Here is an 89189-nt window from a genome sequence, read left to right on the forward strand (position 1 = left end):
TTAGAGCCCCAGTACAAGGTGACCGTAGGGAACGTTGCGTGGACAGATTTCCTAAATTTCTTTCAGGGCTGAACGAACCCGTTCAGCTTTTCTTACGTTTTTTTGGGGATCACTCCCAGTTATTGATTTTGTTTCCCAAACAGCTGCACAGCATACAGAAATTCTCCGTCATAATGGACACCGATGCCTACCTCACGGAAATCGGGATGAATCATATTGGCGTAATGGCCTTCGCTTTCCATCCAACCTTTGAACAAAAATTCGGCCATACTTGCTTCGTCCTTGAAATAGGTCGCCATTGCCAGATTTTCTCCGACCGTTTGATAAGGGTACCAGTAATCATCGGTCTGGATGACCGTGTAAAAATCGGTTCCATCCGGACGGGTGTGCGAAAACGATGTCTGGGTTTCAATGGCCCGGTGATCAGCCGCCGCTTTAAGCGTTTCGTTCTTTGTAAGGAGAAGCAAGCCTTGCTCCAGACGAAGCTCATTCAGTAAAACCATGACTTTATCTTCCACGAGGGTATAGTCGATTTCTTCAGGTCGGGTGAAAGGCGCTATGAGCAGGTCAATGCCTTCAGGGCTTGTCAGCACTTGAATTTTCTCAGCCACATCCGTTTGTACTGCTTGCTCGAGAAACAGGAATTTTTCGTTCAAAATATTACGGTTTATTCCGTATCCTACCAACAATGCTGCTATGCCAGTGAAAAGCAGGCCTCTAATGATTCGCATCCGCACCGTTCCTTTCAGATTTTCGGATAGTTTATTACTGGAAAAATATCCGGCAAATTCAAGTATGTTTCCATTATAGTCAATTCTCCGCACAATGTCCTGAAGAAAGTCTGGGATTCGTTTTTTGATTGATAATTTGCTAAAATGGGGGTAAGAATCGAAAGATGGAGATCTGTTGTGCGGATTGCGGGAGGGGGAATTCCTATGAATAAAAGGTTTGGATTGCTGCTTGTTGTCTGTGTCGGTGTTTTTGCTGCCTGTCAAAATGAATCTGAAACCGAAGATTCTTTGGTGAGCGAACAATCTTCGGTTTCTGCCGAAGCTGAGAAAAGTGTAACTAAAACGATCCTTTTTTCAAGTGGTGTTGAGGATGGAATCACCAGAGGCGATAAATATAACTATTTTGCGTTAGAAGGCAATGCTGAAGGTTATGATCAAGTGACCACCATCATCGAAGGGACGGCTGTCGACTATCGCGAGACGAACAACGTATGGGAATTCGATTATCCTTATCAAGGACCCAGTATTGAAACAGAAATCACCTTCACGACGGATACATCCGTCATATATGGCGATACTGGGATTAAACTGGCAGACCTTGCGCCTGAAAGTTATGTCACCATAACTTTCATACCTAATGAGAACCCAACGATAACTCCGCCTGCTTTTACGGTCAATGAGGGTGAAGCGCAAAACTTTTTGAGCGACGATTCCGGGATAAATGAGTTGGTGACGGTAACGGAAATCCGGGAAATAGATGCGCTGGAGGAACTCAACCCGCTTGGAGAAAAACTATTGGAAGTAGAAGTACAATACGTCAACAATGGCAGTGTCGATACCTACATCGCTCCCAACTATTTTTCGGCGCTTGATGCCGAGGGGAAAATTCTCCCTTTGCGCTACACCCATTTCTGGTTGCATACTGTCGCACCCGGGGAGTCCTTTACAGATAAGATTTATTTTGACATCACCAGTGAAGGGCCTTACGCGATCCAATTTTTTGATGGCGCTTGGATCGACAGCGAGGAAGTTGGCGAGACAGTCAATGATATCTAGCTGACTGAAGGATACCAAAAACTACGGTAAAACGTCCTATACAAGGAAACAGCCTTGTGCAGCTTAAGCTGTACAGGGCTGTTCTTACGTTTTCTGAGGTACGGCTGCAAAAATAGTGCGCTACTTTTAGGTACGGACAACCAAAACATCACACGGTGCATGACGGACCACGTAGTTAGAGACCGATCCAACAAAAGCCCTGGTGATCGCACCTTTGCCGGTCGCTCCGATGACGATAAGATCGATGTTGTATTCTTTCGGAAATGCTTCAGCGATGAGCGTCATTGGATTGCCGTTGGTTACAGACTTCTTGACTTCAATCCCTTCATTTAGGGCGAATGTCATCATTTCATCGAGGAATTCATATTCCATGTCCTTGTATGCTTCCGTCAATCTGGATTCATATTCAGGGCTAAGAGGAACATTTCTTGTGTCCTTAACGTAGATAAGGTGCAACGCGGCGTTATTACGTTTGGCAATGGCAACAGCTTTTTTGAACGAATCTTCTGACTGACCTGAACCGTCAACGGGAACCAAAATATTTTTGTATTCTGCTAACATTTCTACCCGCTCCTTTTTTGAATTTGTTCAGAAAACGCTTCCTATACTCATTTTACAACAACCCTGTTTGAAAAGGAAGCCGGGAAGCGGTGACAAAAATTAGAATTATTTGGCAGAACTGTTAATCAGAAATGAAGCATGCTAAAATGAATTTACGAAAAAGAAAGGGTTGAAGGCGGATATGACGGAAACGAACCATGAACAGGAGATCAGATATTGCAGGCAGACGAAGGTGATTCAGACACATCACGTCTTTCCGTTCGATTCAAATTACCACGGTACTTTGTTCGGAGGCAAACTGATGAACATGATCGATGATTGTGCGGCAATTTCCGGAGAGCGTTTCGGTCGTACGACCAATGTGACCGCATCGGTGGACACATTGAACTTCATCAAGCCACTTCCTACTGGCCACTCGGTCTGCATCGATACGTTTGTTTCGGGAGCTGGGAAGACATCAATGGAAATCTTCACAAAAGTTACCGGAGAAAATCTTCGGACGGGTGAACGGTATTTGGCAGCGACCTGCTTTTTGACCTTTGTGGCGCTTCCTGATGGGAATGGGCAAAAGGTTTCTCTTCCGAAAATCGTACCGGAAACGGTCGAGGAAAAATTCATCAACAGCGGATATGAAGAAAGACGGAAAAAGCGAAGAGGCGATCTGGACTACCAAAAACAGCTACATGAACATCTCACGATAGAAATACCTTGGGCGGATTAGTACTTGTAGACAAAATAAGCGCGGCAAGCCTTGATTTGAAAAGCATGGAAAGAAATACATACAAATGATGGAGCAGGAGTGTGTCAACGTGTCGAAAACTAACGGAAAAGATTTATTGGGTCAGCCATTTTTGAATAAAGGGACCGCATTCACTTTGGAAGAACGAGCAACATTAGGGCTGGAAGGTTTATTGCCGACCGCAGTGCGTACCTTGGAAGAACAAGGGGAGATTGTCTATGCGCAACTGGGCCAACTGACTGATGCTTATTCCAAACAGAAGCATCTGATGAATATCTACGCCCAGAACCGCGTGCTTTTTTACCATGTCATCGGGAAACACGTGACCGAGTTGTTGCCGGTCATCTATACACCGACCATCGCCGACACAGTCATGAATTATTCGCGGGATTACCAAATTCCCCAGGATGCGGTCTACTTGGATGTGAATCGTCCGGAAGCGATCCGCACCGCTTTGCTGAACGGCTGCAAAGGTATGGATGAAGAAATCAAAATGATGGTCATCACAGATGGCGAAGGGGTGCTGGGCATCGGCGATTGGGGCATCCAAGGCATCGCGATTTCAATCGGAAAACTGGCTGTATACACCGTCGCTTCGGGATTGAATCCGCAACAGGTCTTGCCGATCGTGATTGATGCGGGCACAAACAACGAGCAGCTGCTGGAGGATCCGTTCTATCTCGGCAATAAGCACAAACGTGTGACAGGAGAGGCGTATTACCCATTCATCGAAAAGTTCGTTGAAGAGGCATCAGCGCTGTTCCCGGATGTGTTGTTCCACTGGGAAGACTTCGGCCGCGACAATGCCGCCAATATACTGGAGCAGTACCGCGATAAAATCTGTACGTTCAATGATGACATCCAGGGGACCGGCGTGATGATGGCGGCTGCGATGGATTCAGTGGTCCGGATCACCGATAAGCCGATCACGGAACACAAAATCCTTGTTTTCGGAGGCGGGACTGCCGGTGTCGGTGTATCCGACCAAATCCTCATGGAGATGGTGCTGCAAGGTGCCGACAGCCAGGAAGCCCGCAAACAGTTTTACATGGTCGACCGCTATGGGCTGGTCACTGATGACATGGCGGATCTTACGCCGGGTCAGCAAAAATATGCGCGCGCTGCGGCTGAGTTCTCCGCACCATTGAACGATTTGGCTGAAATCATCGAAGCGGTCAAACCGACCGTGCTGATCGGAACTTCAGGCCAAGCAGGTGCCTTTACGCAAGCGGTCGTCGAAAAAATGGCAGCATACAATGAACGTCCGGCCATCATGCCGATCTCGAATCCGACCAGATTATGCGAAGCAAAGGCTTCGGATGTCATTGCTTGGTCCGAGGGGAGAGCGTTGGTCGTTACCGGCAGCCCATCCGATCCGATCGCATACAATGGCGTGGACTATAAAATCGGCCAGGCGAACAATGCCTTATTGTACCCAGGTTTAGGCTTCGGGATCGTCATCGCAAAAGCCAAGACAGTGACGGACAGAATGCTGTCCGCTGCCGCGCACGGCATCACTTCCCTACAGAACTTGGATGAAGCGGGAGCAGCGATTTTGCCGCCGGTTTCCCAGTTGCGCGAAGCCTCGAAATTGGTTGCGGCAGCCGTCATCCAAGCAGCTATCGAAGATGGAGTAAATGGTGTTGAAATAACGGATCCGATGGAAGCAGTCGAAGCTGCCATCTGGAAAGCGGAGTATTAGGACAAAAAGCACGTCCAAAAACGGAAGAGCCAACAGGAAGGAACGGGATGAATGGAATATAGGATTGAACATGACTCATTAGGCGAAGTAAAAGTTGCAGCGGATAAATTATGGGGTGCACAGACGCAACGCAGTCTGGAAAATTTCAAGATCGGAATCGAAAAAATTCCGATGGAAGTCATCTATGCATTGGTCGAAATCAAGCGTGCTGCCGCGGCATCAAACCATGAAGTCGGCTTGTTGGATGAGACCGTTACAAAAGGCATCCTTTTGGCGGCTGATGAAGTGCTTGAAGGCAAATGGGACGATCAATTTCCGTTATCCGTATGGCAGACCGGAAGCGGCACGCAATCCAATATGAATGTGAACGAAGTGCTGGCGAACCGAGGCAACCAGCTAGTTGACGGCGGCATCCACCCAAACGACCACGTGAACAAAGGACAGAGCTCCAATGATACATTCCCGGCTGCTATGCACATCGCCGGCGTGCTATACATAAAAAATAAACTGTACCCGGCGATTGAGCAGTTGATCGGCACGCTGACTCGTTTGGAGCAGGAAAATGCAGCGATCGTCAAATTGGGGCGTACCCATCTGCAGGATGCGACGCCATTGACATTAGGCCAGGAAATCAGCGCATGGCGCGTCATGCTTGAAGAAACCATGTCCATGATCGAGGACTCCTTGAAATACATGCGCCAAGTAGCCTTAGGCGGCACAGCGGTCGGAACGGGGTTGAACGCGGATCCGATCTTCATCCAAAAAACGATCGAAAAGGTTGCGGAGCGTACGGGCGAGGCATTCGTTGGAGCAGAGAACAAATTCCATGCGCTGACCAGCAAGGATGCTTTTGTGCATACGCATGGGGCGGTTAAAGCGTTGGCGGCCAATTTCTACAAGATCGCAAATGATGTCCGTTGGCTGGCGAGCGGCCCGAGAAGCGGCATCGGCGAAATCAGCATCCCGATGAATGAGCCGGGAAGTTCGATCATGCCCGGAAAAGTCAATCCTACCCAATCCGAAGCGGTAACGATGGCCTGCATCCAAGTGATGGGCAACGACAGCGCCATCGGCTTTGCGGCTTCGCAAGGTTCGTTCCAGCTGAATACTTATATGCCGCTCATCGTGAACAGCTTCATGCAGTCTGTCCGCCTGCTTGCGGATGCACTGATCAGTTTTGATGAAAACTGCGCGAGCGGAATCAAGGCGGAACAGGATAAAATCAACCATAACTTGACCAATTCCTTGATGCTGGTGACTGCTTTGAACCCGTACATCGGTTATGAGAAAGCAGCCAAGATCGCCCAGAAGGCTTTTGTGGACGGCACTTCCTTGAAAGAGGCGGCTGTCGCGATGGGGCATGTCACTGCTGAAGAGTTCGATCAGTACGTGGATCCGATGAAGATGGTTTAATTTTTTCGGCGAAGTGCGGATCGGCAGGCAAGTCCAGTCGATCCGCTTTTGTTGTCTATTGTTTTGAAACAGGTCAAACACAGGAGGCCCTAAATATGGATATAACCTTAGAATTGATGAAGCACAGCACCCTGGAAGGTGATCGGATTTTTTTGCGGCCAGTCGGGTTGGCGGATGCTCCGGATATGTTCGAGTATGCTTCCGATGAGGAAACGACCCGATTTGTCTTCGAAACGCATCGTGATCGGGCGATGACGGAAGAGGCCATCGCGAATTACTTTCTGGCTGCGCCGGCAGGAAAGTATGCAATTGTAGTGCAGGACACAAAAAAGATGATCGGAACGATCGATATCCGTCCGAATGCGACTGACCGTATCGCAGAAATCGGCTACACCTTAAACAAGGCTTACCGCGGGAACGGCTATATGACGGAAGCAGGCAAGCTCATCACAGCGCTGGCTTTTGAAGTTTTGAAACTGGAAAAAGTCTTTGCGATGCATGACATGCTTAACCCGGCTTCCGGAGAAGTGATGAAGCGGATCGGAATGCATCCGGAAGGCGTATTACGCAGACATAAAGTCTTCAAAGGGCGTAGCTGCGATATGGCTTATTACGGAATTTTGAAGGATGAGTATTTTCAGCAAGCATGAGAAGACTGAACCGTAAAAAAGCATTGCTATTTCGGAGTTTTTTTCATACAATAGGTAGTGATTGAGCGTAAGGAACAGTAGATGGATGATGGGCAAAGAGAGTCTTTCCTAGGCTGGAAGAGGGACCCCCACTGATCCGTTGAACCTACCTGACAGTTTGCCATAGAAATATGGCCGGTTTTCTGCCGTTACCAGATGTTGAGTTGGGCTTTCGCAAATAATGAAGGCCAATGAAGGTGGTACCGCGGAAATACATCAGGAAAGTATATTTCGTCCTTGTTAAGGATGGATTATGCTTATTTTTTTGCAATCAAATAAAAATTTTAAAAATCAGGAGGAAAAACATGAGTACTTTACAAAAAGAAGATTTTTCGGCATGGTATATCCAAACCATCAAACAAGCTGATCTGATGGATTATTCACCTGTACGCGGCTGCATGATCTTCAAACCGGACGGCTATGAAATTTGGGAACATATCCAGGAAGAATTCAACGCACGTTTCAAAGAGGAAGGCATCCGTAACGCTTACTTCCCGATGCTGATCCCGGAATCATTCTTCACAAAAGAAAAAGACCATATCGAAGGCTTCAGCCCGGAATTGCCATGGGTAACGGAAGCTGCCGGCGAAAAATTGGAAGAACGCTTGGCCTTGCGTCCGACATCGGAAACGATGATCGGTACGGCTTTCGGTGACTGGATCAATTCTTACCGCGATCTGCCGATGGAAATCAACCAATGGGCGAACGTGTTCCGTTGGGAAAAGAAAACCTTGCCGTTCTTGCGCACTTCCGAGTTCCTTTGGCAAGAAGGACATACTGCCCATGCCGATGAAGAAGATGCGCGCCGTCGCACCATGCGCATGCTGCAAGTCTACAAAGAAGTCATCGAAGGCTTGTTGGCAGTGCCTGTCTACGAAGGGCAAAAAACGCCTTCAGAACGTTTCGCAGGTGCGGTGGATACCTACTCCGTAGAAGCGATGATGAAAGACGGAAAAGCGGTTCAGGCCGGGACTTCCCACTATATGGGCACGAAATTCGCGGAAGCATTCGACATCAAATACTTGAACCGCGATAACGAGCACGTTTATGCGCATACTACTTCTTGGGGCGTCTCCACACGTTTGATCGGTGCGCTGATCATGGTTCATGGCGATGACCAAGGATTGGTTTTGCCTCCTAAGGTCGCAGCAAAGCAAGTTGTCTTGATGCCGGTTGGCCCATGGAAGAAGAAACCTGAAATCGTGGAACGTCTGGAAGTATTGCAAAAGGATTTGAAGGCTGCCGGTATCCGCGTTCTCTTGGACGACAGCGATAACTCACCTGGCTTCAAATTCAACGAGTGGGAACTGAAGGGCGTGCCGATGCGCATTGAATTCGGGCCACGCGATATGGAAAACAACCAAGTCATGGTGAAAATGCGTGACCTTTCCGACAAAGTGGCGGTATCCTTGGATGAGATCATGGACTTCGTGCCGAAAGCATTGGATGACATGCAAGTCCGTCTCTTGGAAACAGCCCGCGAAAACCGCAAAGCCAATGAATACACGAACATCGATACATTGGATGAACTGAAAGCCCATATCGAATCCAAGCGAGCAGCTGGCGAAGTGCCTGGTTTCGTATTGGCAGGATGGGACGGCGAGCTTGAAACGGAAGCGAAAATCAAGGAAGAAACTGGCTTCACGACCCGCAACATGCCTTTCAACCCACCAGTCGAAAAAACAACCTGTATCGTATCAGGCAAGCCAGCCAAACACACAGTCTGGTTAGCAAGAGCATATTAAGAGAATGAAGGATGCACTGTGGTCGCAAGCGCCCAAGTGTATCATGGCTCTAAGCGATTGAAATCGCAAGAGCCATGACAAATCCCTGGTTGAAATCGAGCACTAAGAGGATATTACGAGAACGGCCGTTTTTTGGCCGTGACGTAATATCAGCTTAGGCGGAGATTTCTGGGATTCAGAACGCGTTTACAATAGGATACGATGAATTGCGTTTAGAACGGAATCACTGGAGCACCCAAGGATAAAATCTGTGTTTTTCAGATTTAATACTTGGGTGTGAAGTGGATGTCCGTTCTGCAATTCAGAGTTCAACTTAGAGCGTGATGATTCGCGTTTACAAAAGGATACGATGAATCCCGCACCAAAAAACAGGACCCACTCCATCAATTCGGAGTGAGTCCTGTTTTTTAGTAGGCATTACTTTTTATCTGCATCCTCTGGGTGCAGGTGCACGACGTTCTTCCCGCCCAAAATGTTTTTCACATCAGTCCGGCGTTTATCTTTTTGGGCTTCCACCAATTTCTTAGGTGTAATGTCATTTCCTTTGGGATCGACAACTTTTGAATTCAAAAGAATGTCGTCAAAAGAACTGCGGAAAGAGCGGAGATACTGTTGACGTAATTCCTTTTGCTCAATTTTTTCGGTTTCGGTCAGGCCATCCGCCGTTTTGGCTTTGCGGGCCAATTCATTGATTCTGTTCAATAGTTTTTCCATATATGTTTCTCCTCTCATGTGGAAGGAGATATCAGAAGTGTTTGTTGTACCAAGCTTTCGCTGCAACAACCTCTTCATTCGTCAGTGAGTGTCCAGCGTTTCCCCAATAAATGGCTACCTCACTGCCGGCTCCTTCTAGTGTCGCCTTCAATTCCATGCTTTCTTCCGGTGCGCAAAGCGGATCGTTTGTGCCTGCACCGATAAAGACAGGAAGGGAATGCAGATCAGGCAATTGACGATTGCGGAAAGGAACCATCGGATGATGAAGGATGGCTCCTTTGACCGCATCTTTGAAAGAGTATATCATACTCCCGGCGATATTTGCACCATTTGAGTATCCGATCGCTACGATGTTATTCCGGTCAAACCCATATTCTGCAGATGCATCATCCAAGAACGCAATCAATTCCTTTGTGCGGTATTCCAGGTCATTTTCGTCGAATACACCTTCTGCCAAACGACGGAAATAACGGTTCATTCCGGATTCGGTCACGTTTCCGCGCACGCCCAGCAAGGAAGCTTCCGGATCGATCGCCTCTCCTAAGAAAAACAGGTCGTGTTCGGTTCCGCCTGTGCCATGCAATAACAGCAGCAAAGGCCTTTCCGGATTCCCTTGTTTGAAAATATGTTGATGATTCATCTAAATCAATCCTCTCTGTTTATACGTTGCGGACTTCGAACGGGATGAGCCCTGCCGTCAAGGCCTCACGTCTGCTTTCGTACTGCGGCGGCAGCATCAATTTCTGGCCCATTGTTTCGCGGGGCTCATCAATAGCGACTCCCGGCGAGTCCGAAGCAATCTCGAATAGGATGCCGCCTTTTTCCCTGAAGTAAAGGGCTTTGAAATAATTGCGGTCCCGGACAGGAGTGGCATGTTGTCCTAGGGCGGTGACATGCTTCAGCCAATCGAGATGATCCGCTTCATCTTTTGCCCGCCATGCGATATGATGGACGGTTCCGACGCCCATGACACCAGCACCGACGGAGGTCATTTTAATGTCGACGGTATTGCCGAGAGCAGCTTCGGAACGGAAACGGATCAGATCATCTTCCTGCCCGATGCGTTCCAAGCCCATCACTTTTTCGACGACAGCTGCAGTTTCTTCGGGTGCCCCCGTCAATAGGACAGCTCCCGCAAAGCCTTTGATGGCATGTTCTGAGGGTACGCCATTGAAGGAATACGGATTGTTGTTTCCGTCTTCACGTTCCACCAATTCCAGATGTAGACCATTCGGATCATCAAAGTCCAGATACGTTTCCCCGAAACGGGTCGATTTATCGAACGGAATATTGTAATCGGCCAGGCGTTTTTCCCAGAATGACAGGGATCCGGCCGGAACTGCATATACGGTGATGCCGACCTGCCCATCGCCGATGCTGCCTTGGCGGGATTTGGCCCATGGGAAGAATGTGATGACGGTACCGGGTTCGCCGTCCGCGTTGCCGAAGTAAAGATGATAGGTTTCTGGATCGTCGAAGTTGACTGTCTGTTTGATCATGCGCATCCCGAGCACGCCTGCATAGAAATCGACGTTTTCCTGGGGATGACCCACGATGGCTGTAATATGATGGATTCCTGCTGTTTTCTTCATTATAAAAGACACTCCTTTATATTTTTTTGGGTTTATCAAATTCATTATCTCGAATTCGAAATAATAATAACACGAGGAAATCACGCTGTCAAATAGTAAGCGTGCAGTAGTGGGTAAATAAAAAGTTAAGATAGCAGTAAAATTTACCACGGGGCATATGCTATAATTAAACCTACAACAACAGAGGAATGAGGGGTAAATTTGCAGGATAGCAGCATCGACCAAGTCATACGGGATTTTGTCAGTAAAGGCATTGCGGCCCATCGCATCCATAGCCTGGATGAGCGGTACGCCATCAATCACTTATTGGGTTTATTAGGGATAGACGCTTATGATGTTCAAAAAATACCTTCCATTCCTTTGCCCAATTTGCTGGACTCACTGGATCGGATGGTCGGCTATGCGGTTGAAAAACATCTGATTACCGATGTTCCCGAAGAAATTGAAATCATGGAAGCGCAAATAATGGAACTGATCACACCTTTGCCTTCCGAGGTAAATAAGCGTTTTTGGATGCATTATGAAGAAGCACCGATGCGGGCAACCGATGAGTTCTATCGTTTGAGTCAAGATAATGACTACATTAAAACTAGGAAAATCGCAAGAAACAAACATTTTTCGTTCGATTCCAAGTACGGAAAACTAGAAATCACGATAAACCTATCCAAACCCGAAAAAACGCGCCAACAGATGGAGGCTGCGCGTGCGACGGAAGGCGGCAACTATCCTGTTTGCGCGCTTTGTATGGAAAACGAAGGATACAGAGGGAGAGCCGGTGCGGCAGCGAGAAGCAATCACCGGATTGTTCGCCTTCCTTTGTTCGGGGAGAACTGGGGATTTCAGTATTCGCCTTATTCTTACTACAACGAGCATTGCATCATCCTTTCCGAAGAGCACGTGCCCATGCATGTCACGGAAGAGACGATTGCGAACCTGTTGGAGATCGTGACGCTCTTCCCACATTACTTCATCGGTTCCAATGCGGGATTACCGATAGTCGGAGGTTCCATCCTCAGTCATGAACATTATCAAGGCGGGCGTCACCATTTTCCCATGGAAGCTGCCAAAGTTCTCCGGACCTTGGCTCTGGAAGGTTTTCCGGAAGTCGAAGCCGAAGTACTTTTTTGGCCGCTTTCGGTCATTCGTCTCCGTTCAGAGGATAGGGATGTGGTCGCTGCCGCTGCGTGCACCATTATGGAAGAATGGCAAAACTACAGCGATCCGCAAGCCGAAATCTTAGCGGAATCGGCTGGCATGCGCCATAATGCGGTAACGCTCGTTGCGCGCCGTGTCGGAGAAGCTTACGAGTTGGATGTGGTGTTGCGGAATAACCGGACAAGCGAAGCGTTCCCTGATGGCATCTTCCATCCGCATCCGGATGTCCAGCACATCAAAAAAGAAAACATCGGCTTGATCGAAGTGCTCGGCCTGGCAATTTTGCCGCCGCGATTGGATACAGAGCTCAACGAAGTTGCCGACTATCTGCTGGGGAAAACCGCTGATGTCGCCTCCTGCCATCGGGAGTGGGCCGAAGAACTAAAGCAGCAAGGGCCTTTCGAAGCAGATTCCGTCATGGAAATGATCCAGGAGGCAGTCGGTGAAAAATTCCTGCGCGTAATCGAAGATGCAGGCGTGTACAAGCAAACACCGGAAGGGCAAGCAGGCTTCTATCGCTTTTTGAGCACACTTGAAAATAAATAATGAAAATACACAGAAGAACGACGGAGGTGGAGTAAGTATGGCGACCATGAAGGACATCGCCGAAAGGGCAGGAGTCTCGACTGCGACGGTTTCGCGCGTGCTGAACCACGATGAGACGCTTTCTGTCGGCAAGGAAACGAAAGATCGGATTTTCGCAGCCGCAAAAGAGCTGAATTATACTAAAACGAAAAAAAAGAAAAGCAGGGAAAAGATCCTGCTGCTGCAGTGGTACACCCAAGAGGAAGAATTGGATGACCTCTATTATCAAGGCATCCGTTTAGGGGCCGAAGAACGTGCCGAAGCCGAAGGGTACGATGTCGTACGGGTTTTCCATGATGTGACCTTCGATATCGAAAAGGGCGTCATCGGCATCGTGGCAATCGGTAAATTCGGAGAGCGACAGGTGCAGAGGCTGATGGATTTCGGCAAGCCCCTGTGCTTCATTGACTCGGACCAATTCAAATGGAAACAGGATTGCGTCATTGTTGATTTTGCATCAGCGATGGAACAGGTCATTGCCGAAATGGACAGAGGCGAACACACCAAAATCGGATTTTTGGAAGGCAAAGAGCTGACGAACGACAAAGAAATGCTGGTCCGCGATCTGCGCTCGGAGCTGTTTCTTGCCGAACTGCGCAAGCGCGGCTGGTACCGGGACAAGTATCACCGCATCGGGAGTTTCAGCACTTCCTCGGGATACGAAATGATGAATCAGTTAATCAACGAAAACCGGCAACAGCTTCCGACTTTCTTGTTTGCCGAAAACGATGCAATTGCGATAGGTGCCTTGCGTGCTTTGCAGGAAGCGGATATTGCGGTACCAAATCAAATTTCAGTAGTCGGATTCAACGATAGCAAGGTCGCCAAATACGTCTATCCGACTTTGTCGACCATCCGTGTCGATACGCGCGAGATGGGCAACACAGGTGTATCCTTGTTGCTTGACCGCATCGCCTATCCGCGGAAAATAGCCAAAAAAATCAGCTTGTCCACTGAATGGATCAAGCGCGCATCGACAAAGTGATTCCACCAAGTCAATGCTGAACCGCTCTGAAAAAAGAAGAAGCCGCGCCAACAATCCGTTACAGGTTGTTGGCGCGGCTTCTTTTCACATCAAAAATGAGTCTTATTTTTTCCACTCATCGATTTTATCATTTGCTTTATCGGCTAAATCATCGACTTTGTCGCTGATGTCTTCTTTGATTTCGCCCGCTTTTTCGACTGCTTCACCGCGTGCTTGTTGGAGTTTTCCTTCGAGTTCTTTTTCTGGGTCGTCCACTAGGTCGCCGTATTCCTCTTTGATTTTGCCGACTACTTTGTCCTTCATGCCTTTTAATTTATCGCCCATACCTGAATCCATGATGTTTCCTCCTTTTGATTTCACACTGATTGGCTTCGCTTACTATAACCTATTTTAAAGCATTTATTATCAGAATCAAGCAATAGCCCTTGAGACCAACTGGGCATCCAGCGTCCTTCAGGAAGTATTTAGAAGGATGCATACTTTTTATCGCCTTGATTAAATGCTATACTAGATGAGCAGAATAATCAGGGAAAGGAGGCTATTCAGATGAAAATATTAGCCATTGAATCCTCAAACCAGACCATGAGCGCGGCTGTATGCGAAAATGGACGCTTGCTCGCAGAAGTCACCACCAACGGAAATCTTCAGCACAGTACCCAATTGATGCCAGCAGTGGATCATGTCATGAAACTTGCCGGATGGAAACCTGCCGATTTGGAATGCATCGCAGTCGCTAAGGGGCCGGGCTCCTACACAGGAGTCAGGATCGGAGCGACCATCGCGAAAACTTTGGCATGGACGTTAGCGATTCCTTTAGTGCCGATCTCCAGCCTGAAGGTTATCGCCGGCAATTGCGAAGGGGCTGCGCACAAGCTTGTTCCTATGATTGATGCGCGCAGGGGGAACTGTTACACAGCTGTTTATCAATTCGAGGACAATTTGTTGGTGGAACGGATTGCCGACACACATATAGCCAGCGAAGAGTGGTTCCAGCGCTTGTTGGCGGAAGAAGGCACTTATCTGTTCGTGGGAGAGGATGTCAGCAAATACCGCGAACGCATCGGTGAATTATTCAAGGAACGCGCGCTATTTGCTGGAGAATCACAGGCTTTACCGCGCGCGAGCGTGCTGGCCACACTTTCGGAATCCGCGACCGCGGAGGATCCGCACACCTTTGTGCCGTCCTACTTAAAAAAACCGGAAGCTGAAGAAAAATGGGAACAACAGCATCTTAGTAATCGGAGGGAAGACTACGTTGAGAGAGTGGATTCATCGATTTAAATCCATGTATAAGGAAATCCGATTTGATGTTCTGGCCAAAATCCATTCAAAGCGCGTTCTCTCCAATGAGAAAACCTATCTGCTGCGTAACCAGCTTCCTGTCAGATTAATGGTCGGCGAAAAACAGCACATTCCCGATATTCTTTATATCGAGCGGATGAGCTACGATGGCGCAACACCCTGGGGAAGGACCGCATTGGAGAATGATATATTGCAGAATCCCAAATCGCTGTATTACGTTCTGTATGAAGGGTATTCGCCCATCGCTTTTTTGGGTGCCAGATTGGACGGAAAAGATATCCATATCACGAATTTGGCGGTAGTGCCCGAATTTCAGCAGATAGGTGCGGCTACTTTGTTGTTGCGGGTACTGAGAAGCTTTGCAGACGAAAAAGGCGCCACCAGCATCAGTCTGGAAGTGAGGATGTCAAACCATCGGGCGAAGGCTTTGTACGCGGAAATGGGTTTTCTGCCTGAGCGTGTCAAGCAGCATTATTACCACGGTGATGGCGAAGACGCTTTAGAGATGGTATGGCCGTTAGCGGGAAAACAATCGGAAGTAAAGGAAGATGTTCATGCAACGCACGTTTGAAATCTGCGACCTGAAGGCGGACGCAGGCAAGTTGGAGCAACATGCACAGGGTTTGTACGAACTTACATTGCTGGCCAATGAGGGGCATTCCAGTTGGAAAGCTTCTTCGTTCCTGTCTGAACTGAAGGATAATCATTCCCTTTACACAGGCTGCATGGAAGAAAACAAGCTGGTGGGCTATATTTGTTGCATGGCGGTTGTGGATGAGGCATCGGTCAATAATTTTGCGGTAGCACCTAATCAGCAAGGAAGAGGCATCGGAACAAAATTGTTGCAGGAGATGATCGTCTTGCTGCAAACGCAGGGGATGGAACGGCTTTGGCTTGAAGTCCGTGTCTCCAACGAAGCTGCCTACAACCTGTACAAAAAAATAGGTTTCACAGAAATATACCGAAGAAAAGAGTATTATCAGAATCCGATCGAGGATGCCTACATCATGGAATTGGCGCTGACATCGGAAAATAAAGAGGAGGCGGAAGGCTGATGACGCAAACAGATGTGACCATACTCGCGATTGAGAGCAGTTGCGATGAAACGAGTGTAGCTGTGGTGAAAAACGGAAATGCAGTCCTTTCGAATGTTGTCGCTTCCCAGATCAAAAGCCATATGCGTTTTGGCGGGGTCGTCCCGGAAGTGGCGAGCCGTCATCATGTAGAGCAGATCACTCAAATCGTGGAAGCGGCATTAAATGAAGCGCAGGTAACTTTCGATGCCATCGATGCAGTTGCTGTGACGCATGGCCCGGGTTTGGTAGGTTCGTTGTTGATCGGTGTCAGTGCGGCGAAAGCTCTTGCTTTTGCCCATCAGAAACCGCTCATTCCGGTCAATCATATGGCCGGCCATATCTATGCGAACCAGTTGGTGACTCCGATGCGCTACCCATTGCTATCGTTGGTTGTCAGCGGAGGGCACTCGGAATTGGTGTATATGGAAAAGGACGGCTCTTTCGATATCATCGGCGAAACGCGGGATGATGCCGCGGGGGAAGCTTACGACAAGATCGGACGCATTTTGGGCTTGCCTTATCCTGGTGGAAAGAAAATGGATGAAATGGCTCATGAAGGTAAGGAAACGATGCATTTTCCGCGCGCTATGATCAAAGAAGACAATTACGATTTCAGCTTCAGCGGATTGAAAAGTTCCGTCATCAATACTGTCCACAATGCACGCCAAAAAGGGGATGACATCAATCCCTATGATTTGGCCGCCAGTTTCCAGGCAAGTGTCGTGGAGGTTCTGGTGCATAAGACGTTGCGCGCGGCCAAGGAAAAGAACATTAAGCAGCTGCTGTTGGCCGGCGGAGTCGCCGCCAACAGAGGCTTGCGTGAAGCTTTGTCGGCAAAAATGGCACTGGAGCTTCCGGAAGTCGAGGTAGTCATTCCGCCGTTGTCGCTCTGCGGGGATAATGCGGCGATGATCGGAGCTGCGGCTTACACCGAATACCAACAAAAACATTTTGCCGGATACGATCTGAATGCACATCCGGGCTTGGTTTTAGGCGAATAATAAAAGAGAACGCTGGCCGACTATGTCGACTAACGTTCTCTTTTTTTGACATACAGGAATTTATAAAATTTTTCAGAGTGAAAAATGCATCACCGTAGGTGTTTCACAAGTTTGGAAAATGTTTCATGCATCTAAAATGATGTCCAGCTTCACGGGTTAGCCCTTCGGAAAAAAGAATAAGGAACCTCTTGTCTCTGCGAGCCAAGACATACTGTTCGACTAATCTGCTGACGCAGAAAGTCTCTCAGCAATTGCGCTCTTCGATGCTCAGGCAGACAGATTTCCTAAATTTCTTTCAGGGCTGAACGAACCCGTTCAGCTTTTCTTATTCTTAATCGACCAGCGCTCGGCAGTAATCGGCATCGAGATCCGAAAAATCGGTGACGATGACGGAAGCCAACGACAGATCCTGCGGAGGGAACTCGAGATTACGGAAACCGATGCATTTGCAGCCGGCCGCATGTGCAGAGGCAACTCCGTTTTTGGAGTCCTCAATGACAACGCAGTTCTCCGGTTTGGCATTCAAGTTTTCTGCAGCATCCAGGAAAATATCGGGCGCGGGCTTGGAATGCGCAACGCTTTCCCCCGAAACAAAATAGCTGAAATATTTTTCGATGTCCAATGCTTTTACAGCCTTATGGATATCCGTCAAAGGAGAAGAGGAGGCGATTGCCAAAGGAACACCGGCTTCATGCAGACGTGCAATGAAGGGAATCACACCCGGTATCGGCTGCAGGCCGTCTTCATCCATCAGGCGATTGCGGATGACGTTCGCCCGTTCCACCAATTCTCCTACCGGGGCATCCAGATTGAATTCATTTTTCATTGTTTCCCACATGTATTCGTGCGTGGTCCCTTGGTAGCGGAAATGATACTCCAACTCGGTGTCCACTCCGAATTCCTTCAATAGCATACTTTCTGATCGCAAAAAGAATGGTTCCGTATCGATGATGACACCATCCATATCAAATAAAACGGCTTCCAACATATTCGTACCTCCATATTCCTATTATGCGTACTTGTTCGAGTGCAACTTAACAAAAGTTCCGGCATTCCTCAACTAAGACAGGAAACGCTTATCGGCTTCACTATTCATTCAGTTCCTCGAGAGCGGTTGTCTGATTTTCCCAATCCTGCATCAGCTCGTCCTGCCGTGCCTGTAGGGCGAGCAACTGCTGGTTGAACTGTTGGACTTTTTCATGGTCACCGTAGACTTCCGGTTCGGTCAATTGCAGCTCGATCGCAGCGATGGCCTCCTCGACGGTCGCCAATTCATCCTCCAAAGCCTCCACCTGCCGAGCCAGTTTTCTTTCCAATTTCAGTTTTTCCTTGGAAGAAACGTAATCCCCTTTTGCTCTCGAAAGAGGCTCAACGGCAGCGTTTGTTTCCGTGGCGTTTTCGGCCTGCTGCAAAGCTGCCAACGCCGCTTCTTGCTGTTTCTTTTCAATATAGTAATCGTAGTCCCCGAGGTATAATTTACTGCCCTCAGCGGAAAGTTCGACAATGTTTGTCGCAATCCGGTTGATGAAATAGCGGTCGTGGGATACGAAAAGCAGGGTGCCGTCATAATCGATCAAGGCATTTTCAAGCACTTCTTTGCTGTCGATGTCCAAATGGTTTGTGGGTTCATCGAGGACAAGGAAATTCTTTTGGTCCAGTGCCAGCTTGCAGAGCGAAAGCCTTGCCTTCTCGCCGCCGCTCAATGCCGGAATCGTTTTTTCGACATCGGCGCCGGAGAACAGGAAGCTCCCCAGGATACTGCGCACATCTTTTTCGTTCAGCGTGGGATGAAGATCCCAGATTTCGGCGAGAACGCTCTTGTTTTTGGAAAGGTTGCCTAATTCTTGGTCATAATAACCGAGATCGACATTGGCGCCGAGCTGGACTCTGCCTTTCAAAAGCGGAATCTCGGAAATGATCGACTTCAGCAAAGTGGACTTGCCGATCCCGTTCGGCCCGACGATCGCGATCGCCTGCTGTTTACGGATGTCAAGATTGATCGGATCAGCCAGGATTTTATCGGCATATCCGACAGCCCCATTTTCCAGCGTCAAGACGACATTTCCGCTTTCTTTTGCGATATCGAAAGAGAAGCGAGCGGAACGCTCATCGCCTTTCGGTCTGTCCATCCGCTCCATTTTTTCCAGACGTTTGCGGCGGCTTTGCGCCATTTTGGTCGTGGAAGCGCGCGCCAGATTGCGGGCGACATAATCCTCCAATTTGGATATTTCATCCTGTTGCTTCTCGTAAGCCTTCAATTCCTGCTCCAGGCGGGCGGCTTTCTCGGTCAGATAATAGGAGTAGTTGCCTTTGTAGTGCTGGATCTTGTGGCGGCTGATTTCATACACCTCCGTGGCGACTTTGTCCAGGAAGTATCGGTCATGGGAAACGATCAAAAGCGAGCCGTTGTAACCGATCAGATAATTTTCCAGCCAAGCCAGCGTATCGATGTCCAGATGGTTGGTGGGCTCATCCAAAATGAGCAGGTCGTTCTTTTCAAGCAGGATTTTGGCCAAGGCAAGCCTGGTTTTCTGGCCGCCTGACAATTGGGAAATCGGACGATCGTAATCTCCTTCGTAGAACTGGAATCCGTGAAGCACCGAACGGATCTCGGACTCATAGCCGTACGCGTTCTTTTCGTGCAAAGTATGCTGGAGATGGTCATAGCGTTCCAGAGCTTTTTGGTAGGCTTCTTCATCCTCGAGCAAGTCCGGATCCCCTAAAGCGACGGCGGCTTGTTCAGCTTCCTTACTTAATTGGATGAGCGGGGCAAAAATGGTCAACATTTCCTGCCAAATCGTGTTGGATGAATCGACCGCGCTATGCTGATCCAGGTAGCCGATCGTTACGTCCTTGCTCTTTGAAACAGAGCCGGCATCCGTTGCTTCGATGCCTGCCAAAATCTTCAGCAAGGTCGATTTGCCGGCTCCGTTTCGGCCGACGAGTGCAATACGCGAATGGTCTTGAACAGTAATTTGAATATTGTCGAATAAGACGCTCGCCCCAAAAAGGCGCGCCAAATTTTGTCCTTGCAGTAAAATCATATGTAGTGTCCTCTTTCTAAGCAAATGCTGGCATTTATCCCTTCCATTTTATCACAGCATGCATTGATTCGATAGGGACAAGCAAAGTTATTGCTATATTCACGTATTTGCACATGTGAAAAAATGTTGGCGACTCCGCTTACATTTGTTACAGTATTTCACATGTTGCTCAAAAAAGGCTTCACAATCAAGTCCGATTTCGAACAAATTAGTAGATTTTTCACAATCAGGTGATATAATAGGCAGTATGAAATGAAAGCTTAAGTATGTGAACATACTTTTTAAAGTTTGTCGGAATCGCACAAACACTATGAGTTACGAAATGAAAGAGGAAAGAAGAGGAAAAAAAATGTCGACGAATGATATTCCAAAAGCTACGGCAAGGAGGTTGCCGATTTACCACCGCTATTTGCGCTTTTTGCATAACGCTGGTAAAAAACGTGTTTCATCCACTGAGCTCAGTGAAGCAGTAAAAGTGGATAGTGCTACTATCCGTAGGGATTTTTCATATTTTGGCGCACTGGGTAAAAGAGGATACGGCTATGATGTCGAGTATTTGTTGGATTTCTTCAGCAAAACCTTGAATCAGGACCGTTTGACGAACGTTGCTTTGATCGGTGTGGGTAATTTGGGTCATGCCTTGTTGAACTACAACTTCCACGTAAGCAACAATGTGCGCATCAGTGCAGCATTTGATGTCAATGAAGGCATTGTTGGTAAAATCCTCAGTGGTGTACCGGTGTACCCCATGACGGATATGGTGGAGCAGTTGCGTATCCAACAGATTGATGTAGCCATTCTGACCGTTCCCCAAGAAGTTGCGCAGGATGCAACGAACCGTTTGACCGAAGCGGGCGTTCGCGGCATCATGAACTTTACCCCGATCCGTCTTTCCGTTCCGGAAAATGTCCGCGTTCAGAATGTGGATTTGACGAATGAATTGCAGACGTTGATTTATTTCTTGGACAATGATATCGGCTGAGCAAAGTCGGCAGTTGATGATAAGAAAACGCAAAAAGAAGGATGAGGCCGCCTCATCCTTCTTTTTTTCATTAGCAAGTAGGTATACATTTTGAACAAAGAAATGCATCACCAAGGGTGATTTAAAGGTCAGCAAATTATTTGGTGTTTCCAAAGTGATGTCTAGCGGTCCAAGCCTGCCTCTCGGAAAGAGAGGCAGGAACCCCTTGTCTCTTCGAGCCAAGGATACTGTTCGACTAACCTGCTGACGCAGGAAGTCTCTCAGCAATTGCGCTCTACGATGCTCATTTGCATGGGACTCTTAAGGATTCATCCCTTAGAGCCCTAGTACAAGGTGACCGTAGGAAACGTTGCGAGGCCAGATTTCCTAAATTTCTTTCGAGGCAGAGCGGGCTTGTACCGCTTTTCCTAGTTTTTGTCGATGCTGTTTTTGATTTTCAGGTAGGCGTTGAACATGCGAACGCCTTTTACGACATCACTCGTTGCGAACAGCACGCTGATGATGGCCATGAATCCCCACCCTGCAGTATTCACTGCGTCGACTGCCAGTGAAATGAAGAGGATTGCGAAAACAAAACGGATGATTACTTGAATTAATAGATTTTTTAAAGTCATGTTATTCCTTTCTTTTTCCTAAATAGCGGACTTCACGTGCCTTACGAAATGAGTTGGGAGAGAATCGGCAAAGCGGATACAGCATTCATCAACGCATGCGCAATCATCGGAGTGGCTATGTTTCTTGTTCTGTAATAAAGGAAAGAAAACCATAGTCCCAGAGAGCCATAAACCAAATAGTGCCCATCATTATGCGCAATCGCAAAAAGCAAAGCACTGATAGTGGCTGCGCCGACGATCCCGATTGCATCAACCAGATGTGTGACAATCGCTTTACGGAATACAAATTCCTCCATCACAGGTGCAAAGATGATAATGTTAAAAATAAAGAATGGATAGCGGTTTGTCAAGTCCAGCAATACTTCCGTATTTTCGGAAATTACGGGCATCTTGAACAAAAGATACTCCACGTTCATCGCGACGATCTGAATCAGGATAGCTCCCAAGAAGCCAAAGATTCCGATCGCGAGCGTTTTTCCGATTGGGGCGGCTGGTTGCTCTGTAAGGCTGTTTTGTGGTGTCCATTTTTTTCTGCTATTCCATGCTACCATAAGGACAGTCCCTAGGAAAGCGAAGAATAGCGAGAGATTCATGGCGGCTGCGATGCGATCTGCCTCCGGAATGAAAAAAAGTATAACGACCGGCAGAAGCTGAGAAGCGAGATAGATGAGAATGATCTGTATGGCTAACGTTGACCTGGAACGTATTTTTTTATTCATATATATAGTACCTTTCTGAGAGAACTGACGTCTTACGCTTGATAAACAGTATAGCATAATAGCGTAAAAAAATAGAATCAGAAAAAATCGGCTTCCCTCTTGCAAATTAATTGGAGATTGATTAATATAGAAATGTAACTTAGCACTCTGAGTTGATGAGTGCTAAAATGAACTTATTTTTGGAGGGATCATCTTGTTAAAACCATTAGGAAACCGTGTTATTGTAGAAGTTGCCAAAGAAGAGGAAAAATCTGTAGGCGGCATCGTTTTACCGTCGTCCGCTAAAGAAAAATCCCAAACCGGTACCGTTATTGCTGTAGGAGCAGGCCGCGTGACGGATAACGGCGTAACCATCGAAATGACCGTAAAGGCGGGGGATACTGTCCTTTTCGAAAAGTATGCAGGCACAGAAGTCAAATATGCAGGCACAGAATACTTAGTGATCAAAGAAAGCGACATCGTAGCAATCCTGGACTAAAAATAAAATTCATGAGGTGAATCGATAAATGGCAAAAGACATTAAATTTTCAGAAGACGCAAGAGCAGCAATGCTTCGTGGTGTGGATATCTTAGCAGATACCGTAAAAGTGACATTAGGACCTAAAGGCCGCAACGTTGTTTTAGAAAAAGCGTACGGTTCTCCATTGATCACGAATGACGGCGTGACAATCGCCAAAGAAATCGAATTGGAAGACCGTTTCGAAAATATGGGAGCGAAATTGGTTTCCGAAGTTGCTTCCAAAACAAACGACATTGCTGGTGACGGTACAACGACTGCCACTGTTTTGACACAAGCGATCGTTCGTGAAGGTTTGAAGAACGTTACAGCAGGCGCAAATCCGGTAGGTATCCGCCGCGGTATCGAATTGGCTACTCAAGCAGCCGTAAAAGGCTTGGCAGAAATTTCCCAAACCGTAAATTCGAAAGAGTCGATCGCACAGGTAGCTGCTGTATCGTCCGGATCGAAAGAAATCGGCGAATTGATTGCGGAAGCGATGGAGAAAGTCGGCAACGACGGAGTCATCACGATCGAAGAGTCAAAAGGGATCGAAACCGAGTTGGATGTTGTTGAAGGGATGCAATTCGACCGCGGTTACCTATCGCAATACATGGTCACCAACAACGACAAAATGGAAGCAGAATTGGAAGCACCTTATATCCTGATCACGGATCGTAAATTGTCCAATATCCAAGATATCTTGCCTTTATTGGAACAAATCCTGCAACAAGGTCGCCCATTGTTGATCGTTGCTGATGATGTTGACGGCGAAGCGTTGCCTACATTAGTATTGAACAAATTGCGCGGAACATTCAATGTAGCGGCAGTCAAAGCACCTGGTTTCGGTGACCGCCGTAAAGAAATGCTGCAGGACATCGCAATCCTGACAGGTGGTACCGTTATTGCTGAGGATTTAGGCTTGGAATTGAAGGATACTACCGTAGAACATTTGGGTCGTGCAGGTAAAGTTGTCGTAACCAAAGATTCCACAACCATCGTTGAAGGAGCCGGCGAAAAAGAAGCCATCGAACAGCGTGTTGCGGTCATCCGTGCGCAATCAGCCGAGACAACTTCAGAGTTTGACCGTGAGAAATTACAGGAACGTCTTGCGAAATTATCCGGTGGCGTCGGCGTCATCAAAGTCGGAGCTGCTACCGAAACTGAATTGAAAGAACGCAAACTGCGTATCGAAGATGCTTTGAATGCAACCCGCGCCGCTGTTGAAGAAGGTATCGTATCCGGTGGTGGTACAGCTTTGATCAACGTTCAAAAACGCGTTGAAGCGTTGGAACTGACCGGCGACGAAGCAACAGGTGCGCGCATCGTAGCGCGTTCATTGGAAGAGCCAGTGAGACAAATCGCTGAAAATGCTGGTAAAGAAGGCTCTGTTGTAGCCGATAAGATCAAAGGACTTGAAGTTGGTATGGGTTATAACGCCGCAACCGATGAGTGGGTGAACATGATAGAAGCAGGAATCGTGGATCCTACAAAAGTGACACGTTCCGCTTTACAAAACGCAGCCAGCGTAGCTGCCCTGATCCTATCGACAGAAGCGATCGTAGCCGACCGTCCAGCCCCAGCCATGGACCCAAGCATGGGCATGATGTAAAAAAACAGTGTGTGATGAATCCTGAGCTCAGAGTTTGAGCACTAAGAGGAAATCACCACCACGACCTGGTTTTGGTCGAGGTGGTGATTTCAGCTTAGGCGGAGAACTCTAGGATTCAGAACCGTTCTAACAGGATGTGATGATTCGCGTTTAGATACCCGTACGTTGGAACGAATCATGAAGGGAACCTCTTTTGTTCCCTACATGATTCGCTCCAACGTTAGTGGTGGCTGAGTTTTAGAACACGTTTATAAAGGATACGATGAATCCCGCTCTAGAAATCGAGCATTAACGAAAAAAAGGATCAACCAGCCAAAATCAGGCGGGATGATCCTTTTTTTGATATCCGGAAGTTTCCCGTGCTCCGTAGAACGAAGGCTTTTCCGGAGTTCGGGAAACATTTTGCTGGTTTTCTCCGACTAGGCCGGCTTCTCAGAAGTTGCGGGCGGTAGTTGCGAGTATGCTACGATGAGCGGGTGATTGACCGGAGTTAGGGCCGCATCAACTGTTCTCCTCTGGATAGCCTCACCGGAATAGGCTGCACTCTCTTTTTGTGCCTTCTGTTCTGTGAAAGCACCCATTTATGGTTTGGAAACGAAAAAAATATCCTTATGAAAAGCTGTCCCATCAAGGTTTTTGAATGGTTTTGAATGAAATTTAATGTTTTTGGAGGAAAATGATTGCTTTATTCCCGTGTAGGTGGTATATTTTTGTTCGAGAGGTGATAGAAAGTGCTTACAGATGAGCGGCATAAAATCATTCTAGACACTTTAGCCAGAGACAACATTGTAAAATTACAGGAGCTTGTTGATCAGACTGGAAGTTCTGAATCAACGATACGAAGGGATTTAAGCACTCTTGAAGAGGCTGGTTTCTTGGTTCGTGTCCATGGCGGAGCAAAGCGGAACTATAGCGTTTCCGCTGAGGACAGGATGGAAGATAAAACATCCAAAAACGTTCAGGATAAACAACGGATTGCTGAAAAGGCAGCTCAATTGGTAAGCGACCAAGACATTGTTTTTTTGGATGCCGGATCTACCACCTATGAGATGATTCCCTTTTTGAAGGGCAAAAGCATCCTGGTCGTCACAAACGGGGTACCGCATGCCAGCTTATTGGCGGATTTGCAACTCGAAACGATCCTTATCGGCGGCAAAATCAAGATGGAGACAAAAGCAGTCATCGGACCGGTCAGCCAAATGCAAATGAGGAATTACCGTTTCAGCAAAGCTTTTCTTGGCATCAACGGCATCGATAAGCAGTACGGCTTCACGACGCCTGACACCGAAGAAGCATCCATCAAACGCATTGCCATCGAGAATGCCGCACAAAGCTATGTCGTAGCGGATGCTTCGAAGTTCAAACAAGTCAGTTTTGTGAAGGTCTGTGATATTGAGGATTGCGGCATCATCAGCCACAATGTCCCGTCGGAAATCAAACGTAACCTGAAAGACAGTACAACTATTTGGGAGGCTGAATAATGATATATACAGTAACATTAAATCCATCCATCGATTACATCGTCCATTTGCCCGCTATCGAGTTGGGTGAAGTGAACCGCATCCAACAGGATTTCAAACTGCCGGGAGGCAAAGGCATCAACGTTTCCCGCATCCTGAATGAACTGGAAGTGGAAAACACCGCTTTGGGATTCCTTGGCGGTTTTACCGGAAAATACATCGAAGACTGGCTGGAAGCAGAAAACAGCAAAACGCACTTTACGCATGTGGATGAAGCAACCCGCATCAATGTCAAGATCAAGTCAGGAATGGAGACGGAAATGAACGGGCCGGGCCCGAATATCGAGCCTGCAATCGCCGAAGAATTCCTGAAACAATTCGATACGCTTGATCCGGAAAACGACATCGTAGTCTTAGCGGGAAGCAAACCTACAAGCTTGCCTGACGATTACTATCAGACCATCATCCGCAGATTGACGGACAAAGGCATCCCGTTCCTGATCGATACGACCGGAGAGGAATTGAAGAATGCCTTGCCGTACCATCCGTTATTGGTAAAACCGAACCACCACGAATTGGCGGAATTGTTCGATACTACTTTCGAAACCGATGAGGATATCTTGCCTTACGGGAAGAAGCTGCTTGAAGCTGGAGCGCAGTACGCGATCATCTCGATGGCCGCTAAAGGAGCAATCCTTTTCACTCCGGAAGGTGTTTACCATGGTACAGTACCAAAGGGAGTCCTTAAGAATTCAGTCGGCTCCGGAGATTCGATGATCGCTGGATTTGTCGGGACATACACGAAGACGCACGACCCGTTGGAAGCATTCAAAGTCAGCATCGCTTGCGGAAGCGCGACCGCTTTTGCCGACGATTTAGCCAAACGTGAAAAAATTGATGCTCTAGTCAAACAAGTCACTATCAGTCAGCTATAGGGAGGAGAACTTATTAATATGAAAATCAATGATATTTTATTAAAAGAATTGATGATTATGGATTTGCAAGGAACAACCAAAGAGGGCGTCATCGATGAAATGATCGCAAGTCTCTCCGCTAACGGCATCATCAATGATGTTGCGGTTTACAAAGAGGGCATCATGAAGCGTGAATCACAAACGTCCACTGGTTTGGGCGATGGCATCGCAATGCCGCATGCCAAAAACAAAGCAGTCGTGAAACCAGCTGTTGTTTTTGCTAAAAGTGCAGCCGGTGTGGACTATGCTTCGTTGGACGGTCAACCAGCACATCTGTTCTTCATGATCGCGGCTCCGGAAGGCGCAAATAATGTTCACTTGGAAGTTTTGGCGTCATTATCCCGTTTACTCATCAATCCTGATTTCACTGCATCATTGAAAAAAGCTCAGACCCCAGAAGAGGTGCAAGGGTTATTCGCAGCAGCAGAAGCTGCACGTGAAGCCAAAGAGCAAGCTGAAGCAGCTGCAAAAGCAGCCCCAGTAGCAGCAACCGAAACGAAAAAACCTTTTGTCATTGCGGTAACGGCATGTCCTACCGGGATTGCACACACCTATATGGCTGAAGATTCATTGAAACAAATGGCTGAAAAAATGGGCGTGGATATCCGCGTTGAAACGAACGGGTCAGACGGCGTCAAGAACCCATTGACTGCAGACGAAATCCGCCGTGCCGATGGGGTCATCGTGGCGGCTGATAAAAAAGTTGAGATGGCGCGCTTCAACGGCAAACACGTTCTGCAAAGACCGGTAAGCGATGGCATCAATAAAGCGGAAGAATTGATCACGAAAGCAATGCGTCAGGAAGCGCCGATCCTGAATGTCGAGGGAGATATCTTCGCTGTAAATGAAAGCGATGAGAAGCCTTCTATCATCGGAAGAGTCTACAAAGACTTGATGAACGGTATTTCACACATGTTGCCGTTTGTTGTCGGTGGTGGTATCCTGATTGCGATTTCCTTCCTGTTCGAAACTTCATTCGGTTCAGATAGTCCGTTGTTCATTTCCTTCATGGCAATTGGTGGAGCAGCATTCAGCTTCCTGATTCCGATTTTGGCTGGTTACATTGCAATGAGTATCGCAGATCGACCAGGATTACTCCCAGGTATGGCAGGCGGTTACTTGGCTGTGCAAGCAAATGCTGGATTCTTGGGCGGATTGATTGCTGGTTTCTTGGCCGGTTACATCATGGTTTATCTGAAGAAAGCCTTTAAAGGATTGCCTCGTACCTTGGATGGCATGAAGACAATTCTCTTGTACCCTGTGTTCGGTCTATTGATCACTGGCTTGTTGATGTACTTCTTGGTAGGTCCTGTCTTCTCCACAATCAATACAGCTATGATCACTTTCCTGGAAAACTTGGGTACGGGTAACGCAGTACTGTTGGGTGCTGTTCTTGGCGGCATGATGGCAATCGATATGGGTGGTCCTTTCAACAAAGCAGCTTATGCCTTCTCAATCGGTATCTTCACGGATACTGGCGATGGCAGCTTGATGGCAGCTGTAATGGCTGGTGGGATGATTCCTCCATTGGCAATCGGTATCGCAACCTTGCTTTTCAAAAACAAATTTACGGATATCGAACAAAAATCCGGTCTTTCCAACATCTTGTTGGGTCTGTCCTTCATCACTGAAGGTGCGATTCCATTCGCTGCAGCAGATCCGATGCGCGTTATCGGATCATCTATCGTTGGTTCAGCGATTGCAGGTGGTTTGACGCAGCTATGGGCCGTTTCGATCCCTGCACCACATGGTGGCTTGTTCGTAATCACATTGGCCAACCGTCCACTAATGTTCTTGTTGGCTTTATTGATCGGTACAGTCGTTTCAGCCTTGATGTTAGGTCTTTGGAAACAAGATAAGACACAAGAAGTCGTAAAATAAATTGAATCACTCATTTAGAGAACAGACAGGGTATTTCCCTAGCTGTTCTCTTTTTGCTGTTCGGAAAATAAGGCTTATAAATGAAAAGAGTATGACAGATAAATGAGAATAATGTAAAAAAATGGGATGATTTTCATGGCAGATATGCTATAATGCATATTGTTGAATAAACGAAAATGTAGATATCAGTTCATGCATAAAAGCAACGGATATTGAATCTGTATAAGGAGGTAAAAGCATGGCAGCAAAGGAATCAATCAAAAAAGTGGTTTTGGCTTACTCAGGTGGATTGGATACGTCCGTCATCATCCCTTGGTTAAAAGAGAATTACAACAACTGTGAAGTAATCGCCGTAGTAGGAGACGTAGGACAAGGTGACGACTACAGCCGATTGGAAGAAAAAGCGATCAACTGTGGCGCATCGAAATTGTATGTTGCAGACTTGAAAAAAGAATTCGTCGAAGAATTCATTTGGCCGACATTGCAAGCAGGCGCTAAGTACGAAGGACAATATTTATTGGGGACTTCTTTTGCGCGTCCGATCATTGCCAAAAGAATGGTAGAGATTGCGCACTTGGAAAACGCTGACGCAATCGTCCACGGGGCAACAGGGAAAGGGAATGACCAGGTCCGTTTCGAAGTCGGGATCAGAGAATTCGATCCGAACATCACCATCATCGCTCCTTGGAGAGAATGGGAACTGACTTCCAGAGAAGATGAATTTGCGTATGCTGCTGCACGTAACGTGCCGCTTCCGATTACTTTGGAAACAAACTACTCAAAAGATAAAAACTTGTGGCATCTATCGCATGAGGGCCTTGATCTGGAAATGACAGCCAATGAGCCTGATTACGATAAAATCCTGGAAATGTGTGTGACGCCTGAGAAAGCGCCTGACGAAGCGACTTATGTGACTCTGGAATTCAAGCAAGGCGTTCCCGTCAGTCTGAACGGGGAAGCAATGGACGGCATCGCATTGATTGAGAAATTGAACGTGATCGCTGGTGCGAACGGCGTCGGCATCATTGATATCGTGGAAAACCGCTTGGTCGGCATGAAATCAAGAGGCGTTTATGAAACGCCAGCCGGAACTGTGCTGTACCATGCCCACGACAAACTGGAACAACTTTGCCTGGACAAAGATACCTACCAATATAAACAATTGCTTGCCAACAAATATGCGGAGCTTGTTTACAACGGCTTGTGGTATACGCCATTGCGCAAAGCATTGGGTGCCTTTGTTGACGAAACGCAGCAAAATGTTGAAGGCTTCGTAAAAATGAAGCTGTATAAAGGCAATATCACTGATGCTGGCGTTGTCAGCGCGAAATCATTGTACAGCGAAAGCTTTGCAACATTCGAAAGCGACGATGTATACAACCATACCGATGCAGCCGGCTTTATCCGCCTGTTCGGCTTGCCTACATCGATCCGCGTGATGAAAGAGCAGGCTGAAGGCCAAGCGACACATGAAGAATTGAAGGACCTATTAAAATAATCAACCGGTATTAGTGTTTGTCGACAACTGATCCGCTCAGGAACGTCCACATCAGGCAATAGAAGCTGATGTAGACGTTCTTTTTCAGTTGTCTGATACTCCTCCCTTAATCATATGCGCTTGTACACGGTTGGAGGGGTGTTGTCTGTCTAAACTTTCATATCGCAAAAGAATAAACTATGATAAAATGAATGCATTCATATCAAGCAAGTCTAAGGAGGAGGAGATTAAGCGTGAATCAAACAGGTGAATGGAATAAAGCCCGTAAAATTATCATAGGCATCGTTGATATGCTGTTGTTCATCGGATCATTGCTGCTATCTTTTTATTTAAAATTCGGAACCGACATACCATGGATAAACTTCGACGCCTTTCAGGGAAGCATCGTCTATGTATCGGTGATCTTCATCATCGTCAACATCCTGTTCGGTACGTATATCTTTTATAACAAGTCGATCAGTGACTTCTTGTTCATCACGGTCATCGGAGAATTCGTCCTTTCATTGATCATCATGGCGCTGACTTTTGCCGGGCGTTGGTTGGCGTTCCCGCGGTCGGTCATCCTGATCAACTTCTTTGTGGGAACAATCATACTGTTCATCTTCCGCGTGATGGTATTCAAAATGTACCAACGCGTGAGCGGCAGCAAACGGGTCATGATTGTCGGGATGGAAAAGGAAGTATTCGCGGCAGTCGACAATTTTACGAATACAAAAAGCATACGCCATGTCGTGACACATGTTGTTTTGTCTGATTACTACGAAAATGTTCTGCGGCACCTGGAAGAAATGGATATCGTCTACTTAGCGAGTCAGATTGAGGAATCCGAAAAACTGAAAATATACGATTTGTTGACGAGCAAAGAGAAAAAGATGTTTCTGAATACCAGTTTCGAAAACTTGATCATGGTCAATCCGAATATGATGAATATCGAGGATGAAAGTATCATCGAAGTGTCCCCGTTCCGTATTCCGGCAGAAGATGGCCTTATGAAGCGGATCATCGATATCGCAGTTGCGCTCATCGGTATCGTCATTACCTCGCCGATTATGGCCGTTACGGCCATCTTGGTGAAGAAGAGTTCTGAGGGTCCCGTGTTCTACAAGCAGACACGCATCACCAAAGATGGCAAGGAATTCGAAATTCTGAAGTTCCGCAGCATGGGTGTGACCGCCGAGAAAGAGTCAGGACCGGTTTTGGCAACAAGCAACGATGTGCGCGTAACGAAAGTCGGTAAATATCTCCGCTCTCTGCGCATCGATGAGCTGCCGCAGTTGTTTAACGTATTGCTGGGCGATATGTCCCTGGTAGGCCCCCGGCCGGAACGTCCTTTCTTCGTTGATCAATTCAAGGAACTGAACCCGCATTATTATCTGCGCCACAATGTGCGTGCCGGAATTACCGGATATGCGCAAGTGTATGGGAAGTACGCTTCCGATTTCAACAGCAAGCTGAACTTCGATCTGATCTACATCAAGAAATATTCCTTGATACTGGATCTGAAAATCATGCTGCAGACCGTCAAAATCTTGTTTGATAAAGTATCATCCCGCGGAGTCGATGAAAGCGAACGGGAGATTCTGACCGAGCAAGAAATTGAAGCACGCGGCATCAGAGTCATTTATTAAATAGCAAACCATCCTGGCGGGCATTTTTCCGCCCGCCAGGATGGTTTTTTGTTTACGCAGAAATGCCGGTTGTATTTGCCGGAATGCGGGCCGATCACTATAATCAATCTGATGGATTTTGGACAAAAAAGCGGAAATGTGTGAGGAATTGCGTTACAATAGGTAAATAGAGCACTTCCTTCTGCTGTACCGCGACAGAATGCGGAGGCGTACGATCAAAGATGAAATGAGTGAGTTGGATGAGTTATGATTATAACGATGATAGTTTAGCTTTGCATACTGATTTGTACCAAATTAACATGATGAAAACTTATTGGGATGAAGGTATTACCGAAAAACATGCCATTTTTGAACTGTACTTCCGGAAGTATCCGTTCAATAATGGCTATGCCGTCTATGCGGGGCTTGAACGCTTCGTATCCTACATTCAGAACCTGCGCTTTACGGACACCGACATCGCCTATTTGCGTGAACATGTCGGTTACGATGAAGGTTTTTTGGAGTATCTGAAAAATTTCCGTTTCTCGGGCACGATCCGTTCCGCCTTGGAGGGTGATCTCGTATTCGCGAATGAACCGATCGTCCAGGTGGAAGGTCCATTAGCGGAATGCCAATTGATCGAAACAGCCTTATTGAATATCGTAAATTTCCAGACGCTGATAGCGACAAAAGCCGCCCGACTGCGCTATGTCTGTAACAATGAGCCACTGATGGAGTTTGGTTCCAGAAGAGCGCAGGAAATGGATGCCGCCATTTGGGGCACCCGTGCAGCCTATATCGCCGGCTTCAATGCAACGAGCAATGTCCGGGCTGCTAAAATGTTCGGTATTCCCGCCTCAGGTACCCATGCGCATTCGATGGTGCAGGTCTACCGCAATGATTATGATGCCTTTATGGCTTATGCGCATTCCCACAAGGATTGTGTCTTCCTTGTGGATACCTACGATACGTTGAAATCAGGTGTGCCAAATGCCATCAAAGTGGCGAAGGAAATGGGCGATAAGATCAATTTCCTCGGCGTGCGCCTAGACAGCGGAGACATGGCCTACATTTCAAAAAAAGTCCGCCAACAATTGGACGAGGCAGGTTTTACCGATGCAAAAATCTACGCATCAAACGACCTGGATGAACTGACAATCTTGAACCTGAAGATGCAAGGCGCAAAAATAGATGTCTGGGGTGTCGGCACCAAACTGATCACCGCTTATGACCAACCTGCGCTTGGAGCGGTCTATAAATTAGTCTCGATCGCGGATGAGAACGGCCAAATGGTGGATACGATGAAAATCTCCAGCAATGCCGAAAAAGTCTCCACACCGGGCAAGAAACAAGTATGGCGGATCACACGCAAGCGCGACGGTAAGTCGGAAGGAGACTACATTGCGCTTTGGGAAGAACAACCCGATCAAGAGTCGGAACTATATATGTTCCATCCTGTCTTCACTTACATCAACAAAACCATCACCGACTTTGAAGCGCGCCCTATTCTGCAGGATATCATCGTAGAAGGCAAACTTGTATATGAATTGCCGTCGCTCCAAGAAGTAAAAGCATTCTCGGAAGCGCAGATGAGCGGCTTGTGGGATGAATACAAACGTATCCTGAATCCGGAAGACTATCCGGTCGACTTGTCCCAGAAGACATACGATCATAAGATGGCTACAATCAAGGAAATCAAAAAGCAAATAAAAGAAGAAGCATCATTATTGGAAAGCACTAAATAACCAATCAGATCAATCAAGGGGGAATAGCGATGCGTCCATTACAAAAAGAAATTATTGCTGCTTTAAGAGTAAAACCGGAAATCGATCCTAAAGAGGAAATCCGCACCAGCATCGATTTCATGAAAGATTATTTGGCGGCACACCCATTCTTGAAGGCATTCGTTTTGGGAATCAGCGGAGGCCAAGACTCCACTTTGACGGGCAGATTGGCCCAGTTGGCGATCCAGGAAATGCGTGACGAAACCGGCGACGAAAGTTACCAATTCATCGCTGTGCGCCTCCCTTACGGTATTCAATTTGATGAACACGATGCTCAGGCTGCGCTTGATTTCATCTCACCTGACCAAAAATTGGTCGTCAACATCAAGGAAATGGCTGACGCTGCACTCGATGCGCTTGAGGAAGCGGGCCTTACGATCACCGACTTCAATAAAGGCAACATCAAAGCACGTCAACGTATGATCGTTCAGTTCGCGATAGCCGGCGACAGCAGCGGTGCTGTTCTGGGAACGGATCACGCGGCAGAATCCGTGACCGGTTTCTTCACAAAATTCGGGGACGGCGCAGCCGACTTATTGCCGATTTGGCGGTTGAATAAGCGTCAAGGTCGCCAACTATTACAGGAATTGGGTGCGCCGAAAAATCTCTATGAAAAAGTACCGACAGCGGACTTGGAAGAAAATCGTCCCGCTTTGCCTGACGAGGTAGCTTTGGGCGTGACATACCAGATGATCGATGCGTATCTGGAAGGAAAGGAAATACCGGAAAAGGACGCTGAAGTCATCGAAGGCTGGTACACGAAGACAGAACATAAACGTCATTTGCCGATAACAGTCTACGATAGTTTTTGGAAAGAAGCCTAATCTGCTCAGATAGTGGGGTTTTGCAGTGAAAATAAGTAAACGACTTAAAATGATGAAAGAAAAGCAAAAGCTGCAGTGCAAAAGCAGGGGGAATATCCTGCTCTTGCACTGCTTCAGCTTGTTGGTGACCGTATTCGTTGTCCATCTTTTTCTTCAATGGACTCAAAACGATCTGGACGCCGGACTGGTCGTGAATTTTGTATTCGCTTGGCATACCGAGAAGTTCTTGATCAGTACGGGCGTATTGGTGATGCTGGGTCTATGGCTTTGGGCGCTGGTAGGGAACATACGCTTGGCGAACGCCTTGCTGGTGCTGTCGGGAGGAATCCTCGGGATGGCGACCTATGAGAAGATGCTGCAGCGCAACGAGCCCGTTTATCCGAGCGACTTGAAGATGCTGACGGAGGCCACCTTCCTTTTGGAGATGCTGAACGGACGGACGTTGGCGGCATTGAGCCTGGTGTTCCTGCTGTTTCTGGCATTTGTGCTTTATTCCCTGCGTCAGGCCAAGTCCAAGAAAACCGTTAAATTGGGATGGAAATCGCGCGTGCTGATTCTGATAACAACAAGCATGGCGCTCGGCTATGCCGGCCAGTTCCAGCAGGAAGGCAACCTGCTGAAGAAAGCCTATGACCGGACGGCTTATTGGATTCCGTACAGCCAACAGATGAATTACTACAACACCGGCTTTGTTGCCGGCTTCCTATACAACCTTTCGGCTGCGCCAATGAAGCTGCCGGCGGACTATTCGCAGGAAAAAATCGATGTGTTGAAAGCAACCTATCAACAACTGGCTGACGAAATCAATACAAATAGAACGGTAGCTTTGCCTGAAACGAATGTCATCTACATCATGAATGAAAGTTTTGCGGACCCGCTTGAGTTGGTGGGCTTGGATCTGCAAACTGATCCCATTCCGTTCACAAGAGCTTTGATGGACACAAGCTATAGTGGCGAGCTGTTGTCCCAAGGCTATGGCGGCGGGACCGCCAATATCGAATTTGAGGCTTTGACGGGCTTTTCGATGGAACCTTTCGCCGCAAACATCACAACGCCGTATACGCAATTTGTGTCTTCCCGAGACAATTTCCCTTCCATCGTATCCCGTTTGGAACAGGCAGGCTTCAGGACTACCGCCATCCATCCCTACAATACGACCATGTACAAGCGGCTGGAGAACTATGAGGCTTTGGGTTTTGACACCTTCCTCTACGAGGACACGATGGCGAATACGGCAAAGTTGGACACCAATCCGTATATTTCGGATGCAGCAGCTTACGCTGAAATAACGGCTATCCTGAAAGCCAGCGCAGAAAAAGATTTTATCCACTTAGTGACGATGCAGAACCATACCCCTTACCAGGATAAATACACAGCTATCCCTTCTGCTGCTGAAACAGGTATAGCCAGCCAGTCGATCCGGAACTATCTGCAGGATCTTCAGTACAGCGATCAAGCTTTGGCGGAATTGCTGGCTACCCTCCAGGAGTGGGATGAGCCAACCATCGTTGTTTTTTGGGGGGATCATTGGCCAAGCGTTTTCGGCGAGGAACTTTACGCGCTGAATACACTTCAAAATATGCATGAGACGCCTCTGTTCATCTACAGCAATACGCAAGAAGTCCATAAGGATCTGGGGGTCACCAGTCCTATCTATTTCTTGCCGGAAGTGCTGGAATTGAGCAGCAGCCGTGTTACTGCTTTTGAAGCCCTGTTGATGGCGCTACAGGAACAGGTGCCGGCTTTTGAAAAGGCGCTTTATGTGAATGGCAACACCGGGGAATATGTCTCGAGCCGAGAGGGACTGTCCGAGCAGGCAAGAAGCCTGTTGGCGGATTATGACCTCATCCAGTACGACACGACCACTGGAAATCGATACGCGGAAGCAAATGGTTTTTATCGAATCGCCGATTGAAAAAGATGGCCGATTTGCATGTAGAACCGGAATCGCCTATGATTAAGGAAATATAGGATGAAAGGAGGGATCCGGTGAGTTTTTTTATATATTTTACGCTTCTTTTCGGTGCGACGATTCTGGCGAGTACGTTGTTCACCTATCTGTTCCGTGCGGCAGCGAGGCGGTTCCGCTGGATGGATAAACCTTCCGAAGCGAAAGTGCATATAAAGGAAACGCCGACTATGGGAGGCGTGGCTATATTTGCAGCTTATTGGGGCGCGTTTTTCCTTGGGGTTCCTCTGAGTAATCGTTCCGGTTTTGCGGAAGCCATGTTTTTGAGCTCGCTGATCATTCTTGTGACGGGTATCATCGATGATACTTATGATCTGAGGCCCTGGCAAAAAATGATCGGCATCCTCACTGCGGCGAATGTCCTCTATTTTTTTACAGACATTAAAATAGACAGCCTGACTTTGGATTATTTCGGAACAATCGAATTCCATGAAGCGGGTTACGTGGTGATGATGCTTTGGATTGTGGTCATCACGAATGCGGTGAATCTGATGGACGGGCTGGATGGTTTGGCGACGGGGACTTCGATCATTTCCCTCTCGACGATGGGTTTCGTCAGCTATTTTTTCACCTCGCATATGGGCATAACCGCTGTTGTCATGATCTTCCTTTTGGTCGCGAGTTTGTTGGGCTTTTTGCCCTTCAACTTCTATCCGTCTTCGATTTTTCTGGGGGATACGGGATCTTTGTTCGTAGGCTTTATGATCGCAGTGCTGTCCTTGTTCGGTTTGAAACATGCCACCTTCGTATCGCTGCTGATACCGGTGGCCATTCTCGGCGTTCCCTTGACGGACACGATCGCTGCCGTCCTTCGCCGGACTTTGCATAAACGTTCCATCAGCGCGAAGGATAAAAGTCACCTACATCACCGCTTATTGCTACTTGGTTTTACGCACCGCCAGACTGTTTTGGTCATCTATGCTTTGGCGATCATCTTTTCTTTGACCGCTATCCTGTTCCCGATTTCTTCTTTCTGGGGAACGATGGTTTTGGTAGTCGGTTTGATCTATGGAGTGGTGCTCTTCATTGCCTCCTTCAATTTGTTGGACAGCAACCGTTCCAAATTGCGAAAAATGTTGTATCGCCTGCTGAGGGAAAAGGACGAAAAAAACAAATGAACAAGCTATGAGAGCCTAGGTGGCTGTCATGACTTGTTCATTTTTTCGTTCAGATTCTATTCGATTTCGCCTTCATCAGCATCATTGTAGGCTGGAGAAATCGGACGCTCCACATAATCCTCTTCGCCGATTTCAAAGACAACACGGCCGTTCATCACGTCCGTAAGGGAGCTCTGAAATTGACTGATGTCTTCAGAAGGGATTCCGCACAAGAAACAAACTTGGTCGGTGTATTGTGCCTCAATCAGCGTGTACGCCGATTGCGCCAAGTAATTCTCTAATTTTCCGGATGCGGAATAGGAAACGATGCAGCCGACTTTAGTCTGGAGGCTGCGGACAACGATACCGATGTCCTTCAAGGCCGTCGATACCGATCGGCTGTAGGCACGGATCAATCCGCCCGCACCCAATTTTGTCCCGCCGAAATAACGGGTGACGACCGCAGCGACGTAACGCAAATCATTTTTCTTGAGTACTTCCAGCATCGGGACACCAGCTGTTCCGGATGGCTCGCCGTCGTCATGGGCGCGTTGGATTTCGTTCTGGTCGCCGATCAGGTATGCGGAACAGTTATGCGTTGCTTTCCAATGCTCTTTTTTGACGGCTTGGATGAATGCTTTGGCCTCGTCCTCGGAATGGACGCGTTTAAGGCTGCAGATGAAGCGTGAACCCTTGATGACGATCTCGGAAACGCCGCTCTTTGCGATAGTGTGATACGTTGTCAGCATAGCTATTATCCTCCAATAAGTTATTCAGTCCCATTTTACCACAGCAGCGGTAGGATGACAGCGCACGAACAAGGAAAGGGACTTTCCGAACATTTCCATTTGTGGTATTGTTAAAAGGAATAGACCAAACGGCCCCAGAGGTCGATGGAAAGGTGATCTGCGTGAAAGTTACAGATTTAATCGATGTACTCAAAATGAAGAAACTTATCGGGAACTTGGATCCCGAATTGAATATTGGAAAAATCAGTCAGGACTCCCGTGATATCCAATCAGGGGATCTGTTTATCTGCATCGACGGGACGCAAGTGGATGGCCACAATTACGTAGAGACAGCGGTCGCCAACGGTGCGGGTGTGATTGTTGCCCACAAGGATATTCAAAAAGCGGCAGCGAATGTCCCGGTTGTCTATGTTCCGGATACGGGTAAAGCGATGAGTCTGCTTGCGAATCACTTTTATGGTTATCCGAGTGAATCGATGAAAGTCATCGGCGTCACAGGGACAAACGGAAAGACGACAGTCACGTACCTTGTGGAAGCAATCCTTAAGGCGATGGACAAAAAAACCGGGTTGATGGGCACCATCGAAATGCATATCGGTGACGAGGTGCACAAAACGAAAAATACGACGCCCGACAGCATCACGATGCAAAAAGCCCTGCACCTCATGACAGAGCGGGAAACGGAATACTTCACTCTGGAACTGTCCTCGATCGCTTTGGAAATGGGCAGAGCATGGGGGCTGGACCTGGATGTCGCCGTCATGACCAACCTGACGCATGAACATATGGAATTCCATCACACGATGGCAGCTTATGCCGAAGCGAAAAAGTTGCTCTTCTCGCAACTGGGCAACGGCCGCAAAAACGGACGGACGAAAGCGGCGATACTGAATGCAGATGATGAAACGATCCACAGCTATCGCATCGCTACGGCGGCGGAAGTCATTTCTTATAGCGTGAAGGATGAGACAGCTGATTTCTTCGCGACGGATATCACCTACAGCCGCACCCAGACCCGCTTTAATCTGGTCGTCAATGGGGAGCGCTATCCGGTCGTAACGAATCTGGTGGGACTTTATAATGTCTCCAACACCTTGGCTGCGTTGGCGGCGGTCTATGCTTTAGGCATTCCTTTGGAGGATGCTACAAAAGCGGTGACGTCATTGGCTGGCGTAATAGGCAGGCTGGAAATCGTTCCTGGCGCGAATGACATCGGTGTCTATGTCGATTTTGCCCATTCGCCCGATGCGATGGAAAAAGTATTGGGCGTGGTGCGCGAATTCACGCAAGGAAGGGTCATTTCCGTTTTCGGCGGTGCAGGAGAACGGGAGCATGAAAAACGTCCGATTATGGCTCGCATCGGTACGGAACTCTCGGACTATGTGATCCTGACGACGGACGATACCGGGAAAGAACCGCAGGAACAAATCATCGCGATGATGCTGGCCGGCATCGAAAAGGACAATTATGAATACATCGAAAACCGCAAGGAAGCCATCCAACATGCCATCGCCATCGCAGAACCGGGAGATACGGTCATCCTGTTGGGACGTGGACATGAGGCTGACTACAACGATAGAGGCACAATGATCCGCCTGTTGGACAGTGAAGTGGCGGCTGAAGCGATTGAATTGCGCAATGAGCAGAAAGTTTGAGGATTCTATGAAAATTGCAGTAGTTACGGACAGTACCGCATATTTGACGGCTGAAACACGCCAACAGCACCATATTCACATGCTGCCGTTAGTCGTGAATATTGGAGCAAAATCGTATCAGGAAGAAATAGATTTGGCTGCAGAGGACTTCTACTCCTTGATGAAATCTGCTGAAGATTTCCCGAAAAGTTCTCAACCCGCAGTGGGTGCCATGCATCAGCTGTATGAAGAATTGGCAAAGGAACATGATGCAATCATCAGCATCCATCTTTCAAGCGGCATCAGTGGCACATACCAGAATGCTGCTGCTTTAAGCAGGGAATACCCTGAATTCAACATTCACCCTTTTGATTCTGAAATCAGTTGCTATGTGCAGGCAAGATTCGTTTTGGAGGCAGCAAGGCTGGCGGCTGTCGGTATCGGACCGGAGCAGATCATGGCGCGTTTAGAACATATGAAGAAACGTTCCCGTGCTTATTTTATGGTGGACGATCTGATGAACCTGCAACGTGGTGGCAGGCTTTCGGGTGGAGCGGCCGTCATCGGTTCCATCATGAAAATCAAGCCAGTGCTGCATTTTTCTGACAAAAAGATAGTTGTTTTCGAAAAAATCAGAACCAATGCACGGGCATTGCGAAGGATAGAAGAACTTTTGGGTCAAGCGGCTTCAAAGGCTGATTATCCGATTATCGCAACTGTCATCCATGGGAATATTCCCGAAAAGGGGCAGGCTTGGTTGGAACACCTCCAGCAAGAGTTTCCGGATATCCGGTTTGAATTGAGTTATTTCGGTCCAGTCATCGGGACGCACTTAGGTGAAGGCGCGCTGGGGTTGACCTGGACGGAAGATACCGAATTGAGCTATCCGATATAAGCAACAAATAGGTGCGGCAATCACACATTCATTCGGGAGGAAGGGCCAATAAGGTTCTGTCCTTCCTGTTTTTTTACAAAGCGGATAGCGGGGTGCAGTCGTGAAGGTATTCATCGGTGTCAAATTGCCTAGTGCCGTCAAAAAACAGTTGGTTGATTTCCAGAAGGAAGTGATCCGCGCCAGCATCAAAGGGTCATTCACGGATCCAAACAACTTCCACTTGACGATGCGGTTCATCGGGGAAGTGGACCCGGATCAGAGAAGTGCAATCGAAACGGGGCTGGCTCGCTGCGCTGAAAGTCAGCTGCCATTCTTGGTTGAAACGAATGGTCTGGGTTACTTTTCCAAAAGAAACAAGTGGATCGTCTGGCTGGGCACCAAAGAAAACAGCCGACTCCAGCAGCTCTACGAACAGCTGAACGATTCCTTGCTGGGGCAAAAAGTAGCAATGGCTGATGAGGTGGCGTTCATTCCGCACCTCACGCTCGGCCGGGGGATTGTATTGTGGCAAGAGTGGGAAGAGCTCAGCAAAGTTCCGCTGCCCCCGGATCAAAAAATAACCGTCGCTGCGCTGACGCTATTCGAAAGTGTTCGGCTGGACGGAAAACTTGTTTACCGCCCAATCGCTGATTTTCCTTTCGCCGGACAAGCTGCAGCAACTGACCGGATCGATTCCCGAGAGGAAACTGAAAAATCCTAAGCCGTTCCATTTCGCCGATCAGCGGAAGCGGAGCGGCTTTTTCTGCGTATGTTAATAAGGAAAGCGAAAGGGAGGATGATATGGACGGGAAGGAACTTTACGGCAGGGAATTGACGAGGAGCGAGTGCCGCAACGCCGAAGAAGCGCTGTTGATCCTGGCCGAGAAACGCCCCGGATTGACCAGCGCGAACGGGAAACGGATATGCAATCGCTGCGGAAACCAGGACCGGAAAAAAATGCTGGCCGCGCCTTGCGCTTGCGGCACTACTTGTTTTTACTGCTTGAGCTGCCTGAACATGGGAAAAATCAAAAGCTGCACAGTGCTCCATCATCTGCCGGAAATCAATGCTTTTGAACGGCCCATTGAGCCGATTCTGCAATGGCAGGGCCAATTGTCATCGGAACAGCAACGTGCATCGGAAGAAATCGTAGAAACGGTCCAGGCTGAAGAGACACGACTGATCTGGGCCGTCGCTGGTGCCGGAAAGACTGAGATGATTTTTGAGGGGATTGCAGCCTGCCTGCGCAAAGGTGGTAGAGTCTGTCTTGCCTCCCCGCGCGTGGATGTTTGTTTGGAACTGGCACCCCGGATCAAGCAGGCATTCCCGGCCGTTCCGATGGCCTTGCTGTACGGAGGCAATGAGGATGGTTACAGCTATACGCCGCTCGTCATCGCCACGACCCATCAACTGCTGCGCTTCCGCGAAGCGTTCGACCTACTGATCATCGATGAGATCGATTCCTTCCCGTATCACGATGATTTGGGCCTGCAGTTCGGGGCGCAAAAGTCCAGAAAAAAAGCGAGTGCGCTGATTTATTTGACTGCGACGCCTTCACAGATGATGCAAAACGACATCAAGCGAGACAAGTTGGCGGCGACAGTCTTGCCGGCGCGTTATCACGGCTTTGCATTGCCCGAACCGGAGTGTCTGTGGATCGGAGATTGGCGCAAGGCCATCAGTAAGAAGAAAATGGCCCCTTTCCTTAAGCTTATCCGCAGGCAACTCCAAACGGACAGGCGCTTTCTGCTGTTTTTGCCGCACATCCAGCTGATGGAAGAACTGGACGGTTGGCTGCGGGAGCTTTTTCCGGACAAGCAATTCACTTGCGTTTCGGCGAGCGACCCTGACCGCGAGGAAAAAGTAAAGAAGATGCGGGCCGAGGAATATGATTTTTTGATGACGACGACCATTTTGGAGCGCGGGGTGACCTTCAGGGATATCGATGTCATCGTGCTTGGAGCGGAAGATCGGGTCTTTACGGAAGCTTCGTTGGTGCAGATTGCCGGCAGGGCAGGCAGGCACAAAGATTATCCGACAGGCTGGGTCTGTTTTGCCCACTACGGTGAAACGAAAGCAATCCAGGGGGCGGTCCGTCAAATCCGCATGATGAACAGGGACGCAGGAAGAAGGGGGCTGCTGAATGGGACAATGTCTCTTCTGCCAAAATGAGATCCGGGAAGTATTGACGCTTCAAGAACTTTTCGGTTTCGGGAAAAAGAATCGCGGAAGGGTCTGTAGATCCTGCGAGGAAAAATTGCCGCGTTTAGCCGGGCAAACCGTATGTCCGGGCTGTATGCGGCCGCAAGCATCATCCGTGGACCTGTGCGAGGACTGCCGAAGATGGCGCAGCTGCTATCCGGAGCTGACGATTGCGCATCATGCCTGCTATGCCTATACAGGCATCGTGAAGGACTGGCTGCAACGCTACAAGTTCCAGGGCGATTATCGTCTTGCCGGTGCCTTCACGAATGATCTGCAGGCCCTCCAACGTACGCATCCCCAAGCGCTATTCCTGCCGCTGCCGATTTCAATCGCCAGTTATGAGGAGAGGGGCTTCAACCAATGCGAGGAGCTGCTGAAACAAGCAGGCATCCGCTGCGTACAATTCTTGGGAAACCAACATGCCGGTGAAAAGCAATCCGAAAAAAACAGACAGGAACGTCTATTGACGATGCAACCATTTTTATTGCTGGAGGGGTACGAAAAATATCTCCAGCAGGAAATTATCCTTTTTGATGACGTCTATACTACCGGAAGAACGCTCTACCACGCGAAAATACTCCTGCACAGGCATGGATTCAGAATGGTCCGTTCAACTACGATTGCAAGATAATAAATCATAAACGTTGAAATGTTAAGGCGCTTACATTATAATGAAGTTAAAGAAACCCCCTATGAGTGGTCCATAGGCGAGGGTTGTCTTTATCTGACGATGCGTCAGACGAAAGGAGAGAGTGCTATGTTTAAGTATAATGTCCGAGGAGAAAATATTGAGGTTACAGAACCGATCCGCAGCTACGCCGAGAAAAAATTAGGCAGACTGGAAAAATACTTTGGGAACGTGCCTGAAACAACAGCGCATGTCAACTTGAAAGTATATCCATTCCCAGCCGAAAAATCTGCTAAGGTGGAAGTTACGGTTCCGCTACCTTTCCTGGTTTTAAGAGCCGAAGAGACTTCTAGTGATCTATACGGAAGTATCGATTTGGTCGTGGACAAACTTGAACGCCAAGTCCGTAAGTACAAGACAAAGATTCACCGCAAATCCAGAGAGAGAGGATTTGATATCGGTAACGAGCCGAATCTGATCGAAGAAAAGATGGAAGACGATGAGAATCCACTTGAAATCGTCCGCACGAAACGTCTTTCCCTCAAACCGATGGACAGTGAAGAAGCTGTATTGCAGATGAATATGCTCGGACACAACTTCTTTATCTTCGAAGATGCTGAAACGAACGGCACAAGTATTGTGTACCGCAGAAAAGACGGCAAATTCGGTCTGATCGAAACTGACTAAATCTGAAAATAATGTCCCTCGCCCATAAACGGCGGGGGACTTTTTTAATCTTCGAGACTGACAGCGCTATAGACCGTGTCCTTCATTCATCCGTCTGCATTGTCCAACCGCAAATCCAGCGAGCGATAGACAATACAAGCTTTTGTTGATGGTGAGTAGTTCACATTAATTAAAAGTAATGATAGAATAGTAGAGATATAAGAATTATTTTTGCAGCAGCAAAGAATGACCTATACACGCATACATACCCAGTAAATATGATTGCTGGAATGAAATCAGACAGCAAGAGGAGATATAGAATGGCCAACTTTTTAAAGAAACTCATTGAGAATGATAAGAAAGAGCTACGTTCCTTGGAAGGAGTAGCAGATAAGGTCATTTCCTACGCGGATCGAATGGCCGCTTTGGATGATGAAGAGTTACGCGATCTGACCGAATCCTATAAGGAGCGCTACCAAAAAGGAGAGACTTTGGACGACCTTCTTCCGGAAGCGTTTGCCGTGGTCCGTGAAGGTGCAAAACGCGTCTTGGGACTGTATCCTTATAAAGTGCAGATCATGGGCGGGATCACCCTGCATAAAGGCAATATTGCCGAAATGAAGACCGGTGAAGGTAAAACCTTGACCGCAACGATGCCGGTTTACCTGAACGCCTTATCTGGCGAAGGCGTGCACGTTGTCACAGTCAATGAATATCTGGCAAGCCGTGATGCGGTCGAGATGGGCGAATTGTACCGCTTTCTGGGGTTGACTGTTGGTTTGAACACAAACGGTAAGTCATCGGAAGAAAAAAGAGAAGCCTATAATTGCGACATCACCTACAGCACCAATAATGAATTGGGCTTCGATTATTTGAGGGACAATATGGTCGTCTATAAAAATCAAATGGTCCAGCGCCCGTTGAACTTTGCGGTCGTGGATGAAGTCGATTCGATCTTGATCGATGAAGCCCGCACACCATTGATCATTTCCGGACAAGCCGAAAAATCTACAGCACTCTATAACCGAGCCGATTTCTTCATCAAAGGATTGAAAGAGAATGAGGATTACACAATCGATTTGACATCCAAATCGATCGCGTTGACGGATGAAGGTATCGAGAAAGCTGAAAAAACATTCCATCTGCCGAACTTGTACGATGTGGATAACACGCGTCTGGTGCACCATTTGGATCAAGCCTTGCGTGCAAACTATATCATGCTTGTGGACATCGATTATGTGGTGGAAGACGGAAAAGTAAAAATCGTTGACCAATTCACTGGCCGGATCATGGAAGGCCGCCGTTACTCGGACGGGCTTCACCAAGCCATCGAAGCCAAGGAAAACGTCGAAATCGAAAATGAATCGAAAACGATGGCCACCATCACTTTCCAGAACTACTTCCGTATGTACAAAAAACTGTCCGGTATGACCGGTACAGCAAAAACGGAAGAAGAAGAGTTCCGGGAAATTTACAACATGAACGTCATTTCGATTCCGACTAACAGACCGATCGTCCGTCACGACTATCCGGATTTGTTGTATCCTTCTTTGAAAAGCAAATTCAGAGCCGTTGTCGGCGACATTAAAGAACGTCACGCGAAAGGGCAGCCGATCCTTGTCGGTACCGTAGCCGTGGAAACATCCGAACTGCTTTCGCACATGTTGCGTCAAGAAAACATTCCGCACCAAGTTTTGAATGCAAAAAACCATTTCCGGGAAGCGGAAATCATCATCGGAGCCGGTCAACCCGGAGCCGTCACAATCGCCACCAACATGGCTGGTCGTGGTACCGACATCAAGCTGGGTAAAGGCGTCAAGGAATTAGGCGGTCTCTGCGTCATCGGTACCGAACGCCATGAATCACGCCGGATCGACAACCAATTGCGTGGCCGTTCCGGCCGTCAAGGGGATCCCGGCGAAACGCAATTTTACCTGTCACTGGAAGACGACTTGATGAGACGCTTCGGATCGGAACGCATCCAGCAAGTCTGGAGCAAATTGAATTTGGATGATGAAGCGGAAGATGTGGTCATCCAAAGCAAAATGCTTTCCAAACAAGTGGAATCCGCCCAAAAACGAGTGGAAGGCAATAACTATGATACCCGTAAAAACGTACTGGAATACGATGAAGTCATGCGTGAACAGCGTGAGATCATTTATGGGCAACGTTTGGAAGTCATCAATGAAACCGAATCGTTGAAGTATGTCGTGACAGCGATGATCAAGCGTGCGATTGCGCGTGTGGTCGAAACGCATACCATCGGTGAAAAGGCGACTTGGAATCTGCAAGGCATCCGTGATTTTGCCGGAGCTGCCCTTGTGCATCCCGACAGCATCAGTTTAGCCGAACTGGAAGGAAAATCTGCGCACGAAATCGAAGAATATTTGGTGGAACGCGCAATGGAAGTTTACAAGACAAAAGAGTCACAATTGAGTCCAGAACAAATTTTGGAATTTGAAAAAGTTGTTATCCTGCGGGTTGTCGACAGCAAATGGACCGATCACATCGACAATATGGATGAGCTGCGTCAAGGAATCGGCTTGCGTTCATATGCACAGAACAATCCGTTGACCGAGTACCAAACCGAAGGCTATGATCGTTTCCAGGAAATGATTGCGACCATCGACTATGACGTTACCCGGATTGTGATGAAATCAGAAATTCGTCAAAATCTGCAACGCCAATCCGTAGGCCAAGGCTCGAACATCATGCCGACGCGTGAGACAGTCGCTTCCCAAACGGAGCAACAGGAACAAGCACGCAGAGCACAGATCGCGGCAATGAGGATGCAAAAACTGATGGAAATCCAAAAAGCAAAACTGGCGGCTGAAGCAGCCGAAAAACAAGAATCACAAACTGAAGAATAACAGGCAGCGCATCCGCAAGAGGCATTTCAAGCAATAAAACCAAGTCAAATACAACAAACTAATCGGATACAACGCCAATCGGGGAGGGTCGGGATAAAAAACAGTCGCTTGTTTTTATCCCGACCCATCCTTCTTTTGTCGAATCTAGGAGGAAATCAAATGGAATTAAGTGAAATCAAAGCAATATTGGAAAGTTCAGAAACAAAAATTGCAAGCTTCAGGAGGTCTCTTTGACTTAGATGGCCTCGAAACGGATATCGCAGAATTCGACGATCGCATGTTGGATCCGGAATTCTGGAACAATGCCGAAGCGGCGCAGGAAGTCATCAACCAATCAAACCAATTAAAAGCAGTCTACAATACGTTCAAGAGTCTGGAAGCGCAATATGAAGACCTCGAAGTCTTATATGAAATGGTAAAAGAGGATGAAGATCCGGAATATCTGGAAGAATTGAACGAAAAAACGACAGAATTTACAGAAGCACTTGAAAAATATGAATTGACGATGCTGTTGAACGGACCGCACGACAAATCGAACGCTATTTTGGAAATCCATCCAGGTGCCGGTGGAACGGAATCCCAGGACTGGGGCAGCATGCTTTTCCGCATGTATACGCGTTGGGCCGACAAAAAAGGCTTTGACGTGGAGACGTTGGATTATCAAAGTGGGGACGAGGCCGGTATCAAAAGCGTAACGATCCTGATCAAAGGGATGAACGCCTACGGCTACCTGCGTTCGGAAAGGGGCGTCCACCGTTTGGTCCGCATCTCGCCGTTCGACTCTGCCGGAAGAAGGCACACCTCGTTTTGTTCGATCGATGTGATGCCGGAGATAGCTGCCGACGATGCAGAGATAGAAGTGAATCCGGATGATATCCGGGTGGATACTTACCGCGCCAGCGGAGCCGGTGGACAACACATCAATAAAACATCATCAGCCATCCGAATCACGCATATTCCGACCGGTATTGTTGTGGCAAGCCAGGCGCAACGTTCGCAATTCCAGAATAGGGATACCGCTATGGGAATGCTGAAGGCGAAACTGTATCAACTGCAGGAGGAAGAGCGCGAAAAAGAACTGGCCGCCATCCGCGGCGAGCAAAAAGAGATCGGTTGGGGTTCACAGATCCGTTCATACGTGTTCCATCCGTACTCCATGGTCAAGGATCACCGAAGCAGCTACGAAACGGGTAACGTACAGGCCGTCATGGACGGGGATATCGACGCCTTTATCGATGCTTATCTGAAAATGACGATGGATCAGGAAGAACTTTAAAAGCAGCAGCCCAAATAAATAGGATCAGTCACGAGCGAGAATACTGAGAAACTATTGACACATACTTGTAAAGAAACTAAAACAGACACAGTTGTGCAACGTGCTATAATAGGGAAGCATTCTTGCAGCCTCTGAAGGTTTCAGAGCGGAAGCAAGGAAAAAAAGAAAAGACAGGTGATAAAATGATTGAAATGCTGAATGTCTCCAAGAAGTACAACAACGGCATTACGGCGGTCAATAATCTGAGCGTGAAGATCGAGCAAGGGGAATTTGTTTATATTGTAGGCCCCAGTGGAGCGGGCAAATCAACTTTCATCAAAATGATGTATCGCGAAGTAAAACCAACCTCAGGAACTGTTCAAGTAGGCAAATATAATTTAACGACCATGAAAGAAAAAGAAGTCCCATTATTGCGCCGTTTTGTGGGTATGGTCTTCCAGGATTTCAAATTATTACCTAAACTGACCGTATACGAAAACATCGCCTACGCGATGGAAGTAGTCGAAAAAAGTCCGAAAGTCATCCAGAAGCGCGTATTGGAAGTGTTGGATTTGGTCGGACTGAAGCATAAAGTGCGGATGTTCCCGAATGAACTTTCCGGTGGGGAACAGCAACGGATCGCGATTGCACGTGCGATTGCGAATATGCCAGGCGTCCTGATTGCGGATGAGCCGACAGGTAACTTGGATCCGGATACGTCGATGGAAATCATGCGGATTCTGGAAGAAATCAACAACCAAGGAACAACAATCCTGATGGCCACCCATAACAGCCAAATCGTTAATGACATCAAACACCGTGTATTAGCAATAGAGAATGGCCGTATTGTCCGAGATCAACAAGAAGGAGAATATGGATATGAAATTTAGAACATTTATGAGACACATAAGGGACGCATTCAAAAGTCTGTTCCGGAATGGCTGGATGTCGATAGCTTCAATCAGTGCAGTGGCACTGACTTTGTTGCTTGTGGGGTCTTTTACCGGGATTCTTTTGAACGTGAACAAGTTGGCTTCCGATGTCGAAAATGATGTGAGCGTAAAAGTTTACATCGATCTGGCTGCTGATGCAGCCGCCCAGGAAGCCTTAAAGACGGAACTGGAGAACATCGCCAATGTCGAATCCATCACTTTCTCAAGTAAGGACGAGGAATTGGATAAGATCATCGGCAGCTACGGTGATGAATTCGATCTTTTCGGCGGAGATGCCAATCCGTTGTATGACGCTTATGTCTTGAATACAACTGCACCAGAGCAAACGAAAGCGGTAGCTGAAGCAGCATCCGCCATGCAGTATGTCACTCAAGTCGAATACGGCGGTGCCACAGCGGATAAATTATTTGAGACGATTGCGACGATCCGCACGATAGGACTCGTCATCATCATCGGCTTACTGTTGGTTGCCGTATTTCTGATTTCCAATACAATCCGGATTACCATCTTCTCCCGCAGCACGGAGATCGAAATCATGCGTTTGGTGGGTGCAAAAAACAGCTTCATCAGATGGCCATTCCTGATTGAAGGAGCCATCATCGGATTGATCGGGGCATTGATTCCCATGACTTTCCTAGTGTTCCTTTATCGCTTCATCTTTAATGTGAGCGGGGACTACTTGGCCGGCACAAACTTTGGTCTTTTGACTCCGAATCCGTTCCTCCTCTACATCAGTCTTCTGATGGTGGGTATCGGTATCTTCATCGGGGCATTCGGTTCCGTTTTCTCGATGCGCCGCTTCCTGAAAGTTTAACAAAAAATTTTTGACCCATAAGGTTCCAGTCATACAAAACGTATGGGTGGAACCTTTTTTGTCGTTCGCTTAAGCAGGCTCATCCTGAAAACCGATAAACTGAAACTATTATTTTGTATGCATTTATTTCTCTTTTACCTTGTGGAATCTCCTGTACAGCGCACTTTTTAGAGTCTTTTCGGTTGATGGATAAAAATCGGCTGGGAAAATCTGAATTGCCGTTTTCCAACATTTTTAGTATGCTGAAAAGGAAACGAGCCGAGCAGGAAGCTGAGGCTTTCAAAATATTGACATTCGCAAAATAAATGGGATGGCATATGCTATCCCGGACCCCAATCGGTCAGAGGAGGACACATGAAAAAAGTTTTGCTAGTGGATGATGAACCATCCATCGTTACATTATTGGCTTTTAACTTGGAAAAAGACGGCTATGAGGTGACAACTGCCACCGACGGAGCGGAAGGCTACCGTTTGGCTATCTCAAATCCTTTTGACTTCATCATTTTGGATCTGATGCTACCGTCGATGGACGGTATGGATATCTGTAAACGCCTAAGACAGGAAAAGTTTGATACGCCGATCATGATTTTGACAGCGAAGGATGATGAACTGGAAAAGATTATCGGACTTGAGTTGGGGGCGGATGATTATATGACAAAGCCATTCAGCCCGCGTGAAGTGTTGGCCAGGATGAAAGCTATCCTAAGAAGAACGAATAAAGCTGTTCCGGCTGAAGGTGCTCCGACTGTCCAACAGGAGCCGACTGAGGATCAAACCGAAAAAATCGAGGTTGGCGAAATCACGATTTTCCCACAACTTTATGAAGTTCATGTAGCGGGAGAATTGATTGAAATAACACCGAAAGAATTTGAATTGTTGCTTTACATGGCGAAGCGTGCCAATCGCATCCTGAGCCGGGAACAGTTGTTGAACGCCATCTGGAATTTTGATTACGCCGGAGAAACGCGCATCGTCGATGTACACATCAGCCATCTCCGCGAAAAAATTGAAAAAGACACTAAAAACCCGCAATACATCCGTACGGTCCGGGGCTTCGGGTATAAATTTGAGGTAGCGAAGACATGAAGCAACTGCAATTGCGGATGCTTGCCACTTTTGTGTTGATCTTTGCGCTGTTCAGTGTGGCTTTCGGGATATTCCTAGAGACTGTGTTAGGGAACTACACGCGGAGTCTGCACAGTGAACTGTTGGTTGAACAGACGCAAATAGTGGGTACACTGCTCCAAAACAGTGCGGATGGCAGTGACTGGACCTTTGTTGAAAAAGAATTGGATAAAATTGACTCTTTCACGGAAGATAGAATCACTTTAGTCGCCAGCGATGGGGTTGTGATTTATGATTCGCAGCTCACTGCGGTCAATCTGGAAAATCATCTGCGGCGGGAAGAAATTCAGGAAGTTCTGTCCGGAGAACCTTACGGAACAGGGCAAAGGAAGAGTGAAAGCACAAACGAGGAACTTTATTATGTAGCTGTGCCGATTTTTGACGAATCAGGCACTATCGCTGCTGTTATCCGACTGTCGAGACCACTGAGCGCCTTGACGGTCAGCCAGCGCATCGAACAGTCCCTTTACGTTTTTATCCTGTTGGCTCTGGCAGTAGCCTTCGTACTTACTTATGCTTTGACGAAACGCATCGGCAGACCGATCGATGCGGTGATGGATGTCGCCAAAAAACTTTCGGATCACCAGTATGATGCGCGATATAAAGGCAAAGGCTTCGGTGATTTCCAAAAATTGGGCGAAACCGTCAATGAACTTGCCGAAAGTCTGGATAATCAAATGAATGAAATCAAGCAGAATGATGAACGGCTTACTGGCTTGATCAATCATCTGGTCATTGGCGTGATGCTTCTGGATGAGAACAAGGAAATTACAATGGTCAATCCCGTCATGCAAGAAATATTGAGTGAAAGTGAAGAATCGCTGATCGGTCAATCCTATGTCGAGGCTGTAAGCAGTTATGGACTCAGCCATATGATTGAGCGAGCGTACACGTACAGAGAGCCGCAGAATGACGAAATCTATTTTTATTATCCAAAAGACAGAATCGTCGATGTCAATATTGTCCCGATCACAAGCAAGAAACCGGGTGAAATGAATCTGATTGTGCTCCTCTATGACATAAGTGAAATCCGACGCTTGGAGAAAGTCCGTACCGACTTTGTCGCCAATGCATCCCATGAGCTTCGGACGCCTGTTACAGCCCTGAAAGGATTCGCTGAAACATTATTGGACGGTGCAATGGAAGATCCCGTTATCCTGAAACAGTTTTTGGAAATCATTCTGGCCGAAAGCACCCGGTTGAATCTTTTGGTGAATGATATTTTGGAACTGTCGAAGTTGGAGCAGCGGCAAGTCCCGCTCGCTCTGCAGCAAGTGAATATTTCCGAAGCGGTGTTGGCGACCTTTCAGTTGGTCGATCAGAAAGTGAAAGAGAAAAACATGACACTGGAATTAGTGGAAAAGGATTTCGTAACGTTGCATACAGATCCGAATCGCTTGAAGCAAATACTGGCTAATCTGATCAACAATGCCGTCGTCTATACGCAAGCCGGAGGGCATATCACGGTCACTGTCGAGAAGACTGCGGATCAAGTCCATCTGCACGTTGCCGATAACGGAATCGGGATACCGGAAGCCGATCTGGGAAGAGTATTCGAGCGGTTCTATCGCGTCGATAAAGCGCGGAGCAGAAACTCCGGAGGTACCGGCTTAGGATTATCGATTGTGAAGTATTTGGTTGAAAACATGAACGGAACGGTCACTGTAGCCAGCAAACAGGGCAATGGAACAACTTTTACAGTGACATTGCCTATATAAGAATGGATTCGAATGCAAAAGCTTTACAGGCGGAAACGTACCTGTAGAGCTTTTTTTCTTGTATTCTAAAGCCCCGTTTACAAAACATTTACAAAAAAAGAGGTAAATCAACGGAAAATTTACATGAAACCGCAAGGAAATTAACAATCGACCGTTAATATTAAGGTTGTGAACAGGCAATGGCGTTCAAATAACCTCAACATAAAGGATGGGAAAAAATGAACTTTGGCAAATTATCTAAATTCGCAATGGCTTTAACAATCGGCGCTACCTTGGCGGCTTGTGGTAACGGAGACGGCACAACTGCAGAGAGCGGTGCAGAAACGGGAAGCACGACTGCAACCGGAAGCGGAACAGTTTTAGTTGATGGATCTTCTACCGTATTCCCGATAATGGAGGGAGTAGCAGAAGAATTTTCAATCGCTAATCCGGACGTAAAAGCGACTATCGGTGTATCCGGTACGGGTGGCGGATTCGAGAAATTCATCGCAGGCGAAACAGACATCAGCAACGCTTCACGTCCGATCAAAGACGAAGAAATCGCATTGTTGGAAGAAGCCGGCATTGAATATACAGAGTTCCAACTTGCCTTGGACGGTTTGACAGTCGTTGTGAACAGCGAGAACGACTGGGTGGATCAATTGACCATCGAAGAATTAGCGATGATCTGGACAGAAGGAACCGGCGTAGAAACATGGGCGGATGTCCGTGAAGGCTGGCCGGAAGAAAAGATCGAGTTGTTCAGCCCAGGTACCGACTCAGGCACATACGATTACTTTGATGAAGTGATCTTGGACGGCGAACAAATCAACAAAGCAGCTTCTTTATCCGAAGATGACAACGTATTGGTACAAGGTGTTTCCGGTTCCGCAAATGCCATCGGCTACTTCGGTTACGCATACTTCCTGGAAAACAGTGACATCGTCAAGGCTGTTCCGATCGTGAACGGTGAGGGCGTTGCAGTTACGCCTAACGATGTGACCGTTCAAGATGGATCGTATGAGCCGCTTTCTCGCCCGTTGTTCATCTACGTGAAGAACGAAGCGTTGGAAAACGAGAGCGTCTACGAATTCACAAAATACACATTGGAAATGGCAGCCGAAATGGCAGCTGAAGTCGGTTATGTAGCACTACCGGCTGAATCTTATGAAGCAGCATTGACTACGCTTGAAGGTTTGAAATAAGCAAAATCAAATAAATGACTAAGGGATGTGAGGGAAGAGAGCGTTTTGCTTCCCTCGCATCTCATCTTTATTAGAGGAGAATCAATATGTCCAAATCTGTCAAAGACTTGATGAAAGAAAAAAGTTCACGACAAAAATCTTTGCAATTTACTGAAAAAGCCATGCCTCTTTTTTTTCTGGCCTGTGCGATCATTTCTATTCTGACAACACTCGGGATTGTGTTTACGCTGGCAAAAGAAACGGTAACGTTTTTCAGCGCTGTTCCGATTCTGGAATTTCTGACAGGAAAAGAGTGGTATCCTTTCTTCAAAAATGATCCCAGTTTTGGGATTTTGCCGCTATTGAGTGGAACATTCTTGATAGCTGGCGTTGCGATGCTTGTTGCTGTCCCGATCGGCCTGAGCTCAGCCATCTATTTGAGCGAATATGCAACCGAACGTACAAGGAAAATCGTCAAGCCGATTTTGGAGGTTTTGGCCGGAGTTCCGACAGTAGTATACGGGCTGTTCGCCTTGACGTTCGTTACCCCACTGCTGCAGACATTTATCCCGAATCTGCCGATATTCAATGCACTGAGCCCCGGTATTGTTGTGGGGATTATGATTATCCCGCAGATTACATCGCTATCGGAAGAAGCGATGGGTGCTGTCCCGAATGCTATGCGCGAGGGGGCTTTGGCCTTAGGAGCCACACGCTTGGAAGTGGCGCTGAAAGTCATTTTGCCAGGATCCTTGTCGGGCATCATTTCATCCGTTGTTTTGGGGATTTCCCGGGCGGTGGGAGAAACGATGATCGTATCCACAGCTGCTGGATCCACACCCAAATTTACGCTTGATGTAACAGAGTCGATCCAGACGATGACATCCTATATCGTTCAGGTCAGCATGGGGGATGCCACATATGGGTCCACGATCTACTACAGTATCTACGCAGTAGGGATGACCTTGTTCCTCTTCACTTTGTTGATGAACCTGTTGGCGAATTATATGTCCCGTCGTTTTAGGGAGGAATATTGATGAAATTAGTAGAGAAGAACAACAACAGAATCAATAATCGTTTATTGCTGAACGGCGTGGTCAAGAGCCTGTTTTTTTTGGCAACCTTCTTCGGAATCGTTGTTTTGGCCATCCTGGTCATGCGGATCGTATCGCAGGGGGCGGGCTATCTCGATTGGGATTTCTTGCGCAACTATGCTTCGAGAAGACCGGAAGATGCCGGCATCAAGGCTGCAATCTATGGGACAGTCTGGATTATGGCTATCATAGCTCCCTTGTCACTCCTCTTGGGTGTCGGAACAGCGATTTACCTTGAGGAATATGCTCCCGACAATAAATTTACGCATTTCATCGAGTTGAACATTTCGAATCTTTCCGGCGTGCCGTCGATTGTTTTCGGGCTGTTGGGACTGACTGTGTTTGTCCGTTTGTTGGAAATGGGCCGTAGCGTCTTGGCTGGTGGTCTGACCATGAGCTTGATGATTTTGCCTGTTATCGTTGTTTCCAGCCAAGAAGCCATTCGTGCCATCCCGAGAGAACAGTATGAAGCCTCTTATGCGATGGGTGCCACGAAATGGCAGACCATCCGCACAGTCGTTCTGCCGGCTGCAGTGCCCGGTATCCTCACGGGTTCGATTTTGGCTCTATCCAGAGCTGTCGGAGAGACTGCACCGCTATTGATGATTGGAGCGATGACCTTTATCGCTTATGTCCCGGAAAGCATCTGGTCCGGGTTTACGGCAATGCCGATCCAAATATTCAACTGGGCGGGACGGCCCCAAGAAGAATTCCAAGCAGTCGCCGCCGCAGGAAGCATTGTCCTGATGCTTATGCTGGTCATCATGAATTCACTGGCGATCTACATCCGCAATAAATTCTCGAAGCGTTATTAAATTAGGAGGTTACTCATTTGAACCCAGAAGTGAGCTTAAAAGATAAAAAAATGATTTACAGTGTGAAAGATTTCAATCTATGGTACGGAAATACCCATGCTTTAAAGAACATTCAACTAGATATTCCCACTAAGGAAGTCACAGCGATCATCGGACCATCAGGCTGCGGAAAGTCCACTTTCATCAAGACCTTAAATCGGATGGTAGAATTGGTTCCAATCGTAAAAATGACGGGATCAATCATTTACAATGAACAGAATATTTTTGATCCGCGGTACAAAGTGGAGCAGTTGCGTACAGATGTGGGCATGGTTTTCCAAAAGCCGAACCCTTTCCCGAAATCAATCTATGAAAATATCGCCTACGGACCAAAAATCCATGGCGTAAAAGACAAAAGCGTACTGGATGAAGTCGTTGAGAAAAGCTTGAAAGGCGCAGCGTTGTGGGATGAAGTAAAAGATCGTCTGAAAGAAAATGCCTTCGGGTTATCCGGTGGACAACAACAGCGTTTGTGCATCGCCAGAAGTCTGGCGGTCGAACCGGAAGTCCTTTTAATGGATGAGCCGACTTCCGCTTTGGATCCGATTTCGACATCCAAAGTCGAAGATCTTATCCAGACTTTGAAAAAAGACTACAGCATCATCATCGTCACCCATAATATGCAACAGGCAGCCCGGATTTCGGACCAAACGGCCTTCTTTTTAAATGGAGAAGTGGTAGAATATGATAAGACGGAAATCATTTACTCCAATCCGAACGATAAACGCACAGATGATTATATCTCTGGCAAATTCGGTTAAGACTGGGCTATAATGGGATGAGAGATGCACTGTGATGCATAATGACATGTAACAGGGGGCGAAAAGATGAGAAAAATTTTTGAAGAAGAATTGCAGGATCTGCACGTACTTTTCTCTGAAATGGGAAAAATGGTGAACGAAGCAATCTACATATCTGTTAAAGGTTTTGTGAATCATGATAAAGAGCTTGCTGCAGAAGTGATTGCGCATGATGTCGCCATCAACCAAAGAGAAGCGGAGATCGAGAAAAGATGCTTTGAATTGATTGCGTTGCATCAACCGGTCACCGGCAATCTCCGCAGAATCGTCACCATCATGAAGGCGTGCGCGGACTTGGAGCGTATGGCAGATCATGCCGTCAGTATTGCGAAGTCGACTATCCGCGTTAAAGGCAACAAGCGCAATTCCGATATCGAAGCAGCGATAGCCGAGCAGTCGGAAAAAGTAAAAGTCATGGTGGAGGAAGTACTTGCCGCCTACATCAAAACGGACATCGAAAAAGCCAAAGAAGTTGCCCTGAGCGACAAAATGGTCGATCAAGCTGCCGAACATATCTACGGACGCGCCATCGAAGAGATGAAGTTGGATCCGGAACTTGTTCTGGGTGCGACCGATTACATCATGGTTGCCGGCTATCTCGAGCGAATCGGCGATTATGTAACAAATATTTGTGAATGGATCATTTATTTGGGTACAGGGAAAATAATTGAATTGAACACAAACAACAAGTTTGAAGACTAACACAATTATGAATGCAGGATGAGAAAAGATAAAGCCAGGAAGGCCACGCAATCGAACCCGATTACGTGGTAGCTTCCTGGCTTTTTTTATGCGTTTTTGGATCACAGCAGTCAACTGCAGGTCATTGAAAATACTCATGAAAATGTAATATATATTTCTGCACCAGATATAAGACAAGCGTTCCGCCAATTTGTTATAATGTGGATAATCAGAGCGTAAATTTACAGAAAAAAAACGTGAAATCAACGTTAAAATGTTCCATCGATAAAATATATGGTGGATTTACATAAAATTTACAAAAGAGATACGAAACATTTACAAACATTCGTTACGATGGATAAGTATGTGTTCAAGGTAAATAAATGGGAGGTACACAATGAAATTAAAATACGTTTCAGCCATAGTCAGTCTCGCTGCCGTTTTCGCTCTGTCAGCCTGCGGCCCCGTAGTCGATGAGGAATCCATCACGGCGGTCGGTTCTTCTGCGCTGCAACCGTTAGTCGAGGCCGCTGGGGAACAATTCAGTGCGGAAAATCTGGGGAAATTCGTCAATGTCCAAGGCGGCGGTACCGGAACAGGCTTGAGTCAGATTGCCGCAGGTGCGGTTGACATTGGCAATTCGGATATTTTTGCTGAAGAGAGGGAAGGCATCGATGCCAGCCAATTGGTCGATCATCGTGTCGCCATCGTCGGCATCACGCCTATCGTGACACCAGGCGTCGGTGTGACCGATCTTTCCATGGAGGAGTTGCGCGGCATTTTTACCGGCAAATACAGCAATTGGTCCGAGTTGGGAGGAAAAGATCTCCCGATCGTCGTCTTGAACCGAGCCAAGGGCAGTGGAACCAGGGCAACATTCGATAAATGGGTTCTGGCCGGAGAAGAAAGCATCATCACCCAAGAGCAGGAATCCAACGGAACCGTCCGTCAGATTGTTGCTTCAACACCGGGAACCATCAGCTATGTGTCGTTCTCGTACGTCAATGAAGATGTCGAGGCGCTTTCCGTCGACGGGGTGAAGCCGACGCCTGAGAACGTTACGACAAACGCATGGGTCATCTGGGCATATGAACATATGTATACGAATGGCGAACCGACAGGCTTGACGAAAGAATTCCTGGATTACATGCTGTCGGAAGATGTCCAAGGAAGTCTGATTGAAGCGTTGGGATACATTCCTTCCACAGATATGAAGGTCGACAGGGACCTTGAAGGAAACGTAACACCGATCGAATAAAACAACTGAAATATCATTGTGATGAATGGCATCCGCCTTTTCATAGGAAGGCGCCTTTCGTCGCGGCTCAAAGTTTAAGAGGAGGGTTTCTCTTGGAAATGACACCAGGAAACTTAATGAAAAAGTCAAGTAAACGCAGATTGGAATCGTTTGGACGCACCATCAGTCTGATCAGCACGACAGTCATCGTCTTCATCGTGCTGTCCATTCTATATTTTGTCATCAGCAAAGGGATATCCACCTTTGTCACGGATGGTGTATCATTAGGGGATTTTTTGACGAAAAGCATCTGGAATCCCGGCACCGTCGCTGATGACGGCACACCATTGGTCGGAGCCTTACCGATGATCGCAGGCTCATTTTTGGTCACTTTGATTTCCGCAGCCTTGGCAACACCTTTTGCCGTTGCTGCAGCTTTGTTCATGACGGAAATTTCACCGAAATCCGGGAAAAAAATTCTGCAGCCGGTCATCGAACTGCTTGTCGGTATTCCGTCCGTTGTATATGGTTTCATCGGCTTGACTGTTGTTGTGCCGTTTGTCCGTTCCTTGTTCGGCGGTACCGGATTTGGTATTTTATCTTCTACTCTGGTTCTGTTCGTTATGATTTTGCCGACTGTGACCAGTATGTCAGTGGATGCTTTGAATGCTGTTCCGCGTCATTACCGTGAGGCTTCACTCGCTATGGGCGGGACACGGTGGCAGACCATCTATAAAGTGGTTCTGCGGGCAGCGACCCCCGGATTGTTGACGGCAGTCGTCTTCGGGATGGCGCGTGCGTTCGGAGAAGCCTTGGCGGTTCAAATGGTCATCGGGAATGCGACTTTGATGCCGAACAGCTTGGTGACCCCAGCTTCGACATTGACAAGTATTTTGACGATGAGCATGGGGAACACCGTAATGGGAACTTTGGAAAACAATGTCCTCTGGTCATTGGCGACCATCCTCCTTTTGATGGCTCTATTCTTCAATATTTTGACGCGTTACATCGGTAAGAAAGGAGCCGTTAAAAAATGAATCCGAATCCCAAAAAAGTAGACAAATTTATGGTCGGCCTGATTTATTTGTTTTCCGGAACGATCATTCTTATTTTGGCCAGTCTGCTGCTCTTTATTCTATGGCGCGGCTTGCCCCAGTTTTCGTGGGAATTTTTGACGGCTCCAGCAAAATCCTTCCAGGTAGGCGGAGGAATCGGAATTCAGTTGTTCAATTCGTTCTATTTGTTGGTCCTGACCTTGTTGATCAGTACGCCACTTGCCTTGGGCGCGGCGATTTATCTTTCGGAATATGCACCTCAAAATTGGTTTACCGACATCATCCGTACTGCTATTGAAGTTTTGAGTTCTTTGCCATCCGTTGTCGTCGGTCTCTTCGGATTCCTGATTTTCGTCATCCAGTACGGTTTTGGCTTCTCGATCCTTTCGGGAGCTTTGTCCCTGACTATCTTTAATCTGCCGCTTTTGACGCGTACGATCGAAGATTCCTTGCGGGCGATCCCGTCTTCCCAGCGTGAAGCTGGCTTAGCGTTGGGCCTTTCCCGTTGGGAGACAGTGACGTTGATCATTCTTCCGGCTGCCTTGCCGGGTATTTTGACCGGAATGATTTTGGCGGCAGGACGTATTTTCGGTGAAGCTGCCGCTTTGATTTATACAGCCGGGCAGAGCGCGCCGGCTTTGGATTTCACAAACTGGAATCCACAATCCATCACAAGTCCTTTAAATATTTTCCGGCCTGCCGAAACATTGGCGGTGCACATCTGGAAGATCAACAGTGAAGGCGTAAAACCGGATGGAGCGGAAGTGTCAGCTGGTGCCTCAGCAGTACTGGTATTGGCTGTCCTCATCTTCAATCTGACTGCCAGAAGTTTGGGCAGAAGATTGCAGAAGAAGGCTACTTCAGCATAGAAACGGAAAATTGACTTGAAGGAGGGACCCTTGATGGGAAATGAAAAGATATTGGCAACGAACATCATCCAGATGCGTCCTGAGGCCGAAGTCGCCCTCAAAACAAATGATCTTCACGTTCATTATGGCGATTTTGAAGCGATCAAAGGCGTTTCCATGGAATTTGAAAAGAATAAAATCACCTCGTTGATCGGACCGAGTGGGTGTGGAAAATCGACTTATCTCCGTTCGTTGAACCGAATGAACGACACTGTTCCCGGTGCAAAAGTGACTGGGGAAATCATTTATCAAGGCATCGATGTGAACGTGCCTGAAGTTGATGTGTTCGAGATGCGGAAAAATATTGGGATGGTATTCCAAAGGCCGAATCCTTTCAGCAAATCGATTTATGAGAACATCGCTTTCGCACTGAGAAGGCATGGTCTGAAGGACAAGGCGACATTGGACGAAATCGTCGAAACCAGCCTGAAACAAGCTGCTCTTTGGGACCAAGTGAAGGATCAGTTGAACAAGAGCGCCTTAGCGCTCTCTGGTGGTCAACAGCAGCGGCTCTGCATCGCAAGGGCGATCGCTCTGAAGCCGGATATCCTGCTTCCGGATGAGCCAGCCAGTGCGTTGGACCCGATCTCGACTTCCCAAGTCGAAGAGACGTTGTTGGAGCTGAAGGAGAAGTATACAATCATCATTGTTACGCACAATATGCAGCAGGCATCCCGAATCAGTGATTATACAGCGTTCTTCTATTTGGGCAATGTCATTGAATATGATGAGACCAGAAAAATCTTTACTCGTCCGAAGATCCAACAGACGGAAGATTATGTTTCTGGGCATTTCGGCTAGGAGGAAAGCAACGTGAAAAGCACTAAACCCATTATTGAAACGCGTGATGTACATTTATATTACGGAAAGAACGAAGCGTTGAAGGGCATTTCGCTTGATTTTCATAAAAAAGAAATCACGGCTTTGATAGGGCCGAGCGGATGCGGAAAATCCACCTATTTAAGAACCTTGAATCGGATGAACGATCTGATTCCGGATGTGACGGTCACCGGAAAAATCAGTTTCAATGATCAGGATATCTATAGTCCGCAAATGGACACGGTAGAGCTGAGAAAAAAAGTCGGTATGGTTTTCCAACAGCCGAATCCATTCCCGTTTTCAGTTTTCGATAACGTGGCGTATGGTCTGCGCATCGCCGGGATGAAGGATAAGGAAAAAATCGCCCAAATCGTGGAAGAGAGCCTGAAGAAAGCAGCTGTATGGGATGATGTCAAAGATAAACTGGATCAGAGCGCCTTATCTTTATCTGGTGGCCAGCAACAACGTGTCTGCATCGCACGGGTCTTGGCGATCGAACCGGAAGTCATTTTGTTGGATGAACCGACGAGTGCCTTGGATCCGATTTCCAGTGCACAGATTGAACGGATGCTTATGGAATTGAAAGAAGATTACACGATGATCATTGTTACGCATAATATGCAACAAGCATCGCGGATCTCTGATAACACCGCCTTTTTCTTGAACGGTGAACTGATCGAATACGGGGAAACAAGCCAAATTTTCACGAATCCAAAAGAAAAACAAACGGAAGATTATATTTCTGGACGTTTCGGCTGATCCATTGCATAATGAAATATATTTACAAAGGGGTTGGTTTTTGATGAGACGAGTGTTTGAAGAAGAATTAGAGAGTTTGCACGCTCACTTTTTGAAGATGGGTGTATTGGTCAATGCTGCAATCCATAAGTCAATCGATGCTTTTGTAACGCACGACAAGGAACTGGCGCAGCAAGTCATCGATGAAGATGCAGCCATCAATAAGCTTGAGAACGATCTGGAAATCGAATGCTTCGAGCTGATTGCTTTGCAGCAGCCTGTGACTACGGACTTGCGCAAAATCGTGACCGTGATGAAAGCCAGCGCAGACTTGGAGCGGATCGGCGATCATGCAGTCAGTATCGCAAAATCGACGATCAAGGTGAAGGGCAAGAAGCATGATGCCGATATCGAAACGGCCATTGCAGAAACAGCTTTGAAGGTCATGGATATGGTCAAGGAAGTCCTGGACGCTTATGTCGTCCTTGATGTTGAACGTGCGCGGGAAATTGCGGCGCGGGATACGGAGATCGACGCGGCCGCCAAAAATATCTATGAAAACTGCATCGAACAAATGAAGCAAGATCCTGAGATCGTTTTGGGCGGAACAAACTATATGCGTATCTCCACTTATTTAGAAAGAATCGGAGATTACGTAACAAATATTTCCGAGTGGATCATTTACTTGGACTCCGGAGAAGTAGTAGAATTGAATGTCCATCATAAAATTTAATGATAAAAGCGTTGTGATACCCAAAGCGGTGTTGCAACGCTTTTTTTCTGTGTCAGTCAGAGCTTGAGCCAAGCCGTATTGCATACAGTTGCTTGATTTTGGCAGCAAGGGCAATGGCTTTCATAGAACGGATGAATTTGCTAAAATAAGGATTGAAGTAAGGGATAGGGGTCTAAGTGAGATGATGTCAGACTTGAATACAGAAACGATACAGGCAGTTACAAAAATATTCAAATTGATCGGCGATCCAACGCGTTTTTTGATTCTCCATGTACTGGAAAATCGGGAACTGAACGTAAATGCTATTGCGGAGGAACTGGACTTGGAGCAATCCGCGGTGTCGCACCAACTGAAAAAGCTGAGGGAAGCAAAGTTGGTGAAGAGCAGAAGAAACGGGAAAAACATCCTGTACAGCCAAGAGGATCAGCATGTCTACGCAATTCTCCACATGGCTGTCGAACATGCCGAACACGGCCGGGAGGATGCAAAAATTAAAATAAGTACAACAGCATCAGATAAGAAACCGCATTGAACAGGGGAGCGAACTAGCGTTCTTTTCAGGGCTGGATATGGTATACTACAGTCAAACAGGAAATCGACGAAAACCAAAGAATAAGTCAAAAAAGGATCTGAAATTATGGCAAAAGACCAAATCATCGTACGGGGAGCCCGTTCGCATAACTTGAAAAATATAGATGTCACCATCCCCAGGGACAAACTTGTCGTCATGACCGGTCTTTCTGGGTCGGGTAAGAGCTCATTAGCTTTCGATACGCTTTACGCAGAAGGTCAAAGGCGGTATGTGGAAAGCCTCTCAGCCTATGCGCGCCAGTTTCTGGGTCAGATGGACAAGCCGGATGTGGACAGTATCGATGGCTTGAGTCCAGCCATTGCAATCGATCAAAAGACGACGAACCGCAATCCCCGTTCGACAGTCGGAACAGTCACGGAAGTCAATGATTTCCTGCGCCTGCTTTTTGCACGTGTGGGTCATCCGATTTGTCCGAATGATGGCACCCCGATCAGCAGTCAATCGCCCGAGCAGATGGTGAATCAGGTGCTTGAGTTTCCTGAACGCACGAAAATGCAGATATTGGCACCGATCGTCAAAGGAAAAAAGGGACAGCACAAAAAAGTATTCGAGGACATCAAAAAGCAAGGCTATGTCCGTGTCCGCGTTGATGGGGAACTGTTTGATATTTCCGAAGATATTGAATTGGAAAAGAATAAAAAACATGACATCGCGATTGTTGTGGATCGGGTAGTCATCAAGGAGGGCATCCGTTCGCGCATCTTCGATTCGATCGAAGCGGCGTTGCATTTGGCTGATGGCTACGCCATTGTTGATGTCATCGGCAGTGAAGAACTTTTATTCAGCGAACACCATGCTTGTCCGTATTGCGGATTTACGATTGGCGAGATCGAACCGCGGCTGTTTTCTTTCAACGCGCCCTATGGAGCCTGTTCCGAATGTGACGGGTTAGGAATGAAGTTGGAAGTCGATCTTGATTTGATCGTTCCGGATAAGCAACTTTCTTTGAATGAAGGGGCTTTGGTACCGTGGAACCCGATCAGTTCAAATTACTATCCGGAAATGCTGCGTCAATTTTGTGCACAGAACGGCATCGATATGGATCTTCCGTTTGCCGAGCTTGGCCCCGACACCCAGCAAAAACTGCTGTATGGCGCTGGAGGCGACTTGTTCCATTTCCATTACCAGAATGAATTCGGTGGTGTCCGCGATGTTGATATCCCCTTTGAAGGGGTCATCACTAATGTCAATCGACGCTACAAAGAAACATCGAGCGATTTTACGCGCGAAGCGATGCGCCAGTACATGACCGAGTTGCCTTGCCATACCTGCCACGGCTATCGTCTCAATGAGCAAGCCTTGGCCGTGAAGGTGGCCCAACACGACATCGGGCAAGTAACGGAGTTTTCCATCGAAAATGCCGTCGCTTTCTTCGAGGGAATTTCTCTTTCGGAACAAGAGCAGCAGATTGCGGCACCTATACTGAAGGAAATCTTGTCACGCTTGACTTTCCTCAAGAATGTCGGCCTCGATTATTTGACGTTGAGCCGGACGGCGGGCACACTTTCTGGAGGAGAGGCGCAGCGGATCCGCTTGGCTACACAAATAGGCTCCAATCTGTCCGGCGTGCTCTACATCTTGGATGAGCCGTCCATCGGGTTGCATCAACGCGACAATAATCGGTTGATTGAATCGATGAAAAATATGCGCGACCTTGGAAACACGCTCATCGTCGTGGAGCACGATGAGGACACGATGATGCAGGCGGATTATCTGATCGATATCGGACCGGGTGCTGGCGAACTCGGTGGTGAAATTGTGGCTGCCGGAACGCCCGAGCAAGTCATGAAAAATAAGAAATCCTTGACCGGAAAATATCTGTCAGGGAAATTGTTCATCCCGGTTCCGGAGACGCGAAGGACAGAGGACAAAGGTGCCGTGAAAATCACCGGGGCTACTGAAAATAACCTGAAGAATGTGGATGCTGCCTTTCCTTTAGGGAAAATCGTGGCAGTCACCGGCGTGTCCGGCTCAGGAAAAAGTTCCTTGGTCAACAATGTCCTGAAGACGGCTCTTGCCAAAGAATTGACCCGTACGAAAGAAAAACCGGGTAAGTTCAAAACAATCAGCGGGTTCGAAGGTCTGGAGAAAATCATCGATATCGACCAAAGCCCGATCGGACGGACGCCGCGAAGCAATCCGGCAACCTATACCAGCGTCTTCGATGACATGCGCGACCTATTTGCCAGCACCAATGAAGCCAAAATCCGCGGCTACAAAAAAGGCCGCTTCAGCTTCAATGTCAAGGGCGGACGTTGTGAAGCTTGCCGCGGCGATGGCATTCTGAAAATTGAGATGCATTTCCTGCCGGATGTTTACGTGCCTTGCGAAGTTTGCCACGGCACACGCTATAATTCCGAAACGTTGGAAGTGCAGTACAAAGGCAAGAATATCGCCCAAGTATTGGATATGACCATTGAGGAAGCTCTGACATATTTTGAAGCTATCCCTAAAATCAGGCGCAAACTACAGACCATCGTCGATGTCGGACTCGGCTATGTGACATTGGGACAACCCGCAACGACTTTATCCGGTGGTGAAGCCCAGCGGATGAAATTGGCCAGTGAACTGCAGCGCGTATCAAGCGGCAAGACATTCTACATACTGGATGAACCGACCACAGGGTTGCATACGCATGATATCGCTAGATTGTTGCAGGTTTTGGACCGTCTGGTGGAAGCCGGCAACACGATCGTCGTGATCGAACACAATCTGGACGTGATCAAAACAGCCGATTACATCATCGATATGGGACCTGAAGGCGGAGCCGGCGGGGGAACCGTGCTCGCTACCGGCACTCCGGAAGAAATCGCTGAGGTAGAGGGCAGCTATACCGGCCAATTCTTGAAACCTATTCTCGAACGGGATAAAGTAAGGGATAAAAAAAATAAATAGCCAAAACAGGCTGCCTCATTTAATGATGAGACAGCCTGTTCGTCGTTGCTGTCAGATAATTTTTTTGAGGCAATTTTCTATAATTTGGAAATGTAGCATTGTTCTCCGGCGAACTGCCCCTCGCCGGAGCTTAGGACAGCTTATACGCACTTTCTTTTTTCAGCAGGCAACCCTACTGTGTCTGCTAGCTTCTAGTCATTTCTGCTGAAGAGAAAATCAAACTTAAGACCTATGACAAGAGGAACGAACTTGGGCATAATAAGGACATAAGCAATAGATATCCAGAAATAGGCAAATTGAGTCCCCTGTCAGCGAATAGATAAATGGATAATCATCAAGGAGGAACTACCATGAATGAAAGAGACCGAATTTTGGCGTTGGTAAGAGAAGGCATCATCACTACAGAAGAAGCCTTGGTACTTTTAGAGAACTTAGCGAAGCGCGAAGGAAAAGATGCAGTGAAGTTCAATCAGCAGCAAGATTTCACAGATGTACCCGATACTTCATCAGAATCCTCAGAGCAAACGGCTCCAGTTTCCGATAAGGAACGGGAAGACCGCAGAAATTTGGAAAAGATTTTGGATGAGCTGGCCAGCGAAATTTCCTATTTCTCCTCTCAGATCGATGCGAAAGGCGAAGCACTCCAGTCATTGCAAAAACAAATCAACGACAAATCCGAAAAAAGGCAGGAACTGGCCACAGCAGATGAATTGGGCGATTTGACTGGCGAACAAGAAATTACGTTGATGCGTTTGGATGAAGAACTGGAGGCTCTTCGCGGACAAGTTGCCGCGCTGGAAGCCGAAAAAAGCGAGATGGAACAAAAAATGCGCAGCCTCAAGAAGGAGCATGTGGAAAATAGCGTGAAATCTTTTGGTGAGAAACTGGGCAATAAAGAGGAATGGAAAGACACAGCCACCAATTTCGCGGAACGCCTCACTAAAGCAGGCACCCAACTAAGCAAATTTTTGGTCGATACGGTCCAGACGGTCGCAGAGAATGTCGATTGGAAAGACACTGATTTCAACATCAAGATCCCAGGCTTGATCACAAGTAAATTCCAGCATGAATTCATATTCGATCAGAATACCGCGACAATCCTTGATTTTCAATTGGCAAACGGGAATGTGACGTTGCAGAGTTGGGATAACGAAACCATTTCGGTCGCTGCAGATGTGAAGATTTACGGAAAAACGGAAGAAGCGACAGCGAAGGAAGCTTTCGACGCCCGAAGTACGATTGTGATGGATGAGGATAAACTCACTTTCCGCGTTCCGAACAAACGGGTGAAATGCGATATCGTCGTCTCCTTGCCGAAACGCGAATACGATTACATCGCAATTAAGATGTTGAACGGGAATGCGACCTTGAAAAACATTGGAGGAAAAGATTTTTACATCAAATCCACGAACGGCAATATGGTTATTTCAGGTCTCAAGGCCATCATGCTGGAGACGGATGGAGTCAACGGGAATCTGGACGTTTCGGAAAGTACGATTGTTGATGTGTTGGCGAAAACAATCAACGGTAGTCTGACGATCAAAAGCGATGTCGTCAGTGCAACTGTTTCCGTGGTGAATGGGGATGTGAAACTGTCCTATCCAGGAACAAACGCCAAACAGATCCAAGCTAGTTCCGTCAACGGTTCTGTCAAGCTGTCTTTGCCTGCTGCCAAAAGCGCAGAAGTGAAAGCAAGCAGTTCGTTGGGGAAAATCATGAACCGGATGGAGAATATCGAAATCCTCCGCCAAAAAAATGAACACACAAACAAGTATCTGGAATTCAGACGAATGGACGAAGAATCTCCGGTTATGGTAGAATTAAAGACAACAACAGGAAACATATTTTTAAAAAATAACTAAAAATAGCGATAATAAATGGCACAAATAAGGAGAGAACGAACATGAAAAAATTAACCAAATCTGCTACAGACAGACAAGTCAGCGGTGTTCTGGGAGGTATTGCCGAATACTTCGGCATCGATTCGACGATTGTGCGTGTGATCTTTCTGATTGCCGTCTTTGCGGGAGTCGGATCGCCCGTATTGCTGTATATCCTGATGGCGATCCTGATGCCTGAACCGGGCCAAAGCGGCAGCGGACAATCATTCGGAGGAACGTATGGATCATCATCTTCCCGTCGCAGTTCCGACGCTTCAAGACCAGTAAAGGAAGCAAAACCAGTGGATAAACAAGAAGAGGACGACTGGAGTGATTTCTGATGGGATTCTGGAAAAAAGCAGCGGTCAACTCGCTAGTGTTCATCGCCTTAGCTTATTTCATGGCACCTTCCTTCTATGTGCATAGCCTTTGGACAGCGTTCTGGGCCAGCATTGTCTTGGGTATCGTCAATTTTCTGATCAAACCAGTGTTTTTGATCCTCTCGTTCCCGATTACGCTCCTTACTTTCGGTTTGTTTAGCTTCGTGATCAATGGATTCATGCTGTATCTGACGTCTTGGTTGGTGGGACCGGGATTCCACTTCACAAGCTACGGTACTGCGTTTCTGGTGGCTTTGATCATGTCGATCGTGCATATGTTCCTGAGCAGGGACGATGTGCATTAGTTAAGTGGGTTCAACAATAGCAGTCAGTATCAAATAACCTAAATGAAGGCAGCTGAAACGATTGTTTCAGCTGCCTTTTGTTCTTTCGTATGCATGGATAAAATGTTATGATGGATAGGAATACAATAAACCACAAGCGATTCAATTATTGTTTGAGGAGAGATTAAAAAGAGAAAATCCTGCCTGATCGAGGTCAGGAAATTAAATGATAGAGTGAGGGATAAGAATGACGAATACAGTCACTGTAAAGGAATTAGTGGATTCTTCAGGTTATGTTGTGCTGAGCGGAGAAGAGTTCTTGGGAAATAAAATCACAACCAGCGAAATCTCCAGACCCGGCGTCGAGTTGACCGGTTTCTTTAATTTTTACCCGTCGGCCCGTATCCAATTGTTGGGGAAAACGGAACTGACATTTATCGAGCGGATGACTGCAGAAGAGCGCCTGATCGTTATGAGACGCCTCTGCAGCAAAGAAACACCTTGCTTCGTTATCGGACGCAGATTGCCTGCGCCCTCAGAATTGACGAAAGCCGCTCAAGAAGCTGGTATACCGATTCTTTCGGCACAATCCAGAACGACAAGAGTATCCAGTAACATCACCAATTTTCTTGAGGGCAAATTGGCTGAACGCGTTTCGATGCACGGGGTTTTCGTGGATGTATTTGGAATGGGGGTCATGATTACAGGGGACAGCGGCGTCGGGAAGTCGGAGACGGCTTTGGAATTGATCCAAAAAGGACACCGGTTGGTCGCTGATGATCGTGTTGATCTGTATCAGCATGACGAAAATACGCTGATAGGTGAGGCACCAGGCATTCTTCGCCATCTGATCGAAATCCGCGGAATCGGAATTATTGATGTGATGACGCTGTTCGGGGCCGGCGCGGTCAAACAGGCTAATGAAGTCAATCTGATTGTTAACCTGGAACTTTGGAGCAAAGACAAGAAATTTGAGCGTCTGGGCAGTACCGAGGAAATCGTGAACATTTTGGATGTCGGCATCCCTAAAATCACAATTCCGGTAAAGACAGGGCGAAATCTTGCTATCATCATCGAAGTGGCTGCCATGAATTTCCGTGCGAAAACGATGGGCTATAATGCCGCTGAGACTTTCGAAAGAAATCTGGAAGCTTTGATTAAAGAGAATACCCAAAAAGGCGAATAGCTTGAACAAAGGAGATTAACATGACTAATTTGATAGCCGCATTAAACCCCGTCGCCTTGTCGTTCGGCGGTTTGGAGATCCGTTGGTATGGTGTCATCATAGCGGCAGGGATACTTGTTGCCATGGCATTGGCTACGAAAGAGGCCGAGAAAAAAGGACTGGATCCGGACTTTATCGTCGACATGATGTTCTGGACGATACCGATAGGAATCATCGGCGCCCGCATTTACTATGTATTGTTTGAATTGGATTATTATTTGCAGAACCCAGGCGAAATCATTCAAGTCTGGAATGGTGGCATCGCCATTTACGGTGCGTTGATCGCCGGTATTTTGACGATCTATTGGTACACAAAACGAAAAGGAATTTCCTTTGCATTGACGATGGATATTTTGGCACCCGCAGTTCTGATTGCACAATCCATCGGCAGATGGGGGAATTTCATGAACCAGGAAGCGCATGGTGAGGAAGTCAGCCGCGTCTTTTTGGAGAATTTGTTCCTGCCTGAATTCATTATTGAACAAATGAACATCAATGGGATTTATTACCACCCGACCTTCTTGTACGAATCGCTCTGGTCGTTGGCCGGTTTTGTGCTGATTCTGTTCCTGCGCAGAAAAGAACAACTGTTGCGTGTCGGTGAAGTAATGTTCACTTATGTCATGTGGTACTCGTTCGGACGCTTCTTCATCGAAGGTATGCGTACAGACAGCCTGTACCTTTTCGGGCCTATCCGCGTTTCGCAGGCGCTGTCCATCCTTCTGTTCCTCGGAGCAATGGTGTACTGGGCTTACAGACGCCGAAATAATTATCCGCCTGATCCCTACTACACGGATATCAGTAGAAAGAGAGTATAATAGACGAATGGAGTTTAAAACAATATTATTTGATTTTGATGGCACTATCGCTGATACGAACCGACTTATCAGTGAAAGCCACTTTGTTGTCATGGAGGAAAATTTCCCGGGCCGGTTCAAAATGAAGGAAATGGCTCAGTTCAACGGTCCCAGTCTAGAGGAAATATATGGGCGTCTTGATCAGGACAGAAAAGATGAGTTGGTCGCACGTTACCGGGAAGTGATGCTGGAGAAGCATGATGAAATGATCGGACTTTTTCCCGGCATCAAAGAAATGCTTGGAAATCTCAAACAAGAAGGCTTGCGCTTAGGCGTCGTTTCGACAAAACGTACCGATGTGCTGAAAAGAGGCATATCCATTTTAGGCATCACGGATTATTTTGATACGATCATTGGGTCAGGCGATTTTTCACAACCCAAGCCTGATCCGGAGTCGCTCTTTCTGGCTATGGAACGTTTGGAAGCAAAAAGAGAGACCAGCGCGATGGTCGGGGACAATCACCACGATATAGTCGCAGGCAATAATGCGGGAATCACAAGTATTTTTGTGGGCTGGTCCGAAAAAACGACTGCCTTTATCCAACCCTATCAACCAACAAAAACAGTCAAAAACCCACATGAGTTGGAAGAGTACATTCTTTCCGGCGTGAGAGTTTAATGGAGGGGAAGAGATCAAAATGAGACAAAAAGTTGCTGTACTAGGGGCTGGTTCTTGGGGAACAGCCTTATCGATGGTATTGGATGAAAATGGACATGAAGTCCGTCTTTGGGGGAATGACCCACAACAAATCAAAGAAATCAATGAGCAGCATACGAATGAGCATTACTTACCCGGTGCAAAGCTGAGTGAATCGATTGTAGCGTACACCGATCTGAAAGCTGCTATAGGTGACGCGGATGCGCTTTTGTTCGTTCTGCCGACAAAAGCAATCCGTGTAGTTGCGAAAGAAGTCGCATCATTATTGGACGGCCAAACAAGGCCGCACCTAATACATGCCAGCAAAGGATTGGAACAGGATACCCATAAACGGATTTCCGTCATCATCCAAGAAGAGATTCCGACAGAGAAATACGATAGCTTGGTTGTCCTTTCCGGACCGAGCCATGCGGAAGAAGTCGCAAAAAAAGACATCACAACAATCACTGCCGCATCCCAGGACGAAGAGGATGCAGCTTATGTGCAAAAACTGTTCATGAATCCTTATTTCAGGGTCTACCGGAACACGGATGTCATCGGAGTTGAATTGGGTGCTGCTTTGAAGAACATCATTGCCGTAGGTGCTGGGGCGCTTCATGGATTAGGTTACGGCGATAATGCGAAGGCGGCTTTGATGACACGCGGATTAGCGGAAATCAGTCGTCTGGGGATCGCTTTCGGTGCAGATCCTATGACATTCTTCGGTTTGAGTGGCGTGGGCGACCTGATCGTGACCGGCACCAGCCGCCATTCGCGGAACTGGCGAGCAGGGGATCTGATCGGAAAAGGCCAGGATCTGGATGAGGTGCTGAACAATATGGGGATGGTCGTTGAAGGTGTAGCAACAACAAAGGCCGCTTATGAGTTGGCGCAGGAAAAAGGCATCGAAATGCCGATCACAGAAGCCATCTATAAAGTGTTGTACGAGAAAGTCGATGTCAAAAAAGCAATCGAGGAATTGATGCTGCGCGAAGGCAAAGCGGAGCAATCTTCTCAAAATGTGGAAAAGGGGAGCCAATCAATATGAAGAAAGTCAGAAAAGCAGTGATTCCTGCTGCGGGATTCGGAACGCGTTTTTTACCGGCAACGAAAGCGATGGCAAAAGAAATGTTGCCGATCGTCGATAAGCCCACCATTCAATTCATCGTCGAAGAAGCAATCGCATCAGGGATAGAAGATATCCTGATCGTAACCGGAAAAAGCAAACGTCCGATTGAAGACCATTTTGATTCAAATATTGAATTGGAAGCGAATCTGCGTGAAAAAGGCAAAAATGAATTGTTGGAATTGGTTCAGGAAACGACCGGGTTGCGTATCCATTTCGTCCGCCAGTCTTATCCATTGGGGCTGGGTCATGCGGTTCTGCAGGCGAAAGCTTTTGTCGGAGATGAACCATTTGTCGTCATGCTGGGTGATGATCTCATGGAGGATGAAGTGCCGTTGACCAAGCAGTTGATGGATGCTTACGAGCGCACGCATGCTTCCAATATCGCCGTGATGGAAGTGCCGCATAAAGAAACATCCAAATACGGCATCATCGATCCGGATCAGGAACTGGAACCAGGCCTGTTCAACGTCCGCAGATTCGTCGAAAAACCGAAGCCGGAAGACGCACCGAGCAATTTGGCTATCATCGGCCGGTACTTATTGACTCCGGAAATTTTCGAAATTCTGGAGAATCAAAATCCAGGTGCCGGCGGAGAAATCCAATTGACCGACGCAATCGATACTTTGAACCAAACGCAGCGCGTCTTCGCAAAACGCTTCGACGGCAAGCGTTTTGACGTTGGAGACAAATTCGGTTTCCTGACGACAAGCATTTCCTATGGCCTCACCCATCCGGAAATAAAAGATAAATTGAAAAATTATCTGGTGGAGCTTGGTGAAAAACTGACTGCCGAGGATGAAGGCAAATAGCCGCTTTGGTAATCCGAATCCAGCCGAATATTGAGTGATAAACAATAGAAGCCGAGCCATCAATCGTTCTGCGATCAATGGCTCGGCTTCTTCTCGCTGACTTTGGAGCCATGAGCAGAATTGTTGCACAAAAAATCAAGTCAGAGTAAACTATATTAGAACCAGATTCCGGCACCTGACCGGAACAGACTTGACACAAGAAGGAGATACAAAAAATATGGAACAGACTGAAACAATTTATGACGTCATCGTCATCGGAGCCGGACCAGGCGGAATGACCGCAGCACTGTACGCATCCCGATCAAATTTGAAGACGTTATTGCTGGAGCGTGGTATTCCCGGTGGGGAGATGAACAATACAGCTGAAGTTGAGAATTACCCTGGTTTCAATTCGATTTTAGGCCCTGAGTTGGCTGAACGGATGTACGAAAGCACAATGCAATTCGGGGCGGAGCATGTTTATGGCGATGTAAAACGAATTGTTGTCGACGGCGATTACCGTATCGTTGAAGCAGGCAAAAAAACCTATAAGACACGTGCCGTCATCATTGCGACCGGGTCCTACCACAGAAAATTGGGTGTTCCCGGTGAGGCGCAGTACAACGGCCGCGGCGTTTCCTATTGTGCCGTCTGTGATGGAGCTTTCTTTAAAGGCAAAAAACTAGCCGTGGTCGGCGGCGGAGATTCTGCCGTGGAGGAAGGGACTTATTTGACGCAATTCGCGGATGTCAACATCGTGCACAGACGGGATGAGTTGCGGGCTCAAAAAGTCATCCAGGATCGTGCCTTCAAAAATGAGAAAGTTTCCTTCACTTGGAATGCCATTGTGGAAGAAATCAAGGGCGACGGACAAAAGGTCACTGGCGTGGTGATCCGCAACAAAAATACCAATGAAATCACGGAAGAAGCTGTTGACGGTGTCTTCATCTATGTTGGTATCCTGCCGCAATCGGATGCTTTCCTTGATTTAGGGATCACGGATGAAGAGGGCTGGATCATCACGAATGAGCACATGGAAACGGCGATACCGGGCATCTTTGCCATCGGGGATGTGCGTCAAAAACTTCTGCGTCAAATTACGACTGCTGTCGGTGATGGCGGAGAAGCCGGAAACCGCGCATTTGCTTACATAGAAGACTTGCATGACCGCTTGGCAGCCGCCGAAGCGGCTGCTGAGACGGTGGACTGAAAATATTGTCCACACAACAACAATGTTATTGTCCAGTTCATTAGTACCCCGAAAGTTCACGTTCTGAAATCAGAGCGTGAATTTTTTTGTAGATTCAATCTTTTCGCTCAATTGGCATGCAAATAATGTTATAATATGATTAAACTAATATGGGAAGGATGATGAAAATGTCTTATCAAGAAACTATCGAGCAGTGGAATGATTTTGCCTTATTAGAACCTACATTAAAAGAAGAATTAAAATCTTTGGAGGGAAATGAAGAAGCACTGAAAGATGCTTTTTTTGCTCCGCTGGAATTCGGAACTGCCGGAATGCGCGGCATCCTGGGAGTCGGGATCAATCGGATGAACATCTACACAGTCCGCCAAGCGACCGAAGGCTTGGCTCGTTTGATGGAGGCAAAAGGTGAAGAAGCGAAAAAACGCGGCGTCGCGATTGCTTACGATTCCAGACACCAATCTCCGGAGTTTGCGATGGAGGCAGCGAAAACATTGGGTGCACACGGCATTCCGGCTTTCGTTTTTGAAAGCTTACGCCCCACACCTGAATTATCCTTTGCGGTAAGACATTTGAATGCGCTAACGGGGATCATGATCACAGCGAGCCACAACCCGGCTGATTACAACGGTTATAAAGTCTATGGAGACGACGGCGGCCAGATGCCACCTGCCGATGCGGACGCTTTGACTGATTATGTGAGAGCAATTGAAAATCCACTGACCATCCAAGTGGGCGATGAAGCAGAGCTGAAAGCAACGGGCTTGATCAAAATGCTTGGGGAAGAGGTCGATGCAACTTACCTTGACCTTGTCAAAACAGTGACCGTCGATCCTGCCCTTGTCCATGAAATGAGCAAAGAAATGAAATTGGTCTTCACGCCGCTGCATGGAACTGGGCAGATGCTGGGTGAACGTGCTTTGAAGAATGCCGGGTTTGAAGGCATCTATCTCGTGCCGGAACAGGCAGTGGCCGATCCAAATTTCTCAACCGTGAAATCACCGAATCCGGAAGAAGCTGGCGCATTTGAGTATGCCATCAAACTTGGAACGGAATTGGATGCGGATATTTTGGTTGCGACCGATCCGGATGCTGACCGCTTGGGCGCGGCCGTCCGCAAAGCAAAAGGCGAGTACGTTGTTCTGACAGGTAACCAGATTGCTTCATTGATGCTGGATTATTTGTTGCGCGCGAAAAAAGCGGCTGGTACATTGCCAGCCAACGGCACAGCCCTGAAATCGATCGTATCGAGCGAGTTGCCGACAGCAATCGCCAAATCTTATGGAGCGGACATGGTGGATGTACTGACCGGTTTCAAATTCATCGCAGAAAAAATCAAGCAATACGAAGAAGATCACAGTAAAGAATTCTTGTTCGGCTTCGAGGAAAGCTACGGTTATCTTGCAAAACCTTTCGTTCGCGATAAAGACGCCATCCAGGCCCTCGTGTTGATTGCCGAAGTAGCTGCGTACTACAAGAAAAAAGGTCAAACGCTGTACGATGGCTTGGTCGAAATTTTCGAAACACATGGCTATTATAAAGAACAGACGATTTCCGTTACGATGTCCGGCATCACCGGAGCAGAAAAAATCAAAGCGCTGATGGCCCAATTCCGTACGGAAGCACCAGCGGATTTCGCAGGCATCGCCGTATCGATCACGGAAGACTTCGGCAACTCTACAAAGACATTCTCTGACGGCTCCACTGAAAGCATCGATATGCCGAGCTCGAATGTGCTGAAATATTTCCTGGAGGACGGCAGCTGGATCGCCATCCGCCCAAGCGGAACAGAACCAAAAATCAAATTCTATATCGGTGCCAAAGCGGAAAGCCAAGCCGCAGTCGATGAAAAAGTCGCTGCTTTTGAAACAAGCATCCGTACTTTGACCGCTGAATAATCCGAAATAAACTAAAAAAAGGAAGTCCGAAGATTACGGACTTCCTTTTTGCTGTGGATTGTTCATCAGAATGTTTTGGCCAGTTGTTTGGCTTTTTCGATCGCATCCGCAACGATTTCATCGGCACGATCCGGATATGTGTCCATACCTTCAACGAATAGTTGTGAAATCTCCTCGACCCCCAGAAAATGGAAAATGCTCTTGATGTACTGGCTGGCAGGATCGCTTCCGTCGAAAATGCCGCCATTCGCTTGGATATGCAACAATTTCTTGTCCGGGACCATTCCGACTGCTCCGGATTCCGTGTAACGGAATGTCTGACCAGCAACTGTGATAGTGTCGATCCATGTCTTCAGGCGACTGGGAACATGCATGTTCCATAATGGATTGGCGATGATGATCTTATCCATGGAAACAAAATCATCGGTATAGTGATTGAACAGCGTCACTTTTTCTTGCTGACGGGAAGTCAACTGATCAAAAAGCACGCCTTTCGATAATTCCTTCCAGGCTGTCAAAAGATCCCGATCGATCTCAGGGATGGCGACTTCATAAAGATTCATGTCTTTGATGCGATCATAAGGATTCAAAGCTTTGTATTCCTCCAGAAAAGCATCCAAAACTTTCATGGAGCGGGATACACTGCTGTCGAACGGATGCGCGCGCACAACTAAAACTCTGGCCATAGAAAAACCTTCTTTCCAATTTTTATACCTTAATGATACCATTTGCACGCAAAGATAAGAAAGCATAACCCATCACCAACAGGATGATTCGCTGACCAAAAACGGAAGAGGGGTTCCCGGATGAATTGAAGCAGCAATCAGTGGTCTGTTCTCCTCTGACGAACGGAGGCTTCGCCGGAGTTCGGCCCACAGACAGTATGCGTACTCCGGTTAGGGGTGGTTCGCGGGAGTTCAGGCTGATTGTCGGTGGCGTTCTCCGGCTAAAGACCGCTCACCGGAGCTAGGCAGCATTTCGGACGCGCTCCTCCGGTCAGCTGGCCGCGCAGAAACAGGCGCACAAAAACAGGAGCCTCCGCGCTAGGAGGCTCCTGTTTCTGATTTATGTAATCTTAAGCTACGAAAGCTTCCGAAGACAGAGGTGTTTCATCAATGAAGAAACGTTTGTACCAGACGAGGAAGATATAGGCTGTCCAGATTTGGCGGCCATAATCCAATTTTTTCGTATAGTTGTCGTCGAGAATCTGTACAAGCTTATCGGTGTCGAAAAATTCTGCTGCATAGTCGGAAGCGAAAGCTTTTCTGACTTCGTTGTAGAATTCTTCTTCGCGCAGCCAGTGACGGATCGGAGTCGGGAAGCCCAACTTCGGACGTTTCGCCCATTCTTCAGGCAGGACATCGGCAGCGGCTCTACGGAGCACGTATTTTGTATCGATTTCGTTGACACGATAATCGGATGGGATGCGTTTCGCCAATTCCATGACTTCTTTATCCAGGAAAGGTACGCGCAGCTCCAACGAGTGGGCCATGCTCATCTTGTCGGCTTTCAACAGGATATCCCCAGGCATCCAAAGGTTCAGATCGAGATACTGCATCTTCGTCACATCATCCTGACCTTTGACTTCGTCGTAGATCGGTTTGGTTATCGAACGGATATCCGGACCGTTTTTGTAGGCCGGCTTCAGGATATCCACAGCTTCTTCTTCGTCCCAGACGATGGCCTGGCCGATGAAGCGTTCTTCCACTTTTTGACCGCCTTTGACCAGGAAGGTCGTCAGCGTATTTTTCGGCAATTTATGTGCCAATTTGCCGATGCCTTTTCTTAGGCTGTAAGGTACTTTTTCATAGGTCTCCATTTTCTTGGATGGCTCATACCAAGAGTAGCCGCCGAAAATTTCATCAGCGCCTTCACCCGAAAGTACGACCGTCACATCTTTCTTCGCCAATTCAGCCAAGAAATACAACGGAACGGAAGACGGATTCGATTGCGGTTCATCCATATGGTATTGGATGGTAGGCAGGGCATGAAAAGCTTCCTCAGGCGAGATGTACTTGCGGACATTCTCGATGCCGAGGATGTCGGAAAGATCAGCAGCTTGGTTGGTTTCGTTGAACATTTTTTCATATTCCGAGAAGCCGACCGAAAAAGATTTTTCCGGTTTCATCAAGGCTGTGACCAAGCTGGAATCGACACCGCCAGAAAGGAAGGCGCCTGTCTTCACATCACTGATTTTGTGGGCACGGACGGAATCTGCCATTGTCGCTTTGACTTCTTCCACATAGCTCTCCAAAGTGCCATTTTCGGCATGGAATTTTTTGTCCCAATATTCGACCGTATGGATATCGTTGCCTTTCAGCACCATATAATGCGCCGGTTTCAATTTGTGGACGCCTTTGAAGAAGGTTTCACCCATCGAAGAGTATTGCAGCGTCAAATAAGGACGCAAAGCATCTTTGTTCACTTCTTTGATGAAAGCAGGGTGAGCCAAAAATGACTTGATTTCAGAACCGAAAAGCAAGCTGCCGTCGGTTGTGTTCGTCGTGTAGTACAAGGGTTTGATGCCGAAGCCGTCACGGGCGATGAACATCGTGTCATTCACTTTGTCCCAGATCGCGAACGCGAACATGCCGCGCAGTTGTTTCACGAAGTCATAACCGTATTCTTTATAGCCGTAAATCAAAACTTCACTGTCCGTCTTGGAATGGAAGATGTGTCCTTTTTGCTTCAGATCTTCGCGCAACTCCTGGAAGTTGAAGATTTCACCGTTGAACACCAATACCAAATTTCCGTCGGCACTGTACATCGGTTGTTTTCCGTTATCGGAAAGATCGATGATGCTCAAGCGGCGGAAGCCTAACGTTACTTTGTCATCAGAATACATGCCGCCACTGTCTGGTCCGCGGTGGACGATTCTGTTCATCATACCTTCAATCACAGTCTGATGGTTCCATGCAGTCGATCCATGGATATATCCAACAAAACCACACATTTATACCACTCCTTAAGTATCTCTTGCTAGATCAGAATTTCTGTCCGTCTAGAGTCCAATCTATTCTATCACAAATGGAAAATCATTAAAAGAAATTATCCAATCGGGAATCTATACGGAATATCCAAAAATCAAAGGACAAGCTGTTCCACTTTTCATGGAACAGTCTTGTCCTTCGAATTCAGTGCTTATATTTTGCGTTCAGCGCTTACGTTTTACTTTGCTGGAGGGATCCAGACGTTTTTCCATCAGACCCAACAACCAGTCGGCCAGAACGGCCATCAAAGCGGTCGGAATAGCACCGGCGAGGATGATGGCTGTCCCGTTCGTCGCATTGACGCCACGGGAAATGATATCCCCTAATCCGCCGGCACCGATGAAGGTACCGATGGCAGTGATACCGATCGCAACGACCAAAGCATTACGCAATCCGGCCATGATGACGGAAAGGGATAAAGGTAATTCGACCAGATAGGTCAATTGCATCCGCGTCATGCCCATGCCTTTGCCCGTATCCAACAAGGCGGCATCGACATTCCGGACACCCGTGTAGGTGTTTTTGATGATCGGCAGCAACGAATACAGGAAGACGGTCGCAATGACGGTGTCCGATCCGAGTCCTAGTCCGAGCATCAAAATGGACAACAGCGCCAATGAAGGGATTGTCTGGATGACATTGGCGGCGCCGATGATCCAATCCGCCAACTTCTTGTGGCGCGCAATCCAAAAACCGAGGGGGATCGCCACAATCGCCGCGAACAGCACACCGTAAATGGAAATCAGAAAATGACGGGTGAATTGTTCGAATACATAGCCGGCGTTCTCTCTGTAATAGTAGAGCAATTGCTGAAGTGTGTTCATTTCACTTAAGTTCATCATTTTCGCTCCTTTAGAGGTGTGACTTCTTTATCTTCGAAATAGTTGTTCTCTTCCAAGAAAGTTTGCGCGACGGTTTGGGCTTCCACCAAATCGTTGTCGACTTCATAGTTCATTGCCTGCATCAGCTCATCCGTCAGCGTATCCTCAAGTTTCAGAAGGATGGCCTCCAGTTCGGGGTAAGCCTCAAGAATCTCTTTAGTGGCAACCGGACTGGCGTCGTATGGCGGGAACAGTTGCAGATCGTCTTCGAGAACGACCAGGTCATAGCTTGCGATCCGGCCGTCAGTGGAGTAGCCTAAAACGATATCCATTTCGTCCGCCTGCAGGGCATCATAGACAAGACCGACTTGCATGGGATAGACACGCTGGAAGTCAAAACCATATGTTTCTTTGAAGGCTTCATACCCGTCGCCTTCCCGCTCCATCCAGGAGTTGTCCACTCCAGCCCGCAGATTGGGTGCCAATGCCGCGAGGTCGCTGACAGTCTTCAGATTGTTTTCTTCGGCAAATTCACGTGTTACCAAGAAGGCATATGTGTTGGCAAACCCATAGGAAGGGAACCAAACCTGATTGAATTTATCATCGAAGCCCTTCACAACAGATTCGAAAGCCAATGTGGGATCCGTGATAGGATCCATGGCCAACTCACCGGTCAGAGAAGTCCCTGTATAGCGAGCGGCCGAAACATTTGCATCGCCGCCGATCATAGCTTGGTGATTCAAAGTCGATGAACCGAGGTTGTTGACCATATCCACGGAAGCATCCGGCAGATAGTGTTCGACCATCCCTCTGACCATATAACTCAATATTTGCATTTCTGTCGTTGTCCCACCGGTGATGACGATGCCGTCATTGTTTACGGAGGCACCCAGACCAGGCAGAGAGCAAGCCGCCAATAACAGTGCTGTCAGCGGGAAAAGCAACCATTTTTTCATATACTTCTTCATCATCAGTTTCCTCCTTTTGCAGATGTTGTCTGTGGAGAAACGAATCGTTCAAGCTTACCGAGGAGGAAGTCAACCAATAAAGCCAACAAGGTTACCGGCAGGGTTCCCCAAATGATCATTTCTTGATCGTATACATTCAATCCGTTGAAAATGTAATCCCCTAAACCACCGGCTCCGATATACGAAGCAAGAGTCGCCCAAGCGATGACGTACACTCCCGCCAACCGGATCCCGGACATGATGACCGGGGCAGCAAGCGGCAATTTCACCTGCAGAATAATCTGATTATCGGTCATACCCATCCCTTTTGCGGAGTCAACGATTGTGCTGTTCACATTTGAGATGCCGATGAACGTATTTCTCAGAATCGGCAAGAGTGAATAGATGAACAGGGCTACAATCGCGGGAAGCTTTCCGATTCCGAACAAGGGAATCATCAAGGCAAGCAAAGCCAGAGAAGGGACAGTTTGTAGAATCGAAACAAAACTGATGATAAAACCGGAATAGCGTTTGAAACGTGTCAAGGCGATGCCTAAAGGAACAGCAATCAGAACGCCAAGCACCAGCGCCATCGCTGAGATGTAGAAATGTTCTCCTGTTTTAAAGAGCAACTCGGAACCATTCGCTTTCAAAAAGTCCATATCATCACCCCTCAACCGTTTCGATGTCCGCGGTTGTCTCGATTACTTCTTCCGCCGGCATTTCGGGCTCTATGTCTCCCCAAATTGTGTCATAGACCATATCCACAATGGATGTGCGGGTAATCAAGCCGATAAGCTGATTATTTTCATTGACCACAGGAATATTTTTGTAACCCAATTTCAAGATCCGTTGTAAAGCATCCCGGACGAGTGTACCTTCACGAACAAAGGAAACCTCACTCATGACCTCGCCGACAGTGACTGGACGGCGTCGGTTGGTGTCGATCGCTTCGACACTCAACATGCCCAACAAGATATCATCCGCATCGGTCACGAACAAACTATCGACACGACGGGTGCGCATCAATTTGATGGCTTCAGAAAGATTTTGGTCTGACGAAACCGAAACTGGGCCGCGGATCATGATCTGCTCAACAGTGCGGAAGTTCGTACGTGCTTGGCTCAGACGTTCTTCGCCTATAAAGTTTTCGACGAATGCGTTCGCAGGATCCATCAGGATATTGTCGGGTGTGTCGAATTGAACGACTTTTCCGTCTTGCATGATGACGATCCGGTCTGCCAGTTTCAAAGCTTCATCCATATCATGTGTGACGAAGATAACCGTTTTTCCCAATTCGCGTTGCAGTTCTTTGAGGGTTTCTTGCAGGGAATCGCGAGTGATCGGATCCAAAGCTCCAAAAGGTTCATCCATCAAAATGATGTCCTGGTCAGCTGCCAAAGCCCGGATAACACCGATACGTTGTTGTTGCCCGCCAGACAGTTCGGATGGATAGCGTTCGAGAAAATCCAAAGGTAGGTCGACTTTTTGAATCAGCTCTTCTGCAATCTTTCTTTGTTTTTCGACAGGCCATTTCAATAGTTTTGGAACCATAACGATGTTATCGAAGATAGTCATGTGGGGCATCAGGCCGATCTGCTGGATGACGTAGCCGATTTGGCGTCTCAGTTCCACCGCGTTCATGTCCTTGCTGTTTTTTCCGTTGATCAAAATTTCACCGGAGGTTGGTTCGATCATGCGGTTGATCATCCGCATAGAGGTTGTTTTGCCGCTGCCGCTCGTCCCGATGAATACAATGAACTCTCCGTCATTGAATGTCAGGTTCAGAGAATCCACAGCAATTTTCCCGCCTGGGAATCGTTTAGTAAGATTTTTAAATTCTATCATGGTTTCACCTCTTAGTATTTTTAGGTTCACAAATGTCTTACTCTACCTTAACGCGCAACAAAGCCTTTTTGCAAATGATAAGGTTGAAATCTTGTGAAAAAAACGCACTTTCGGAAGCGTTACCATTGTTGCGATGACGGTATATTTTCGACAAATTTTTATATTTTTAAATTTACGCATTCTGAATGTCTCCAAATTGACAAACGTGACAGTAAATATAGGGTTAGAGATAACCCGGAATCATGCTGGGAAAGAATAAAAAATAATTGGGAATCACAAAAAAGAATGCTAGGATAATAGCAAGAGCAAATGCGCAGAGATGTGAATAAATGAGAACGTTTTCTCGTTTGCGTACAACAACAAATTTTAAGGCAGGAAAGAGGATTTCAAGTGGAAAAAAAATACATCATGTCTATAGATCAGGGAACAACCAGCACACGTGCAATCATCTGGGATAAGAAAGGCACAAACATCTCTTCTTCGCAAAGAGAATTGATGCAATATTATCCTGAACCGGGTTGGGTGGAACACGACGCGAATGAAATTTGGATCAGTGTCCAGTCGGTCATAGCGGATGCCTTGATCAGAGGAGCTATTCGTCCGGAGGAGATTGCGGCAATAGGTGTAACGAATCAGCGTGAGACGACGGTTGTGTGGGACCGCGTTACCGGAATGCCGATCCACCATGCAATCGTTTGGCAATCCCGCCAAACTTCGGAGATCGCCGATAAACTGAAGCAGGAAGGCCATAAGGATTTCATCCATTCGAAAACGGGTCTGATCATTGACTCTTATTTTTCAGCCACAAAAATAAAATGGTTGCTGGACCATATTCCGAATGCTCGAGAGCGGGCCGAAAAAGGAGAATTGCTCTTCGGCACCATCGATACCTGGATTGTCTGGAAACTGACCGGGAAAAAAGTGCACGTGACGGATGTTTCCAATGCCAGCCGGACGATGCTGTTCAATATTTATGATCTGAAATGGGACGAGGAAATCCTGGATTTACTGGCTATTCCGAGAACGCTATTGCCTGAAGTCCGCTCTTCATCAGAAGTATACGGCTATACGGAGGAAAACGATTTTTACGGATCGCGTATCCCGATTGGCGGAATAGCCGGCGATCAGCAGGCTGCTCTCTTTGGACAGACCGGTTTTGAACAGGGAATGGTGAAAAATACTTACGGTACGGGGGCGTTTATCGTCATGAACACCGGCCTTACACCGGTGAAATCGGAAAATGGCTTGCTTACGACGATCGCTTATGGGTTGAACGGCGAAATAAACTATGCTCTTGAAGGCAGCATTTTTGTGGCCGGTTCTGCTTTGCAATGGTTACGCGATGAAGCTGAGCTGATCCGATCAGCGGCGGAATCGGAAGAGTACGCCGAACTGCTTGAATCGAACGATAATGTCTACATGGTTCCTGCTTTTGTTGGATTAGGTGCCCCTTACTGGGACCAAGATGTGCGCGGCGCTTTCTTCGGATTGACCAGAGGGACTTCAAAGGCGCATCTGATCCGTGCGACACTCGAATCGCTGGCTTATCAGACGAAGGATGTTGTGGACACGATGCAGAAGGATTCCGGACTTGTCATCACGAATATGCGTGTTGATGGAGGGGCAGCGCACAACAACTTTCTGATGCAATTCCAAAGCGATCTGCTGAATACAACCTTGACCAGATCCAAAGTATTGGAGACAACGGCACTGGGAGCCGCATACTTGGCAGGTTTGGCAGTAGGATTCTGGAAGGACACCGATGACATTATCCAAAATTGGCAGCCTGACTGCGAGTTCCACCCACAAATGGCGACTGAAAAACGCGAAGACCTCTATGCTGGCTGGCAAAACGCAGTAGCCGCCGCCCGCCACTTCAAACACAAGCCCAAGAGAGCGTGATGATTCGCGGTTAGGGGGTGAGCACTAAGCGGGCTAGCCGTAATGGGTTTGTTTTCGCCCATGAAGGTTAGCCAGATTAGGCGGAATCCCCTGCGAATCAGAACGCGTTTAAGAAAGAGCGTGATGATTTGCGTTCAGATAACCGAACAAAACTTAAGAATCACTAAAATATTCAGAAACAGACAAATGATACACCCGGTATGTTATAATAGATATATCTATTTTTTTGACTGGAGGAATTATCATGGCAGACACTCTCGAATTGGTAGTCATAACGGGGATGAGCGGCGCCGGAAAAACGGTCGCCCTGCAGACATTTGAAGATTTAGGCTATTTCTGTATAGACAATATGCCCCCAAGTTTGTTACCGAAATTTTGGGAACTTGTAAAAGAATCGGGTAAAATAAGCAGAATCTGCTTAGTAATCGATCTGCGCTCCCGGGCATTCTTTGATGAAATCATGTCTGCTGTGGACAGCTTGGACAACACTACTTTCATAACGACTAAGGTCATCTTCCTCGATTCGAAAGATGACGTGCTTGTTTCCCGATACAAAGAAACAAGAAGAAGTCATCCCCTGACCCAATCAGGCGGAACCGTACTGGAAGGAATCCGTAAAGAGAGAGAATTGCTTGAGGACATCCGCAATCGCTCACAGTTGGTCATCGATACAAGCGAGACAACACCCCGTCAATTAAGGGAACGCCTTCTCGACACTTTCAAAGTGGACGATAATGACGTTTTCCATATAGAAGTCGTATCTTTTGGTTTCAAGTATGGTTTGCCGATTGATGCCGATATCGTAATGGATGTGCGCTTTTTGCCCAACCCGCATTACGTAGATGAATTACGTCCACTGACGGGGCTTGATAAGCCAGTCTATGATTATGTCATGAAGCAACCGGAGACGGAAATATTTTACAAGAAATTTCTTGATTTATTGGAATACATCATTCCTGGTTATAAGAAAGAAGGCAAGACCAGTGTGAATATCGCCATTGGTTGTACAGGCGGGCAACACCGCTCGGTTGCTTTAGCAGAAAGAACCAGCCTTCAATTAGAAAGCGCGGGGTATCAAGTGAATACAACCCACCGCGATCGTAATAAACGCAAAGAGACGGTGAATCGGTCATGAGTCAAAATCCGAGCAGAACGAAGAAAATCGTCGTAATCGGCGGCGGAACGGGCCTGCCGGTCATTCTGGAAGAACTGAAGAATCACAATACAGACATCACGGCTATTGTCACAGTCGCGGATGACGGCGGCAGCAGCGGCATCATCCGCGACCATGTCAACATTGTGCCTCCCGGGGATATCCGCAACTGTATGATCGCGCTTTCCGATATGCCAAAACTGGAAAAGGATATTTTCCAGTACCGTTTCCATTCGAAGGATTCCTTCTTTTCCGGGCACGCCATCGGCAACCTCATCATCGTGGCCCTGACTGAAATGAAAGGGAGCATTTTCGATGCCATTCGGTTGCTGTCCGTTATGATGGGCGTTAAAGGCAAAATCTATGCCGCAGCTGACGAGCCGCTCTCACTCTATGCAGAGTTCAAGGACGGCACTGTCGTCAAGGGTGAATCGAAAATCGCAAAAAGCCGTAAAAAGATCGAGCGCGTGTATGTCAAACCTTTGGATGAAACAAGGGAGGCTGTCGCTTCCCGTCACGTCATCAACAGTATCCTGGAGGCGGATATGGTCGTTATCGGACCGGGAAGTCTGTACACGAGCATTTTGCCTAACCTGATGATCCATGACCTCGGCCAAGCGGTCATCGATACCAAAGCCGAGAAAGTCTATATCTGTAACATCATGACGCAATTGGGCGAAACAGAGGGCTTCACTGATGCTGAGCATATCAAGGTATTGCATGATCATCTGAAAGCGAAATTCATTGACACCGTCCTGGTGAACACTGAAAAAGTTCCGGATGAATACCTGAATCAGCAAGCTGACGAAGAATATTTGCTGCAGGTCCGCCATGATTTCAAAGGATTGCGCGAAGAAAACTGCCGGGTCATTTCTGCCGATTTCCTGGATATGAAGAACGGCGGCGTATACCACGACGGCAAAAAAGTCGTTTCGGAACTGATCAATCTCATTTCCAATATCAAAACTATCTGTTGACCTTTTTTCTGATCGAAAGAAGCTGTCGGAAAGGAGGCGTATATGTCTTTTGCATCTGAAGTAAAAAAAGAATTGACGACATTGGAAGTGCACCGCGAGCATGCGAAAGCCGAGTTGACCGCATTGATCCGGATGAGCGGTTCGGTCAGCATCTATAATCAGGCTTTCGTCCTGAATGTCCAGACGGAAAATGCGGCAATCGCAAGACGGATGTATGTACTCTTGAAGGACCACTATTCATTCGAAAGCGAATTGCTGGTCCGTCGGAAAATGAAACTGAAGAAAAACAACGTCTATATTGTGCGCCTGAAACAAGGCGTCCGGGAACTGCTGAGTGATCTGAATATTTTCGATGGACTGTCGTTCAAGACGCAAGTTTCCGAAGATATCATGAACAATAACCAGAAGGAGCGCTCCTACCTACGCGGAGCTTTTATGGCCGGGGGATCGGTGAACAGCCCGGAAACGAGCCGTTACCATCTGGAAATCTATTCCAATTATGAGGACCATAATCAGGACATCTGCGACATGATGAATCACTTCGACCTGAATGCGCGGACGATCGAGCGGCGCAACGGTTTCATCACGTATCTGAAGGAAGCCGAGAAGATTGCTGATTTTCTGGCATTGATCGGTGCCCATAACGCGATGATGAAATTCGAGGACGTCCGGATTATCCGCGATATGCGTAATTCTGTCAATCGTTTGGTGAATTGCGAGAACGCCAATATGAACAAAACAATCGATGCGGCAGCAAAGCAAGTAGCCAACATCGAATTCATCGAAGCAACAGTAGGTCTGGAGAAATTACCGGATAAGCTGAAGGAAATCGCAGTCATCCGTTTGGAGAATCCCGACATCAGCCTTAAAGAGCTGGGCGAAATGATCCCGAGTGGAGCCATATCAAAGTCCGGCATCAATCACCGTTTACGAAAAATAAATGATTTTGCAGATTCGTTGCGGATGAGAAAAACCATCCGCTGATAAAAAAATAAACTCGGAGACAAAAAAGTCTTTGGGTTTATTTTATTTATTAAAATGCACACCTCATTTTTGGCGGATATTACAAACAGTAAGTCAAGCTGAAGGAGGAATGGAAGGATGAATCAAGTATCATTGATCGGGCGTTTGGTGCGGCCCATGCAAGTGCAACAGGTGAATGGGGAAAGGCAAGTTTGCAACAACACACTGGCGGTGCAGCGTCTCAGGAAAGCGGATGAGGGTCAACCGCAAGCGGACTTTATACCTGTCGTGTTTTGGGGAGCAACCGCCAATCTGGTCGAACAGTATTGTGCTAAGGGCAATCAAATCGGTGTCAACGGCCATTTGGTTTCGCGTTCCTATGTCAACAAGCAGGAGCAGCACGTCTATGTCATCGAATTGGTCGTAGAAGAATTGTATTTTGTTGAAGCGAAAAGAGAACAGGAAGCAGTCTGATGCTCCCGCCCAAAAGCCCCGGATTCTGGGGCTTTTTTTGGCATATAGGAATTTATAAATTTTTTCAACTCAGAAGTGCATCACCGTAGGTGTTTCACAAGATTGCAACATGTTTCATGCATCTAAAATGATGTCCAGCTTCACGGGTTAGCCCTTCGGAAA

At 47.4% G+C, this 89189-nt stretch carries 81 protein-coding genes and 1 pseudogene; 65 read left to right on the top strand and 17 right to left on the bottom strand.

Translation table 11 applies throughout. The features are described from left to right. Positions 1 to 119: 119 nt before the first annotated feature. Positions 120 to 731 carry a CAP domain-containing protein gene (locus tag BMZ71_RS00560; protein WP_086988729.1) on the bottom strand — a complete coding sequence of 204 codons (612 nt, stop codon included), beginning with the start codon at positions 729 to 731 and terminating at the stop codon, positions 120 to 122. A gap of 204 nt (positions 732 to 935) precedes the next feature. Here BMZ71_RS00560 and BMZ71_RS00565 point away from each other — a divergent pair, with 204 nt between their 5' ends. Then, positions 936 to 1787, top strand: a complete 852-nt coding sequence (locus tag BMZ71_RS00565) for a DUF4352 domain-containing protein (protein WP_086988728.1) — start codon at positions 936 to 938, stop codon at positions 1785 to 1787. A 126-nt stretch (positions 1788 to 1913) separates the two neighbouring features. On the opposite strand, the gene BMZ71_RS00570 is transcribed toward BMZ71_RS00565, so the two are convergent. Then, complete coding sequence (locus tag BMZ71_RS00570; RefSeq protein ID WP_068561016.1) at positions 1914 to 2348, bottom strand: universal stress protein; 435 nt, start codon at positions 2346 to 2348, stop codon at positions 1914 to 1916. A 181-nt stretch (positions 2349 to 2529) separates the two neighbouring features. Between BMZ71_RS00570 and BMZ71_RS00575 the strand changes: the two genes are divergently transcribed. The 5 genes from BMZ71_RS00575 to proS all read left to right on the top strand — a co-directional run bounded on the left by BMZ71_RS00575 (position 2530) and on the right by proS (position 8636). Further along, entirely contained in the window at positions 2530 to 3069 is a 540-nt protein-coding gene (locus tag BMZ71_RS00575) for an acyl-CoA thioesterase (RefSeq protein ID WP_086988727.1), read from the top strand. Positions 3070 to 3157: 88 nt separating this feature from the next. Continuing rightward, entirely contained in the window at positions 3158 to 4789 is a 1632-nt protein-coding gene (locus tag BMZ71_RS00580; protein ID WP_086988726.1) for an NAD-dependent malic enzyme, read from the top strand. Positions 4790 to 4840: 51 nt separating this feature from the next. Next, positions 4841 to 6202, top strand: coding sequence for a class II fumarate hydratase (gene fumC, locus BMZ71_RS00585; RefSeq protein WP_086988725.1), 1362 nt, complete (start codon positions 4841 to 4843; stop codon positions 6200 to 6202). 95 nt (positions 6203 to 6297) lie between these two features. Next, entirely contained in the window at positions 6298 to 6852 is a 555-nt protein-coding gene (locus BMZ71_RS00590) for a GNAT family N-acetyltransferase (protein WP_086943672.1), read from the top strand. Between the two features lie 344 nt (positions 6853 to 7196). Beyond that, the gene (gene proS / locus BMZ71_RS00595; protein WP_086988724.1) at positions 7197 to 8636 is read left to right on the top strand and encodes a proline--tRNA ligase; all 1440 of its coding nucleotides are present in this window, start codon (positions 7197 to 7199) and stop codon (positions 8634 to 8636) included. Between the two features lie 417 nt (positions 8637 to 9053). Here proS and BMZ71_RS00600 read toward each other — a convergent pair whose 3' ends face one another. The 3 genes from BMZ71_RS00600 to BMZ71_RS00610 are packed head-to-tail and all read right to left on the bottom strand — an operon-like array spanning position 9054 to position 10942. Further along, on the bottom strand, positions 9054 to 9350 hold the full coding sequence (locus tag BMZ71_RS00600; RefSeq protein WP_086988723.1) for a DUF896 domain-containing protein: 297 nt from the start codon (positions 9348 to 9350) through the stop codon (positions 9054 to 9056). A gap of 31 nt (positions 9351 to 9381) precedes the next feature. After that, entirely contained in the window at positions 9382 to 9990 is a 609-nt protein-coding gene (locus BMZ71_RS00605; protein WP_068561010.1) for an alpha/beta hydrolase, read from the bottom strand. Between the two features lie 19 nt (positions 9991 to 10009). Continuing rightward, positions 10010 to 10942, bottom strand: coding sequence for a ring-cleaving dioxygenase (locus tag BMZ71_RS00610; protein ID WP_218142747.1), 933 nt, complete (start codon positions 10940 to 10942; stop codon positions 10010 to 10012). Between the two features lie 201 nt (positions 10943 to 11143). Between BMZ71_RS00610 and galT the strand changes: the two genes are divergently transcribed. Both galT and BMZ71_RS00620 read left to right on the top strand, forming a co-directional pair. Next, on the top strand, positions 11144 to 12643 hold the full coding sequence (gene galT, locus BMZ71_RS00615) for a UDP-glucose--hexose-1-phosphate uridylyltransferase (RefSeq protein ID WP_086988722.1): 1500 nt from the start codon (positions 11144 to 11146) through the stop codon (positions 12641 to 12643). Positions 12644 to 12680: 37 nt separating this feature from the next. Further along, positions 12681 to 13667, top strand: a complete 987-nt coding sequence (locus BMZ71_RS00620) for a LacI family DNA-binding transcriptional regulator (protein WP_086988721.1) — start codon at positions 12681 to 12683, stop codon at positions 13665 to 13667. 102 nt (positions 13668 to 13769) lie between these two features. Here BMZ71_RS00620 and BMZ71_RS00625 read toward each other — a convergent pair whose 3' ends face one another. After that, entirely contained in the window at positions 13770 to 14003 is a 234-nt protein-coding gene (locus BMZ71_RS00625) for a CsbD family protein (RefSeq protein WP_086988720.1), read from the bottom strand. Between the two features lie 210 nt (positions 14004 to 14213). On the opposite strand from BMZ71_RS00625, the gene tsaB reads away from it, so the two are divergent. The 4 genes from tsaB to tsaD are packed head-to-tail and all read left to right on the top strand — an operon-like array spanning position 14214 to position 17046. Further along, complete coding sequence (gene tsaB / locus BMZ71_RS00630) at positions 14214 to 14948, top strand: tRNA (adenosine(37)-N6)-threonylcarbamoyltransferase complex dimerization subunit type 1 TsaB (RefSeq protein WP_086988719.1); 735 nt, start codon at positions 14214 to 14216, stop codon at positions 14946 to 14948. After that, positions 14923 to 15540 (top strand): ribosomal protein S18-alanine N-acetyltransferase, encoded by a 618-nt coding sequence (gene rimI / locus BMZ71_RS00635; protein WP_143071379.1) that lies wholly within the window; start codon positions 14923 to 14925, stop codon positions 15538 to 15540. Before tsaB ends, rimI (BMZ71_RS00635) begins: the two co-directional genes overlap by 26 nt. Continuing rightward, a complete protein-coding gene (gene rimI, locus BMZ71_RS00640) occupies positions 15524 to 16024 on the top strand; it encodes a ribosomal protein S18-alanine N-acetyltransferase (protein WP_177187443.1) in 501 nt (166 codons plus the stop codon). Before rimI (BMZ71_RS00635) ends, rimI (BMZ71_RS00640) begins: the two co-directional genes overlap by 17 nt. Continuing rightward, positions 16024 to 17046: a tRNA (adenosine(37)-N6)-threonylcarbamoyltransferase complex transferase subunit TsaD gene (gene tsaD, locus BMZ71_RS00645; RefSeq protein ID WP_086988716.1), complete on the top strand. Its 1023-nt coding sequence runs from the start codon at positions 16024 to 16026 to the stop codon at positions 17044 to 17046. Before rimI (BMZ71_RS00640) ends, tsaD begins: the two co-directional genes overlap by 1 nt. Before the next feature lie 331 nt (positions 17047 to 17377). Here tsaD and BMZ71_RS00650 read toward each other — a convergent pair whose 3' ends face one another. Both BMZ71_RS00650 and BMZ71_RS00655 read right to left on the bottom strand, forming a co-directional pair. Beyond that, positions 17378 to 18034 carry an HAD family hydrolase gene (locus tag BMZ71_RS00650; RefSeq protein ID WP_086988715.1) on the bottom strand — a complete coding sequence of 219 codons (657 nt, stop codon included), beginning with the start codon at positions 18032 to 18034 and terminating at the stop codon, positions 17378 to 17380. Positions 18035 to 18134: 100 nt separating this feature from the next. Beyond that, positions 18135 to 20090: an ABC-F family ATP-binding cassette domain-containing protein gene (locus BMZ71_RS00655; RefSeq protein ID WP_086988714.1), complete on the bottom strand. Its 1956-nt coding sequence runs from the start codon at positions 20088 to 20090 to the stop codon at positions 18135 to 18137. 349 nt (positions 20091 to 20439) lie between these two features. On the opposite strand from BMZ71_RS00655, the gene BMZ71_RS00660 reads away from it, so the two are divergent. Further along, positions 20440 to 21072: a redox-sensing transcriptional repressor Rex gene (locus BMZ71_RS00660; RefSeq protein WP_068560999.1), complete on the top strand. Its 633-nt coding sequence runs from the start codon at positions 20440 to 20442 to the stop codon at positions 21070 to 21072. A gap of 407 nt (positions 21073 to 21479) precedes the next feature. Here the strand turns inward: BMZ71_RS00660 and BMZ71_RS00665 are convergent, their stop codons facing one another. Both BMZ71_RS00665 and BMZ71_RS00670 read right to left on the bottom strand, forming a co-directional pair. Continuing rightward, positions 21480 to 21686, bottom strand: a complete 207-nt coding sequence (locus BMZ71_RS00665) for a DUF4305 domain-containing protein (protein WP_086988713.1) — start codon at positions 21684 to 21686, stop codon at positions 21480 to 21482. A gap of 41 nt (positions 21687 to 21727) precedes the next feature. Further along, positions 21728 to 22405 carry a CPBP family intramembrane glutamic endopeptidase gene (locus BMZ71_RS00670; protein WP_068560997.1) on the bottom strand — a complete coding sequence of 226 codons (678 nt, stop codon included), beginning with the start codon at positions 22403 to 22405 and terminating at the stop codon, positions 21728 to 21730. 193 nt (positions 22406 to 22598) lie between these two features. Between BMZ71_RS00670 and groES the strand changes: the two genes are divergently transcribed. The 12 genes and pseudogenes from groES (at position 22599) to BMZ71_RS00725 (ending at position 37628) form a co-directional block, all read left to right on the top strand. Beyond that, positions 22599 to 22883, top strand: a complete 285-nt coding sequence (gene groES, locus BMZ71_RS00675) for a co-chaperone GroES (RefSeq protein WP_068560996.1) — start codon at positions 22599 to 22601, stop codon at positions 22881 to 22883. Positions 22884 to 22911: 28 nt separating this feature from the next. After that, on the top strand, positions 22912 to 24513 hold the full coding sequence (groL, locus tag BMZ71_RS00680) for a chaperonin GroEL (protein ID WP_086988711.1): 1602 nt from the start codon (positions 22912 to 22914) through the stop codon (positions 24511 to 24513). 731 nt (positions 24514 to 25244) lie between these two features. Further along, positions 25245 to 25412 (top strand): annotated as a pseudogene (locus BMZ71_RS15235) (DeoR family transcriptional regulator); the annotation flags it as partial. 33 nt (positions 25413 to 25445) lie between these two features. Continuing rightward, positions 25446 to 25994 carry a DeoR/GlpR family DNA-binding transcription regulator gene (locus BMZ71_RS00685; RefSeq protein ID WP_245734357.1) on the top strand — a complete coding sequence of 183 codons (549 nt, stop codon included), beginning with the start codon at positions 25446 to 25448 and terminating at the stop codon, positions 25992 to 25994. After that, a complete protein-coding gene (gene pfkB / locus BMZ71_RS00690; RefSeq protein WP_086988709.1) occupies positions 25994 to 26908 on the top strand; it encodes a 1-phosphofructokinase in 915 nt (304 codons plus the stop codon). Before BMZ71_RS00685 ends, pfkB begins: the two co-directional genes overlap by 1 nt. 18 nt (positions 26909 to 26926) lie before the next feature. Further along, positions 26927 to 28828 carry a PTS fructose transporter subunit IIABC gene (locus BMZ71_RS00695; protein WP_086988708.1) on the top strand — a complete coding sequence of 634 codons (1902 nt, stop codon included), beginning with the start codon at positions 26927 to 26929 and terminating at the stop codon, positions 28826 to 28828. A 238-nt stretch (positions 28829 to 29066) separates the two neighbouring features. Further along, positions 29067 to 30326: an argininosuccinate synthase gene (locus BMZ71_RS00700; protein WP_086988707.1), complete on the top strand. Its 1260-nt coding sequence runs from the start codon at positions 29067 to 29069 to the stop codon at positions 30324 to 30326. 233 nt (positions 30327 to 30559) lie between these two features. Further along, positions 30560 to 31954: a sugar transferase gene (locus BMZ71_RS00705; protein WP_177187444.1), complete on the top strand. Its 1395-nt coding sequence runs from the start codon at positions 30560 to 30562 to the stop codon at positions 31952 to 31954. Positions 31955 to 32193: 239 nt separating this feature from the next. After that, positions 32194 to 33678: a nicotinate phosphoribosyltransferase gene (locus BMZ71_RS00710; protein WP_086988705.1), complete on the top strand. Its 1485-nt coding sequence runs from the start codon at positions 32194 to 32196 to the stop codon at positions 33676 to 33678. A gap of 29 nt (positions 33679 to 33707) precedes the next feature. Then, entirely contained in the window at positions 33708 to 34541 is an 834-nt protein-coding gene (gene nadE, locus BMZ71_RS00715; protein ID WP_086988704.1) for an ammonia-dependent NAD(+) synthetase, read from the top strand. A gap of 25 nt (positions 34542 to 34566) precedes the next feature. Then, positions 34567 to 36456, top strand: coding sequence for an LTA synthase family protein (locus BMZ71_RS00720; RefSeq protein ID WP_245734352.1), 1890 nt, complete (start codon positions 34567 to 34569; stop codon positions 36454 to 36456). Positions 36457 to 36530: 74 nt separating this feature from the next. After that, entirely contained in the window at positions 36531 to 37628 is a 1098-nt protein-coding gene (locus BMZ71_RS00725; protein ID WP_245734353.1) for a glycosyltransferase family 4 protein, read from the top strand. Between the two features lie 56 nt (positions 37629 to 37684). On the opposite strand, the gene BMZ71_RS00730 is transcribed toward BMZ71_RS00725, so the two are convergent. Continuing rightward, on the bottom strand, positions 37685 to 38356 hold the full coding sequence (locus BMZ71_RS00730) for a YigZ family protein (RefSeq protein ID WP_086988702.1): 672 nt from the start codon (positions 38354 to 38356) through the stop codon (positions 37685 to 37687). Between the two features lie 161 nt (positions 38357 to 38517). Between BMZ71_RS00730 and BMZ71_RS00735 the strand changes: the two genes are divergently transcribed. The 35 genes from BMZ71_RS00735 (at position 38518) to BMZ71_RS00905 (ending at position 76952) form a co-directional block, all read left to right on the top strand. Beyond that, a complete protein-coding gene (locus BMZ71_RS00735) occupies positions 38518 to 40011 on the top strand; it encodes a UDP-N-acetylmuramoyl-L-alanyl-D-glutamate--2,6-diaminopimelate ligase (RefSeq protein ID WP_143071380.1) in 1494 nt (497 codons plus the stop codon). A gap of 7 nt (positions 40012 to 40018) precedes the next feature. Continuing rightward, complete coding sequence (locus tag BMZ71_RS00740; RefSeq protein ID WP_086988700.1) at positions 40019 to 40885, top strand: DegV family protein; 867 nt, start codon at positions 40019 to 40021, stop codon at positions 40883 to 40885. A 100-nt stretch (positions 40886 to 40985) separates the two neighbouring features. Continuing rightward, positions 40986 to 41585 carry an RNA 2',3'-cyclic phosphodiesterase gene (gene thpR / locus BMZ71_RS00745; protein WP_086988699.1) on the top strand — a complete coding sequence of 200 codons (600 nt, stop codon included), beginning with the start codon at positions 40986 to 40988 and terminating at the stop codon, positions 41583 to 41585. Positions 41586 to 41665: 80 nt separating this feature from the next. Next, a complete protein-coding gene (locus tag BMZ71_RS00750) occupies positions 41666 to 43036 on the top strand; it encodes an ATP-dependent helicase ComFA (protein WP_086988698.1) in 1371 nt (456 codons plus the stop codon). Beyond that, positions 43008 to 43700: a ComF family protein gene (locus BMZ71_RS00755; protein WP_086988697.1), complete on the top strand. Its 693-nt coding sequence runs from the start codon at positions 43008 to 43010 to the stop codon at positions 43698 to 43700. Before BMZ71_RS00750 ends, BMZ71_RS00755 begins: the two co-directional genes overlap by 29 nt. Before the next feature lie 126 nt (positions 43701 to 43826). After that, the gene (hpf, locus tag BMZ71_RS00760; protein WP_086988696.1) at positions 43827 to 44384 is read left to right on the top strand and encodes a ribosome hibernation-promoting factor, HPF/YfiA family; all 558 of its coding nucleotides are present in this window, start codon (positions 43827 to 43829) and stop codon (positions 44382 to 44384) included. 299 nt (positions 44385 to 44683) lie between these two features. Beyond that, the gene (gene secA, locus BMZ71_RS00765) at positions 44684 to 47233 is read left to right on the top strand and encodes a preprotein translocase subunit SecA (protein ID WP_086988695.1); all 2550 of its coding nucleotides are present in this window, start codon (positions 44684 to 44686) and stop codon (positions 47231 to 47233) included. Between the two features lie 159 nt (positions 47234 to 47392). Next, positions 47393 to 48509 (top strand): peptide chain release factor 2 gene (gene prfB / locus BMZ71_RS00770; RefSeq protein WP_177187445.1). Its coding sequence is split into 2 segments (ribosomal slippage): positions 47393 to 47464 and positions 47466 to 48509, totalling 1116 coding nucleotides; the frame shifts between segments, so codons are not numbered across the junction. A gap of 182 nt (positions 48510 to 48691) precedes the next feature. Then, complete coding sequence (gene ftsE / locus BMZ71_RS00775; protein ID WP_086988733.1) at positions 48692 to 49378, top strand: cell division ATP-binding protein FtsE; 687 nt, start codon at positions 48692 to 48694, stop codon at positions 49376 to 49378. Continuing rightward, the gene (ftsX, locus tag BMZ71_RS00780; RefSeq protein WP_068560977.1) at positions 49368 to 50255 is read left to right on the top strand and encodes a permease-like cell division protein FtsX; all 888 of its coding nucleotides are present in this window, start codon (positions 49368 to 49370) and stop codon (positions 50253 to 50255) included. The genes ftsE and ftsX overlap by 11 nt, the downstream gene beginning before the upstream one ends. A 354-nt stretch (positions 50256 to 50609) precedes the next feature. Next, on the top strand, positions 50610 to 51341 hold the full coding sequence (locus tag BMZ71_RS00785; RefSeq protein ID WP_086988693.1) for a response regulator transcription factor: 732 nt from the start codon (positions 50610 to 50612) through the stop codon (positions 51339 to 51341). Next, positions 51338 to 53098, top strand: coding sequence for a two-component system histidine kinase PnpS (gene pnpS, locus BMZ71_RS00790; protein ID WP_086988692.1), 1761 nt, complete (start codon positions 51338 to 51340; stop codon positions 53096 to 53098). Before BMZ71_RS00785 ends, pnpS begins: the two co-directional genes overlap by 4 nt. 218 nt (positions 53099 to 53316) lie before the next feature. After that, the gene (locus BMZ71_RS00795) at positions 53317 to 54282 is read left to right on the top strand and encodes a PstS family phosphate ABC transporter substrate-binding protein (protein ID WP_198143298.1); all 966 of its coding nucleotides are present in this window, start codon (positions 53317 to 53319) and stop codon (positions 54280 to 54282) included. Between the two features lie 86 nt (positions 54283 to 54368). Further along, a complete protein-coding gene (gene pstC, locus BMZ71_RS00800; RefSeq protein ID WP_086988691.1) occupies positions 54369 to 55298 on the top strand; it encodes a phosphate ABC transporter permease subunit PstC in 930 nt (309 codons plus the stop codon). Further along, complete coding sequence (gene pstA / locus BMZ71_RS00805; RefSeq protein ID WP_086988690.1) at positions 55298 to 56170, top strand: phosphate ABC transporter permease PstA; 873 nt, start codon at positions 55298 to 55300, stop codon at positions 56168 to 56170. Before pstC (BMZ71_RS00800) ends, pstA (BMZ71_RS00805) begins: the two co-directional genes overlap by 1 nt. Positions 56171 to 56220: 50 nt before the next feature. After that, a complete protein-coding gene (pstB, locus tag BMZ71_RS00810; RefSeq protein ID WP_086988732.1) occupies positions 56221 to 56970 on the top strand; it encodes a phosphate ABC transporter ATP-binding protein PstB in 750 nt (249 codons plus the stop codon). Positions 56971 to 57036: 66 nt separating this feature from the next. Beyond that, positions 57037 to 57711: a phosphate signaling complex protein PhoU gene (gene phoU, locus BMZ71_RS00815; RefSeq protein ID WP_068560967.1), complete on the top strand. Its 675-nt coding sequence runs from the start codon at positions 57037 to 57039 to the stop codon at positions 57709 to 57711. 376 nt (positions 57712 to 58087) lie between these two features. Continuing rightward, positions 58088 to 58948 carry a phosphate ABC transporter substrate-binding protein PstS family protein gene (locus BMZ71_RS00820; RefSeq protein WP_086988689.1) on the top strand — a complete coding sequence of 287 codons (861 nt, stop codon included), beginning with the start codon at positions 58088 to 58090 and terminating at the stop codon, positions 58946 to 58948. A 98-nt stretch (positions 58949 to 59046) separates the two neighbouring features. Next, the gene (pstC, locus tag BMZ71_RS00825) at positions 59047 to 59964 is read left to right on the top strand and encodes a phosphate ABC transporter permease subunit PstC (protein ID WP_068561056.1); all 918 of its coding nucleotides are present in this window, start codon (positions 59047 to 59049) and stop codon (positions 59962 to 59964) included. Beyond that, positions 59961 to 60851 (top strand): phosphate ABC transporter permease PstA, encoded by an 891-nt coding sequence (pstA, locus tag BMZ71_RS00830; RefSeq protein ID WP_086988688.1) that lies wholly within the window; start codon positions 59961 to 59963, stop codon positions 60849 to 60851. Before pstC (BMZ71_RS00825) ends, pstA (BMZ71_RS00830) begins: the two co-directional genes overlap by 4 nt. A gap of 33 nt (positions 60852 to 60884) precedes the next feature. Then, entirely contained in the window at positions 60885 to 61691 is an 807-nt protein-coding gene (gene pstB / locus BMZ71_RS00835) for a phosphate ABC transporter ATP-binding protein PstB (protein WP_086988687.1), read from the top strand. 12 nt (positions 61692 to 61703) lie between these two features. Next, complete coding sequence (pstB, locus tag BMZ71_RS00840; RefSeq protein ID WP_068560961.1) at positions 61704 to 62468, top strand: phosphate ABC transporter ATP-binding protein PstB; 765 nt, start codon at positions 61704 to 61706, stop codon at positions 62466 to 62468. 43 nt (positions 62469 to 62511) lie between these two features. Continuing rightward, positions 62512 to 63180: a phosphate signaling complex protein PhoU gene (gene phoU / locus BMZ71_RS00845; protein ID WP_068560959.1), complete on the top strand. Its 669-nt coding sequence runs from the start codon at positions 62512 to 62514 to the stop codon at positions 63178 to 63180. 184 nt (positions 63181 to 63364) lie between these two features. Beyond that, positions 63365 to 63712: an ArsR/SmtB family transcription factor gene (locus BMZ71_RS00850; protein WP_086988731.1), complete on the top strand. Its 348-nt coding sequence runs from the start codon at positions 63365 to 63367 to the stop codon at positions 63710 to 63712. 105 nt (positions 63713 to 63817) lie between these two features. After that, positions 63818 to 66667: an excinuclease ABC subunit UvrA gene (uvrA, locus tag BMZ71_RS00855; RefSeq protein ID WP_086988686.1), complete on the top strand. Its 2850-nt coding sequence runs from the start codon at positions 63818 to 63820 to the stop codon at positions 66665 to 66667. A gap of 350 nt (positions 66668 to 67017) precedes the next feature. After that, positions 67018 to 68529, top strand: coding sequence for a daptomycin-sensing surface protein LiaX (liaX, locus tag BMZ71_RS00860; protein WP_177187446.1), 1512 nt, complete (start codon positions 67018 to 67020; stop codon positions 68527 to 68529). Between the two features lie 41 nt (positions 68530 to 68570). After that, complete coding sequence (locus tag BMZ71_RS00865; RefSeq protein WP_068560953.1) at positions 68571 to 68888, top strand: PspC domain-containing protein; 318 nt, start codon at positions 68571 to 68573, stop codon at positions 68886 to 68888. After that, positions 68888 to 69232, top strand: a complete 345-nt coding sequence (locus tag BMZ71_RS00870) for a phage holin family protein (protein ID WP_086988684.1) — start codon at positions 68888 to 68890, stop codon at positions 69230 to 69232. Before BMZ71_RS00865 ends, BMZ71_RS00870 begins: the two co-directional genes overlap by 1 nt. Positions 69233 to 69458: 226 nt before the next feature. Beyond that, on the top strand, positions 69459 to 70397 hold the full coding sequence (gene hprK / locus BMZ71_RS00875; protein WP_086988683.1) for an HPr(Ser) kinase/phosphatase: 939 nt from the start codon (positions 69459 to 69461) through the stop codon (positions 70395 to 70397). A 20-nt stretch (positions 70398 to 70417) separates the two neighbouring features. Then, complete coding sequence (gene lgt, locus BMZ71_RS00880; RefSeq protein ID WP_086988682.1) at positions 70418 to 71254, top strand: prolipoprotein diacylglyceryl transferase; 837 nt, start codon at positions 70418 to 70420, stop codon at positions 71252 to 71254. Between the two features lie 7 nt (positions 71255 to 71261). Next, on the top strand, positions 71262 to 71912 hold the full coding sequence (locus BMZ71_RS00885; protein WP_086988681.1) for an HAD-IA family hydrolase: 651 nt from the start codon (positions 71262 to 71264) through the stop codon (positions 71910 to 71912). A gap of 19 nt (positions 71913 to 71931) precedes the next feature. Then, entirely contained in the window at positions 71932 to 72978 is a 1047-nt protein-coding gene (locus BMZ71_RS00890) for an NAD(P)H-dependent glycerol-3-phosphate dehydrogenase (RefSeq protein WP_086988680.1), read from the top strand. Next, positions 72975 to 73868 carry a UTP--glucose-1-phosphate uridylyltransferase GalU gene (galU, locus tag BMZ71_RS00895; protein ID WP_086988679.1) on the top strand — a complete coding sequence of 298 codons (894 nt, stop codon included), beginning with the start codon at positions 72975 to 72977 and terminating at the stop codon, positions 73866 to 73868. Before BMZ71_RS00890 ends, galU begins: the two co-directional genes overlap by 4 nt. A gap of 217 nt (positions 73869 to 74085) precedes the next feature. After that, positions 74086 to 75057, top strand: coding sequence for a thioredoxin-disulfide reductase (gene trxB, locus BMZ71_RS00900; RefSeq protein ID WP_086988678.1), 972 nt, complete (start codon positions 74086 to 74088; stop codon positions 75055 to 75057). A gap of 167 nt (positions 75058 to 75224) precedes the next feature. Continuing rightward, positions 75225 to 76952: a phospho-sugar mutase gene (locus BMZ71_RS00905; protein WP_086988677.1), complete on the top strand. Its 1728-nt coding sequence runs from the start codon at positions 75225 to 75227 to the stop codon at positions 76950 to 76952. 65 nt (positions 76953 to 77017) lie between these two features. Here BMZ71_RS00905 and BMZ71_RS00910 read toward each other — a convergent pair whose 3' ends face one another. From BMZ71_RS00910 to BMZ71_RS00935, 6 genes are all read right to left on the bottom strand, one after another. Then, positions 77018 to 77638, bottom strand: coding sequence for an NAD(P)H-dependent oxidoreductase (locus tag BMZ71_RS00910; RefSeq protein ID WP_068560934.1), 621 nt, complete (start codon positions 77636 to 77638; stop codon positions 77018 to 77020). Positions 77639 to 78027: 389 nt separating this feature from the next. Beyond that, complete coding sequence (gene asnB / locus BMZ71_RS00915; protein WP_086988676.1) at positions 78028 to 79905, bottom strand: asparagine synthase (glutamine-hydrolyzing); 1878 nt, start codon at positions 79903 to 79905, stop codon at positions 78028 to 78030. Positions 79906 to 80106: 201 nt separating this feature from the next. Then, positions 80107 to 80784, bottom strand: a complete 678-nt coding sequence (locus BMZ71_RS00920) for an ABC transporter permease (RefSeq protein WP_276641478.1) — start codon at positions 80782 to 80784, stop codon at positions 80107 to 80109. Beyond that, positions 80781 to 81731, bottom strand: coding sequence for an osmoprotectant ABC transporter substrate-binding protein (locus BMZ71_RS00925; RefSeq protein WP_198143302.1), 951 nt, complete (start codon positions 81729 to 81731; stop codon positions 80781 to 80783). The genes BMZ71_RS00920 and BMZ71_RS00925 overlap by 4 nt, the downstream gene beginning before the upstream one ends. Before the next feature lie 2 nt (positions 81732 to 81733). Continuing rightward, positions 81734 to 82372, bottom strand: coding sequence for an ABC transporter permease (locus BMZ71_RS00930; protein ID WP_068560924.1), 639 nt, complete (start codon positions 82370 to 82372; stop codon positions 81734 to 81736). A gap of 4 nt (positions 82373 to 82376) precedes the next feature. Beyond that, positions 82377 to 83558, bottom strand: a complete 1182-nt coding sequence (locus tag BMZ71_RS00935; protein WP_086988674.1) for a betaine/proline/choline family ABC transporter ATP-binding protein — start codon at positions 83556 to 83558, stop codon at positions 82377 to 82379. Positions 83559 to 83948: 390 nt separating this feature from the next. Here BMZ71_RS00935 and glpK point away from each other — a divergent pair, with 390 nt between their 5' ends. The 5 genes from glpK to BMZ71_RS00960 all read left to right on the top strand — a co-directional run bounded on the left by glpK (position 83949) and on the right by BMZ71_RS00960 (position 89027). Further along, positions 83949 to 85460 carry a glycerol kinase GlpK gene (gene glpK, locus BMZ71_RS00940; RefSeq protein ID WP_256957854.1) on the top strand — a complete coding sequence of 504 codons (1512 nt, stop codon included), beginning with the start codon at positions 83949 to 83951 and terminating at the stop codon, positions 85458 to 85460. Between the two features lie 244 nt (positions 85461 to 85704). Continuing rightward, the gene (gene rapZ / locus BMZ71_RS00945; protein WP_068560919.1) at positions 85705 to 86595 is read left to right on the top strand and encodes an RNase adapter RapZ; all 891 of its coding nucleotides are present in this window, start codon (positions 85705 to 85707) and stop codon (positions 86593 to 86595) included. Beyond that, a complete protein-coding gene (locus BMZ71_RS00950) occupies positions 86592 to 87590 on the top strand; it encodes a gluconeogenesis factor YvcK family protein (protein ID WP_086988673.1) in 999 nt (332 codons plus the stop codon). Before rapZ ends, BMZ71_RS00950 begins: the two co-directional genes overlap by 4 nt. A gap of 42 nt (positions 87591 to 87632) precedes the next feature. Further along, on the top strand, positions 87633 to 88574 hold the full coding sequence (gene whiA, locus BMZ71_RS00955; RefSeq protein WP_086988672.1) for a DNA-binding protein WhiA: 942 nt from the start codon (positions 87633 to 87635) through the stop codon (positions 88572 to 88574). Positions 88575 to 88691: 117 nt separating this feature from the next. Continuing rightward, a complete protein-coding gene (locus tag BMZ71_RS00960; protein WP_086988671.1) occupies positions 88692 to 89027 on the top strand; it encodes a single-stranded DNA-binding protein in 336 nt (111 codons plus the stop codon). Positions 89028 to 89189 lie beyond the last annotated feature (162 nt).

It is taken from the genome of Trichococcus flocculiformis (genome assembly GCF_900113645.1).
GTDB classification, from domain to species: Bacteria; Bacillota; Bacilli; order Lactobacillales; family Aerococcaceae; genus Trichococcus; species Trichococcus flocculiformis.

What these genes read in the sequence shown, in the direction of transcription:
- phoU (WP_068560959.1), top strand. Translation starts at nt 62,512, where the DNA reads ATGAGACGAGTGTTTGAAGAAGAATTAGAGAGTTTGCACGCTCACTTT.
- BMZ71_RS00910 (WP_068560934.1), bottom strand. Translation starts at nt 77,638, where the DNA reads ATGGCCAGAGTTTTAGTTGTGCGCGCGCATCCGTTCGACAGCAGTGTA.
- secA (WP_086988695.1), top strand. Translation starts at nt 44,684, where the DNA reads ATGGCCAACTTTTTAAAGAAACTCATTGAGAATGATAAGAAAGAGCTA.
- BMZ71_RS00600 (WP_086988723.1), bottom strand. Translation starts at nt 9,350, where the DNA reads ATGGAAAAACTATTGAACAGAATCAATGAATTGGCCCGCAAAGCCAAA.
- BMZ71_RS00905 (WP_086988677.1), top strand. Translation starts at nt 75,225, where the DNA reads ATGTCTTATCAAGAAACTATCGAGCAGTGGAATGATTTTGCCTTATTA.
- uvrA (WP_086988686.1), top strand. Translation starts at nt 63,818, where the DNA reads ATGGCAAAAGACCAAATCATCGTACGGGGAGCCCGTTCGCATAACTTG.
- BMZ71_RS00665 (WP_086988713.1), bottom strand. Translation starts at nt 21,686, where the DNA reads ATGACTTTAAAAAATCTATTAATTCAAGTAATCATCCGTTTTGTTTTC.
- BMZ71_RS00795 (WP_198143298.1), top strand. Translation starts at nt 53,317, where the DNA reads ATGAACTTTGGCAAATTATCTAAATTCGCAATGGCTTTAACAATCGGC.
- tsaD (WP_086988716.1), top strand. Translation starts at nt 16,024, where the DNA reads ATGACGCAAACAGATGTGACCATACTCGCGATTGAGAGCAGTTGCGAT.
- BMZ71_RS00750 (WP_086988698.1), top strand. Translation starts at nt 41,666, where the DNA reads ATGGACGGGAAGGAACTTTACGGCAGGGAATTGACGAGGAGCGAGTGC.
- pstC (WP_086988691.1), top strand. Translation starts at nt 54,369, where the DNA reads ATGTCCAAATCTGTCAAAGACTTGATGAAAGAAAAAAGTTCACGACAA.
- BMZ71_RS00700 (WP_086988707.1), top strand. Translation starts at nt 29,067, where the DNA reads ATGGCAGCAAAGGAATCAATCAAAAAAGTGGTTTTGGCTTACTCAGGT.
- liaX (WP_177187446.1), top strand. Translation starts at nt 67,018, where the DNA reads ATGAATGAAAGAGACCGAATTTTGGCGTTGGTAAGAGAAGGCATCATC.
- rapZ (WP_068560919.1), top strand. Translation starts at nt 85,705, where the DNA reads ATGGCAGACACTCTCGAATTGGTAGTCATAACGGGGATGAGCGGCGCC.
- ftsX (WP_068560977.1), top strand. Translation starts at nt 49,368, where the DNA reads ATGAAATTTAGAACATTTATGAGACACATAAGGGACGCATTCAAAAGT.
- groL (WP_086988711.1), top strand. Translation starts at nt 22,912, where the DNA reads ATGGCAAAAGACATTAAATTTTCAGAAGACGCAAGAGCAGCAATGCTT.
- BMZ71_RS00650 (WP_086988715.1), bottom strand. Translation starts at nt 18,034, where the DNA reads ATGTTGGAAGCCGTTTTATTTGATATGGATGGTGTCATCATCGATACG.
- BMZ71_RS00925 (WP_198143302.1), bottom strand. Translation starts at nt 81,731, where the DNA reads ATGAAGAAGTATATGAAAAAATGGTTGCTTTTCCCGCTGACAGCACTG.
- lgt (WP_086988682.1), top strand. Translation starts at nt 70,418, where the DNA reads ATGACTAATTTGATAGCCGCATTAAACCCCGTCGCCTTGTCGTTCGGC.
- pstB (WP_086988687.1), top strand. Translation starts at nt 60,885, where the DNA reads ATGGGAAATGAAAAGATATTGGCAACGAACATCATCCAGATGCGTCCT.
- BMZ71_RS00590 (WP_086943672.1), top strand. Translation starts at nt 6,298, where the DNA reads ATGGATATAACCTTAGAATTGATGAAGCACAGCACCCTGGAAGGTGAT.
- BMZ71_RS00850 (WP_086988731.1), top strand. Translation starts at nt 63,365, where the DNA reads ATGTCAGACTTGAATACAGAAACGATACAGGCAGTTACAAAAATATTC.
- BMZ71_RS00885 (WP_086988681.1), top strand. Translation starts at nt 71,262, where the DNA reads ATGGAGTTTAAAACAATATTATTTGATTTTGATGGCACTATCGCTGAT.
- BMZ71_RS00820 (WP_086988689.1), top strand. Translation starts at nt 58,088, where the DNA reads ATGAAATTAAAATACGTTTCAGCCATAGTCAGTCTCGCTGCCGTTTTC.
- BMZ71_RS00660 (WP_068560999.1), top strand. Translation starts at nt 20,440, where the DNA reads ATGTCGACGAATGATATTCCAAAAGCTACGGCAAGGAGGTTGCCGATT.
- nadE (WP_086988704.1), top strand. Translation starts at nt 33,708, where the DNA reads ATGCGTCCATTACAAAAAGAAATTATTGCTGCTTTAAGAGTAAAACCG.
- rimI (WP_177187443.1), top strand. Translation starts at nt 15,524, where the DNA reads ATGCAACGCACGTTTGAAATCTGCGACCTGAAGGCGGACGCAGGCAAG.
- BMZ71_RS00950 (WP_086988673.1), top strand. Translation starts at nt 86,592, where the DNA reads ATGAGTCAAAATCCGAGCAGAACGAAGAAAATCGTCGTAATCGGCGGC.
- BMZ71_RS00610 (WP_218142747.1), bottom strand. Translation starts at nt 10,942, where the DNA reads ATGAAGAAAACAGCAGGAATCCATCATATTACAGCCATCGTGGGTCAT.
- BMZ71_RS00730 (WP_086988702.1), bottom strand. Translation starts at nt 38,356, where the DNA reads ATGCTGACAACGTATCACACTATCGCAAAGAGCGGCGTTTCCGAGATC.
- proS (WP_086988724.1), top strand. Translation starts at nt 7,197, where the DNA reads ATGAGTACTTTACAAAAAGAAGATTTTTCGGCATGGTATATCCAAACC.
- trxB (WP_086988678.1), top strand. Translation starts at nt 74,086, where the DNA reads ATGGAACAGACTGAAACAATTTATGACGTCATCGTCATCGGAGCCGGA.
- pnpS (WP_086988692.1), top strand. Translation starts at nt 51,338, where the DNA reads ATGAAGCAACTGCAATTGCGGATGCTTGCCACTTTTGTGTTGATCTTT.
- whiA (WP_086988672.1), top strand. Translation starts at nt 87,633, where the DNA reads ATGTCTTTTGCATCTGAAGTAAAAAAAGAATTGACGACATTGGAAGTG.
- ftsE (WP_086988733.1), top strand. Translation starts at nt 48,692, where the DNA reads ATGATTGAAATGCTGAATGTCTCCAAGAAGTACAACAACGGCATTACG.
- BMZ71_RS00570 (WP_068561016.1), bottom strand. Translation starts at nt 2,348, where the DNA reads ATGTTAGCAGAATACAAAAATATTTTGGTTCCCGTTGACGGTTCAGGT.
- BMZ71_RS00670 (WP_068560997.1), bottom strand. Translation starts at nt 22,405, where the DNA reads ATGAATAAAAAAATACGTTCCAGGTCAACGTTAGCCATACAGATCATT.
- BMZ71_RS00920 (WP_276641478.1), bottom strand. Translation starts at nt 80,784, where the DNA reads ATGATGAACTTAAGTGAAATGAACACACTTCAGCAATTGCTCTACTAT.
- BMZ71_RS00655 (WP_086988714.1), bottom strand. Translation starts at nt 20,090, where the DNA reads ATGATTTTACTGCAAGGACAAAATTTGGCGCGCCTTTTTGGGGCGAGC.
- BMZ71_RS00755 (WP_086988697.1), top strand. Translation starts at nt 43,008, where the DNA reads ATGGGACAATGTCTCTTCTGCCAAAATGAGATCCGGGAAGTATTGACG.
- pstA (WP_086988688.1), top strand. Translation starts at nt 59,961, where the DNA reads ATGAATCCGAATCCCAAAAAAGTAGACAAATTTATGGTCGGCCTGATT.
- asnB (WP_086988676.1), bottom strand. Translation starts at nt 79,905, where the DNA reads ATGTGTGGTTTTGTTGGATATATCCATGGATCGACTGCATGGAACCAT.
- BMZ71_RS00625 (WP_086988720.1), bottom strand. Translation starts at nt 14,003, where the DNA reads ATGGATTCAGGTATGGGCGATAAATTAAAAGGCATGAAGGACAAAGTA.
- phoU (WP_068560967.1), top strand. Translation starts at nt 57,037, where the DNA reads ATGAGAAAAATTTTTGAAGAAGAATTGCAGGATCTGCACGTACTTTTC.
- hprK (WP_086988683.1), top strand. Translation starts at nt 69,459, where the DNA reads ATGACGAATACAGTCACTGTAAAGGAATTAGTGGATTCTTCAGGTTAT.
- BMZ71_RS00695 (WP_086988708.1), top strand. Translation starts at nt 26,927, where the DNA reads ATGAAAATCAATGATATTTTATTAAAAGAATTGATGATTATGGATTTG.
- fumC (WP_086988725.1), top strand. Translation starts at nt 4,841, where the DNA reads ATGGAATATAGGATTGAACATGACTCATTAGGCGAAGTAAAAGTTGCA.
- BMZ71_RS00740 (WP_086988700.1), top strand. Translation starts at nt 40,019, where the DNA reads ATGAAAATTGCAGTAGTTACGGACAGTACCGCATATTTGACGGCTGAA.
- BMZ71_RS00605 (WP_068561010.1), bottom strand. Translation starts at nt 9,990, where the DNA reads ATGAATCATCAACATATTTTCAAACAAGGGAATCCGGAAAGGCCTTTG.
- pstA (WP_086988690.1), top strand. Translation starts at nt 55,298, where the DNA reads ATGAAATTAGTAGAGAAGAACAACAACAGAATCAATAATCGTTTATTG.
- BMZ71_RS00565 (WP_086988728.1), top strand. Translation starts at nt 936, where the DNA reads ATGAATAAAAGGTTTGGATTGCTGCTTGTTGTCTGTGTCGGTGTTTTT.
- galU (WP_086988679.1), top strand. Translation starts at nt 72,975, where the DNA reads ATGAAGAAAGTCAGAAAAGCAGTGATTCCTGCTGCGGGATTCGGAACG.
- BMZ71_RS00870 (WP_086988684.1), top strand. Translation starts at nt 68,888, where the DNA reads ATGGGATTCTGGAAAAAAGCAGCGGTCAACTCGCTAGTGTTCATCGCC.
- BMZ71_RS00620 (WP_086988721.1), top strand. Translation starts at nt 12,681, where the DNA reads ATGGCGACCATGAAGGACATCGCCGAAAGGGCAGGAGTCTCGACTGCG.
- BMZ71_RS00960 (WP_086988671.1), top strand. Translation starts at nt 88,692, where the DNA reads ATGAATCAAGTATCATTGATCGGGCGTTTGGTGCGGCCCATGCAAGTG.
- BMZ71_RS00560 (WP_086988729.1), bottom strand. Translation starts at nt 731, where the DNA reads ATGCGAATCATTAGAGGCCTGCTTTTCACTGGCATAGCAGCATTGTTG.
- BMZ71_RS00935 (WP_086988674.1), bottom strand. Translation starts at nt 83,558, where the DNA reads ATGATAGAATTTAAAAATCTTACTAAACGATTCCCAGGCGGGAAAATT.
- BMZ71_RS00890 (WP_086988680.1), top strand. Translation starts at nt 71,932, where the DNA reads ATGAGACAAAAAGTTGCTGTACTAGGGGCTGGTTCTTGGGGAACAGCC.
- BMZ71_RS00710 (WP_086988705.1), top strand. Translation starts at nt 32,194, where the DNA reads ATGAGTTATGATTATAACGATGATAGTTTAGCTTTGCATACTGATTTG.
- BMZ71_RS00785 (WP_086988693.1), top strand. Translation starts at nt 50,610, where the DNA reads ATGAAAAAAGTTTTGCTAGTGGATGATGAACCATCCATCGTTACATTA.
- pstC (WP_068561056.1), top strand. Translation starts at nt 59,047, where the DNA reads ATGACACCAGGAAACTTAATGAAAAAGTCAAGTAAACGCAGATTGGAA.
- tsaB (WP_086988719.1), top strand. Translation starts at nt 14,214, where the DNA reads ATGAAAATATTAGCCATTGAATCCTCAAACCAGACCATGAGCGCGGCT.
- BMZ71_RS00685 (WP_245734357.1), top strand. Translation starts at nt 25,446, where the DNA reads ATGGAAGATAAAACATCCAAAAACGTTCAGGATAAACAACGGATTGCT.
- BMZ71_RS00930 (WP_068560924.1), bottom strand. Translation starts at nt 82,372, where the DNA reads ATGGACTTTTTGAAAGCGAATGGTTCCGAGTTGCTCTTTAAAACAGGA.
- BMZ71_RS00865 (WP_068560953.1), top strand. Translation starts at nt 68,571, where the DNA reads ATGAAAAAATTAACCAAATCTGCTACAGACAGACAAGTCAGCGGTGTT.
- pfkB (WP_086988709.1), top strand. Translation starts at nt 25,994, where the DNA reads ATGATATATACAGTAACATTAAATCCATCCATCGATTACATCGTCCAT.
- BMZ71_RS00575 (WP_086988727.1), top strand. Translation starts at nt 2,530, where the DNA reads ATGACGGAAACGAACCATGAACAGGAGATCAGATATTGCAGGCAGACG.
- pstB (WP_086988732.1), top strand. Translation starts at nt 56,221, where the DNA reads ATGATTTACAGTGTGAAAGATTTCAATCTATGGTACGGAAATACCCAT.
- hpf (WP_086988696.1), top strand. Translation starts at nt 43,827, where the DNA reads ATGTTTAAGTATAATGTCCGAGGAGAAAATATTGAGGTTACAGAACCG.